The 112,137-nt window shown below is 68.8% G+C and carries 118 protein-coding genes and 2 tRNA genes (2 of these 120 running past the window's edge); 67 read left to right on the forward strand and 53 right to left on the reverse strand.

Features of this window, described 5'->3' with window-relative positions; translation table 11 throughout:
• Together AOM45_RS02230 and AOM45_RS02235 are read right to left on the reverse strand one after the other, a co-directional pair.
• A protein-coding gene (locus tag AOM45_RS02230) for a hypothetical protein (RefSeq protein WP_051782821.1) crosses the window boundary here: on the reverse strand, positions 1-415 show its start. Its footprint begins 731 nt before the window's first position; the window shows 415 of its 1,146 coding nt (coding positions 1-415); it begins with the start codon at positions 413-415; its stop codon lies off the left edge, out of view.
• Positions 416-615: 200 nt separating this feature from the next.
• Positions 616-1,575 (reverse strand): DUF418 domain-containing protein, encoded by a 960-nt coding sequence (locus tag AOM45_RS02235; protein ID WP_162185609.1) that lies wholly within the window; start codon positions 1,573-1,575, stop codon positions 616-618.
• A 222-nt stretch (positions 1,576-1,797) separates the two neighbouring features.
• On the opposite strand from AOM45_RS02235, the gene AOM45_RS02240 reads away from it, so the two are divergent.
• The gene (locus tag AOM45_RS02240) at positions 1,798-2,244 is read left to right on the forward strand and encodes a hypothetical protein (RefSeq protein WP_156093588.1); all 447 of its coding nucleotides are present in this window, start codon (positions 1,798-1,800) and stop codon (positions 2,242-2,244) included.
• Between the two features lie 130 nt (positions 2,245-2,374).
• Here AOM45_RS02240 and AOM45_RS02245 read toward each other — a convergent pair whose 3' ends face one another.
• The 4 genes from AOM45_RS02245 to AOM45_RS02260 form a co-directional block, all read right to left on the reverse strand.
• Positions 2,375-2,731, reverse strand: a complete 357-nt coding sequence (locus tag AOM45_RS02245) for a septal ring lytic transglycosylase RlpA family protein (protein WP_081901851.1) — start codon at positions 2,729-2,731, stop codon at positions 2,375-2,377.
• 45 nt (positions 2,732-2,776) lie between these two features.
• On the reverse strand, positions 2,777-3,169 hold the full coding sequence (locus tag AOM45_RS02250) for a contact-dependent growth inhibition system immunity protein (RefSeq protein ID WP_051782819.1): 393 nt from the start codon (positions 3,167-3,169) through the stop codon (positions 2,777-2,779).
• Between the two features lie 189 nt (positions 3,170-3,358).
• A complete protein-coding gene (locus AOM45_RS02255; RefSeq protein WP_156093587.1) occupies positions 3,359-3,988 on the reverse strand; it encodes a hypothetical protein in 630 nt (209 codons plus the stop codon).
• A 40-nt stretch (positions 3,989-4,028) separates the two neighbouring features.
• The gene (locus AOM45_RS02260) at positions 4,029-6,818 is read right to left on the reverse strand and encodes an AfsR/SARP family transcriptional regulator (protein WP_051782818.1); all 2,790 of its coding nucleotides are present in this window, start codon (positions 6,816-6,818) and stop codon (positions 4,029-4,031) included.
• Between the two features lie 57 nt (positions 6,819-6,875).
• On the opposite strand from AOM45_RS02260, the gene AOM45_RS02265 reads away from it, so the two are divergent.
• Positions 6,876-7,922 (forward strand): cytochrome P450, encoded by a 1,047-nt coding sequence (locus AOM45_RS02265; RefSeq protein WP_081901849.1) that lies wholly within the window; start codon positions 6,876-6,878, stop codon positions 7,920-7,922.
• Here the strand turns inward: AOM45_RS02265 and AOM45_RS02270 are convergent.
• Positions 7,897-8,325 carry an OsmC family peroxiredoxin gene (locus tag AOM45_RS02270; protein ID WP_030465556.1) on the reverse strand — a complete coding sequence of 143 codons (429 nt, stop codon included), beginning with the start codon at positions 8,323-8,325 and terminating at the stop codon, positions 7,897-7,899. The two genes, AOM45_RS02265 and AOM45_RS02270, sit on opposite strands and share 26 nt — an antisense overlap.
• 109 nt (positions 8,326-8,434) lie before the next feature.
• Between AOM45_RS02270 and AOM45_RS02275 the strand changes: the two genes are divergently transcribed.
• Positions 8,435-9,340, forward strand: a complete 906-nt coding sequence (locus AOM45_RS02275) for a S66 peptidase family protein (RefSeq protein ID WP_030465555.1) — start codon at positions 8,435-8,437, stop codon at positions 9,338-9,340.
• Between the two features lie 119 nt (positions 9,341-9,459).
• Here AOM45_RS02275 and AOM45_RS02280 read toward each other — a convergent pair.
• Both AOM45_RS02280 and AOM45_RS02285 read right to left on the reverse strand, forming a co-directional pair.
• Positions 9,460-9,535 (reverse strand) — tRNA-Gly (locus tag AOM45_RS02280).
• A gap of 43 nt (positions 9,536-9,578) precedes the next feature.
• On the reverse strand, positions 9,579-9,977 hold the full coding sequence (locus AOM45_RS02285) for a DUF7674 family protein (protein WP_030465554.1): 399 nt from the start codon (positions 9,975-9,977) through the stop codon (positions 9,579-9,581).
• Positions 9,978-10,136: 159 nt separating this feature from the next.
• Between AOM45_RS02285 and AOM45_RS02290 the strand changes: the two genes are divergently transcribed.
• From AOM45_RS02290 to AOM45_RS02300, 3 genes are all read left to right on the forward strand, one after another.
• Complete coding sequence (locus tag AOM45_RS02290; RefSeq protein ID WP_051782817.1) at positions 10,137-11,450, forward strand: sigma-70 family RNA polymerase sigma factor; 1,314 nt, start codon at positions 10,137-10,139, stop codon at positions 11,448-11,450.
• A 97-nt stretch (positions 11,451-11,547) separates the two neighbouring features.
• The gene (locus AOM45_RS02295) at positions 11,548-11,985 is read left to right on the forward strand and encodes a hypothetical protein (RefSeq protein ID WP_030465552.1); all 438 of its coding nucleotides are present in this window, start codon (positions 11,548-11,550) and stop codon (positions 11,983-11,985) included.
• A gap of 15 nt (positions 11,986-12,000) precedes the next feature.
• Complete coding sequence (locus AOM45_RS02300; RefSeq protein WP_030465551.1) at positions 12,001-12,867, forward strand: Fpg/Nei family DNA glycosylase; 867 nt, start codon at positions 12,001-12,003, stop codon at positions 12,865-12,867.
• Here the strand turns inward: AOM45_RS02300 and AOM45_RS02305 are convergent.
• Genes AOM45_RS02305 through AOM45_RS02315 form a run of 3 tightly spaced genes read right to left on the reverse strand, consistent with a single transcriptional unit; the run spans position 12,860 to position 15,538 of the window.
• Positions 12,860-13,438 (reverse strand): LutC/YkgG family protein, encoded by a 579-nt coding sequence (locus tag AOM45_RS02305; RefSeq protein WP_030465550.1) that lies wholly within the window; start codon positions 13,436-13,438, stop codon positions 12,860-12,862. The two genes, AOM45_RS02300 and AOM45_RS02305, sit on opposite strands and share 8 nt — an antisense overlap.
• Positions 13,431-14,849: a LutB/LldF family L-lactate oxidation iron-sulfur protein gene (locus tag AOM45_RS02310; RefSeq protein ID WP_030465549.1), complete on the reverse strand. Its 1,419-nt coding sequence runs from the start codon at positions 14,847-14,849 to the stop codon at positions 13,431-13,433. The genes AOM45_RS02305 and AOM45_RS02310 overlap by 8 nt, the downstream gene beginning before the upstream one ends.
• Positions 14,831-15,538, reverse strand: a complete 708-nt coding sequence (locus tag AOM45_RS02315) for a (Fe-S)-binding protein (protein WP_030465548.1) — start codon at positions 15,536-15,538, stop codon at positions 14,831-14,833. The genes AOM45_RS02310 and AOM45_RS02315 overlap by 19 nt, the downstream gene beginning before the upstream one ends.
• A 111-nt stretch (positions 15,539-15,649) precedes the next feature.
• Here AOM45_RS02315 and AOM45_RS02320 point away from each other — a divergent pair, with 111 nt between their 5' ends.
• Entirely contained in the window at positions 15,650-16,912 is a 1,263-nt protein-coding gene (locus AOM45_RS02320; RefSeq protein WP_030465547.1) for a sensor histidine kinase, read from the forward strand.
• Between the two features lie 136 nt (positions 16,913-17,048).
• On the forward strand, positions 17,049-17,888 hold the full coding sequence (locus tag AOM45_RS02325; RefSeq protein WP_156093586.1) for an SAM-dependent methyltransferase: 840 nt from the start codon (positions 17,049-17,051) through the stop codon (positions 17,886-17,888).
• A gap of 222 nt (positions 17,889-18,110) precedes the next feature.
• Here AOM45_RS02325 and AOM45_RS51670 read toward each other — a convergent pair whose 3' ends face one another.
• Positions 18,111-18,278 (reverse strand): hypothetical protein, encoded by a 168-nt coding sequence (locus AOM45_RS51670; RefSeq protein WP_166048541.1) that lies wholly within the window; start codon positions 18,276-18,278, stop codon positions 18,111-18,113.
• A 112-nt stretch (positions 18,279-18,390) separates the two neighbouring features.
• Between AOM45_RS51670 and AOM45_RS02330 the strand changes: the two genes are divergently transcribed.
• From AOM45_RS02330 to AOM45_RS02380, 11 genes are all read left to right on the forward strand, one after another.
• On the forward strand, positions 18,391-19,251 hold the full coding sequence (locus AOM45_RS02330; protein ID WP_030465545.1) for a S49 family peptidase: 861 nt from the start codon (positions 18,391-18,393) through the stop codon (positions 19,249-19,251).
• A 63-nt stretch (positions 19,252-19,314) separates the two neighbouring features.
• Positions 19,315-20,181, forward strand: coding sequence for a LytR/AlgR family response regulator transcription factor (locus AOM45_RS02335; RefSeq protein WP_059362169.1), 867 nt, complete (start codon positions 19,315-19,317; stop codon positions 20,179-20,181).
• Entirely contained in the window at positions 20,178-20,606 is a 429-nt protein-coding gene (locus tag AOM45_RS02340; RefSeq protein WP_030465543.1) for a hypothetical protein, read from the forward strand. Before AOM45_RS02335 ends, AOM45_RS02340 begins: the two co-directional genes overlap by 4 nt.
• A 1-nt stretch (position 20,607) precedes the next feature.
• Positions 20,608-22,407 (forward strand): sodium/solute symporter, encoded by a 1,800-nt coding sequence (locus tag AOM45_RS02345; RefSeq protein WP_030465542.1) that lies wholly within the window; start codon positions 20,608-20,610, stop codon positions 22,405-22,407.
• Positions 22,408-22,666: 259 nt separating this feature from the next.
• On the forward strand, positions 22,667-23,014 hold the full coding sequence (locus AOM45_RS02350) for a DUF485 domain-containing protein (RefSeq protein WP_030465541.1): 348 nt from the start codon (positions 22,667-22,669) through the stop codon (positions 23,012-23,014).
• Positions 23,011-24,603 (forward strand): monocarboxylic acid transporter, encoded by a 1,593-nt coding sequence (locus AOM45_RS02355; RefSeq protein ID WP_030465540.1) that lies wholly within the window; start codon positions 23,011-23,013, stop codon positions 24,601-24,603. The genes AOM45_RS02350 and AOM45_RS02355 overlap by 4 nt, the downstream gene beginning before the upstream one ends.
• A 118-nt stretch (positions 24,604-24,721) precedes the next feature.
• The gene (locus tag AOM45_RS02360; RefSeq protein ID WP_030465539.1) at positions 24,722-25,216 is read left to right on the forward strand and encodes a SigE family RNA polymerase sigma factor; all 495 of its coding nucleotides are present in this window, start codon (positions 24,722-24,724) and stop codon (positions 25,214-25,216) included.
• Positions 25,213-25,974: a hypothetical protein gene (locus AOM45_RS02365; protein ID WP_030465538.1), complete on the forward strand. Its 762-nt coding sequence runs from the start codon at positions 25,213-25,215 to the stop codon at positions 25,972-25,974. Before AOM45_RS02360 ends, AOM45_RS02365 begins: the two co-directional genes overlap by 4 nt.
• A gap of 59 nt (positions 25,975-26,033) precedes the next feature.
• Positions 26,034-26,372, forward strand: a complete 339-nt coding sequence (locus tag AOM45_RS02370; RefSeq protein ID WP_030465537.1) for a rhodanese-like domain-containing protein — start codon at positions 26,034-26,036, stop codon at positions 26,370-26,372.
• Positions 26,373-26,374: 2 nt separating this feature from the next.
• A complete protein-coding gene (locus tag AOM45_RS02375) occupies positions 26,375-27,280 on the forward strand; it encodes a DUF4328 domain-containing protein (RefSeq protein WP_236703055.1) in 906 nt (301 codons plus the stop codon).
• Between the two features lie 52 nt (positions 27,281-27,332).
• Positions 27,333-28,301: a glycerophosphodiester phosphodiesterase gene (locus tag AOM45_RS02380; protein ID WP_030465535.1), complete on the forward strand. Its 969-nt coding sequence runs from the start codon at positions 27,333-27,335 to the stop codon at positions 28,299-28,301.
• On the opposite strand, the gene AOM45_RS02385 is transcribed toward AOM45_RS02380, so the two are convergent.
• Both AOM45_RS02385 and AOM45_RS02390 read right to left on the reverse strand, forming a co-directional pair.
• The gene (locus AOM45_RS02385) at positions 28,298-29,986 is read right to left on the reverse strand and encodes an MSCRAMM family protein (RefSeq protein WP_156093584.1); all 1,689 of its coding nucleotides are present in this window, start codon (positions 29,984-29,986) and stop codon (positions 28,298-28,300) included. The genes AOM45_RS02380 and AOM45_RS02385 overlap by 4 nt on opposite strands.
• Before the next feature lie 209 nt (positions 29,987-30,195).
• Complete coding sequence (locus tag AOM45_RS02390) at positions 30,196-31,383, reverse strand: cytochrome P450 (RefSeq protein ID WP_030465533.1); 1,188 nt, start codon at positions 31,381-31,383, stop codon at positions 30,196-30,198.
• Between the two features lie 90 nt (positions 31,384-31,473).
• Here AOM45_RS02390 and AOM45_RS02395 point away from each other — a divergent pair, with 90 nt between their 5' ends.
• The 10 genes from AOM45_RS02395 to AOM45_RS02440 all read left to right on the forward strand — a co-directional run bounded on the left by AOM45_RS02395 (position 31,474) and on the right by AOM45_RS02440 (position 38,769).
• Complete coding sequence (locus AOM45_RS02395; RefSeq protein ID WP_035909112.1) at positions 31,474-32,214, forward strand: glycerophosphodiester phosphodiesterase family protein; 741 nt, start codon at positions 31,474-31,476, stop codon at positions 32,212-32,214.
• Positions 32,215-32,240: 26 nt separating this feature from the next.
• On the forward strand, positions 32,241-33,176 hold the full coding sequence (locus AOM45_RS02400) for a DUF5926 family protein (protein ID WP_030465531.1): 936 nt from the start codon (positions 32,241-32,243) through the stop codon (positions 33,174-33,176).
• 44 nt (positions 33,177-33,220) lie between these two features.
• Positions 33,221-33,556, forward strand: a complete 336-nt coding sequence (locus AOM45_RS02405; protein WP_030465530.1) for a DUF952 domain-containing protein — start codon at positions 33,221-33,223, stop codon at positions 33,554-33,556.
• A 163-nt stretch (positions 33,557-33,719) separates the two neighbouring features.
• Positions 33,720-34,166, forward strand: a complete 447-nt coding sequence (locus tag AOM45_RS02410; protein ID WP_051782865.1) for a SigE family RNA polymerase sigma factor — start codon at positions 33,720-33,722, stop codon at positions 34,164-34,166.
• A gap of 3 nt (positions 34,167-34,169) precedes the next feature.
• Complete coding sequence (locus AOM45_RS02415; RefSeq protein ID WP_030465528.1) at positions 34,170-34,973, forward strand: hypothetical protein; 804 nt, start codon at positions 34,170-34,172, stop codon at positions 34,971-34,973.
• Between the two features lie 331 nt (positions 34,974-35,304).
• Entirely contained in the window at positions 35,305-35,868 is a 564-nt protein-coding gene (locus AOM45_RS02420) for a hypothetical protein (protein ID WP_030465527.1), read from the forward strand.
• A gap of 48 nt (positions 35,869-35,916) precedes the next feature.
• Positions 35,917-36,516, forward strand: coding sequence for a hypothetical protein (locus tag AOM45_RS02425; RefSeq protein WP_030465526.1), 600 nt, complete (start codon positions 35,917-35,919; stop codon positions 36,514-36,516).
• Positions 36,517-36,543: 27 nt separating this feature from the next.
• Positions 36,544-37,125, forward strand: a complete 582-nt coding sequence (locus AOM45_RS02430; protein ID WP_030465525.1) for a hypothetical protein — start codon at positions 36,544-36,546, stop codon at positions 37,123-37,125.
• A gap of 103 nt (positions 37,126-37,228) precedes the next feature.
• The gene (locus tag AOM45_RS02435; RefSeq protein ID WP_030465524.1) at positions 37,229-37,636 is read left to right on the forward strand and encodes a YciI family protein; all 408 of its coding nucleotides are present in this window, start codon (positions 37,229-37,231) and stop codon (positions 37,634-37,636) included.
• Positions 37,637-37,638: 2 nt separating this feature from the next.
• Positions 37,639-38,769, forward strand: a complete 1,131-nt coding sequence (locus AOM45_RS02440) for an RNA polymerase sigma factor (protein ID WP_030465523.1) — start codon at positions 37,639-37,641, stop codon at positions 38,767-38,769.
• 57 nt (positions 38,770-38,826) lie between these two features.
• Here the strand turns inward: AOM45_RS02440 and AOM45_RS02445 are convergent, their stop codons facing one another.
• The 4 genes from AOM45_RS02445 to AOM45_RS02460 all read right to left on the reverse strand — a co-directional run bounded on the left by AOM45_RS02445 (position 38,827) and on the right by AOM45_RS02460 (position 42,358).
• A complete protein-coding gene (locus tag AOM45_RS02445) occupies positions 38,827-39,387 on the reverse strand; it encodes a ferritin (RefSeq protein ID WP_030465522.1) in 561 nt (186 codons plus the stop codon).
• Between the two features lie 99 nt (positions 39,388-39,486).
• Entirely contained in the window at positions 39,487-40,674 is a 1,188-nt protein-coding gene (locus AOM45_RS02450) for an arginine deiminase (RefSeq protein ID WP_030465521.1), read from the reverse strand.
• Positions 40,675-40,821: 147 nt separating this feature from the next.
• Positions 40,822-41,520, reverse strand: coding sequence for a CPBP family intramembrane glutamic endopeptidase (locus tag AOM45_RS02455; protein ID WP_081901877.1), 699 nt, complete (start codon positions 41,518-41,520; stop codon positions 40,822-40,824).
• Positions 41,521-41,593: 73 nt separating this feature from the next.
• The gene (locus AOM45_RS02460) at positions 41,594-42,358 is read right to left on the reverse strand and encodes a DUF2470 domain-containing protein (RefSeq protein ID WP_030465519.1); all 765 of its coding nucleotides are present in this window, start codon (positions 42,356-42,358) and stop codon (positions 41,594-41,596) included.
• A 77-nt stretch (positions 42,359-42,435) separates the two neighbouring features.
• Between AOM45_RS02460 and AOM45_RS02465 the strand changes: the two genes are divergently transcribed.
• Together AOM45_RS02465 and AOM45_RS02470 are read left to right on the forward strand one after the other, a co-directional pair.
• Positions 42,436-42,900 (forward strand): hypothetical protein, encoded by a 465-nt coding sequence (locus AOM45_RS02465; RefSeq protein ID WP_236703057.1) that lies wholly within the window; start codon positions 42,436-42,438, stop codon positions 42,898-42,900.
• Positions 42,897-43,361, forward strand: coding sequence for a hypothetical protein (locus AOM45_RS02470; RefSeq protein ID WP_030465517.1), 465 nt, complete (start codon positions 42,897-42,899; stop codon positions 43,359-43,361). The genes AOM45_RS02465 and AOM45_RS02470 overlap by 4 nt, the downstream gene beginning before the upstream one ends.
• On the opposite strand, the gene AOM45_RS02475 is transcribed toward AOM45_RS02470, so the two are convergent.
• The 4 genes from AOM45_RS02475 to AOM45_RS02490 are packed head-to-tail and all read right to left on the reverse strand — an operon-like array spanning position 43,358 to position 47,152.
• A complete protein-coding gene (locus AOM45_RS02475) occupies positions 43,358-44,500 on the reverse strand; it encodes a VWA domain-containing protein (RefSeq protein WP_030465516.1) in 1,143 nt (380 codons plus the stop codon). The two genes, AOM45_RS02470 and AOM45_RS02475, sit on opposite strands and share 4 nt — an antisense overlap.
• Positions 44,497-45,129: an IclR family transcriptional regulator gene (locus AOM45_RS02480; protein ID WP_030465515.1), complete on the reverse strand. Its 633-nt coding sequence runs from the start codon at positions 45,127-45,129 to the stop codon at positions 44,497-44,499. The genes AOM45_RS02475 and AOM45_RS02480 overlap by 4 nt, the downstream gene beginning before the upstream one ends.
• On the reverse strand, positions 45,129-46,292 hold the full coding sequence (locus tag AOM45_RS02485) for a fumarylacetoacetate hydrolase family protein (protein WP_030465514.1): 1,164 nt from the start codon (positions 46,290-46,292) through the stop codon (positions 45,129-45,131). The genes AOM45_RS02480 and AOM45_RS02485 overlap by 1 nt, the downstream gene beginning before the upstream one ends.
• Complete coding sequence (locus AOM45_RS02490; RefSeq protein ID WP_268247600.1) at positions 46,289-47,152, reverse strand: hypothetical protein; 864 nt, start codon at positions 47,150-47,152, stop codon at positions 46,289-46,291. The genes AOM45_RS02485 and AOM45_RS02490 overlap by 4 nt, the downstream gene beginning before the upstream one ends.
• Before the next feature lie 81 nt (positions 47,153-47,233).
• On the opposite strand from AOM45_RS02490, the gene AOM45_RS02495 reads away from it, so the two are divergent.
• The 6 genes from AOM45_RS02495 (at position 47,234) to AOM45_RS50490 (ending at position 54,922) form a co-directional block, all read left to right on the forward strand.
• Positions 47,234-48,406 carry a homogentisate 1,2-dioxygenase gene (locus AOM45_RS02495; protein WP_030465512.1) on the forward strand — a complete coding sequence of 391 codons (1,173 nt, stop codon included), beginning with the start codon at positions 47,234-47,236 and terminating at the stop codon, positions 48,404-48,406.
• Positions 48,407-48,439: 33 nt separating this feature from the next.
• Positions 48,440-49,603 (forward strand): SWIM zinc finger family protein, encoded by a 1,164-nt coding sequence (locus tag AOM45_RS02500; RefSeq protein WP_030465511.1) that lies wholly within the window; start codon positions 48,440-48,442, stop codon positions 49,601-49,603.
• 511 nt (positions 49,604-50,114) lie between these two features.
• Positions 50,115-51,548 carry a DUF5691 domain-containing protein gene (locus AOM45_RS02505; RefSeq protein ID WP_030465510.1) on the forward strand — a complete coding sequence of 478 codons (1,434 nt, stop codon included), beginning with the start codon at positions 50,115-50,117 and terminating at the stop codon, positions 51,546-51,548.
• Complete coding sequence (locus AOM45_RS02510; RefSeq protein WP_030465509.1) at positions 51,545-52,630, forward strand: ATP-binding protein; 1,086 nt, start codon at positions 51,545-51,547, stop codon at positions 52,628-52,630. The genes AOM45_RS02505 and AOM45_RS02510 overlap by 4 nt, the downstream gene beginning before the upstream one ends.
• The gene (locus AOM45_RS02515) at positions 52,623-54,749 is read left to right on the forward strand and encodes a DUF5682 family protein (protein WP_030465508.1); all 2,127 of its coding nucleotides are present in this window, start codon (positions 52,623-52,625) and stop codon (positions 54,747-54,749) included. Before AOM45_RS02510 ends, AOM45_RS02515 begins: the two co-directional genes overlap by 8 nt.
• A 35-nt stretch (positions 54,750-54,784) precedes the next feature.
• Positions 54,785-54,922, forward strand: coding sequence for a hypothetical protein (locus tag AOM45_RS50490; protein ID WP_156093583.1), 138 nt, complete (start codon positions 54,785-54,787; stop codon positions 54,920-54,922).
• A gap of 4 nt (positions 54,923-54,926) precedes the next feature.
• Here AOM45_RS50490 and AOM45_RS02520 read toward each other — a convergent pair whose 3' ends face one another.
• The gene (locus AOM45_RS02520; protein WP_030465507.1) at positions 54,927-55,277 is read right to left on the reverse strand and encodes a cupin domain-containing protein; all 351 of its coding nucleotides are present in this window, start codon (positions 55,275-55,277) and stop codon (positions 54,927-54,929) included.
• Positions 55,278-55,353: 76 nt separating this feature from the next.
• Here AOM45_RS02520 and AOM45_RS02525 point away from each other — a divergent pair, with 76 nt between their 5' ends.
• Entirely contained in the window at positions 55,354-55,803 is a 450-nt protein-coding gene (locus AOM45_RS02525; RefSeq protein WP_030465506.1) for a MarR family winged helix-turn-helix transcriptional regulator, read from the forward strand.
• A gap of 3 nt (positions 55,804-55,806) precedes the next feature.
• On the opposite strand, the gene AOM45_RS02530 is transcribed toward AOM45_RS02525, so the two are convergent.
• On the reverse strand, positions 55,807-56,385 hold the full coding sequence (locus AOM45_RS02530; RefSeq protein WP_030465505.1) for a TMEM165/GDT1 family protein: 579 nt from the start codon (positions 56,383-56,385) through the stop codon (positions 55,807-55,809).
• 330 nt (positions 56,386-56,715) lie between these two features.
• Here AOM45_RS02530 and AOM45_RS02535 point away from each other — a divergent pair, with 330 nt between their 5' ends.
• Genes AOM45_RS02535 through AOM45_RS02550 form a run of 4 tightly spaced genes read left to right on the forward strand, consistent with a single transcriptional unit; the run spans position 56,716 to position 63,287 of the window.
• Positions 56,716-58,170, forward strand: coding sequence for a cytochrome ubiquinol oxidase subunit I (locus AOM45_RS02535; RefSeq protein ID WP_030465504.1), 1,455 nt, complete (start codon positions 56,716-56,718; stop codon positions 58,168-58,170).
• Positions 58,171-58,180: 10 nt separating this feature from the next.
• On the forward strand, positions 58,181-59,152 hold the full coding sequence (gene cydB / locus AOM45_RS02540; protein WP_030465503.1) for a cytochrome d ubiquinol oxidase subunit II: 972 nt from the start codon (positions 58,181-58,183) through the stop codon (positions 59,150-59,152).
• On the forward strand, positions 59,152-62,175 hold the full coding sequence (cydD, locus tag AOM45_RS02545) for a thiol reductant ABC exporter subunit CydD (RefSeq protein ID WP_035909108.1): 3,024 nt from the start codon (positions 59,152-59,154) through the stop codon (positions 62,173-62,175). The genes cydB and cydD overlap by 1 nt, the downstream gene beginning before the upstream one ends.
• A 5-nt stretch (positions 62,176-62,180) precedes the next feature.
• A complete protein-coding gene (locus AOM45_RS02550; protein ID WP_030465501.1) occupies positions 62,181-63,287 on the forward strand; it encodes a GAF domain-containing sensor histidine kinase in 1,107 nt (368 codons plus the stop codon).
• On the opposite strand, the gene AOM45_RS02555 is transcribed toward AOM45_RS02550, so the two are convergent.
• Complete coding sequence (locus AOM45_RS02555) at positions 63,265-63,882, reverse strand: response regulator (protein ID WP_030465500.1); 618 nt, start codon at positions 63,880-63,882, stop codon at positions 63,265-63,267. The genes AOM45_RS02550 and AOM45_RS02555 overlap by 23 nt on opposite strands.
• Positions 63,883-64,000: 118 nt before the next feature.
• Here AOM45_RS02555 and AOM45_RS02560 point away from each other — a divergent pair, with 118 nt between their 5' ends.
• Positions 64,001-64,438, forward strand: a complete 438-nt coding sequence (locus AOM45_RS02560; RefSeq protein WP_236703060.1) for a GNAT family N-acetyltransferase — start codon at positions 64,001-64,003, stop codon at positions 64,436-64,438.
• Between the two features lie 45 nt (positions 64,439-64,483).
• Here the strand turns inward: AOM45_RS02560 and AOM45_RS02565 are convergent, their stop codons facing one another.
• Positions 64,484-65,002, reverse strand: coding sequence for a macro domain-containing protein (locus tag AOM45_RS02565; protein WP_081901876.1), 519 nt, complete (start codon positions 65,000-65,002; stop codon positions 64,484-64,486).
• Positions 65,003-65,149: 147 nt separating this feature from the next.
• Here AOM45_RS02565 and pheA point away from each other — a divergent pair, with 147 nt between their 5' ends.
• Positions 65,150-66,040 (forward strand): prephenate dehydratase, encoded by an 891-nt coding sequence (pheA, locus tag AOM45_RS02570; protein ID WP_030465497.1) that lies wholly within the window; start codon positions 65,150-65,152, stop codon positions 66,038-66,040.
• Positions 66,037-66,630: a histidine phosphatase family protein gene (locus AOM45_RS02575; protein WP_030465496.1), complete on the forward strand. Its 594-nt coding sequence runs from the start codon at positions 66,037-66,039 to the stop codon at positions 66,628-66,630. Before pheA ends, AOM45_RS02575 begins: the two co-directional genes overlap by 4 nt.
• Here AOM45_RS02575 and AOM45_RS02580 read toward each other — a convergent pair.
• Genes AOM45_RS02580 through AOM45_RS02590 form a run of 3 tightly spaced genes read right to left on the reverse strand, consistent with a single transcriptional unit; the run spans position 66,627 to position 68,457 of the window.
• On the reverse strand, positions 66,627-67,085 hold the full coding sequence (locus tag AOM45_RS02580; RefSeq protein WP_030465495.1) for a hypothetical protein: 459 nt from the start codon (positions 67,083-67,085) through the stop codon (positions 66,627-66,629). The two genes, AOM45_RS02575 and AOM45_RS02580, sit on opposite strands and share 4 nt — an antisense overlap.
• A complete protein-coding gene (locus AOM45_RS02585; RefSeq protein ID WP_030465494.1) occupies positions 67,085-67,435 on the reverse strand; it encodes a metallopeptidase family protein in 351 nt (116 codons plus the stop codon). Before AOM45_RS02585 ends, AOM45_RS02580 begins: the two co-directional genes overlap by 1 nt.
• Positions 67,432-68,457, reverse strand: a complete 1,026-nt coding sequence (locus AOM45_RS02590) for a septum formation family protein (RefSeq protein WP_051782862.1) — start codon at positions 68,455-68,457, stop codon at positions 67,432-67,434. Before AOM45_RS02590 ends, AOM45_RS02585 begins: the two co-directional genes overlap by 4 nt.
• 192 nt (positions 68,458-68,649) lie before the next feature.
• On the opposite strand from AOM45_RS02590, the gene AOM45_RS02595 reads away from it, so the two are divergent.
• The 3 genes from AOM45_RS02595 to AOM45_RS02605 are packed head-to-tail and all read left to right on the forward strand — an operon-like array spanning position 68,650 to position 70,932.
• On the forward strand, positions 68,650-69,288 hold the full coding sequence (locus AOM45_RS02595) for a hypothetical protein (RefSeq protein WP_236703061.1): 639 nt from the start codon (positions 68,650-68,652) through the stop codon (positions 69,286-69,288).
• Between the two features lie 6 nt (positions 69,289-69,294).
• A complete protein-coding gene (locus AOM45_RS02600) occupies positions 69,295-70,458 on the forward strand; it encodes a glutathionylspermidine synthase family protein (RefSeq protein WP_030465491.1) in 1,164 nt (387 codons plus the stop codon).
• A 21-nt stretch (positions 70,459-70,479) separates the two neighbouring features.
• On the forward strand, positions 70,480-70,932 hold the full coding sequence (locus AOM45_RS02605) for a DUF350 domain-containing protein (protein WP_030465490.1): 453 nt from the start codon (positions 70,480-70,482) through the stop codon (positions 70,930-70,932).
• Positions 70,933-70,959: 27 nt separating this feature from the next.
• Here the strand turns inward: AOM45_RS02605 and AOM45_RS02610 are convergent, their stop codons facing one another.
• A complete protein-coding gene (locus AOM45_RS02610; protein ID WP_030465489.1) occupies positions 70,960-71,445 on the reverse strand; it encodes a hypothetical protein in 486 nt (161 codons plus the stop codon).
• Between the two features lie 95 nt (positions 71,446-71,540).
• On the opposite strand from AOM45_RS02610, the gene serS reads away from it, so the two are divergent.
• The 8 genes from serS (at position 71,541) to AOM45_RS02650 (ending at position 79,715) form a co-directional block, all read left to right on the forward strand.
• Positions 71,541-72,788, forward strand: coding sequence for a serine--tRNA ligase (gene serS, locus AOM45_RS02615; RefSeq protein ID WP_030465488.1), 1,248 nt, complete (start codon positions 71,541-71,543; stop codon positions 72,786-72,788).
• A 97-nt stretch (positions 72,789-72,885) separates the two neighbouring features.
• Positions 72,886-74,256, forward strand: coding sequence for a hypothetical protein (locus AOM45_RS50495; RefSeq protein WP_030465487.1), 1,371 nt, complete (start codon positions 72,886-72,888; stop codon positions 74,254-74,256).
• Between the two features lie 112 nt (positions 74,257-74,368).
• Positions 74,369-75,067, forward strand: coding sequence for an acyl-ACP--UDP-N-acetylglucosamine O-acyltransferase family protein (locus tag AOM45_RS02625; protein ID WP_030465486.1), 699 nt, complete (start codon positions 74,369-74,371; stop codon positions 75,065-75,067).
• A 36-nt stretch (positions 75,068-75,103) separates the two neighbouring features.
• A complete protein-coding gene (locus AOM45_RS02630) occupies positions 75,104-75,343 on the forward strand; it encodes an acyl carrier protein (protein WP_030465485.1) in 240 nt (79 codons plus the stop codon).
• On the forward strand, positions 75,336-76,070 hold the full coding sequence (locus tag AOM45_RS02635) for an SDR family NAD(P)-dependent oxidoreductase (RefSeq protein WP_030465484.1): 735 nt from the start codon (positions 75,336-75,338) through the stop codon (positions 76,068-76,070). Before AOM45_RS02630 ends, AOM45_RS02635 begins: the two co-directional genes overlap by 8 nt.
• On the forward strand, positions 76,067-77,440 hold the full coding sequence (locus tag AOM45_RS02640; protein WP_030465483.1) for an AMP-binding protein: 1,374 nt from the start codon (positions 76,067-76,069) through the stop codon (positions 77,438-77,440). The genes AOM45_RS02635 and AOM45_RS02640 overlap by 4 nt, the downstream gene beginning before the upstream one ends.
• Positions 77,437-78,492 (forward strand): LuxE/PaaK family acyltransferase, encoded by a 1,056-nt coding sequence (locus tag AOM45_RS02645; RefSeq protein WP_030465482.1) that lies wholly within the window; start codon positions 77,437-77,439, stop codon positions 78,490-78,492. The genes AOM45_RS02640 and AOM45_RS02645 overlap by 4 nt, the downstream gene beginning before the upstream one ends.
• Positions 78,489-79,715, forward strand: coding sequence for an acyl-CoA reductase (locus AOM45_RS02650; RefSeq protein WP_030465481.1), 1,227 nt, complete (start codon positions 78,489-78,491; stop codon positions 79,713-79,715). Before AOM45_RS02645 ends, AOM45_RS02650 begins: the two co-directional genes overlap by 4 nt.
• A gap of 226 nt (positions 79,716-79,941) precedes the next feature.
• Here AOM45_RS02650 and lhgD read toward each other — a convergent pair whose 3' ends face one another.
• The 4 genes from lhgD to AOM45_RS02670 are packed head-to-tail and all read right to left on the reverse strand — an operon-like array spanning position 79,942 to position 84,406.
• Complete coding sequence (gene lhgD, locus AOM45_RS02655; protein ID WP_030465480.1) at positions 79,942-81,123, reverse strand: L-2-hydroxyglutarate dehydrogenase; 1,182 nt, start codon at positions 81,121-81,123, stop codon at positions 79,942-79,944.
• A 1-nt stretch (position 81,124) separates the two neighbouring features.
• The gene (locus AOM45_RS02660) at positions 81,125-82,327 is read right to left on the reverse strand and encodes a glycosyltransferase family 4 protein (RefSeq protein WP_035909102.1); all 1,203 of its coding nucleotides are present in this window, start codon (positions 82,325-82,327) and stop codon (positions 81,125-81,127) included.
• Positions 82,328-82,331: 4 nt separating this feature from the next.
• Positions 82,332-83,312, reverse strand: coding sequence for a Gfo/Idh/MocA family protein (locus AOM45_RS02665; RefSeq protein WP_030465478.1), 981 nt, complete (start codon positions 83,310-83,312; stop codon positions 82,332-82,334).
• The gene (locus AOM45_RS02670) at positions 83,309-84,406 is read right to left on the reverse strand and encodes a DegT/DnrJ/EryC1/StrS family aminotransferase (protein ID WP_030465477.1); all 1,098 of its coding nucleotides are present in this window, start codon (positions 84,404-84,406) and stop codon (positions 83,309-83,311) included. The genes AOM45_RS02665 and AOM45_RS02670 overlap by 4 nt, the downstream gene beginning before the upstream one ends.
• A 163-nt stretch (positions 84,407-84,569) precedes the next feature.
• On the opposite strand from AOM45_RS02670, the gene AOM45_RS02675 reads away from it, so the two are divergent.
• Positions 84,570-85,643, forward strand: a complete 1,074-nt coding sequence (locus AOM45_RS02675) for a lysylphosphatidylglycerol synthase transmembrane domain-containing protein (RefSeq protein WP_051782811.1) — start codon at positions 84,570-84,572, stop codon at positions 85,641-85,643.
• A gap of 4 nt (positions 85,644-85,647) precedes the next feature.
• Here the strand turns inward: AOM45_RS02675 and AOM45_RS02680 are convergent, their stop codons facing one another.
• Positions 85,648-86,451, reverse strand: coding sequence for a Cof-type HAD-IIB family hydrolase (locus AOM45_RS02680; RefSeq protein WP_030465475.1), 804 nt, complete (start codon positions 86,449-86,451; stop codon positions 85,648-85,650).
• A gap of 67 nt (positions 86,452-86,518) precedes the next feature.
• Here AOM45_RS02680 and AOM45_RS02685 point away from each other — a divergent pair, with 67 nt between their 5' ends.
• Positions 86,519-87,424, forward strand: coding sequence for an LLM class flavin-dependent oxidoreductase (locus AOM45_RS02685; RefSeq protein WP_030465474.1), 906 nt, complete (start codon positions 86,519-86,521; stop codon positions 87,422-87,424).
• Here AOM45_RS02685 and AOM45_RS02690 read toward each other — a convergent pair.
• Positions 87,414-89,372 carry a DUF6541 family protein gene (locus AOM45_RS02690; protein ID WP_030465473.1) on the reverse strand — a complete coding sequence of 653 codons (1,959 nt, stop codon included), beginning with the start codon at positions 89,370-89,372 and terminating at the stop codon, positions 87,414-87,416. The two genes, AOM45_RS02685 and AOM45_RS02690, sit on opposite strands and share 11 nt — an antisense overlap.
• A gap of 186 nt (positions 89,373-89,558) precedes the next feature.
• Between AOM45_RS02690 and glf the strand changes: the two genes are divergently transcribed.
• The 3 genes from glf to AOM45_RS02705 all read left to right on the forward strand — a co-directional run bounded on the left by glf (position 89,559) and on the right by AOM45_RS02705 (position 93,655).
• Entirely contained in the window at positions 89,559-90,743 is a 1,185-nt protein-coding gene (gene glf / locus AOM45_RS02695; RefSeq protein ID WP_035909099.1) for a UDP-galactopyranose mutase, read from the forward strand.
• 177 nt (positions 90,744-90,920) lie between these two features.
• On the forward strand, positions 90,921-92,822 hold the full coding sequence (locus tag AOM45_RS02700; RefSeq protein WP_030465471.1) for a glycosyltransferase: 1,902 nt from the start codon (positions 90,921-90,923) through the stop codon (positions 92,820-92,822).
• Positions 92,823-92,908: 86 nt separating this feature from the next.
• Positions 92,909-93,655, forward strand: coding sequence for a class I SAM-dependent methyltransferase (locus AOM45_RS02705; protein WP_051782809.1), 747 nt, complete (start codon positions 92,909-92,911; stop codon positions 93,653-93,655).
• Here the strand turns inward: AOM45_RS02705 and AOM45_RS02710 are convergent.
• The 8 genes from AOM45_RS02710 to AOM45_RS02745 all read right to left on the reverse strand — a co-directional run bounded on the left by AOM45_RS02710 (position 93,652) and on the right by AOM45_RS02745 (position 100,096).
• Complete coding sequence (locus AOM45_RS02710; RefSeq protein ID WP_030465469.1) at positions 93,652-94,464, reverse strand: carbohydrate ABC transporter permease; 813 nt, start codon at positions 94,462-94,464, stop codon at positions 93,652-93,654. The genes AOM45_RS02705 and AOM45_RS02710 overlap by 4 nt on opposite strands.
• Positions 94,461-95,339, reverse strand: a complete 879-nt coding sequence (locus tag AOM45_RS02715) for a carbohydrate ABC transporter permease (RefSeq protein WP_030465468.1) — start codon at positions 95,337-95,339, stop codon at positions 94,461-94,463. Before AOM45_RS02715 ends, AOM45_RS02710 begins: the two co-directional genes overlap by 4 nt.
• Positions 95,336-96,538: an ABC transporter substrate-binding protein gene (locus tag AOM45_RS02720; protein WP_035909097.1), complete on the reverse strand. Its 1,203-nt coding sequence runs from the start codon at positions 96,536-96,538 to the stop codon at positions 95,336-95,338. Before AOM45_RS02720 ends, AOM45_RS02715 begins: the two co-directional genes overlap by 4 nt.
• A 67-nt stretch (positions 96,539-96,605) precedes the next feature.
• Positions 96,606-96,800 carry a hypothetical protein gene (locus AOM45_RS02725; RefSeq protein WP_156093582.1) on the reverse strand — a complete coding sequence of 65 codons (195 nt, stop codon included), beginning with the start codon at positions 96,798-96,800 and terminating at the stop codon, positions 96,606-96,608.
• 72 nt (positions 96,801-96,872) lie between these two features.
• Complete coding sequence (gene glfT1, locus AOM45_RS02730) at positions 96,873-97,775, reverse strand: galactofuranosyltransferase GlfT1 (protein ID WP_372497452.1); 903 nt, start codon at positions 97,773-97,775, stop codon at positions 96,873-96,875.
• Positions 97,776-97,779: 4 nt separating this feature from the next.
• Positions 97,780-98,598, reverse strand: a complete 819-nt coding sequence (gene wzt, locus AOM45_RS02735) for a galactan export ABC transporter ATP-binding subunit Wzt/RfbE (protein WP_030465464.1) — start codon at positions 98,596-98,598, stop codon at positions 97,780-97,782.
• Between the two features lie 18 nt (positions 98,599-98,616).
• The gene (wzm, locus tag AOM45_RS02740) at positions 98,617-99,531 is read right to left on the reverse strand and encodes a galactan export ABC transporter permease subunit Wzm/RfbD (protein ID WP_030465463.1); all 915 of its coding nucleotides are present in this window, start codon (positions 99,529-99,531) and stop codon (positions 98,617-98,619) included.
• A gap of 88 nt (positions 99,532-99,619) precedes the next feature.
• The gene (locus AOM45_RS02745) at positions 99,620-100,096 is read right to left on the reverse strand and encodes a bacterial proteasome activator family protein (protein ID WP_372497451.1); all 477 of its coding nucleotides are present in this window, start codon (positions 100,094-100,096) and stop codon (positions 99,620-99,622) included.
• 91 nt (positions 100,097-100,187) lie between these two features.
• Here AOM45_RS02745 and AOM45_RS02750 point away from each other — a divergent pair, with 91 nt between their 5' ends.
• Both AOM45_RS02750 and AOM45_RS02755 read left to right on the forward strand, forming a co-directional pair.
• On the forward strand, positions 100,188-101,387 hold the full coding sequence (locus AOM45_RS02750) for a cysteine desulfurase-like protein (protein WP_030465461.1): 1,200 nt from the start codon (positions 100,188-100,190) through the stop codon (positions 101,385-101,387).
• 25 nt (positions 101,388-101,412) lie between these two features.
• Entirely contained in the window at positions 101,413-102,048 is a 636-nt protein-coding gene (locus AOM45_RS02755; protein ID WP_236703105.1) for a class I SAM-dependent methyltransferase, read from the forward strand.
• On the opposite strand, the gene AOM45_RS02760 is transcribed toward AOM45_RS02755, so the two are convergent.
• On the reverse strand, positions 102,032-102,997 hold the full coding sequence (locus AOM45_RS02760; protein ID WP_030465459.1) for an NAD(P)H-quinone oxidoreductase: 966 nt from the start codon (positions 102,995-102,997) through the stop codon (positions 102,032-102,034). The genes AOM45_RS02755 and AOM45_RS02760 overlap by 17 nt on opposite strands.
• Positions 102,998-103,041: 44 nt before the next feature.
• Between AOM45_RS02760 and AOM45_RS02765 the strand changes: the two genes are divergently transcribed.
• Together AOM45_RS02765 and AOM45_RS02770 are read left to right on the forward strand one after the other, a co-directional pair.
• A complete protein-coding gene (locus AOM45_RS02765) occupies positions 103,042-103,674 on the forward strand; it encodes a GNAT family N-acetyltransferase (protein ID WP_030465458.1) in 633 nt (210 codons plus the stop codon).
• Positions 103,675-103,754: 80 nt separating this feature from the next.
• Positions 103,755-105,263, forward strand: coding sequence for a M28 family metallopeptidase (locus AOM45_RS02770; RefSeq protein ID WP_030465457.1), 1,509 nt, complete (start codon positions 103,755-103,757; stop codon positions 105,261-105,263).
• 88 nt (positions 105,264-105,351) lie between these two features.
• On the opposite strand, the gene ypfJ is transcribed toward AOM45_RS02770, so the two are convergent.
• The 4 genes from ypfJ to AOM45_RS02790 form a co-directional block, all read right to left on the reverse strand.
• Positions 105,352-106,248 (reverse strand): KPN_02809 family neutral zinc metallopeptidase, encoded by an 897-nt coding sequence (gene ypfJ, locus AOM45_RS02775; protein ID WP_030465456.1) that lies wholly within the window; start codon positions 106,246-106,248, stop codon positions 105,352-105,354.
• A gap of 570 nt (positions 106,249-106,818) precedes the next feature.
• Positions 106,819-107,592: a hypothetical protein gene (locus AOM45_RS02780; RefSeq protein ID WP_030465455.1), complete on the reverse strand. Its 774-nt coding sequence runs from the start codon at positions 107,590-107,592 to the stop codon at positions 106,819-106,821.
• 64 nt (positions 107,593-107,656) lie between these two features.
• Positions 107,657-108,223 carry a hypothetical protein gene (locus AOM45_RS02785; RefSeq protein WP_030465454.1) on the reverse strand — a complete coding sequence of 189 codons (567 nt, stop codon included), beginning with the start codon at positions 108,221-108,223 and terminating at the stop codon, positions 107,657-107,659.
• 95 nt (positions 108,224-108,318) lie between these two features.
• Positions 108,319-110,031: a bifunctional metallophosphatase/5'-nucleotidase gene (locus AOM45_RS02790; protein ID WP_030465453.1), complete on the reverse strand. Its 1,713-nt coding sequence runs from the start codon at positions 110,029-110,031 to the stop codon at positions 108,319-108,321.
• A 164-nt stretch (positions 110,032-110,195) separates the two neighbouring features.
• Here AOM45_RS02790 and AOM45_RS02795 point away from each other — a divergent pair, with 164 nt between their 5' ends.
• Positions 110,196-110,627, forward strand: coding sequence for a MarR family winged helix-turn-helix transcriptional regulator (locus tag AOM45_RS02795; RefSeq protein WP_051782808.1), 432 nt, complete (start codon positions 110,196-110,198; stop codon positions 110,625-110,627).
• Between the two features lie 37 nt (positions 110,628-110,664).
• Positions 110,665-110,749, forward strand: a tRNA-Ser gene (locus AOM45_RS02800).
• A gap of 146 nt (positions 110,750-110,895) precedes the next feature.
• Here AOM45_RS02800 and AOM45_RS02805 read toward each other — a convergent pair.
• The 3 genes in view from AOM45_RS02805 to AOM45_RS02815 are tightly spaced (at most 3 nt apart) and all read right to left on the reverse strand, a layout consistent with a single transcriptional unit that may run on beyond the window.
• On the reverse strand, positions 110,896-111,078 hold the full coding sequence (locus tag AOM45_RS02805) for a DUF397 domain-containing protein (protein ID WP_030465451.1): 183 nt from the start codon (positions 111,076-111,078) through the stop codon (positions 110,896-110,898).
• A gap of 3 nt (positions 111,079-111,081) precedes the next feature.
• Entirely contained in the window at positions 111,082-112,020 is a 939-nt protein-coding gene (locus AOM45_RS02810; protein ID WP_162185608.1) for a helix-turn-helix domain-containing protein, read from the reverse strand.
• A protein-coding gene (locus tag AOM45_RS02815) for a DUF6879 family protein (protein WP_030465449.1) crosses the window boundary here: on the reverse strand, positions 111,978-112,137 show its end. 365 nt of this gene lie beyond the right edge of the window; 160 of the gene's 525 nt are visible here — the last part of the coding sequence; its start codon lies beyond the right edge, outside the window; the stop codon is at positions 111,978-111,980. The genes AOM45_RS02810 and AOM45_RS02815 overlap by 43 nt, the downstream gene beginning before the upstream one ends.

Consider the following 112,137-nt stretch of genomic DNA (forward strand, 5'->3'; position numbering starts at 1 on the left):
TCAGCCACGGCGGAGGTGCCGCGTTGCTCTGCCCGCCCTGCCAGCCGCCGCCCTGGGGGAACTGGGGTTGTCCGTAGTTCGGCTGGGGGAACCCGCCGCTGTTGGGCACCACCTGGGTGGCGTCCGGGTTCTGGTTCTGGCCACCGCCGTTGACGGACACGACCTGGGTCTTGTCCGAGTTCTGCTGCGGCGCCTGCTGAACCGGCTGAGGACCGCTCACCGGCTGGATGTACTGGGTCTTCTCCGGCGGCTGCACGGCCTGCCACTTCGCGGGAGGAGCGAACGAGCCGCCGTCCTGCTGCTGGCCCGCGCTGCCCGAAAGTATCGCGTCGCGTCGCTGCCGGTACTCGTCGGCGGAAACGCGGCCGCTCGCCAACTCAGCGTCGAGCTTCTGCAGCTCGTCCTGCCAACTCACAGTAGCCCCCTGCTGACGCGTACATCTTCAAACCGCGACATTGTCGCACCTGCTCACGAGTTACTCGGGGCTGAGGGTAGTTGTCCATCAGGAATCGATCTTGATGGGTTGTTGGTCCAGTTATCGACTCGTAGTGATGGAGGGACGTACGGCTGTTTCGAATAGACCGGTTGGACCACTGAGGTTTCTCGTGGCGGGCACTACCTGGACTGTCCGGTCAGCACGGGTACCGGCTGCGGCCGAGCCGCAGGACGTGTCTTCTTGCGCCGCCCGTACGTGAGGAATCGCAGGAGCACCTCCAATGGACCTCGAATGCCCGCGAGATGCATGCCCAGCGCCAGCAGAACGGTGGTGAGCCAGGTGAGGATCCCGATGAGCGACGCCTGTGCGACGCCGATCTCGTAGCCGAGGCCGCCGTACGCGAACAGCACCGTCCACGACACGGACTGCAGGACGTAGCACGTCAGCGACCGCTCACCGGTCGCCGCGACCGCCACCATCAGCAGGTTCGGTTTCTTCACCCGTGCCGAGATCCACCCCATCAGCGCCGCGTACCCGAGACCGCCGGGCAGCAGGCTGATGGTGTGCAGGACGGCAAGTGGCCTCGGCACGGTGTCCACCACCTGCGCGACCTTCAGCGCGAGCGGCAAGCAGCCGAGGATCATGAACCCGATGCCTGCGAGCGCGGTGTTGCGCAGGAACCGCACGTGTCGTTCCGGCTCCGTGAGCATCCTGTGCCGTGCCGCCCACATGCCCAGCACCATCGGGACCAGCACCGCCGCCGGCCAGACCACGGTGTGCAGTGCCCAGGTCGCGATGCCTTCCGGCAGCACTCCGTCGACCCTGATGATCCCGAACGAACTCAGGAGGATGTAGCCCAGGTGCACCACCATCCAGCCGGCGGCCAGCGCCAGCAGTGACTGGTCGCGCCACACCATCGTGCTGACCAGGATCAGCCCGAGCACGCCGTAGGTGCCGAGGATGTCGGCCTCGAACAGGAAGTAGGCGTGCAGACCGCCGAGCACGATCATCCAGAAGCAGCGCTTGACGACCACCCAGCGAGCAACGGGCCACGACGCCTGCCGACCGGCCATCTGCACGAGCCCGTAGCCGAACAGCGCCGCGAAAAGTGGCAGCGGTTGTCCGTCGACGAAGACCATTTGCACCCCGGCGATCGCTTTGTCGAGCGAACTGCCGTCTGTCGGGTAGTAGCGATGGGTCGTCGGGTGACCTCGAATGAACGAATGCGCGTGCGAGAGAGCGATCAACATCAACATCAGACCGCGAGCAAGGTCCGGTGCCAGTGACCGCTTGCTCACCGTCTGCATCTGATCTCCCCAGCGTCCTGCAGCACCACTCCGGCGCCTGAGCTGGGAATATACGTGACTGAAACGTTGCTCTCACTGGTTTTGCGAGTAGTACAGGCGAAGTGTGGTCGACTCATCACGCAGATTGAAGCCGCGGGGAAACGCCACGGAGATCGCGTGGTTCCGCTGCGCCGGGCTCAGCAGAAGATGAGTCCGCACGGCCGCGTGGTCGTCGTCGTGGTGGTGGGCCGCGGCTTCGTGGTCGTCGTGGCCGCGGGCGGCGGCGCCTGGGTCGTTGTCGTCACGGCGGGGGCGGTCGTCGTGGTGGTCGTCGTTGTCGTTGTCTTGGAAGAAGAAGACGGGGCGGACGACGAGGTGGACGACACGGTCAGTGACGGAACGTTCGTTTCGGTCGGGATCAACGAAGGGGTGTTGATGAGCGAAACGCGGGCCGGTTCGTTGGTTCCCGGGCCTGCCGGATCGCCCGAGGCGAGCGATCCGACATGCGGTGCGAGCACGTAAAACGCGGCGACGACAGCACCCAGAAGCGCCCCGGTTGCGAGCCGCCCCGGCCCGCTCATCGCCGCCAACACTCGGATTGACTATCTCGTTCACTCGATTGGGTCAAGCAAAACGATGGTTTTCTACTCAACTAAATCCTCGTGACCGTCACGCCGACCACGCCCTGTGACAACGGCGCGATCGCCTTGAAGGCCTTCGGGGTCAGGTCGATGCATCGGCCGGTGATGAACGGGCCGCGGTCGTTGATCCGCACGGTCACGGTCTTGTTGTTGGAGCGGTTCTTCACCTTGACCTTGGTGCCGAACGGCAGGGTCTTGTGCGCGGCCGTCAGCTTGTTGGGGTCGAAGCGCTCGCCGCTGGCGGTCGTGCCGCCGCCGGTGTAGTAGGAAGCCTTGCAGGTCTCGGCGGAGGCCACGGGGGAGAAGAACACTGCGGTGGCGGCGAGGGAGGCCAGCGTTAGGCCGGCGGCCGCGAGAGTCTTGGGCATGGTTCAAGGAACTCAGCTCGCGGCAAAGGGACGCCTAACGCGCGCCTAACCCGGGAACTGCTCGGCCGCTGAGACCAGCAGCTGCCAGTCGCCGTCGGGCAACGTGCGCAGCCGGTCCAGCAAAGCGGACATTCTGGACAGCAACGCTGGGTGATCGGCCCAGAAGGAGGGATCTACTCTCAGTAGAGCGGCGAGCAGGTCGCCGGGGTACAGCGCGACCGAACGCAGCGGGTCCCGCTCGACGTGTTCCAGCGCCAGCGGCACCGTCACGTCCAGGCCCACCTGATGCGTCACCAGCAGGTGCAGCGACGTCGGAGTCAGCTGCCCCACGGGGAGGTCGCGCAGCGCGCACAGGTCCCGGTAGAGCTGGGTGGACGACGAGTCGGGTCTCAGCCAGTCGTCGTCGCTCAGGTGCGCGAGCGTGCGGTCGCGGTCCACGCCCCCATGGTCCCTGCCCGGGGAAGAGCAGTGGCGCGACCCGAGACGTTGGCGGTGAATTCACGCTCAGCAGGACACCTCGCGGCACCGCCCCCACGCCCCCATACGGTCCAGTATGAGGACGTGGGGGCGGCACCACGATGCGCCCGTCTGACCGCGAATTCCCCGGCAACGTCTCGGGCCACGCCACTAGCGTGCCGACTGAGGCAACGGTTCGGCATTGGGCGACTGCCAGCCCACGCGCACGAGCACCTCGCCCTCGTGCAGCAACGCCTGCGACGCCAGGCCCCACACGGTCGACGCGAGCAGCACCGAGCTCACCGCCTCGCCCAGCCGCAGCGGGTCGTGCCCGACCATCCGGATCAGCACGCCGTTGCGTCGCGCGATCAGTTCCAGGTCGCAGCTCTCGGCGCGGGCGGCGTGCAGCAGCCACGTCAGGGCCGAGTCGGGCACCTCGTCGGCCTGGAAGGGGCGCGGGTCGGCCCGGCGCAGCGAGATCGCCGCCGCGGACGCCACCTCGCACGAGAACGGGTCCAGCTCCCAGCGCGGGTGCACCGACGCGACCTGGCCGTCGGGGCCGGGGGATCGCAGCACGTGGCAGTCCCAGCCCATCGCCGACAGTGCGACTCGCACGTGGTGCAGGACAGCGCCGCACGCGAGCAGCGACGTCTGGTCGGTGCGGGTCGTCAGGAGCTCCAGGCACTCGTTGCCCGATCGCCACCGCCAGGGCGGGACGATGCCGAACGACGGTGCCCGCGCCGCGAGTTTCAGCACTTCCTCGACGGTCTCCGCGTCGGGGGTGCGCACGCTGGTCCTCATTCGTCCCAGCGTGCTCGCGGCTGGTTGCACCGAGCCTGCGTCACGACTGCGCGGCCGCGACCACGGCGGCCACGGTCATCGCGCTGCCCCGTGCGAAGTGCTCGTCGTAGGCCTCTTCACCGAGGGCCTGCCGACACAGCGCCACGCACTGGTCGTGCGACGCGGCGAAGTTCGCCGACCCGAACAGCGGCAGCCCGACCGACTGCCACACCCGGTCGGCCCCGCCCAGCAGCAGTGCGGCGTGCGTCGCGGACCCGGTGACCACCGAGATCAACGCCAGCAGCTCCACCGACACCGCGATGCCGAGCAGGTCGTTGAACTTCTCCTTGATGCGCAACGAAGAAGTAGCCAGCTCACGAGCCTGGGCGACATCACCGCGTCCCATTGCGACGAAAGCGAGGACGTACAACGCGTACGCGCGCGCCCACAGCTCACCGTGCTCCTCACACACGGACCGGGCCTCGGTGCACAGCGCCGCCGCCCGGTCGAAGTCGCCGCTGAACGCCACGGTGATCGCCAGCGCCACCCGAGCCATGATCACGTTGCTGTCGAGGTGCCCCAGTTCGGAGTGCTTGCGGTCGGCCTCGCGCAGCAGCGACGCGCCCAGCGACAGGTCGTCGTCGAACACCGCCGCCGCACCCTGCACGTAGGTCGCGTAGGCGTCGGCGTCCGTGTCGTCCAGCAGCGCGGCCTCGGCGCGGCAGCCCTCCAGCAACGCCGGCACCGCGGAGGTGTTGCCCTGCAACGTCGCCACGTACCCGGCGACCCACAGGGCCTTGCACCGCGCCCGCGACGGCTCCGTCTCGAGCGACAGCGCCCAGTTGAGCCAGTGCCGTCCCTCGGCGAACCGGCCGCAACCCACCCAGTAGAACCACAGCGTCCCCGCGAGTCGCAGGCCCGCGTCGGCCTGGCCGGGTGTCGTCAACGAGTACTCCAGTGCGGCACGCAGGTTGCCGCGTTCGGCCGTCATCGCCTCGACGGTCGCGGACTGCCGTGGCGTGAACCAGGCCCGCTCGCCCTGTTCGGCAATGCGCGCGTACCAGTCACGATGGCGTGCCTTCAGCCGTGGCTCGTCATCGCCCGCACGCAACCGCGTCTGCCCGTACTGCCGCATGGTTTCCAGCAGCCGATAGCGCGCCACGCCTCCGTGTTCCTCGCGCAGCAGCACGGACTTGTCGACCAGCCCGTCGACCGCGTCGAACATGTAGTCGGCGGTCAGCGAGTCGTCCGAGCACACCGCCTCGGCCGCGGGCAGGTCGAAGCTGCCGGCGAAGACCGACGCCCGCGCCCAGAGCAGTTGCTCGCGCGGTGAACAGAGGTCGAAGCTCCAGTCCATCGTGGCGATCAGGGTCTGGTGCTGCGGCAACGCGGTCCGGCCGCCGTCGGTCAGCACCCGGAACCGGTCGTCCAGCCGTTCCAGCAGTTGTGCCGGCGTCAGCGCGCGCACCCGCAACGCGGCCATCTCGATCGCGAGCGGGATGCCGTCCAGCCGTCGGCACAGGTTCGCGACGGCCTGCTCGTTCGCGCCCGTGATGACGAACGAGCCGGGGACCGCCGCGTCTGCGCGTTGGGCGAACAACGTCGCCGCCGGATACGGCACGGACAACGGCGCGACAGACAGCACCTGCTCGCCGTAGACGCGTAGCGCGCGCCGGGACGTGGCGATGACACGGAGCTTTGGCGCCACACGCAGCAGCGTGTCGACCAGCACTGCGCAGTGGTCCACGACGTGTTCGCAGTTGTCCAGCACCAGCAACGCGTCCCGGTCGGCGAGGAACTCGGTGAGCACGGTCAGCTGTCCGCGTCCGGTCTGGTCGACCACGCCCAGCGCCTCGGCCACGGTGTGCGGGACCAGCGCCCGGTCGCGCAACGCCGCCAGCTCGACGAGCCACACACCGTCCGGCGGGTGCTCACCACGTGCCACGTGCAGCGCGAGGCGCGTCTTGCCCACGCCACCGACTCCGATCAACGTGACCAGCCGGTGCTGCGTGATCAGCTCCGCCACGTGTGCGGTCTCCGGGCGGTCGACGAAGCTCGACCGGTCGGCCGGCAGGTTGCCGCGCACCACGACCGGAGCGCGTTCGGGCAGGTCAAGACGTGGATCAGCGGTCAGCACCGCCTGTTCGAGATCACGCAGCCTGGCGCTGGGCTCGATGCCCAGCTCGTCGATCAGCACGCCGCGGGCCCGCTGGAACGCGGCCAGCGACTCGGCCTGACGGCCACAGCGGTAGAGCGCGATCATCAGCTGTTCCCACAGCCGTTCGCGGAACGGGTGCTGGTCGACCAGCGAGTTCACCAGCGGCGCCACCGCGGCGTGCTCACCGAGCTCCAGCGAGGCCTCCATCAGGTCCTCGGTCGCGTCCATCCGCAGCTCGACGAGGCGTGCGGACTCCTGACGCGTCCACTCACCCGGACGACAGTCGGCCAGCGGATCACCCGTCCACAACGCGAGGGCTTCGCGCAGCAGCTTGGCGGACTCCAACGGCCCGTCGCTCTGCCGTGCTGCTGCGACGAGCGCTTCGAACCGTGCGACGTCAACGGTGTCTGCGGACGCGTTCAGCACGTAACCGGGTTCGCGGGTGGTGATCAGCTCACCGAGCCCGGCGTCCCGGATCTGCCCGCGCAGCCGTGCGAGAAGGCTGTGCAGGGTCTTCGTGGCCGTGGGCGGCGCTTCCTCCGACCAGAGCGCGTCCACGAGCGCGCTTCTCGGCACCGTCTCCCCCGGCTTCAGGGCGAGGCGGGCCACGAGCGTCCGCTGTCCCGCGCTGCCGAGCTGGACTGCTCCGTTCGGTCCGGTGAGTTCGAGCGGTCCGAGCAGCCGGATGATCACGATTTTGGTCCTGTCGTCAGCCCCCGACAAAGGCTGGAACCGCGCCAAGATATCGCAATGGAATTCGACCCGAGAATCAACGCCCAGCGCGTGACCGCGTATGCCGAGCTACGTGCGGTGTTGGCTGATCCGGTGACGTTCTCCTCCCGGAACATGGCAGGACCGCAGGTCGCGGCCGTGTCCGCACTGCTCCCGCCCGAGCAGCGGCGATTGCTGGAATTGATGTCATCGCTCAACGCGGCGGACGGCACCCGGCACGCCCGAATTCGTTCCGCAGCGAACCAGAAATTCACTCAAATGGCCGTGCGCCGAATGGCTGATCCAATTAGAGAGCGCGCACGGGCGTTGCTCGACGACTTGCCGGAGGAAGCGGACTTCGTGAGCGAGTTCGCCGCGCCGTTCGCGCTGGGCGTCGTCGCGGACGTGCTCGGTGTGCCGGAACGGGACTTCCCGCTGTTCCGCGAGTTCGTGGCGCCCGTGCTGGAACTGACCAGCGGCGAGGAGATCAGCGAGCGGGTGCTCGGGTCGTACTTCGCCGGGATGAACGAGTTCTGCGCCTACTTCGGGCGCTCGACCGCGTTCAAGGGCGGGCAGCTCTCCGAACAGGAACGGCTGTCGCTGTGCCTGGCGGTCGTCGTCGCCGGTACCGACTCGACGACGAACATGCTGTCCAGCGCGCTGCTGCGGCTCGACCGGCGAGAACGCCGACTCGGTGGCGTGGTGGAGGAGGTGGTGCGGCTCGACGCGCCGTTCATCGGCTTCTTCCGGACGGCGACCTGCCCGGTGACCACGGGCGGGGTCAAGATCGCCGAGGGCGACCACCTGTTCCTCGACCACGCGGCGGGCAACCGCGACCCGCGCGTGTTTACCGAGGACTTCGACCCCGGCAGGCCGTCCGTGCCCGCACATCTGGGCTTCGGCCACGGCCCGCACTACTGCCTCGGCGCCGGCCTGGCGCGACTGGAGGGCCGCATCGTCGCCGAAGAGCTGCTCGACCGCTCGTACGAGGTGATCGAGCAGCCCGGCGACGTGCGCTACCGCAGGCACCTGATCAGTCACGGGCCCGCGGCACTGCGGTTCAGACCAGGGCGGCGTCCAGCGTGATGTTCTCGACGGCCGCGAGCGCCTTGGACACCGGGCAGTTCGCCTTGGCGCCCTCGGCGGCCTCGACGAAGGCCTCCTGGGTGAGACCCGGAACGTTGGCGCGCACGGTCAGGTGAATGGCCGTGATGCCCTGCCCGGCGACGAAGGTCACCTTGGCGTTGGTGTCGATGGAGGTGGGCGGCGTGCCGGCACCGGTCAGGCCGTGGGAGAGCGCCATGGAGAAGCAGGAGGAGTGCGCCGCGGCGATGAGCTCCTCCGGGCTGGTCTTGCCGCCGGCCTCCTCGGCACGCGCCTTCCAGTCGATGTCGAAGCTGCCGCTCTTGGACGTGTCGAGGTTGACGTTGCCCTTGCCCTCGATGAGAGAGCCTTCCCAGTGCGCGCTTGCCGATTGGGTGACTGCCATGGTCTCCAAGTCCTTCTCGCACGAGCTCGAACGCCTTGATTCGAGCGGACACGACCACCCTTTCACGGGTTGGCGCGGAGATCACCCCGGGACTGGCACAGTCGGCGGGGTGGACGTCGTGCTGCCCCAGCGTGTTCGTGCAGGAGACCGGGTCCGTCTCGTTTCGCCGGCGAGTTTCCCGAGCGAGGAGGTGCTCGCCGAGGCCGTGCGGTGGCTCGAGGGCTGGGGGCTGGTCGTCGAGGTCGGAAAGCACGCCGTGGACCGCCACGGCTACATGGCGGGCCGGGACGAGGACCGGCTGGCCGACCTCAACGAGGCCTACCGCGACCCCGGGGTGCGCGCGGTGATCGCCACCACGGGCGGCGCGGGTGCGTACCGCATCGCCGACGGCATCGACTTCGCGGCGGTGCGGGCCGACCCCAAGCCGCTGGCCGGGTTCAGCGACATCACCAACCTGCACCTGGCGTTGTGGCGGCACTGCCGGGTCGCGGGGATCCACGGCTGTCTGTCCGGCACACGCTCGGCGTCCGCGACGCGGTCGTTGTTGATGGGGACCGAGCGCACCGTGCTGCACCGGGACCCGTCGGCGCTCACGGCGTCCGTCCGGGTGGCGGGTGTGGCCACGGGCAACCTCGTCGGCGGTCATCTCGGCACGATCGCCTGGTCGGTCGGCGCCGGGCTGCCCGATCTGGACGGCGCGATCATGTTCCTCGAAGCGCCGCGCGCGGTCGGGCTGGGGCACGTCGACCGGCAACTGACGCAACTCATCCGATCCGGCTCGTTGCGTGGAGTGCGTGGAGTCGCACTCGGGCGGTTCCCGGGGTTCGAGGACCACGTCGATCGCGGCTGGACCGTGGTCGACGTGCTGCGGGACCGCCTGACGACGTTGGACGTGCCGGTGATCGGTGGCATCGACGTCGGTCACGGGGACAACTCGCTGTCCGCGCCCCTGGGACCGGTCGCGGAGCTGGACGTCGACGCGGGCACGCTCACCGTGGGCCCGGCCGTCCGCTGACAACGAAGAAGGCCAGGGCGGCTCAACTTCTGACGCGGGGGGTTTGGGGGGTCGTCCCCCCAACATCATGGCGAAACGAAGAACGGCCCACGCCCTTGGTGGGCGTGAGCCGTTCTTCGTGGAGCGGATGACGAGACTCGAACTCGCGACCCTCACCTTGGCAAGGTGATGCGCTACCAACTGCGCTACATCCGCACTGCTGTCTTGCTGCCTTACGGGAGAGAACTATACAGGAGGCTCAAACGGCGTCTCGACCGGGGGGCTGCAAACCGGCCAGCAGTTGATCTACCTCGGACAACTGCTCCTTGGGCCAGCGCCACTCCCACAGCGCCCGCACCTTGGGCAGCACGTCGCACGGCAGCCAGGCCGCGACCTCCTCGCGGAGGTCCCAGTCGTCGAACACGTGCTCGTAGAAGCTGATCAACGCCGCGTTCTCCAGGAACTGCTCCGGCTGGTGGAAGCACCAGTGCGCGAAGCCGTACGCGCGGCGCAGCACGTCGTCGTCCTGCTCGCGGTGGGCTTCCATCGCGAGTTGCGACAGCTCGGAGAAGAAGACGTGGCAGGACCACTCCTCGGTCTCGGCGACAGCACGAAGTTCCGGCACCAGTGCCGAAGCTCGTTCCCGCCAGTCCACCACGCCCGTGACGATAGTCGCTCGATCTTCTTCGGCCGACCGTCCGACGCCCACATGTGACCGTCTCGTCACCGATCGCTTTGCGCTGTTCGGCCCACTACGAACGGATGGTCTTGTGTATCGACCTGTTCTCATCGAGGAGCAGTTCTGGCCCCTTGTGGCATGTTGAAGCCTGTGATGGTCGACGAGAACGAGGTCGACCGGGACCTGCTCGCCAGAGTGCGCGAGGGAGACGACTCGGCCTACGGCGAACTGTTCTCCCGGCATGCGGAGGCGATTCGCCGCTTCTCGCTCAGGCACGTGCGTGAGGCGGCTGAGGCCGACGACCTCACGGCTGAGGCGTTTTTCCGCATGCTGCAGGCGATCCGCCGGGGCAGCGGCCCGACCGACCACGTCCGCACGTACCTCCTGACCGTCGCTCGCCGCGTCGCGTGGGAGTGGAGCGGACGGCGCCGGGACGTGCCGGTGGAGGACGAGGAGCTGGGTCGCCGCGTCGAGCCGGTGGGGGACAACGCGAACCGCCGGGTCGAGCACAACCTCATCACCAGAGCCTTCTCGAGCCTGCCCGAACGCTGGCGGGTCGTGCTGTGGCGCGTGGAGGTGGAGGGCGAGCGCCCCGCCACCGTGGCACCGCACTTCGGTCTTTCGCCGAACGCCATGTCGGCGTTGGCCCGCCGCGCGCGTGAGGGTCTGCGTGCGGCGTACCTGCAGGCGCACCTCGCCGCCGACGACGGGCGGTCGTCGTGCGCTGCGATCCGTTCCAAGCTCGGCACGTTCACCGCCGGTGGGGTCCAGGGCGTCGAGGAACGCCGGATCCGCGCCCACCTCGACACCTGTCCGTCCTGCTCGCAGCTCCACGCCGAGCTGAACGAGGTCTGCGCGACGCTGCGGGCCAACGCGGCGTTCCTGATCGTGCCGTCGACGCTGGGGCTCTCGTTCGCCGGGAAGCTGCTGATCAGCAAGACCAAGATGGCGCTCGCCGCGGCGAGCGTCGCGACGATCGGCCTGTTCGGGACGGTGGCCGCCGTGTTCAACGGCGGGCCGGGTGTCGCCGTGCTGCAGCCGGACCAGCACCCGGTGATCGCCCTCAGCACGTCCGGTTCGTCCAGTTCCGGCCACAGCCAGGAGATCGTGGTCGCGCCGCCGCCGGTCCAGCAGCAGGTCAAGCCGCAGGAGAACCTGGTGAACCCCGGCGGTGGGCAGCAGCTGGAGACGGTGCGCAAGACGACGTCCCAGGCGCCGCCGCCCGAGGAGCAGCGCAGGGAACCTCCGGGCGAGCGCGCGTTGCCGGTGACCCAGTCGTCCGGCTCGTCGGCGGTCAGCACGGCGTCCACGACGTCGCAGAACGTGAGGTCGCTGAACGCGCAGTCCTCGTCGTCCGGGGCACCGTCGCCGTCGTCCGTCCCCTGTTCGACTCCGCGGACGACCGAGACGACGGTCATGCTCTACCCGACGAAGCCCGGCACCAAGAACTGACCGTGACGATCAAGCTCGGCACAGTTCACCCACAAGGCTCGGCCCGCGTTGGGTACGGTTTGTCCCTGGAACCCGAACGAGCGTGGGAGACGGGGACATGACGCGGCTGGTGCGCGGTGCGGACGGGCGGATGTGGACTGTCCACAGCCGCATCGAGTGGCGCAACCCGGTGGAGTCCGACGACTTCGAGCACGACGTCAGCGGTGGTGCTCTGCCCGGCATCATGATGGCCGGGATGCTGGTTGTCATGGTGGTCGTGCTGATCGCCTGGACGCCCGAGCAGGTCGTGGTGCCCGCGTGGCTGATCCTCGCGCTGATCTTCCTGTTCGCCTTCTTCCCCGTCCGCTGGGCGCTGCGCCGGCCGCACACGCTGGTCGCGGAGAGCAAGGCCACGGCCGACGAACTGCCGCCCGAGCGGTGGATCGGGCAGGTCAGGGGTCCGATGGCGGTCCGCCAGGAGGCCTCGCGGGTGGCTCGCACCATCGAGATGCACTCGCTGCCCGACGTCGAGGGCCCGCTGCAACCCGTCGACTGATGCGACACTGGACCGGTGCCCGAGCTACCCGAGGTAGAAGCACTGGTCCACCACCTGCGTGAGAACGCGGTCGGCCGCACGGTGCACCGCGTCGACGTGGCGTCACTGCAGGTCCTCAAGACGTTCGACCCGCCGTGGACCGCGCTGCACGGCCAGGAGGTCGTGGCCGCGCACCGGCACGGCAAGCACCTGGACCTGGAGGTCGCGGACGGCCTCCACCTGGTCGTCCACCTCGCTCGCGCCGGGTGGCTGCGCTGGGCCGACACCATGTCCGCGCCGCCGCCCAAGCAGGGCCGCGGTCCGCTCGCGCTGCGCGTGCACCTCGGGCCACCCGGTCAGGGGCCGGGCTTCGACCTGACGGAAGCAGGGACGAAGAAGGGGCTCGCGGCGTGGATCGTGCGCGACCCGAAGACCATCGCGAGCATCGCCAGGCTGGGCCCGGACGCGTTGGGCATCACCCGCACGCAGCTGGAGGACCTTTTCGCCAAGCGGACGGAACGGCTCAAGACCGCGCTCACCGACCAGGGCCTGATCGCGGGCATCGGCAACGCCTACTCCGACGAGATCATGCACATGGCCCGCCTCTCGCCGTACGCGACGGCGGGCAAGCTCGACGAGGAGCAGCTGGACCGGCTGCACGAGGCCATGATCAGCACGCTCACCGACGCGGTGGCGCGGTCGGTGGGCCAGGACGCCGCCCGGCTCAAGGGCGAGAAGCGGTCGGGCCTGCGGGTGCACGCGCGCACCGGGCTGCCTTGTCCCGTCTGTGGTGACACGGTGCGCGAGGTGTCGTTCGCGGACAAGGCGTTCCAGTACTGCCCGACGTGCCAGACCGGCGGCAAGCCGCTGGCCGACCGCCGGTTGTCCCGCCTGCTCAAGTGACGATCAGCACCTCCAGCGTGCGAGGGCCGTGGACGCCCTCCACCCGGTTGAGCTCGATGTCGCTCGTCGCCGACGGGCCGCTGATGAACGTCAGCGGCCGCGTGGGTTCCATTCGTGCCAACGCTTCCGGCACCGACCCCGCGATCTGGTCCGCCCGCACCACGCACAGGTGGTAGTCGGGCAGCAGCGTCAGCGCGCGACGGCCCTGTGCCTCACCGCCGTCGAGGACGATCGTGCCGGTGTCCGCGATCGCGACCGCGCACCCGGTCAGCACGCCGTCCGCCCCGTCCAGCTCCTCGATCGACAACGGCTCGCGCAACCACGTGACGCCGTCGACGAGCCACTCCTCCGGCACGCCGGTCGGGGCCACGATCCGCTTGCCCACCAACCGTTCCAGCGCTTCCGGCACGTTCGACACGACGTGCACGACCGCGCGGTAGTCGGCGACCCGTTCGGCGAACAGCTCGACACCACCGGGTCCCTCGGTGAGGTACCCGCGGACGACGGGCGGAGCGGCGGGGACCCGCGCGTCGCGGATGCGCTGGAGGATCTCTTCTCGTGCGCTAGCCACGGTTCTTCCTCCACCACGTGCGGAACGACTCTTGCGGGGGCGCGGGCACGTCCCGTGAGGACGTCCACTTCGAACCGGGCCACGGCAGGGACGTGATCCGCCCGTCCCTCGCCAGGAAACGGGCCAGGGAACCGGCTTTCTGCGCCTTCTCGTACCGCGAGGCCGACGCGAACATCCACGCGGCGGCGGCCATCGCGACCGACTCCGCCGTGCGCCCCTTGGCTTCCACGGCCTCGGCGCGCAGGTGCGTGAGGACCGACGGGATGTCGATGCGCACCGGGCAGACCTCGAAGCACGCGCCGCACAGCGAAGAGGCGTAAGGAAGTGAGGCCGCCTGCGGGTCGTGCATGTCGCCGACCAGCTGCGGCGTCAGGATCGCGCCGATCGGGCCGGGGTAGACCGAGCCGTACGACTGGCCGCCGGTGCGTTCGTAGACCGGGCAGACGTTGAGACACGCGGAACACCGGATGCACCGCAACGCCTGGCGTCCGACCGAGTCCTTCAGCGTCGCCGTCCGGCCGTTGTCGATCAGCACCAGGTGGAACTTCTGCGGCCCGTCGCCGGGCGTCACGCCGGTCCACACCGACGTGTACGGGTTCATCCGTTCCGCGGTGGACGAGCGGGGCAGCAGCTGGAGGAAGACCTCCAGGTCCTGCCACGTCGGCACGAGCTTCTCGATGCCCATCACGGTGATCAGGGTTTCCGGCAGCGTCAGGCACATCCGGCCGTTGCCCTCGGACTCCAGCACGACGATCGACCCGGTGTCGGCGACGGCGAAGTTCGCGCCGGACACCGCGACCTTGGTCGTGAGGAACTTCTCCCGCAGGTACACCCGTGCGGCCTCGGCGAGGTCCGCCGGCTCGTCCGACACCTCGACCCCCATGCGGCGCTGGAAGATCTCGCGGATCTCCGAGCGGTTGCGGTGGATCGCGGGCACCAGGATGTGCGACGGCCGGTCGTCGCCGAGCTGCACGATCAGCTCGGCGAGGTCGGTCTCGATCGCGTGCACGCCACCGGCCTCCAGGGCCTCGTTCAGCGCGATCTCGGCCGTGGCCATGGACTTGACCTTCACGACCTCGGTGGCGTTCTCGGCACGGCAGAGGTCGAGCACGATCCGGTTCGCCTCGGCGGCGTCCCGTGCCCAGTGGACGACGCCGCCGCGAGCCGTCACCGACTCCTCCAGCTGCACGAGCAGGGTGTCGAGGCGCGCCAGGACGTCGTCCTTGATCTGCTCGCCGGCGACCCTGAGCTGTTCCCAGTCGGTCATCTCGGCGACCGCGGCCGCCCGGCGACCGCGGATGGTCCCGGTGGCCTTGCGCAGGTTCTGCCGCAGCTGGGTGTCCGCCAACGCCTTGTGCGCGGCCTTCGGGAACGTCGGGCTGCCCAGCCACGTCACGGGGTTGCGCGCCACGGGTCCTCCTCCGTCGAAGCCAGGATCTCCGCCAGGTGCACCGGCCGCACACCCGCGCGCAGCCGTGAGAGGCCGCCGCCGATGTGCATGAGACAGGAGTTGTCACCGGCCGAAAGGACCTCGGCACCGGTGTCGAGCACGCACCGCATCTTGTCCGCGAGCATCGCCGTGGACGTCTCGGCGTTCTTCACCGCGAACGTGCCGCCGAAGCCGCAGCACTGCGTCGCGTCCGGCAGTTCCACCAGATCGAGGGCCTTGACCGCCCTCAGGAGCGCCAACGGCTTGTCGCCCACCCCGAGCATGCGCAGCGAGTGGCACGTGGGGTGGTAGGTGACCCGGTGGGGGAACCACGCGCCCACGTCCGTCACGCCGAGCACGTCGACGAGGAACTCCGCGAGCTCGAACGTCCGCGGCGGGGCCTCACCCAGAGTGGGGTGGATCTCCCGCACCATGCCCGCGCATGACCCGGATGGCGCAACCACGAAGTCGTAGCCGCCGAAGACGTCGGTGTACTTGCGGGCGAGAGGCTTCGAGAGCTCCCGATAGCCGGTGTTGAAGTGCATCTGCCCGCAGCACGTCTGATCGAGGGGGAAGTCCACCGAACAGCCGAGGCGTTCCAGCAGACGCACCACGGCACGTGCGGTCGACGGGAAGAACGTGTCGGTCAGGCAGGTCGCGAACAGGGCCACTTTCACGGGCACACCCTCTCCCCAAATTCATCGGATGTCTACCCGGAACGGTGGACCGTACGGGGGTACGCCGGGCGCGCCTCTTGCTATCGGGGTCCACCACAGCAGAGCATGTGCCCTGTGGGCGACCTGTTGACCGAGCGCGCCGTGCTCGGTGTCATCGCGACCCTGGCCGTTCTGGGCCTCTTCGTGATGCTGTGCCGCGCTCGACGAGTCAGCACCTCCGTGGAGGATGCTGTGATGGACATGCTCGACCGCATGTCCAGGGCGTCGAGCGACCTCCGCGCGGGCTTGACGGAGGAAGCTGCGAACAAGGCCACGCCCCACCTGCGCGAGATGCTGCGGTGCGTCGCGGTCGCCATCACCGACGAGGAAGGCACCGTCCTGTCGTGGGACGGCGGCGCGAACGACCACTACGAGTACCTCCGCGACACGGTCGCCCGTGCCATCAACAACTGCCACAAGGAACACGTCGACCACCGCAAGCTCGGCTGCGAGCTCCAGGGCCCGTGTTCCCTGCACAGCGTTGTTGTCGTGCCGCTGGTTGTCGAGGGCGATGTCGCCGGAACGCTGATCGTGGTGTCCGGGGTCGCCTCGAAGCGGCAGATCCGGATGGCCGAGGAGACGGCCAGGTTCGTCTCGACCCAGCTGGAGCTCGAGGTCGTCCAGAAGCAGCGGCAGGCGCTGGCGCAGGCCGAGGTGAAGGCGCTGCGGGCGCAGATCTCGCCGCACTTCGTCTACAACGCGCTGAACACGATCTCGTCGTTGATCCGCACCGACCCGGCGCACGCCCGTGAGCTGCTGCAGGAGTTCGCCGAGTTCACCCGCTACTCGTTCCGCACCGACGGCTTGTTCACGACCCTCGCCGATGAGTTGACCAACATCCACAGGTACCTGACCATCGAACAGGCCCGCTACGGCTCGCGGCTCAACGTCCGCCTGCGGATCGCGCCCGAGGTGTTGCAGGTCGTGCTGCCGTTCCTCGTCCTCCAGCCGCTGGTCGAGAACGCGGTCCGCCACGGTCTGGCGAAGAAGCCCGGCGGCGGCATGCTCACGATCACCGCAGAGGACAACGGCAACGAGGCCCTGATCAGCGTCGAGGACGACGGCGTGGGCATGGACCCCGACCGCCTCGACGACATCAAGGACGCCCACCAGACCGGCGCGCACGTCGGCATCGGCAACATCAACGACCGCATGCGCACGGTGTTCGGCGCCGAGTACGCCCTCGTCGTCGAGACCGCGCCCAACGCGGGTACCAAGGTCATCCTGAAGGTGCCGAAGTTCGCGCGGAACGTGCTGCCGAACCTCAACCTGGGCACCCAGCTGACCGACGAGCCGATGACGAACGAACAGCCGGTCATCCGCGCCTGACCAGGCCTGCCAGCGGTGATGACACTGCGTGTGGAAAGCGGTCTCGCGCTCGCCCCGTTCGGCCGCCTGTGTCCCCGGGACCTGTCTGCGATCATCCTTTCGGGCTAACTTGATCAACACGAAGGACGGGGTCGCGATGGGTGCCGTTGAGGCTCAGGTGCGCGAGTACTACGACACGGCAGGACCGGCGTACGCGCAGCTCATGGGGTCGTTCTGGCACCACGGTGACCTGGAGGCCGAGACCGCGGGACTGTCCCCCGTCGAGGCGGCGCAGGCACTGGCGCGCAAGCAGGTCGAGGCCGCGGGCCTCCAGGCCGGCGGGACCGCGATCGACTTCGGCAGCGGGGTCGGCGGCACGACCGTCTACATGGCGCAGATCAGCGGTGCGAACCTGGTCGGGCTGTCGAACAACGAGTGGCTTTCCGCTCAGGCCCGGCAGCACGCCGCCGAGCAGGGCACGTCCGGGCAGGTGTCGTTCCTGACCGTCGGCGACGAGGACTACAAGACGCTCGGGGCGTGGCCGGCGGACTCGCTGGACATGGTCAGCTTCTTCGAGTCGGTGTGCCACCTGCCGGACAAGGCGAGCTTCTTCCGCGCGGCACACCGGATCCTCAAGCCGGGCGCGTGCCTGGTGGGCGTCGACTGGGTGAAGCGGCCGTGGGGCGAGCACCAGACCGACGAGCAGATCGCGCAGTGGATCCGCCCGGTCGAGGAGGTCATCTCGATCCCGTGGCTCGGCAGCGTCGACGACTACCGCGGGATGTGCGAGGCCGCGGGCTTCACCGTCGAGATCGCCGAGGACCTCTACCCCGGTGTCGAGTGCTGGGGCAGCACGCCGCCCGACGACGGTCAGGGCTGGGGCGCCTACGAGGGCGAGCTCAGCACCGTGATCCACGACGGGAAGCGCGTGCTCGACGCGGCCCGTGCCGCCGGAGTGTTCTCGGTCGGCCGGTGGGTCGCCCGCAAACCGGTGTGACGTACGCGTTGCCACGCCTGCGGTGAAGCCCTCAACTCCGGCCCCGAACGTGCCGATTGTGGTGTTGACCAATGAACAGCCGGCGCTCCCTCAGGTCGAGGCCGGCCGCGAGTTAAGGGCATCATCCATTGCACGAACAACAGGCACCCGAGCGCGTCCGCGTCTGCATCAAGTGCACCGCGAAGGGGTTCAACAGCTGCAAGTGCTGAGCAACGCCGCAGTTCAGCGTGCTGCGACGGCCAAGGTCGTGATCAGCACGACGGCGCACACGCTCCAGCTCACCCACATCCAGTAGATGTGCATGGGCGTCGGTCCGGCGGCGTTCTGCCTGCCCCGGTCGTCCCACCACTCGACATAGCGCTCGAGCCAGCGGATCGGGTTGAACGTCACCCACCGACCCTAACCCGGCACCACGTGTTTTCCGTCACGCGGGGGCCCTGCGTCGCCCTGGGGGTTACGCGGGGCTCCCGCGTAACCCTGAAACGCACGTACTGTCGAGTACATGAGCGTCACGGACAAGATCGCGGCCCGTCTGCCGAGGGTCATGGACCGGGGTGAACGGCCGCCCGTCGTCGCGGCGGTGCGGTTGCACGGGGTCATCACCCCGCAGTCCTCGCCGGTCGCGCGCAACACGATCAGCCTCCAGAACGTCGAGTCGGCCATCAACCGCGCCTTCGACAACGAGCGCCTGATCGCCGTGGCACTGCTCATCAACTCGCCGGGTGGTGCGCCGACCCAGTCAGCCCTGATCGCCGAGCGCATCAGGGAGCTCGCGAACAAGAAGCACGTGCCGGTGCTCGCGTTCTGCGAGGACGTGGCGGCGTCCGGTGGCTACTGGCTGGCGTGCGCGGGTGACGAGATCTACGCGCACGGCACCTCTCTCGTGGGCTCCATCGGCGTGGTCAGCGCGGGCTTCGGCCTCGACGGCCTGCTGGAGAAGGCGGGCGTCGAGCGCCGCGTCTACACGGCGGGGGAGAACAAGGTGCGGCTCGACCCGTTCCAGGCCGAGAAGCCGGAGGACGTCGAGTGGCTCAAGGGTCTGCACGCCGATCTGCACGAGCAGTTCAAGGCGTGGGTCACCGAACGGCGCGGCGCCAAGCTCAAGACCGAAGAGGACCTCTTCAGCGGTGAGGTCTGGACCGGCGCGAAGGCCCAGCAGCTCGGTCTGGTCGACGGCATCGGCACCATCCGCACTGTCCTCGCGAAGCGCTTTCCCGACGCCGAGCTGACCATCGCGGAGCCGCGCAAGCCGTTGCTGGCCAAGCTCGGCCTGACCGGCGCGTCCACCCGATCGGGCGATCTCGTGACGCAGGTGCTCGCGAGCATCGAGGAACGTGCTCGCTGGTCCCGATTCGGGCTGTGAGCATCAGTTCGGTTTCACCGGGCGTGTCGAGTCAACCCTTGACGTAGACATGACCGCACATTGATGGGCAAGATGCCCGACACAGTGAGTATCCAAGACAACGCCGGTCTCCTCGTCCTCGCAGTCGATGACGAGGCTCGCGGCCTGAGCGAGATCAAGTACCTGCTCGAGAGCAGTCCTCTCATCCGGCGCGTCCTCACGGCCTTCGACGCCGCCGAGGCTCTGCGCATCCTGAGGGGTGACTACGAGCAGGAGGTCATGGCGAGGACCAAGTCCGGCCTGCCGCCGGTCGACGCGGTGTTCGCCGACATCAACATGCCCGGACTCTCCGGCATGGATCTCGCACGGGTGCTCAGCGCGTTCCGGTACCCGCCCGCTCTCGTCTTCGTGACGGGCGTGGAGGAACGCGACGCGCTCGTCACGGCGTTCGACGTCGGCGCGCTCGACTTCATCAACAAGCCGATCAACGAGGAACGCGTCCTCAAGGCGATCTCCCGGGTCGCCGACCGCGTCGGTCGCACGGCGGCGCCCGCGCCCACCGCGCCCAGCGCCTCGGCGCAGGCGGCCGAACCGAGCGACGACGAGGTCATCCCGGTCGAGCTCGGCGGCACCATCAAGCTCGTGCCGCGCGCGTCCGTGCGGTACGTCGAGGCGCAGGGCGACTACGCCCGTCTGCACACGCAGGACGGCAGCCACCTGGTGCGCATCCCGCTCGCCCAGCTGGAAGAACGCTGGGCCAACGCCGGTTTCGTGCGCATCCACCGGTCGTACCTCGTGGCGCTGCCTCTCGTGAGCGAGCTGCGGATGACGGCGAACGGCTACGCGGTCGTGATCGGCACCGGTGACGGCGCCAAGGAGCTCCCGGTCAGCCGCCGGCACACCAAGGAGCTCAAGGAACGGATCGTCCGACCGCCGAAGAGCGGCTGGTGAGCAGGCACGACGCGGGAAAGCCCGAACAGGCCGCCCGCGAGGCCTGGCTCGGTGAGCAGGCCCGCAAGCCCCGCAGGCGCAGGGTCGTGCTGGCGGACTCGACGAAGGCGCGCGGCAAGGCGCTCCGGACGATCATCGAACTGGAGGAGCAGACCAGCGTCGGCGAGAAGCTGGTCCGCGACCTCATCAGGCAGCAGCTCAAGTCGGCGTTCGGGCTCGCGTTCGCGGTCCTGATCGGGATGTGCCTGCTGCCGATCACCTTCTACCTGGTCCCGCAGATCAGCGACCTGAAGATCCTCGGCATCCCCATCCCGTGGCTCGTGCTCGGCCTGGCGCCCTTCCCGATCCTCTACGGGGTCGGGTGGGTCTTCCGCCGGCAGGCCGAACGGCACGAGCGGGACTTCGTGAACATGGTCGACCGTTGACGTGAACGCCACCATCTGGAGCCTCAGCGCCATCGTCGCCGTTGCGGCCGTCACGTTCCTGCTCGGGTACGTCGGGTCCCGCAAGGCGAACACCACCCCGGACTTCCTGGTGGCGCGCCGCGCGATCCCCGCGACCCGCAACGCCGCCGCGATCTCGGGCGAGTACCTGTCCGCGGCGTCGTTCCTCGGCGTGGCCGGGCTCGTGCTCAAGGACGGCGTCGACGCGCTCTGGTACCCGATCGGCTTCACGGCCGGGTACCTCGCGCTGCTGCTCTTCGTCGCCGCGCCGCTGCGCCGCTCCGGGGCCTACACGTTGCCCGACTTCGCGGAGGCGCGGCTCGGGTCGGCGAACGTGCGGCACTTCAGCACGTTCTTCGTGGTGTGCATCGGCGTGCTGTACCTGGTGCCGCAGCTGCAGTCGGCCGGTCTGACGCTGACCACGATCACCGGCCTGCCGCCGTGGTTCGGCGGCCTGATCGTCACGGCCATCGTGGTGATCAACGTGCTCGGCGGCGGCATGCGCGCGATCACGCTGGTGCAGGCCTTCCAGTACTGGGGCAAGCTCTTCGCGATCGCCGCGCCCACGTTCGTGCTCTTCGTGGTGTTCCTCGCCTCCCCGCACCGCGGCACGCAGCCGATCAGCGACGACGGCGTGATCAGGTTCCCCCAGGCCGAGACGATCACCGTGGCCGAGCAGGTGGTCAAGGTCCGCGTCGACGAGCCGCTGACGTTGAAGGTGCACGGCCAGATCGACGGCAGGGGCGCCGACGGACCGGTGTTCTGGGGCCGCGGCGTCTACGAGCTGAGCCCCGGCACGCGGATGGAGTTCACGGCGGGCAGCCCGGTGCCGGTGGTCGAGGGCTCGCCGACGACCAACCACGACTGGACGCGGCCGCAGACCGGCGGCATCTCCGAGCTGCTCAGGACCTACTCGCTGATCTTCGCGACGTTCCTCGGGACGATGGGCCTGCCGCACGTCCTGGTCCGCTTCTACACCAACCCCGACGGCAAGGCGGCCCGCCGCACGGCACTGCACGTGCTGTACCTGCTCGGCCTCTTCTACATCTTCCCGACGGTGCTGGGCGTGCTGTCCCGCCTCTACCTGCCGCAGCTGCTGGTGAACGGGAAGACGGACGCGGCGGTGCTGATGCTGCCGGAGACGATGGTGCCGAACCTGGGCGGTCAGATCCTCGGCGCGATCGTCGCCGCGGGTGCGTTCGCGGCGTTCCTGTCGACCTCGTCGGGTCTCGTGGTGTCGGTCGCCGGGGTCGTTTCGACGGACATCATGCCGGGCAAGGTTCGTGACTTCCGGTGGGCAACCGTGTTCACCGGACTCGTCGCAATCGGTCTTGCTCTGCTGCTGCCGCGCTCCGATGCGTCACTGACCGTGGCCATGTCGTTCGCGCTCGCGGCGTCGACGTTCTGCCCACTGCTGGTGCTCGGCATCTGGTGGCGCGGGCTCACCTGGGTCGGCGCCGTGTGCGGACTCGTGGTCGGCGGCGGCATGGTCATCACCGCTCAGGTCGTGAGCGTCGTCAGCTCCTACACCGGCCGCTGGGCGCCCGCGTTCATCACCCAACCTGCGCTGATCACCGTTCCGCTCGCGTTCATGACGATGATCGTGGTGAGCAAGGCGACCCGCCGACGGGCGCCGGCGGACGTCAACCAGATCCTGCTGAGGCTGCACGCGCCGGACCCGCTGGGCTTCATCCGCGACCGCGACATCGCCCGGTTCGGCACCGCCGAGGAGAAGGCCAGGATGGCCGATGATCAGCGCAGGGGAGCTGGTCGGACACGGTGAGTACACACCGTTTCAAATGGGTGAAAATTGGTCACTCGAATCGGTGAACGGTGATTGCGGTCACGCAGAGTGCTGTTCGTCTACGCATACTGACCGTTCGTCGCATCACCCGACTGCTGGGCGCAACGCCTCGAACGGAGCCTTACCTGAGTGACTCAAGTCTCCATACGGTTCTCGACCAAGAACAGGACCGCACCTGGAGGCGTCACGTGCACGTCACGTTGCTGACACCTACGACGAAAACCGCGAGGAGGGGACTGTGAGCACTGTTGAGCACACCCCGAGCGAGTCGGCCGATGCCCAGAAGTGGGTCGACGTCCAAGCAAGTGATGACTTCGCGCAGCTGAAGCACCGGCTGCGGAAGTTCGTGTTCCCGGTCTCCGGGCTGTTCCTCGCGTGGTACCTGCTGTACGTGCTGCTCGCGGACTACGCGCACGGCTTCATGGCCACGAAGGTCGTCGGCAACATCAACGTCGGGCTCATCTTCGGCCTGCTGCAGTTCGTGTCCACCTTCGTGATCACGACGCTGTACGTGCGGCACGCCAACAAGAACCTCGACCCGTTGGCGGAGAAGCTCCGCGGTGAGATCGAGGGAGACGGCAAGTGAACGAGTCCAGCCCGATCCTCAACATCAGCATCTTCGGTGTCTTCGTCCTGATCACGCTGTTCGTGGTCATCCGGGCGAGCCGCAACACCAAGACCGCTGCTGACTACCTCGCCGCCGGCCGCGCCTTCACGGGCCCGCAGAACGGCATCGCGATCGCGGGTGACTACCTCTCCGCGGCCTCGTTCCTCGGCATCGCGGGCGCCATCGCCCTCAACGGCTACGACGGCTTCCTGTACTCGATCGGCTTCCTGGTGGCGTGGCTCGTCGCGCTGCTGCTGGTCGCCGAGCTGCTGCGCAACACCGGCAAGTACACGATGGGCGACGTCCTGAGCTTCCGGATGCGCCAGCGCCCGGTCCGCGCGGCCGCCGCGACGTCCACGATGGCCGTCTCGTTCTTCTACCTGCTCGCCCAGATGGCCGGTGCCGGTGGTCTCGTCGCCCTGCTGCTCGGCATCACGGGCACCGGTGGCCAGGCCCTGGTCATCGCCGTGGTCGGCGCCCTGATGATCGCCTACGTCCTCATCGGCGGCATGAAGGGCACCACCTGGGTGCAGATCATCAAGGCGGTCCTGCTGATCGCGGGTGCCGCGATCATGACCGTCTGGGTGCTCGGCAAGTACGGCTTCAACCTCTCGGGCCTGCTCGGTGCCGCGGTCGACAACGCGCCGAAGGCGGGCGAGAAGCTCCTCGGCCCCGGCCTGCAGTACGGCAAGACCGGCACGAGCAAGCTCGACTTCCTGTCGCTCGCCCTCGCGCTGGTGCTCGGCACCGCGGGTCTGCCGCACATCCTGATGCGCTTCTACACCGTGCCGACGGCGAAGGAAGCCCGTCGCTCGGTCGTGTGGGCGATCTGGCTGATCGGCATCTTCTACCTGTTCACGCTGGTCCTGGGCTACGGCGCCGGTGCGCTGGTCGGCCCGGACGCGATCAACAAGGCGCCCGGCAAGGCCAACTCGGCCGCTCCGCTGCTCGCGCTGGAGCTCGGTGGCCCGATCCTGCTCGGCCTGATCGCGGCGGTCGCCTTCGCGACGATCCTCGCGGTCGTCGCCGGTCTGACGATCACGGCGTCGGCGTCGTTCGCGCACGACATCTACGCCAACATCATCAAGAAGGGCGCGGAGGAGGACAAGGACTCCGAGGTCAAGGTCGCCCGCATCACCGCGATCGTGATCGGTCTCGTGTCCATCGGCGGCGGCATCATCGCCAACGGCCAGAACATCGCGTTCCTCGTGGCACTGGCCTTCGCGGTCGCGGCCTCGGCGAACCTGCCGACGATCCTCTACTCGCTGTTCTGGAAGAGGTTCAACACCTCGGGCGCGCTGTGGAGCATCTACGGCGGTCTGGCCGTGACGATCACCCTGATCGTCCTGTCGCCCGCCGTCTCCGGCACGCCGACGTCGATGTTCAAGACCGTCGACTTCCACCTGTTCCCGCTGTCGAACCCCGGCATCGTCTCGATTCCGGTCGCGTTCCTGCTCGGCTACCTCGGCACGATCCTGTCCAAGGAGAAGGCCGACCCGCTCAAGCAGGCCGAGATGGAGGTCCGCTCCCTCACCGGTGCGGGCGCCGAGAAGGCCATCGCGCACTGACGTTCCACCTCTTCGAACGGGCCGTCCCATTCCGGGGCGGCCCGTTCGTCGTTCGTGCAACCCTGGCCGGGCTGACCGCGTATTGAACGCGAACGCAGCACGAGCATGGGGGACCGGAGTGCGACGAGACGAGGAGTTCTCGGAGTTCTTCACGAACAGGTTCGACTGGGCACGGCGCACGGCCTACGCGTTGTGCGGTGACTGGTCGGAGGCGGAAGAGCTCGCGCAGAACGCGTTCGTGAAGGCGTACGCGAAGTGGTCGAGCGTGAGGTGGGAAAGCGCTGACGCGTACGTCCGCACGATCGTGACGCGACTCTTCCTCGACAGCAGGAGGCGGGTGCGCGGCCGTGAGCACCCGGTCGCCGACGTGCCGGAACGCGGTGTCGGCGGCGGGTTCGGCGAGCACGACTCCCAGCTGCACGATGCGTTGCAACGGGTGCCGCCCAAGCAGCGAGCCGTGCTCGTGCTGCGTTATGTCCACGACCTGTCCATCGAGCAGACGGCCGCTGAGCTGGGCTGTTCGGAGGGCAACGTCAAGAGCCAGACAGCCAGGGGGTTGGCGACGCTCCGCGAGGCGTACGGCAGCCCGGTCGACTCGGAGAGTGTTCGATGAACGTTGAAGACGAGCTGCGCGGGGCTCTCGACGTGTCCGCGCCACCAGCCACGACGACGCTGGACGACGTGCTCAGGCGGGGGAGACGGCGGCTGTTCGCCCGGCGTGCGGGAACCGTGCTGAGCACGTTGGCCGTCGTCGCGGTCGTCGGGATCGGCAGTGTCCTCTGGGTCCAGGACACGCCGACAGCGCCCGTCGGCAACCCCGCGGACTGGCCGCGGGTGTCCGAGACGGTGAGGAAGCCGCTGTACCACTCCAACACGGCCAACCCGAACGCGGACTGCGGCATCCAGATGCCCGCCGTGCCGATGGACCGCGGTTTCGGTGCGGAACGGCTCTCCGCCGACCAGCTCCGCACGTGGCGGACCAGGGCGGAGGCCGCGCTGGGCGAGCTGGAGGTGGGCGAGCAGGTGGCAGAGGACGTCCTCCACACCTACGACCTGAACGTCAGCGGCCTGACCGGCAAGGGCAGCGTGCGGCTTTCCACGGGCAGCTTCACCACCACCCCGTCCGCGGCGGCCGACGAGGCGCTCTGGGCGACCGGGACCTGCCGCGCACCTCGCCGTGCGGTCGCCCGTGACGGCACGGTGTACCAGCTGTACGACGTGCTGCAAGGAGCTCAGACCCTGCACGTCTACCGGCCGGACGGTCGCGCCTTCCGGATCGAGCAGATCAACTCTGACCTGACGCGGAATTCGCTGCCGCTGACCGACGACCAGCTCGTGAAGCTCGGGCCCGCCGTCGCGGCGGTGGCCTAGGGGGAGGCCGTGCCGGAGGTTCACGTCCGTGCAACCTCCGGCATGGCACCATCTACGGCGTGACTGTTCCAAGCGTGGAGATCGCCGACGTTCCCGCCGTGCTGCCGGAAGGCGCCGTCCTGCTGGACGTGCGCGAGCAGGACGAGTGGGACGCGGGCCATGCGCCCGGCGCGCTGCACATCCCGATGAGCGAGATCGGTGGCCGTCTCGAAGAGGTGCCGAACGACGTGCAGCTCTACGTCGTGTGCCGTGCCGGTGGCCGCTCCGCCCGCGTGACGCAGTACCTCAACCAGAACGGCTGGGAGGCCGTCAACGTCGAGGGCGGCATGCAGCACTGGGACGCGTCCGGCCGCCCGCTCGAAGGTGGCGTCGACGGCATGGAACCCGAGGTCATCTGATCGTGCAGCCGCTGCAGCCGATGCGCGTGGACTGGGTGGCGACCCCGCCACCCGGTGCGTACCCGCAGCCTTCGCAGCGGTCGCAGAAGCTGTCGTACGGCGGCCCGCCGAACTACCCGGTCACGCCGCGCTGGGGCTTCCCGCTGCTGGCGTGGCGCTGGCCGACGGCCGTGGCCGGTGCGGTCGAGCAGGCCGACTCGGTCGACGGTGTGCGCAGGCTGGGCAGGACCGCGCAGAACTCGCTCTGGCTCCTCGCCGCCGTCGCGGTCTGGGGCGCGTTGTCCGAGATCTGGCGGTACGTGCTGGTCGCGCTGAGCCGGTTCGGCGCGCTCTCGGCCGGTGTGGTCAGCGCGTCGGACGCGATGGTGGTGTCGTCCGCGGCGATCACGATCACCGGCTGCCTGCTGTCGCTCGTGCTCACCCTGCTGTGGGTGCGGCGCGCGCGGAACGTGGCCGCGACGCTCGTGGGCTACGGACCGTCCCGCTCGGACGCCGCGGCGCTCGTCGGGCTGCTCGTGCCCGGCATGAACCTCGTCGTGCCCGGTTCGGTGCTCGCCGAGCTCGAACACGCGGTGGCCCGCAGGCCCGCCGGTGAACGTCCCCGCCCGTCGAAGCTCGTGCGCCGGTGGTGGGGCCTGTGGATGGCGTCGGGGCTGACGTTCGTGATCACCGTCCTGTGGTCGTTCCGCGACAGCACCCAGGCCCTGGCCGACGGGGTGCTGCTGCACGCGTTCGGTGACCTGCTGCTGGCCGGGGTCGCGGTGGCGACCGCGCTGGTCGTCCGCCGGATCACCACGCTCCTGCTGCCGGTGGACGCCGCGTCCGTCCGGCTGATGCGCGTGGTCGAGGTCAAGGACGCTCCCGAACCGCCGTTGCGTCCCGTTCGCGCTTCCGGTTCGCCACGCTGAGTTCGCCTGCTAGGACCTTCCGGTGCTCCTCGGGGAGTGCCAGGTTGGGTGGATGCGGACACTCGTCGGGGCGCTGGTGATCGCAATGGCCGCACCAGGCGCCGCTCAGGCGCACGACAGGGACTTCGACCTCCAGGCACACCGCGGTGGCATCGGCCTCACGGTGGAGAGCACGCTCAAGGCGTTCGGCAAGGCGCTCGAGCTCGGTGTGACGACGCTGGAGCTCGACCTCCAGATCACCGAGGACGGCCGTGAGGTCATCACCCACGACCGCAAGACGAACCCTTCGAAGTGCCTCGACACCGCGCCTGCGTTCCCCGGTGACCCCGAGTTCCCCTACGCGGGCAAGTACGTGAAGGACCTGACGTTCGCCCAGGTGCGGACGTTGGACTGCGGCAGCACCAGGTGGTCGCAGTACCCGGACCAGGAACTGTCGCCGGGCGCCCGCATGCCCACGCTGGCCGAGCTCTTCGACCTCGCGCGCAGGCACCGGGCGTGGGGCGTCCGGTTCAACATCGAGACCAAGGTCGAGGCCGCGGCGCCGCACGAGACCGCGCCACGTGAGCAGTTCGTGCGGCGCGCGGTCCACGAGATCCGCCGCTCGGGCTTCCTGGCGAACGTGACGATCCAGTCGTTCGACTGGGGCACGCTGATGCGGTTGCGCGAGGTCGAGCCGCGCATCCCGCTGGTGGCGCTGACCCAGCCGGAGTTCCTGCGTCCCGGTTCGCCGTGGACGGGTGGCCTGAACCTGGACGACTTCGGCGGCAGTGTTGCCCGCGCGGTGAAGAGCTTCGGCGCGAAGGCCCTGTCCCCGGTGCACACGATGACCACGAAGGAACTGGTCACCGAAGCCCGCGGACAGGGCCTCGCTGTCATCCCGTGGACTGTGAACGAGGAGTCACGGATGCACGAGATGATCGACACCGGGATCGATGGCCTGATCACCGATTACCCGGATCGGTTGCGGAAGGTGCTGAAGGAGCGAGGTTTCAAGCTCCCGAAGCGATATCCGCGTCGTTAGCTGATGCCGATCGGGTTGGCGGAGTGGTTGCCGGTCTGCAGCCCTCCGCGTTGCCCGGTCGAGATACCGCACAGCGCCGCTTCACTCAGTCCTGCGGACGACGCCTGTGCCGAAGACAGCGTGTTGCCCGAAGCCTGGCCGTCGATCGTGACCGCGCTCGGGTACAGCTTGCTGTCTGCTTCGCGGCACACGAGCACGATCACCTTGAAGGTTCTCGGGTTCGTGTACGAGAGGTTCTTCGTCTCGCCGCGGGCGACGGTGAAGGTCTCCGGCAGGTCCGAGTCCTTCACGTAGCCGGTCGGGGTGGTCGTCTCGTCGATCGTGTACGTGCCCGCCGGCAGGTTGGTGAACGGCGGCTGGCAGACACCCGAGGCGTCCGTGGTGCAGGTGCCGACGACGGTGCCGCCGGTGCCCGTTCCGTTGTAGAGCGTGAAGACCGCGCCAGGCACGTTGTTGTTGGCGTCGTCCTTCTTCAGCACGTTCACGGTCGCCGGACGCGCCGGGTCGGTGAACGTCAGCTGCTTGTTCTCACCGGCCGCGACGGTGAACGTGTACGGCAAGGTCGGGTCCTTGTCGTAACCGGCGGGAACCGTTGTCTCGTCCACGGTGTAGGTGCCGACGGGCAGGTCGGTGAACTGCGGGGTGCACGAGCCGTTCGCCTGCACGGTGCAGGTGCCCCTGACGGTGCCGGTGGTGTCGGAGCCGTTGTACAGCGTGAAGACGGCGCCGGCCTGGCTGCCGCCATCGCTGCCGAGCTTCGTCACGGCGGCGGTGCCGCAGTTGCGGATGTTGACGTTGCCCGGCCCCACCAGGTCCTTCATCTGCGCGGTCGACGACTGACCGGAGCTGCGGCTGACGGCGTAGGCCTTGCCGAAGCCCTCGCACACGCCGGGCGCGAAGACGCCGGCGGCGGTCAGGTTGATGCCGGCCTCACCGAACTCGTGCAGGCCGAGCGTCTCGGTCGTCGGAGCGACGGTGTCCTGCGCGGTCGCGCCGGTGTTGACGGCCGCCTCGGCGACGCCGCTGGACAGCGTCGTCGCGGTGCCCCAGCACGGCGGGGAGTTGCTGCCGACCTCGCACGAGCCGGAGGTGATCCAGCGGGAGAGCTTCAGGACCGGCGTGCCGCCGCCCTCGAAGTCGTAAACGATCAACATGTCACCGGCGGACCGTTGCACCAGTCCGGAGGTACCCGCACAAGCAGTGGTGCCCTTGTTGAACTCGAAGGCCACGTGCGCGGACGGCGACGTGGTGTTCTGGGGGATGCGGACCCACGCGAGCGTCAGGTACACGTTGCTGCCAACGGTCTTGCTCGCGACGTAGACGCGCTTGAGGTCGTCCTTGTTGGACGCCTTCGCCGTGCCGACGGTCGCACAGCTGTCGTCCTGCTTGGTGCCGCCCGCGAAGCCCGAGTCGGACGTGGTCGCCTGCCGGTCCTCCAGGCCCGTGAAGGCCCAGCCGGAGGTGATCTTGTTCGCGGTTCTGACGCCTGGTGTGCCCGTCCAGGTGGCGGGCGAGAAGCTGTTCCAGTCGAAGTTGATCGAACCCTGCGGGTTGAGGTTCGCGTCGTCGTCCTCGAAACCGGCGGCGAGGCCCACCGGACCCGCTACGGCGACGCCTGCGGGACCGAGCAGGCCGAGCACGAACGCGGACACGGCAGCGCCCGCGATCATCAAACGTCTGCGCATTGGTTGCTCCGGGTGCGCGAGGACGCGGGCCCGGTCCCCGCACCGCGCCTACGTCCAGTGGACGGGTTGGCGGCCGGGCGGGAGAGTTGGTGCGACGATCAACGGTCGAGCGGGGCCGAACCATGAGAGTAAACATGTATTTCGTTCGAGGCCCCGCTGCTGACTTGTTCAAGGCCGTTGTTCTGGCCCGAAGTGCCTGGGTCGGCTGATCACTCTCCGTTGCCGAGCGCCAGCGAGTGCAGCCCGCGGATCACGAACTCCGCCCGCCGGTTCGGCTCCTCCGCCAGCACCGCACCGGGCAGCTTGCGGTGCAGCGACGACAGCGCCGCCTCCACCTCGATCCGGGCCAGCGGCGCACCTAGGCAGTAGTGGATGCCCATGCCGAAGCCGAGGTGCTGGTTCTTCTCGCGGCCGACGTCGAGCGTGTCCGGGTTCTCGAAGACCAGCGGGTCGCGTGCGGCCGCACCGAGCAGCGCGGCGATCTTCTGGCCGGGCTCGACGACGTGTCCGGCGATCTCCACGCGTTCGGTGGCGGTGCGTTCGAAGAGCTGCAACGGCGAGTCGTAGCGGATGAGCTCCTCTACGGCGGTGGGCATGATCTCCGGCGAGAGACGCTCCCACTGCGAACGGTGCCGCATCAGGGCGTAGACGCCGTTGCCGATCACGTTGACCGTGGCCTCGTGGCCCGCCATCAGCAGAAGCACCGCGGTGGCGACGAGCTCGTCCTCGGTGAGCCTGGCGCCGTCGGTGTCGGTGACCGCGACCAGGTCCGAGACGAGGTCGGCGCCGGGGGTCTTGCGCCGCAACGCGATCAGTTCGCGCAGGTAGGCGACGAACTCCGCGGCGGCGCGTTCGGCCGCCTGCTGCTGCTCGGCGGGCAGGCCGTACTCGTACATCTTCACGATGGCGTTCGACCACGGCTGGAGCAGGTGGCGGTCCTGTCCGGGGACGCCCAGCAGCTCGGCGATCACCTCGACCGGCAGCGGCGCGGCGACGTGGGCCAGCAGGTCGGCCTGACCCTGGTCCTTGATCTCGCCGACCAGTTCGTCGACGAGCCTGTCGGCGAGCTCTGCGACCCACGGCCGCAGGCGCTCGACGTGCCCGCGGCCGAACGCGGCGGCCACCAGCCGGCGCAGGCGCGTGTGCGTGGGCGGCTCGTTCTCCAACAGCGAGTTGCGGTGCAGCAGGTTGAAGGCCATGAACTGCTCGACCGGCTTCACGTCCGACCAGATCCTGCCGAGCGAACGGTGCCGCAGCACCGCCGAGCAGGCGGCGTGCGAGACAGCGACGGCGACGCCCATCTGCTCGTGGTGATGCACCTCACCGGCTTCGCGCAGGGCGGAGAAGGCCGGGTACGGGTCGGCGATGAAGGCGGGATCGCGCTGGTCGAACGTCACAAAGCGGGACGGTAAGTCGCGATCCGCGTTTCGTCCACGCCGATTTGATTGATGACTCAAATTGTTGCGGAGACACTATCGTCTGGGCTTGTGCAGCTGCCTTCTGTCGTCGCGCACCGTGGCGCGTCCACCGACCGTCCTGAGCACACCATCGGCGCCTACGAGCTGGCCTTGCAGGAGGGCGCGGACGGACTCGAGTGCGACATCCGGCTGTCGAAGGACGGCGAGATCGTGTGTGTGCACGATCGCACGCTCACCCGCACGTCGAACGGCCGTGGCACGGTCAGCGCGCTCACGCTGGAAGAGCTGCAGAGGCACGACTACGGCAGCTGGCACCGCCACGGGCAGAAGGCCGAGCTTCTGGTGCTCGACGAGCTGCTGGACCTGGTCAGGGACACGAACGTGCAGCTCTTCGTCGAGACCAAGCACCCGGTCCGGTACCGCAACGAGGTCGAGCGCAAGCTCGTCGAGGCGTTGAAGAGGCACAAGCTCGACGCCCAGATCGTCATGATGTCCTTCTCGCCCACGGCCGTGAAGGTGTTCCGGGAGATGGCGCCGGACGTGCGGACGGTGCTGCTGCTCGACCGTCTCGGGCGGTACCGCAGCGGCGCGTTGCCCTCGTTCGCCGACTACACCGGGCCTGGTGTGCACGTGCTGCGCAACGACCCCGATTACGTCGATCGGGCGAGGCGCGCCGGGCACGAGACGTACGTGTGGACCGTGGACAGCGCCGAGGACGTCGCGCTGTGCCGTGACCTGGGGGTCCGCTACCTCGCGACGAACGCCCCGGCGAACACCCGCCGCCTGCTGACGGCTAACTTGGCGACCTGAGAAGCCTGAACACGAGGAGGGCCGAGGTGGCCAAGCGGACTGCGGTCAAGGACGCACCGAAGGACGGGATCAACCCGAAGCAGCCCTGCCCGTGCGGGTCCGGCAAGCGCTACAAGGCCTGCCACGGCGCACCCGGTGGCGCGACGGACGTGATCGTGTCCCGGCCGTTCGAGGGCCTCGCCGCCGAGTGCGAGCTCATCGCGCTGCGCGAGTTCGTGCCGTCGGCGGTCGCGAAGCTGCCGGTCAAGGACGGTCGCGAGGTCACGCTCGCCACGGTGCTGCCGATGGCCGCCGCCGGCCTGATCCGCGGCGACGACGTGCCGTTCGTCGGCCTTCAGGTGCAGACGCGGTCCGGCGACATCAGCCGCGACCTGGCGCGGGCGCTGCAGTGGGCGCAGCAGGCGAAGACCGGTGACGTGCTGCCGGTCGTCGGTCCGGACAACGGTGAGAACCCCGGCCGCCTGCAGGACCTGCTCGACCCCGAGGCCGAGATCGTTCCCGTGCTGCACACCGACTTCGTGTGGTGGATGCCGGAGGGCACCGAGCCCTCGGGTGACGTCGCGCTGTCGCTGGAGCGCGCGAACGCCGCGATCCTGCCGACCGAGCGTCTCGACGCCCCCGGCGTGAAGGCCGCGTACTGGGTGGACGCGGGCGACAAGGCGCACCTGCGCTGGGTTCGCCCGGAGCCAGAGGAGAAGCTGCTGCCCGCGATGGCGCGCCTGGCCGCCCGCGGTGAGCTGGACCTCGGCGAGGGCTCGCGCTACGCCGGTTCGTTCCGCGCGCACGGCCTGCTGGTGCCGGTGTGGGACCTCGACCGCGAGATGCACGCCCGCGAGTGGGCCGACCCGGCCGAGGCGCTGGGCAAGCGTTTGCTGGAGGCCCTGGCCTCCGACGAGCCGCTGACCGACGCCGAGCGCCGTGCCCGTGACGGCCTTCGCGGCCGCCAGATCACGCTGCGTTGATGCACAGGTTGTCCACAGTGTTGTCCACAGGGAGCTGTGGATAAGTGCTGCTGCACATCATCTCGAAGGCCGGCTGGGCAGCCGCCCGGTCGGCCGGGTCGATCTCGCCCGCCGGTGAGGACTTCGTGCACTGCTCCGACCGCGGTGTGGTGCACGTGACGGCGGGCAAGTTCTTCCACGGGCAGAGCGAGCTGCTGCTGCTCGTGATCGACCCGAAGCTGGTCGACGCGCCGGTCAGGTGGGAGGCGGTGGCGGACTCGCCGCTGTGGTTCCCGCACGTCTACGGGCAGATCCCGGTCGCGGCGGTGCTGGAGGTGCACGACTTCCCGTGCGAGCCTGACGGTTCGTTCGTTCTACCGGAAGCCGTTGCCGTTCTGTGATTGAGTTGGGCAACCGATCCGTCTAGTCGGGCGTGATCTCCCTGAAGCCAGTTGCTTCGGGGAGGGGGACGTGGCCGTGACGGCGGTGCTGCGACTGGAGTTGACCGCCGACAGCGGTGGGGGAAGAGCGGAAACCGTGGGGGACTTCGCGGAGTTCGTGCGCATGTCCATGCCCGGACTTCTCCGCTACGGGCACGCCCTGACCGGAAACCCGCACGACGCCGCCGACCTGGTGCAGTCCGTGCTGGAGAAGGTCGGCTCGCGCTGGGTGTCCGTGCAGCGCAAGGGTGACGACCCGCTCGCGTACGTCCGCCGGGCGATGGCCAACACGCACATCAGCATCTGGCGCAGGAGGCGCCGCGAGAACCTCGTGGCGGACCTCCCCGACAGCGGCGTTGTCGCTCCCGAGCTCAGCAGGCTCGAAAACGAACCGCTCTGGCAAGCACTGCGGTCGTTGCCGCCACGGCAGCGCGCGGTGATCGTGCTGCGTTACTACGAGAACCTCTCCGAGGCCGAGATCGCGAACGCGCTCGGAATCTCCTGCGGCACGGTCAAGAGCCAGAGCAGCAAGGCGATGGCGAGTCTTCGCACCCGCCTGGGAAAGGACTGACCGGTGGACCTCGACGACGAGCTGCGCAGGCTCTTCAGCGACGATCGGCTGGACGTCCACAGCACGCCGGACGCGACCGAGGCGGTCGTGCGCGGTGCCGAGCGGCGCCGACGACGGCGCTCGGCCACGACGACGGCGTTCGCCCTGGTGGTGCTGGTCGGTGCCGGCGCCGCGCTGACCCAGCTGCCCCGGTCCGACGACACGGCGGGCGACCTGCTGCCCACGTCCACCTCGAGCGCCTCCGCGACCACGACCACCACGGCGGTCAGCACGTTCACCTCGACCGCGATCGTCACCGTCGACCCACCGCCGAACTCGAACAGCTCCAGCTCCGTCAAGACCGAGACCGGCCAGCCGACGAACAAGACGACCATCCCCGCCATCCCGGCGCCGCCTCAACCGCAGGCACAGCCGGGCCAGTTCGGGTCGCTCAAGCTCGGCATGTCCGAGGCCGACGCGCTGGCCACCGGATCGCTGATCGAACCGAGCAGCGCCGCCGACCCGGAGAACCGGTGCAAGGCGTACGCGACGAAGTCGGTGCCCGACGCCAACGCCGTGATCATTTCTCCGGTCCGGGGAATCGTGCGGATAACTGTGCCGGGCTACGCCAAGACGCCCAAGGGAATCACCGTCGGTTCGACGGTGGACCAGGTGAAGGCCGCCTATCCGAACGCCACGCAGAGCGGTTCCACCCTGTTCGCGAAAATGGCCGCGACTCCGGCCTGGTCGTACGTCTTCGAAACCGACGGCTCGTCGGTGACCGCAGTCCTCATGCGCCTCGACGCGAACGACTGCTCGGCGGTCTGACCATTTGATCTTGCTGAGGTTCCGCCGCTCTTGGGGGTGCGGCGGAACCTCAGCATCCACGCTGGTCCGAACGGGTGGCGTTACCCCTTCGTGACACACCTCTGACAACCGCCATGCGGTCCCGGCGTCTTATGGATGTCCGAACGGCGCCTGGGGATGTACAGCCATCGGAATCCTGACACCTCGCCACGGGGAAATCGTGGCGGGCTGTTCGGTGTGCATTCTTTTGGTATTTGGTTCGTTGTGACTTTTCTGTGACAACGAACTTCGCAACCGCTTCACAATGTCGACGTCTCATGGGGTGTCGAAACAAAAGCCTGGGGGGCTTGAAATGAAGAACAACGTCAAGATTGCTTTTGTCTCCGCTGCAGTCGCCGCTCTCGGTCTGACCGCGTGCACGTCCACGCCGGACCAGCACGCCGCCGCGCAGACCCCGGCATCCACGCCGTCGCCGTCCGTCGTCACCGAGGTCGAGACCGCCACGGTCACCAACCCGCCCAAGCCGCAGGCGGACGGCCGTCCCGGCTACGGCGCGCTCAAGCTGGGCATGACGCTGGAGGAGGCGCGGGCGACCGGCCAGACGAGCGTGTCGTTCGACGCCCTCGGATGTGCGTCCGACGACAGGGTCGCCATCTCGAAGAAGCAGGGCGTGATCCGCATCTCGCTGCCGGCGGAGGCGAAGACGTCCAGGGGGATCGGCATCGGTTCGACGGTCGCCGAGGTCAAGAAGGCCTACCCGAACGCGGAGGAGTACCGCGCAGGCTTTGCCGCGGACGTCGACGGCTACGAGTACTGGTTCGTGGTGAACGGCGGCTTCAGCGACACGGGCAAGGTCGCCGGCATCAAGCTCATGGGGGAATGGGGCGGTTCCGAGTGCGCCATGGCCGCGCTCTGACCGTCTCCGTCATCAACTGAAGAAAACACTTTCTGGGGGGAAAGAAAAATGAAGCGCTCCATCGTTCTCGTCGCCATCGCCGCCGCCTTCGGCCTGACCGCGTGCACGTCCACGCCCACGCCGGAGCAGAACGCCGCACCGGTGACGCAGCCGCCGTCCACCACCGCGCCGTCGACCTCCGTGGTCACCGAGGTCGTGACCACCACCGTCACCAACCCGCCCGCACCGCAGGCCGTGGTGAACGTCGACAGCCGCCTCGGCTACGGCGCTCTGAAGCTGGGCATGACGCTCGAAGAGGCGCGAGGCACGGGCGAGACCAACCTGACTTGGCAGGGCGCCGACGACGGCCCCTGCCTGTCAGACAGCAAGATCACGATCTCGAAGCAGCGCGGTGTGGTGGCGATCACCCTTCCCGTCGAGGCCAAGACCTCGAAGGGGATCGGCGTCGGCTCGACGTTCGCCGACGTGAAGAACCTCTATCCGGGCGCTCACGAGTATCGCGGAGGCTGGACCGCGGCGGTGGACGCCAACAGCTACTACGTGTTCTTCAGCATCACCAGGTCCGAGGACTACCACGAGCTCACGGAAACGATCTCCGGCATCAAGCTCGTCGCGAACGGTGCCGACTGCGGCCCGTTGTGGATCTGAGAACGACACTTTCTGGGGGAAAGAAAAATGAACCGCTCGCTCGTCATCATCACCATCGCTGCTGCTCTCGGCCTGACCGCGTGCACGTCCACGCCCGCGCCCAAGCCGGACGACAACGCCACGTCCACGTCCACACCGCAGGCCACGGTGGTCACCGAGGTCGTCACGCACACGGTGACCAACCCGCCTCCGCCGCCACCCGCCAAGCCCGTGATCGACTCGTTCGGCTACGGCAAGCTCAAGCTCGGTATGTCGAGGCAGGCCGCCTTGGACGCCAAGCTGATCGGTCCCGTGCTCGAAGGCGGCAAGCCGACCGACGCCTGCACACTCCACGAGATCATCGGCACGGGCGAGAAGACCTGGGTGTCGGCGAAGGGCGGTGTCGCCTCCATCCCGTTCAACCCGGACATGACGTCCGACGGCGTCGGAGTGGGCGCGACGGAGCAGAAGCTCAAGGCCGAGTACACCAACCTGAGGCCGACGGGGCCGAACTACTCCTACGTCGCCGACGCCGACGGCAACCCCGCTGCCCGCTTCGTCTTCGGGGTGGCCAACGGCAAGCTCGTGGCGGCGTTCATCTCGCGCAACGACCAGGACTGCCACAACTAGCGGAAAAATCTTGAGCGGTCGTGTCGAGAAGCAGGGAACGGCTCCGTCCCCGTGGTGAAAGCGGCCAAGATGGGTCGCGACAGCACCAGAGGAGACCTCCGAGATGGCCAAGTACCTGCTGCTCAAGCACTACCGCGGCGCCCCTGCCCCGGTGAACAACGTGCCGATGGACCAGTGGTCCCAGGACGAGATCACCGCGCACATCCAGTACATGAACGACTTCGCGGACAAGCTCAGGTCCACCGGTGAGTTCGTCGACGGCCAGGCGCTCGCCCAGGAAGGTGCGTGGGTGCGCTACGACGGTGAGGGCCGGCCGCCGGTCACCGACGGGCCGTTCGCGGAGACGAAGGACCTCATCGCCGGCTGGATGATCATCGACACCGACAGCTACGAGCGCGCGCTCGAACTGGCGGGGGAGCTGTCGGCGGCGCCGGGCAAGGACGGCAAGCCGATCCACGAGTGGCTGGAGATCCGTCCCTTCTACGGCAACGCGCCGACGATCACGGAGTAGACGTGGACGAGGCACTGCTCAGGAGCCTCACGCCGGCCGTGCTCGGCATCCTCGTCCGCCGCGGAGCAGATTTCGCGGCGGCCGAGGACGCCGTGCAGGACGCGCTGGTCGAGGCCGTCCGCATGTGGCCGGACGACCCGCCGCGAGACCCGAAGGGGTGGCTGGTCACGGCGGCCTGGCGCAAGTTCCTCGACGCGACGAGGGCGGACACGGCCCGGCGCAGGCGGGAGGATCTCGTCGACGCCGAACCGGAGCAAGGTCCGGCGAGCGACACCGACGACACGTTGCAGCTCTACTTCCTGTGCGCGCACCCGTCGCTGACCCCGTCGTCGGCGGTGGCGCTCACTCTCCGCGCCGTCGGCGGGCTGACCACCCGCCAGATCGCCCAGGCCTACCTGGTGCCGGAGGCCACGATGGCCCAGCGCATCAGCAGGGCCAAGAAGACCGTCGGTGACGTGCGGTTCGACCAGCCCGGCGACGTCGCGACCGTGCTCCGGGTGCTCTACCTGGTCTTCAACGAGGGCTACTCAGGTGACGTCGACCTGGCCGCCGAGGCCATCCGGCTCACCCGTCAGCTCTTCGCGGCGATCGACCACCCGGAGGTCGCGGGCCTGCTCGCCCTGATGTTGCTGCACCACGCCCGCCGCGCGTCCCGGACGGAGGGCGGCAGGCTGGTTCCGCTCGCCGAGCAGGACCGCGGGAAGTGGGACACGAGGCTCATCGCCGAGGGCGTCGAGATCCTCCAGGCGGCACTGGCGCGGGACCGGCTGGGCGAGTTCCAGGCGCAGGCGGCCATTGCGGCGCTGCACGCGGACGCACCGGAAGCGGCGGAGACCGACTGGGTGCAGATCGTCGAGTGGTACGACGAACTGGCGAAGCTGACCGACAGTCCCGTCGTCCGGCTCAACCGCGCCGTGGCCGTGGGGGAGGCCGACGGGCCGCGCGCCGGGCTGAAGGCGTTGGCGGAACTGGACGATTCTTTGCCCCGTTACTCTGCGGTGGCCGCTTACCTGCACGAGCGCGACGGCGACCTGGGAACGGCAGCGAGACTCTACGTCGATGCGGCGGAGAAAGCGTCGAACCTGGCCGAGCGGGAATATCTGACCCGGCAGGCCGCCCGCCTCAACAACTGAAAAAGGCCCGCCGAGGCGGGCCTTTTGTGATCAGGCACTCAAGCGTGCGAAGAAAACTCAGAGCGCGCCACCGGCGGCGGTCGGCGCGCCCGCGTCGGGGCCCTCGTCACCCACCGACTCGCGGGTGAGGAACGTCTCCACGTAGAACATGTTGCCGTCGGCGCGGTCCATGATCGTGAGCAGCGTCTTCATCGAGGAGACCTCCTCGACCTGCTCCTTCAGGAACCACTGCATGAACTGCTCGCCGATGTAGTCGCCCTCCTCGCGGGCGGCCTTGGCGAGCGCCACGATCTGGTCCGTGACCTGCTGCTCCTGGCGCAGGGCGAGGTCGACGAGGTCGCGCGGCGACTTGAAGTCGTTGATCGGCGCCTCGGTGCCGGGAATGGCGACCGCGATGTCGTTGTCCATCAGGAACTGCACGATCATCATGGCGTGGTTGCGCTCTTCGAGAGCCTGCTTGTAGAAGTGCGACGCGAGGCGCGGGAGGTCCTCGTTGTCGAACCACACGGCGAGCGCGATGTACTGCTGCGAAGCGGAGAACTCGTTGCCGACCTGTGCCTGCAGGAGTTCGTGGAACTTCGACTTCTTGGACAGGATCTTCTTCACGTTCGAGGCCATGAGGAGTACGTTAGCCGAAAACGATCAGGCCTGCATTCCAGGAAAAGCTAACCTTTGTTTGGAAAGGTGATCCAAACAAAGGTTAGGCATACCTGACGATCACACCAATGGTGCGCGGTCGATCGGGCACGACATGCACCGGGGGCCGCCGCGGCCTGATCCCAGTTCGGAACCGGCGATGCGCAGCACCTCGACGCCGGCGTCCTCCAGGCGCGCGTTCGTCTCCACGTTGCGCTCGTACGCCACGACGAGACCGGGCCCGACCGCCAGCGTGTTGTTGCCGTCGTCCCACTGCTCGCGCTCGGCGGTGACGACGTCGAGGCCGGTGTCGATCACCCGCAGGCGCTCGATGCCCATCGCCTCTGCGGCCGCGTCGAGGAACGGCACGGGACCGTCCACACGCACGCCACCGCTGCCGTCGGACCGCATCGGGTACGCCGTCAGCGTGTGCCTGATCGCCGGGTACATCACCACGGCGTCGCGGTCGACCATCGTGCAGACGGTGTCGAGGTGCATCGTGGCGCGTTCCTGCTCGATCGGCACCGCCAGCACCGTGTGCGCGAGACCGTCCGCGAGCGCGGAGCGGGCGAACGACTCCGCGCCCGCCGGGGTCGTGCGCTCACCGACGCCGATGGCGATGACGCCCGGCGCCAGCAGCAGCACGTCGCCACCCTCCAGCGGCGCGGAGTGCGCGCCGTACGCGCGGCCCGTGCGGCGGAACCGCGGGTGGTAGGCGTAGATCAGGTCGGTCAGCGTCGTCTCGCGGTCGCGGGCGGGCAGTGCGAGCGACGTGATGGCCACGCGGTCGCCGACCCAGACCGACGAGTCGCGGGTGAAGAGCAGGTTCGGCAACGGGTCCACGGCGAAGTCGATCGGCAGGTGCATCTTGCGCACCAGCGACGCGCCCTCGGCGGCGGGCAGCTCCTCGAACGTCATACCGGTCATCAGCACCTGCGCCAGTTGCGGCGCCGGCAGCGAGGTGAGGTGGCTGCGCAGCGCGTCGGCCAGGTCGATGCCGAGGCGGCGCTCGTTGACGGCGCTGTGGATGCCCGCGATGCGCGCGCGGTTGTCCTCCAACGCCTGGACCAGCACGTCGGCCAGCAGCAGGACCTCGACGCCCTTCGAGGTGAGCGTCGCGGCGAACGCGTCGTGCTCCTCCTGGGCCCTGCCGACCCACGGCACGCCGTCGAAGAGCAGCTGGTCGTTGTTGCGCGGGGTGAGCCTCTTGAGCTCGTTGCCCGGCCGGTGCAGCAGCACCGTGCGCAACGGGCCGACCTCGCTGTCCACGCGGGGCGCGGCGTCCGGGAGTGCTTCGGTCTCAGCGATCGTGTGCGCAGTCACCGAACGAGCGTAACGCTGAACAGCACAAATCGCCGCTGCTGGACCTGAAATCGCAACGATTGACGGCTGTTTCCGGTTTCTACCGTCGAATCATTAGGGCAACCAGCTGACTTTGCCACGCAACATTGTGTAACCGACGAACGCGACGACGTCGAGGATCGTGTGAGCGATCACCAACGGCCACAGGCGCCTGGTCCGCTGCCAGTAGAAGCCGAAGACGAGCCCCATGACCAGGTTGCCGACGAACCCGCCGAAGCCCTGGTAGAGGTGGTACGAACCGCGCAGCACCGCCGCCGCGAACAGCGCCGTGTACCGCCGCCACCCGAGCTGCTCCAGCCGCGTGATCAGGTACCCGACGACGAGCACCTCCTCCGCCCACGCGTTGCCGGCGGCGGCCAGGATCAGCGCCACGCTCATCCACCACTGGTTGTCCAAAGTGGACGGCTGCACGGCGAGGTTCAGCCCGAGCGCCCACGCCGCGAAGTAGAACGCGAGACCGGGGATGCCGATGATCGCGGCGAGCCCGAGCGCACCCAGGGAGTCGGCGAGCTTGCGGGTGCCGTCGAGCCCGATCACGCGCAGCTTGATCCCGGTGCGCCACAACAGGTACAGGCCGATGCCGCCCCACGCGGCGAGCTGCAGCACGCCGAGCAGCTGCGCCACGAGGTCCAGCAGGTCGGCGCGCGCCTGCGGGACGTTGATCGCGACCGACTGCTGGTTCAGCGGCGTCGGCTGGAGCAGGCTGTCGATCAGGCGCACGAGACTGCGCAGACCGGACAACCCGAGCGTCATGCTGAAGACGATCAGCAGTTCCAGCTGGTAGCCGCGCTTCTCTTCCGCCGGAATCAAGGTCACCCGCGCGAGGCTACCTTTGGGAGAGGAACGGGCAGCCCATCAGCCGCCGCAGCTCGGCGGCGAGTTCCTGGGCCGTGCTGACCGGCTTGGAGAACGCGATCCGCACGTCGTGGTCGTCGCACTCGGCCTCGACCCGCAGCCGCAGCCCGAACCGGTCGAGCCCGAGCGGCCGCACGTGGCCGTGCCGCAGCTCCTCCGGCAGGTGGCGGGCGAGCTGGCCCACGACGTCGCGGTGTGCGGCCTCCAGGTGCCGCAGCCAGTGGTCCTCGTTGCGGCAGAACGGATCCGGCGTCGCGCTCGCGAACTGCTCCGGCCGGATCGACGACGTGCCCTCGGCGTCGGCGATCACCAGCGACGCGGGTGTGAGCCTCAGCACCGAAGCGCCGTGACCCGCGTCGAGCAGCCGGTGGTCCGGCCGCACGTCGGCGATCTTGAGGATCTCGTCGCGTGCCTCCTGCCCGTCCAGCGCGGAGACCCAGCCGGTGAGCCACAGCAGCCCGCGAACCGGTTCGCGCAACGGCACCGGCGCCTGGTCGGCGATCTCCAGCATCGCGGTCACCTCGGTCCGCGGTGCCTGCCACAGCTGTCCGACCAGCGGGTGTTCGTCGGCGAGCAGCAAGATCGTCGTGCCGCACGGGTGCACGTGGTGGAACAACGGGCTGGTGCGGTTGCCCGCCTGAGGGAGCAGTGCGGCGTGACCACCGCGAGCCGCGATCGTGCGAGCGCGTTCCGCGGCGTGCGGCGCCGGTGGGCGCTTGGTCTGGGTGTCGGTCACCGCTGCACCTCCTCAAGGTTAGGCAAGCCTAACTTAGCTTCACTGATCAAGGGAAGTGTCACCTGTACGGTTGACAGGTGGTCGTGCCAAACAAGCCGTCCACCGAGGTGACGGCGCTCGACGATCGGTGGACCCGGCACTGTGTCGACCGGGCGAGCCGTCGTGCCCTGATGTGGACCGTTCTCGCCGGTGCGGCCTTCGCGCTCCAGTTCGTGCTGGTACTGGTGTGGTCGTGGTCCTCACCGGTGGCGCTGGTCCTGCTCTTCTTCGCCGCGGTCGTGCTGTGGGTGGTGACGCGTCGCCGTCCGGTGCGTTTACCGGAAGGTGAACCGTGGCATTTCGCCCATGTGAAGTGGGAAGGAGGGCGTCTGGTCGTGTTGTCGTCACCGCCTCTTTTGTTGACCTTGAGCGTCGGTCCCTTCCTGCGCGGGCGGATCGCGCGCCACAAGCGCGTGTGGTTCGTGCCGCCCGACTCGGCGGGGAACACCGTCGTCACGTTCCGCGGCGTGCCGCAGCTGATTCCGGCGCGTGTGCAGAGATGATCCCGAAGATCGGTGTGGAGAACTGGGTCGGGACCTGCCTCGCGCGGGCGGATCGCCGTGCCGTCGGGCACGTCCTGTTCGCCGTCGCGGTGTTCGGCGTCGTGCTGATGATCGGCTGGCTGTGGCTCACCGTGCTGGCCGTCCCGGTGGTGCTGGAACTGGCCGCGCCGGGGTTGCGGCACTTCTTCACCCGCCGCGGCACCCTGCAGTTGATCGAGCGGTTCCCGTTCCGGCCGGTCTCCGTCAGCTTCGTGCCGGGCCGGCGCATCGGGCGCCAGGCGTACCTCAAGGTCGACGGCTCGGAGAACAACCTGCGGCTGCCGGAGCTGCCCGAGCGGGCGCGGATCCTGGTCCGCCACACCCGGCGGGTGTGGATCGCCGGTCCGGACGAACGCGGACGTCTCGTGGCGATGACGCGAGGACTGGCGTTCCTGGTCCGTGGACGGGTCGTGGAGCGCTAACGGCCCGTCGCGATGCCCTCGGACTCCGCCCACTGCGTGAGGTCGTCCTTGCGCAGCGCGGCCGCCAGCAGCTCGGGGAACTTGTCCGGTGTGCAGGCGAACGCGGGCGCGCCCAGTGCGGAGAGCTTCGCGGCGAGCTCGTGGTCGTAGGCAGGTGTGCCGGAGTCGCTGAGCGCCAACAGGTTCACGACCGTCACGCCGCTCGCGACCAGCTCGCGGACCCTGCGTTGCAGCTCGGCCTCCGAACCGCCCTCGTACAGGTCGCTGATGATCACGACGACCGTGTCGGTGGGCCTGCGGACCTGCGTCTGCGCGTAGGCGACCGCGCGGTTGATGTCCGTGCCGCCGCCGAGCTGGGCGCTGAACAGCAGGTCGACCGGGTCGCTGAGCTGGTCGGTCAGGTCCGCGACCTCGGTGTCGAACACGACGAGCCTGGTCGAGATCGACCGGATGCTCGCGAGCGCCGAACCGAGAACTGCCGCGTGCACCAACGAGTCCGCCATCGAGCCCGACTGGTCGACGAGCAGGATCACGTCCCGCATGGCCGCCGTGCGGGAGCGCCTGCGGTGGCCGATCAGGTCCTCGACGATCACGGTGTTGTGCTGCGGCTGGTAGTTCTTGAGGTTCGCCTTGATCGTGGACGCCCAGTCGACGTCGGGCAGCTGCGGCCGGTGGGTGCGCCGGGAGCGGTCCACGGCACCGCGGACGGCTTCGACGAGCCGGTCCTTCAGCCGCCTCTCGATGTCCTCGACCACCTTGCCCACCACGGCTTTCGCGGTGTCGCGGGTGCGGGCGGGGATCGCGCGGGAGAGCTGCAGCAGCGTGCTGACGAGGTTCACGTCCGGCTCGACCGCGCCCAGCAGTTCGGGTTCGAGCAGGAGCTGCTTGAGGCCGAGCTTCTCGACGGCGTCGCGTTGCATGACCTGCACGACGGACGTGGGGAAGTACTTGCGGACGTCGCCGAGCCACCGGTGCAGCTGCGGGGAGCTGGCGCCGAGTCCGGCACCGCGATCGCCGCCACCGCCGTACAGGCCCGTCAGCGCGCCATCACGTCGTTGGTCGTCGTCTCCGAGCTGTGCGACGTCTTCCGCGCTGGGGCCCAGCAGGAGGCGCCAGCGCCTGAGCCGCTCGTCCGTCATTTGAGCGCCGCCGCCACTTCTTCGGCCGCACGCACGACGTGTGGACCGACAACGTCCGCATCGAGCTTTTCCAGCGCCACAACGCCAACGGACGCCCTGAGTCCGGGAACACCGCGCACGGGTGCCGCGACGCCGAACGCGTTGGGCTGCAGCTCACCGGACGACACGACCCAGGTGTCGGTGGGCTGCGAGATGGCCTTGCCGGCGGCCCCGCGGTGCACCGGGTGACGGGAACCCACCCGGTACGCCACGTGGAAAGCGGTCCACGACGGTTCGACGACCGCGACGGCCTGCGCCTCGCTGCCGTCCGCGACGGTCAGGTGCGCGGTGGCGCCGACCTTCTCGGCCAGCTCTCGCAGGGCCGGGTTCGCCGCCATCCGCAGCTGCGGGAGCACGTTGGAGGCGAGCCTCAGCACGCCCAGGCCGAGCCGGACCTTCGACCCCTCCCTGCGCACGAGACCGCGCGCCTGGAGCGGGACGAGGAGCCGGTACACGGCGGCCCTGGACGCGCCGATGGCCGTGGCGAGCTCCGAGATCGACGGCGCCTCGGACTCCGCCTCAGCGACCGCCTGGAGCAGCGCCAGACCCCGTTCCAGGGTCAGCGAGCTCTCCTTCGTCGCTCCGACCATCACGCACTCCGAACTGTGCCCACCACCTCGGCCAGGCCGACCACGGAGCCGCCTTCACCGGGAGCCGTCGCGGTCAGCCTGACCGTGTCGCCGTCCTCCAGGAAGGACCTCGTGGAGCCGTCGTCGAGCTTGAACGGTTCCTTGCCGCCCCAGCTGAGTTCGAGGAACGAGCCGCGCTCGTCCTTCTCCGGTCCCGAGACCGTGCCGGAGGCGAACAGATCACCTGGGCGCACGGTAGCCCCGTTCACCGTCATGTGGGCCAGCTGTTGCACAAAAGACCACGACATCTCCCTGAACGGGGGCCGCGCGACGATCGTGTCGTTCAGCTCCACCGTGATGGTGATGTCCAGACCCCAAGGCTGATCGCACGTCAGGTAGTCGTGCAGCTTGTTCGGCAGCGGCGGCGTCGGGACGCGTGCAACCGAGAACGCCTCGAGCGGGGTGATCCACGCGCCGATCGACGTGGCGAACGACTTGGCGAGGAACGGGCCCAGCGGCTGGTACTCCCACGCCTGGATGTCACGTGCCGACCAGTCGTTGACCAGCGCGACGCCGAAGACGTGCTCGGCGGCCCTGCTGGTGGAGACGTTGGCCGCCCGCGGTCCACCGCAGACGAACCCGATCTCGGCCTCGATGTCGAGGCGCTCGGACGGGCCGAACTTCGGGCCGTCGCTGCCGCGCTTCTGGCCGTTCGGGCGGACGATCTCGGTGCCGGAGACGTACACCGTGCCGGCGCGGCCGTGGTAGCCGATCGGGAGGTGTGTCCAGTTCGGAGTGAGCGGGTCGCCGTCGGGGCGGAACATCCTGCCGACGTTCTCCGCGTGGTGCCTGCTCGAGTAGAAGTCCACGTAGTCGCCGACGGTGAACGGCAGCTTCGCGGTCTCGATCCCGACGAGCTCCGCGCCCTTGGGGGCGGAGGTCGCCGTGACGATCTCCTTGAGCTTGGCGCGCAGCACACTCCAGACCGGACGGCCCGCCTTCAGCAGCGGGTCGAGCGAGTCGCCCTGGACGTACTCGCTGCACTTGCCCAGCGCGAGGCTCTTGAGGAGCAACGCCTGGTCGCCGACGCGGACGGCCACACCCCCGTCGACGACGCCGTAGGGGAGGGTCTGCGGTCCGAACGGCTGGTCCTCGGTGAAGTTCGGGTCGCTGATCCAGCTCACAGAAGTCCAAGCTCCTCGAGGTCGGCGATCGGTTCGGCGAGCGAGCACGAGCCGTAGCTCGCGAAGACGCCGCGGACGGCGTGGGCCGCCTGGTCGCTGAGCGCCTTGGCCTCGGCGGTGAGCGCCTCGGCGTCGGTGCTCGCCAGCGCCTCGCGGACGTCGCGGCCGCTGAGGGAGCGGGCCGTGGCGACGAGGAGGTTCAGGAAGCCGTGGTGGGTGAAGCCCTGCTCGTCGGTGTGGCGGACGGCCTTGTGCAGGCCCGCCGTCGCCTTGAACGCGACGCCGCCGCCGCTGACGACGGACAGGAAGTCCGCGACCTCGTCGACGCTGGGGAAGTTCTCCTGGGATAGGCCACCGCAGCGCAGCTTGGGCCAGCTGCCGTGCTCGATCACCCTGCGGACGCCGTCGAGCCACTCGGAGCCGCCGCGACGGGGCTCCACGACTCGGATGACGTCCTCGGGCACGAACTCCGACACGCGCTCGAGCCACACCTCGTCCACATCGGACGGTGCGGGCATCTCGACCATGCGCAGGGCGAGGAGCTCACTGCGGCTCTCGACGATGGACACGGCCTTCGGCACGCCGCCGAGGCCGGTGTCGATCACGAGGCTGAGTGCGATCGGCTTCGGTGGCTTGACCTTGATGAGTTCGGTGATCAGTTCGGCGAGCCGGGAGGCCGGACACAGGAAGAGACCCATGACGCCGGACCACTCGCCGACTCGCCCGTCGAGGTGGCCGCGCACCGCGTCGGGCATCGACGCGTTCCCCGGAGGGAACAGCGCGGCATCGTCCACAAGCCTCGCGAGCAGGGGCGGAGTACCGCGCGGACCGGGCGCACGGAGTTCGACAGCGCTTGACACGGCTGACACGCTAGCTGGGTATCGGTAAGTGAACAAAGATGTCCGATAGTCGAACGCCTCGAGAATGGTTCCGGAGACGTCATGGCCTACTACCGCCAGGTCGGGGAGATCCCCCGAAAGCGCCACACCCAGTTCCGCAAACCGGACGGTGGGCTCTACGCGGAAGAGCTGATGGGAGTCGAGGGGTTCTCGGCGGATTCGGCCCTGCTCTACCACCGGTACCTGCCCACGGCGATCGTCAACGCGGAGACGCTGAAGGACGAGCGCGGGTCGGTGTCCCCGAACCTGCCGCTGAAGCCGCGAGCGTTCAAGACGCAGGACCTGACCTGGGCTTCTGATGAGGTCGACGCGGTCACCGGGCGGCGGAAGCTGTTCGGGAACGCCGACGTGACCATCGGGTTTGTGGTCGCTTCCGTGCCTTCACCGTTGTACCGCAACGCTTTCGGTGACGAGCTGCTGTACGTGCAGTCCGGCTCCGGCGTGCTCGAGACGATCTACGGGGCGCTGGAGGTCGGGGACGGCGACTACGTCGTGCTGCCGACCTCGTGCACCTACCGGGTGGTGCCGTCGACGCCGATGTCGTTGCTGGTGCTGGAGGCGACGGGGCACATCGGGCCGCCTCGTCGCTACCTGTCGGCGAAGGGGCAGTTCCTGGAGCACTCGCCGTACTGCGAGCGGGACATCCGCGGTCCTGTCGAGCCGTTGCTGGTCGAGGGCACGGACGTCGACGTGATCGTGCGGCACCGGGCGGGGCTGACCAAGTTCACCTACGCCAACCACCCGTTCGACGTGGTCGGCTGGGACGGGCACCTGTACCCGTGGGTGTTCAACATCCGCGACTTCGAGCCGATCACGGGCCGCGTGCACCAGCCACCGCCCGTGCACCAGACGTTCGAGGGCCCGAACTTCGTCGTGTGCTCGTTCTGCCCGCGCAAGGTCGACTACCACCCGCTGGCCGTGCCGGTGCCGTACAACCACGCGAACGTCGACTCCGACGAGCTGATGTTCTACGTGGGCGGCAACTACGAGGCGCGCAAGGGTTCCGGCATCGGCATCGGCTCGATGTCGCTGCACCCGTCGGGCTGCACGCACGGACCGCAGCCGGGTGCCGTCGAGGCGTCGCTGGGCGTGGACTACTTCGACGAGACCGCGGTCATGGTGGACACGTTCCGTCCGCTGGAGCTCGGCGAGGCCGCGGAGGCCTGCGAGGACCCGGCGTACGCGTGGACGTGGGCCCGTCGCGGTCCGGCCTGATTTTCTGTCGGGGGTCCTCGCTAGTTTGGTTCCGTGAGGACACGAGCCGTTCCGACGCGCTGGCAGGGCCTGGGCAAGGCCCTGCCGGTGCTGTGGGGCCTGTACACGGGTTCGGGCGCCGTGCCGTACCGCGTGTGCGTCGACCTGGCCGCGGGCTCGGCGAAGTGCACGTGCCCCTCGCGCAGGTTCCCGTGCAAGCACGCCGTCTCGTTGCAGGAGCTGGACATCCCGGACGCCGTGGCGCCGGACTGGGTGGAGGAGTGGACCCAGCGGCGAGCGGCCCGTGAGCTCGACTCCTCACCGGAGGCCGTGGCCCGGCGTCAGCGAGCGCGCGAGAAGACGGCCGCGAACCGCGCCTCTGCGATGTCGTCCGGCATCGACGGCCTGCGCGACTGGCTCCGGGACGTCGCCTCGGCCGGCGTGGCCTCACTACCGGGCCGCCCGGCCTCGTGGTGGCAGGCGTTCATCGCCCGCATGATCGACGCCCAGATCCCTGGCGTGGCCGCGGCGGTGGCCGAGATCCAGGAGATCGTGGCGCGCTCCGGCCCGCGCTGGACCTCCGACGTGGCCGACCGCCTGGGCGGCCTGCACCTGCTGTGCGCCGTGCAGCCCCGCTCCCGCCTGGGCGTCACGGTCCCGGAGGAGACGGTCCGCGCCACACCCGGCGTGTTCGATCACTGGGTGGCCATGCTGCGCCTGGAAACCGACGACGGCCGAGTCCGCACCGTCCGTCAGTGGTGCTGGGGCCGCCAGACGGCCCGCTGGGTGGTCGCCATCCGCCACTCGGCAGTGGGCGCCCCCGTACCGCTGCTGCCACACGGCCAGGAGTCCTCGGCCCTGGTGCACCCCTACCCGGGCTCCGACAGAGTGGCCCTGGGCGAACTGGAGGCCTCCCGCGCCCCAGACCCGGTCCCGGCCCCCACCACGTGGCGAGAGGCCCTGGCCACCCTGGAACCGATGCTGACAGCCGACCCCTGGCAACGCCTCTTCCCCCTCGGCTGCGCCTCAGTCCGCCTGTGCGGCGGCTCTCTGGTGGACGCCTCCGGGCACGGCCTGCCAGTCCGCGACGACAGCGGCCTGGACATGGCCCTGGCCCTGACGGGCGGCGCCCCCTTCGACGCCTGGGCCCTGTGGGACGGCCACGCCCTCCGCGTCGGCGCCATCGCCGTGGACGGCACCCTGGAGGTGGTGGCGTGACGCCCGAGCCGCAGCCATCCCGCCCCGCGCTACCCGAGTCGGCGCGACCTCGGACCGCGCCGCGCCACGCCGCGCTTGTCCTGTCGGCGGCTTCGTCGGCGCCAGCTCAGTCCGCGCTGGCTCGGTCGACGCGGGTCCAGTCCGCAACGGTCTTGTCGGAGGCGGCCGAGACCGCTCCACTCCGGTCTGCCTCACTCCAGCCCACACCGCCCCGCTCCGCCCGGCACCAGGCCGCCTCGCTCCGGCCCATGCCGTCCTGCTCCGCTCGATGCCAGGCCGCCTCGCTCCGGCCGACTCCGCCCTGCCCCGCCCGACACCAGCCCGCCCACCGCCGCCCCGCCCAGGCCCTCGCGGTCTCCCGGCGTGCCCACCTCCACCGCGCTCCGGCTCGCCCTCGGCCTGCCCGTCTCCCTCTCGTCCCGGCGCACCTCTGGCGTGCCCATTTCGTCCCGGCTCACCTCCAGCGCGCCCCCCACACCCTCGACCACCCCCACACCCCGGAGGTGGCGGCATGAAGGCCGACTGGTCCAACACCGTCCAAGCCCTCCTCATCGGCACGACCCGAGGCGGCGGCGACCCCACCACGCTGCTCAACGACTGCGCCGCCCTCGGCGTGGCCGCGTTCGGCGCCACCCTCCCCCAAGAGGTCCAGGCAGACCCGCTCCCGCAAGCCCCACCAGAACCCGCGAACCTGCCCCGCCCGGCTGCCAGGGCCGTCCTCGAGGCGATCATGAGCGTCGACGACGAGGTTCTTCTCACCGAGTGGTGCGCGCTCGCCAAGGCCGGCAACGTCGTGGCCGACCACCGCATGCTTCCCGCCCTGCTCGCCCTCGGCACGGCGCGTCCCGGGCTGCGGGCGGCCGTCGTCGAGGTCCTCGGCACTCGTGGTCGCTGGCTCGCCGCCACCCGGCCCGGCTGGTCCTGGGCCAGCGGTGCCGCGCCGCTCACCGACGAGGTTCCGCTCGAAGAGGTCCTCGACCTGCCCAGCGCCCAACGCGTGCGCGCCCTCCGCCGCAAGCGCAGGGCGGACCCGGCGAGGACGAGCGCCTTCATCGCCCGAGAGTTCGCTGACTCCCCGAGAGCGGCCGATCGCCAGGTCCTCATCAGCGCCCTGGAGACCGGGCTCGACCAAGCCGACGAGGAGCTCCTCGAGACCGCCCTCGACGACCGCGCCGCCGCCGTTCACGACGAGGCGCTCCGCCTGCTCCGCAAACTGCCGACGTCAGGCCTCGCCACTAGAGCCGCCGACCGGCTCGGGCGGGGGCTGTGGCTCACCGACGACGGCTTCGACGTCCAGACCGACGAGCTCTGGACCGTGCAGCCCGACCTGGCCGAGCAGCGTGATCTCATGCGCGACGGGTCCGAGAAGGGGGTGGCCGGGCGCATCAGGGCGGCCGCGGCGAGTGTGCCGCCGAGGTACTGGACCAGTCGCCTCGAGACGAACGACGCCAAGGCCGCGAACGTCCTGCGCAGGGGACCGTGGGCCAACGCCCTGCTGCGAGGGGTCGCGGACCAGCTGGCCGCTGCGCAAGATCCGCGGCCGTGGGCCGTGGCCGCCGCCGAGACGCTCACCGGGATGGAACAGCTCGAGATGCTGGCCGCGCTGCCCGCCAAGGTCGCCGAGCTGGCGGTGGTCGCCGTCTCCGTGAACTGGCACTACGACCTGCTCGACCACGCGTGCGCCCAGCTCCCGGCACCGTGGTCGCCCGAGACGACGCGGGCGCTCCTGCACCGCTACGCCGCGCTGCCCGATCCCCGCTGGCGTGCCGGGCGGCCGCCTGCCGTGTTGCTGGCCAGGGGTGATGCCGACCTGCTCGGCGCGAACTGGGAGGCTCTGACTCGCCGCTGGCCGGAGAACTCGCTGGAACTGGAGGTCCTGCGCCTCCGCATCCGCCTGCGCGAGTCGTTCGCACCACCAGCCGAAGAACCACAGGAGGCCCAGTGACCGCCGTGCTCAGGCCGACGGCCGAACAGCAGTACGCCGCCGAGCTGGACGCCGTCGCGGCCCAGGACGACCGTCAGCGGCCGCCCAACTGGCGCCTGTCCCCGCAGGCCGTGGTCACCTACGTGCTGGGCGGGACCCTCAGCGACGGCACCGTGATCACGCCGAAGTACGTCGGTGCGCGACGCCTGGTCGAGGTCGCTGTCGGCACGCTCGTCACGGACCGCGCGCTGCTGCTCGTGGGTGTCCCCGGCACGGCGAAGTCGTGGCTGTCCGAACACCTCGCGGCGGCGATCAGCGGCGACTCGACGCTGGTCGTCCAGGGCACGGCCGGCACGAGCGAGGACCAGGTCCGCTACGGCTGGAACTACGCCCGGCTCATCGCCGAGGGTCCCAGCGAGAACGCGTTGGTGCCGAGCCCGGTGCTCAAGGGCATGCAGAGCGGTGCCGTGGTCAGGGTCGAAGAGCTGACCCGCATGCCGTCCGAGGTCCAGGACTCGTTCATCACGATCCTGAGCGAGAAGTCGCTGCCGGTCCCCGAGCTCAACACGCAGGTCCAGGCCGTGCCCGGCTTCACCGTCATCGCCACGGCCAACGACCGCGACCGCGGCGTGAACCAGATGTCGTCGGCGCTCGCGCGGCGCTTCAACACCGTCGTGCTGCCGCCGCCCGCGACCGAGGACGCCGAGGTCGAGATCGTGGTGACCAGGGCGCAGCAGCTCGGCAAGGCGCTCCAGCTGCCCGCCGAACCGCCCGCGCTGGACGAGGTGCGCCGGGTCGTGCGGATCTTCCGGGAGCTGCGCAACGGTTCCACTGTGGATGGTCGTACCCAGCTCAAGAAGCCGAGCGGCAGCCTGTCCACGGCCGAGGCGATCTCGGTCATCGCGAACGGCATGGCGCTCGCCGGTCACTTCGGCGACGGCACGCTCGGCGCGGACGAGCTGGCCAGCGGGCTCATCGGGTCCGTCATCAAGGACAGGGTGTCGGACGCGACGGTGTGGCAGGAGTACGTCGAGACGGTGCTGAAGGAGCGTGCCGAGTGGCGCGACCTCTACCGGGCCTGCCTGGAAGTCAGCGGTGACTGAGCCGGTCCTGCTCGGCATCCGGCACCACGGCCCCGGCTCGGCCCGGATGGTGAAGCGGGCGCTCGAGCAGACGCGGCCGGCGCTCATCCTGATCGAGGGGCCGCCGGAGGCCGACGCGCTCCTCGAGCACGTCCACGCCCTCACACCGCCGGTCGCGATCCTTCTGCACGACGAGACGGAACCCGAGAACGCCGCCTTCTGGCCGTTCGCCGAGTTCTCCCCGGAGTGGCAGGCGCTGCGCTACGCCGACGAGAACGAGGTCCCGGCTCGCTTCTTCGACCTGCCGGCCGCGGCGTCGATCGGTGACGACGGCCCGAGCGGCAACGTCGACCCCATCGGCCTGCTCGCCGAGGCCGCGGGTTTCGACGATCCCGAACGCTGGTGGGAAGACGTCGTCGAGCACAGCGCGAGCGACCCGATCGAGCTCGCGGACGCCGTCGCCGAAGCCATGGTCGCGGTGCGCGCGGAGTTCGAGGCAGAAGTCGGCGAGCGCACGCTCCGCCGAGAAGCGTTCATGCGCCAGACGATCCGCAAGGCGCGCAAGGAGACCGACGGCCCGATCGCTGTCGTCTGCGGTGCCTGGCACGTCCCGGCACTGCTCGCCAAGCCGACGGTCGCCGCAGACACCGCACTGCTGAAAGGCCTGCGCCGCCGCAAGATCTCCGGCACGTGGGTCCCGTGGAGCCACGGCCAGCTCGCCGCCGAGTCGGGCTACGGCGCCGGCGTCGACTCACCCGGCTGGTACGCGCACCTCTGGCAGCACCAGGCCGACGTGGTCCCGCGCTGGTTCGCCAAAGCCGCTGCCGTCCTGCGGGAAGAAGACCTCCCGGCCTCCACCGCCAGTGCCGTCGAGGCCGTCAGGCTCGCGGAAACCCTTGCCGCGCTGAGAGAACGTCCGTCAGCGGGCCTGAGCGAGGTGAACGAGGCGGCGCTGGCCGTGCTCTGCGGCGGCGACGAGATCCCGCTGCAACTGGTGCACCGCAAGCTGGTCGTGGGCGAACGTCTCGGCGAGGTGGGTGAGGCCGTTCCGCGTTCACCGCTGGCCGCGGATCTCCAACGCCTGCAACGCAGACTGCGCCTCCCCGCGGACGTCCAGCCCAAGCAGCTCAAGCTGGACCTCCGCAAGGACACCGACCGCGAACGCTCGAAACTCCTGCGACGGTTGGAAGTTCTCGGCGTGCCGTGGGGCAAGCCGGACCGTTCCAACTCCCTCGGCACCTTCGCCGAGGTCTGGCAGCTGCGCTGGGACCCGATCTTCGCGGTGTCCGTGGCGGTCGCGGCCCGCCACGGCACCACCGTCCACACCGCAGCCGAGAACGTCCTCACCCAGGCGGCGAAGGACGCCACCAGGGTGGCCGACGCCGCCTCGATCCTGACGAGGTCCGTGGGCTGCGAACTCCCCGCGGCCGTCGTCGAGGCGCGCAACGCCCTCGACCGGTGCGCGGCCATGGCCACGGACGCCCTCGAACTGCTCGCCGCACTGCCGGACCTGGCCAGAACGGTCCGCTACGGCTCGGTCCGCGGCACCGACCCGGAACTCCTGCGCGTGGCCCTGCACGGCCTGCTCACGCGCGGCGCGGTGGGCCTGCCGCTCGCCTGCCGCAACGTCGACGACGAGACCGCGGAGAACGCGCTCGCCGTCATCGACGGCGCCCACGAGGCCACCCGCCTCGCGGCCGACGATGAGCACCAGAAGACCTGGTGGCGAGCCCTGCACGCGCTGGTGAAGGCGGAGGCTCACGGTCTCCCGACCGGCAGGGCGACCCGCCTGCTCTGGGAAGCGGGCGAGCTGACGAGTGACGACGTGGCCGCCCGCCTGCACCGCAGCGTCGCCACGGCCTTCGTGGCGGGCTTCCTGCGAGGCTCGGCGACCCTGCTGGCCGCCGATCCACGCCTCTTCGGACTGATCGACGAGTGGCTGAGCGGCTTGCGCGGCGACGCGTTCGACGACGCCCTGCCGCTGCTGCGCCGCGCCATCACCGACTTCACGCCGGCCGAGCGGCGCCTGCTCGGCGAACGCGTCGTCGCAGGCGAGACCGCGCAACCGGCCTCCGGCGACGACTGGGACCTGGAGATCGCGGAACGTCTCGCGACTCACGTCCGGAGCCTCCTGGCCTGAGTTTGGCGAACGGCGAAACCGTCGATCCCAGAGCCGTGACCGCACCGGACGAAGAGCGCCTCGACCGTTCCCAGGAACTCATCGACGAGGCCAAGAAGATCGCCCACGACCTCCGCGAGGAGGCCCCGGACACCGGGAGCGAGCCTCCGGAAGAAGGCTCACCCGCGAACTAGCCGGCTAGAGCGACCAGGGCGGCGTGACCGTCGTCCCGTCCTCCAGCGTGCCGATGATCCCGACCGAGGTCGCGACGAGCACCCGCGCGGGGCCGCCGGTCAGCGACAGCGGGGTGTTCGGCGGCACCACGATCGCGTCGCCCGCCTTCGCCGTCTGGCCCTGGATCGTCACCGACCCGGACAGCACGTAGAAGACCTCCTCCTTCGAGGCGGTGTGCGTCTTCCCGTCGCCGCCTTCCGGCACGTCGACGGTCCACAGCGCGATCTCGGTGCTGCCGCGCGACGGCACGGCGAACGGCCTGAACTCGAACCCGCCGAACTCGAACGGCTCGACGGAATCCCCAGTAACCAGCAAGGCAACCTCCAAAGTAGTCAACTCGGTTGTCTAACCTTAGAATAAGGTCAACCTGGTTGTCTAGTAGGAGGTGCGAATGGAACCGGTGCCGATGCTCCTGGCGATGACGTACCGCGCCATGGGCGACCAGTTCCACGACCGCCTCAGGCAGATCGGCCTGGAACCGCTCAGGCCCGCTCACGGCTACGTCTTCCGGTTTCTCAAGGCGAAACGCGCGACGACCGTCGACATCGGACAGCACCTCGGCGTCACCAAGCAGGCGGCGGCGAAGATCGTCAACGAGCTCGACGAGTGGGGTTACGTCCTGCGCGAACCGCACCCGACGGACAAGCGTGCCCAGTACGTCACGCTGACGACGAAGGGCCGCGACTACCTGAAGTTCGCGGACAACCTGTGGTCCGACCTCGAAGCCGAGATGGCCGAGGCGATCGGGCAGGACACGCTCGACACCATCAGGACCGGCCTCGCCGCGTACCTGCAGCACGTGCACGGCGAGGACCAGCCTGGTCTGCGTCCGGTCTGGTGACCGTCAGAACGCCTGCCACAACGCGACCAGCGAGAACCCCGCGAAGACCACGCCGGCCACGCGCTGGATCCAGTGCGTCGGCAACCGTCCGGCGAGCTTCCGCCCGACCAGCACCGCCAGCCCGGCGACGGCGACCAGCGCCAGCCAGGCGCCGAGCCCGACCATCAACGGCGTCCCGTACCGGGCGGTGATCCCGGCGGTCGCGAGCTGCGAGGCGTCACCCCACTCGGCCGCGAACAGCACGCCGAACGACGTCAGCGCGGCCCGCCAGAACGGCACGTCAGCATGCGTGCCGGCCTCGTCAGTGGAGTCCTCGTCACGCGAGAAACCCTCCTTGAGCAGGAAGAACGCGCCCACGGCGAACAGCAGTGCGACCACGATGGACACCACGCGGTCCGGCAGCAACGTGAGCGCCGACCCGAACGCGGTGGCCACCACGCTCTGCGCGGCGAAGGCCGCGACGACGCCGGTGAACACCGGCCAGGCGCGGTAGCGCGTGGTCAGCACCAGGGTCGCGACCATGGTCTTGTCGGGCAGCTCGACGAGGAACACCACCGCGAACGCGGTGATGAACGCGAGCAATGAGGTGGCCAAGAGGTCCTCCACGTCCGAATCCGAGCCCGGACGGAGGCGCAACAGACCCCGACCGGGCATGCTGCAAAGCCCGGCCGGAGGTCTCGTTCGCCCGTACAAGACGGGTGTGGCACCGGATCCGCTCGAAGGCGGATCAGTATGTCGATCACCACGCCACCGGCCAAGAACTCCGGTGGGAACTACTCCCCTCTGGCGCGTCCATGCTAGCCGACGCTTGTCACCTGTCCGGGGTGACTTCGCGCACGGGACCTTGGTCCCGAGCTGGGACGGGACCGTCGTACCTGATAGTGGCCATGATCGGGACTTAGTCTCAGTGACGTGGACGTACTCGAACTCGCGCGGTGGCAGTTCGGCATCACCACCGTCTATCACTTCCTGATGGTGCCGCTGACGATCGGCCTGTCGCTGCTCGTCGCAGCGATGCAGACCGCGTGGGTGCGCACGGGCAACGAGCGCTACTACAAGATGACGAAGTTCTGGGGGAAGCTCCTCCTGATCAACTTCGCCATGGGTGTCGTGACGGGCATCGTGCAGGAGTTCCAGTTCGGCATGGCCTGGAGCGCCTACTCGCGGTTCGTCGGTGACGTGTTCGGTGCCCCGCTCGCGATGGAGGGCCTCGTCGCCTTCTTCGTCGAGTCGACCTTCCTGGGCCTGTGGATCTTCGGCTGGGACAAGCTGCCGAAGAAGGTCCACCTCGCGTGCGCCTGGGCCTTCTCGCTCGCGACGATGGCCAGCGCGTACTTCATCCTCGCCGCCAACTCGTGGATGCAGCACCCGGTCGGCATCGTCCTGGAGGACGGCCGCCCGCGCCTCACCTCGATCTGGGCGGTGCTGACCAACAACACGACGCTCGCGGCCTTCCCGCACACGATCGCCGGTGCGTTCGCCGTCGCCGCCACGTTCCTCGTGGGCATCGGCGCCTGGCACCTGTGGAAGAAGTCGGACGAGACCGGGGTCTGGCGCAGCTCGCTCAAGCTCGGCACCTGGGTCGGCGTCGTGGCGTTCGCGGTGCTCGCGATCAGCGGTGACGTGCAGGGCAAGCTGATGTTCCAGCAGCAGCCGATGAAGATGGCCGCCGCGGAGGCCCTGTGCCACACCGAGGAGCCCGCCGCGTTCTCGATCTTCGCGATCGGTGACGTCACCAGGCCGGACTGCGAGAACGTCAAGAGCATCACGGTGCCCGCGCTGCTGAGCTTCCTCGCGAACAACGACTTCACCAGCGAGGTCAAGGGCATCCAGGACCTCGTCCCGATGTACCAGGAGAAGTACGGCACGAACTACCCGGTCGACGAACGGCTCGGCGAGCTGAGCGGCAAGCCGATCGACTACGTGCCCGCGCTTCCCGTGACGTACTGGGGCTTCCGCCTGATGATCGGGTTCGGCGCGATCTCGGTGGGGCTGGGTCTCGTGATGCTCTGGCTCACCCGCGGCGGCCGCGTTCCGCAGGGCAGGTGGTTCCCGATCACCGCGCTCGCCGGTATCGCGACTCCGTTCCTCGCCAACAGCTTCGGCTGGATCTTCACCGAGATGGGGCGGCAGCCGTTCGTGGTCGTGCCGAACCCGTCCGGAGTGGACGGTGTCTGGATGTTCACCGCGCAGGCGGTCTCGAACAGCACACCGGGCGAGATCCTCACCTCGCTGATCGCGCTGACGCTGACCTACGGAGCGCTGGCCTGCGTCGAGGTCTACCTGATCCGCAAGTACGTCCGCGGTGGTGTCGCCGGGGTCATCCCCGCGAAAACCGACGACGGCGCGCTGGCGTTCGCGTACTAGGGGAGAAGCTGTGGAAACGCTCTGGTTCTGCGTGATCGCCCTGCTGTGGCTGGGCTACCTGTTCCTCGAAGGCTTCGACTTCGGTGTCGGCATGTTGCTGCCCTTCCTCGGGCGCGACAACACCGAACGCCGGGTCATGATCAACACCATTGGCCCCGTGTGGGACGGCAACGAGGTGTGGCTCCTCGTCGCGGGCGGTGCCACGTTCGCGGCGTTCCCCGGCTGGTATGCGGCGCTCTTCAGCGCCGCGTACCTGCCGCTGACCCTGTTCCTGCTGGCGCTGATCGGCCGCGGTGTCGCGTTCGAGTACCGCGGCAAGGTCGACTCGGACCGCTGGCGCAAGGTCTGGGACACCGTGATCTTCGTCGGTTCGTGGGTCGCGGCGCTCGGGGTCGGCCTGGTCATCGCGACCACCGTGCTCGGCCTGCCGATCGACGCCAACGGTGACCGGGTCGGCTCACCGTTCGCGGCGATCACCTGGCAGGCAGTGCTCGGCGGGCTCGCGATCGCCGGGTACGCGCTGGTGCACGGCGCGATCTTCGTGGCGCTCAAGACCGAGGGCGAGATCCGCGAGCGGGCCCGCCGGATGGCGTTGACGATGGCACCGGTCGCGTTGTTGCCGCTCGTGGCGCTGCTGCTCTACGTCGCCGGGGTGTGGGCGCTGCCGGTGCTCCTGTTCGCCGGACTCGCGTTGTGGCGGCTGTGGGCCGGCCGCGAAGGACAGTCGTTCGCGTTGATGGGACTCGCGGTGACGGCAACCGTCGTGGTGCTGTTCGCCTCGCTTTACCCGAACGTCCTGCCGTCCACGTTGGACCCGGCGTACTCGCTCACCGTCGCCGGCGCGGCGTCGAGCCCGTACACGCTGACCGTCATGACGTGGGTGGCGGCGTTCGGCACGCCGGCCGTGCTGGTCTACCAGGGCTGGACCTACTGGGTGTTCCGCAAGCGCATCGGCGTCCAGCACATCCCGGCAGCCCACTGATGAGTCGAGGCCCGCTGGGCGCACTGCCCCAGCTCTCGAAGAACGCCAGGCGCGCCCTCGCAGGGGTGGGCGCCCTGGCGTTCCTCAACGCCCTGGCACTCGTCGCCCAGGCCGTCGCGCTGGCGTCGGTGATCACGACCCGCGAAGGCCTTCCACTTCTCGCCGTGGCGGTCCTGGCGCGCGCAGCGCTGTCGTGGGCAACGGAATCTGCTGCTGCGCGCGCCGCCGCGGGGGCGAAGGAGGAGCTCCGCACCCAGCTGCTCGCGAAGTCGTTCGAACGCGGCCCCGGCTGGATCGCGGAACGCGGTACCGCCGAGCTGTCGGTGCTCGCGACCAAGGGCCTCGACGCGCTCGACGCGTACTTCACCCGCTACCTGCCCGCGCTGGTCACCGCGGTGGTCGTGCCGCCGCTGGTGGGTGCGTGGATCCTCTTCACGGACTGGCCGTCGGCGGTCCTGATCGCGATCACCGTGCCGCTGATCCCCGTCTTCGCCGCGCTGATCGGCTGGTACACCGAGAAGCGCGTCAAGAACGCCGCCGACGTCACCGAGCTCCTCTCGGCGCAGCTCCTCGAACTCCTCCGCGCTCTCCCGGTGCTCACGGTGTTCGGCCGCGCCAAGCAGCAGGCCGCGGCTGTTCGCCAGATCGGTGAGCAGCACCGCAAGGCCACGATGGGCACGCTGAAGATCGCGTTCCTTTCAGCGCTGGTCCTCGAGATCGCCGCCTCTCTCTCGGTCGCCCTGATCGCCGTCGGCATCGGCATCCGCCTGGTCCACGGCGACATGACCCTGATGACCGCGCTGGTGGTCCTCATCCTCGCCCCGGAGTGCTACCTGCCCCTCCGCGCCGCGGGCGCCGCCCACCACGCCAGCGAGGACGGCCTGGAGTCCGTCCGCAGGGTCGCCGACGTCGTTGCTGGAGCTCACGCGGGGCCCCCGCGTGAGCCAAAAGAGTACGTAGGGTCCCCGCGTAACCTCAGCGGACGGGTATTTGTCGACAATTTGAGGGTGCTCAGGCGGGGTGGGTTTGCGCCTGACGGGGTCAGCTTTGATGTGAGGCCAGGAGAGATTTATCGACTTGAGGGCGCGAGCGGGACCGGGAAGTCGACGACGTTCGAGGTGCTCCTGGGGTTCGTGGAGCCGACGGACGGGGGTGTCGAGGTTGTCGGCGACATCGCTTACGTGCCGCAGAAGCCCGCGTTCGCCGCCGCCACGCCACGCGCTGAGCTTGAGCTCACGGTTCCCGACGCGGACGACATCGAGGAAGTTGCGGATGAGGTCGTGGCCGCGCATCTGCTCGACAGGCGCATCACGGACCTCTCGACCGGTGAACGCCAACGCGTCGCAGTCGCGCGCGCCCTGCTGAGGGTGCGTCACGGCGCGACGGTGCTGTTGCTCGACGAACCGACCGCGCACCTCGACCCGGTGACAAGTCGCAAAGTCGACAAAGCGATCAAGAGAGCAAGCGGCACGGCGGCTGTCGTCCTCGCCTCGCACCGCGACAAGGAGTCGACCGAGGACGAGACGTTCGCCAGAGTCGTCACCGAGGAGACCCAGCACGAACGCCCGAAGCGCCTGCCGATCCCGTGGAAGGGCGCGGCCCTGGGCGTGCTCGCGACCCTCGCGGGCATCGCGTTGACCGCGCTGGCGGCCCACCTGATCGCCCGCGCCGCCGAGATGCCGCCGATCCTGACGCTGTCGGTGCTGGTCGTGGGCGTGCGGACGTTCGCGCTGAGCAAGGGCGTGCTCCGGTACGTCGAGCGCCTCGTCACCCACCACGAGGCGTTCAAGCTCGCGACCGACCTTCGCGCCGAGTTGTGGCTTCGGCTCGTGCGGACCCAACGGCGTGATGGACTCCAACGCCTCGTCGAGGACACCGACACCGTGCGGGACCTCGTACCGCGAGTGCTGGTGCCACCGGTCGTGGCCGTTGGCGCGGGCATTGCGACCACGATCCTGTTCGCGTTCATCGACCCGGTGGCTGCTCTGACGCTGGGAGGCCTCCTGCTCGCCGCGGGCCTGGCCGCCCCGGCGGTCGCCGTCTGGACCGAACGCCGGGCCAGCACGAAGCTCGCCAGGGGCCGTCGCAAGGTCGCCGCCGACACGATCAACGCGCTCGCGGCCGCGCCGGACCTCATCGCGCACGATGCCCACCACCGCGTGCTGGACCGGCTCCACGCCGAAGACGTCGAACTGGCGGGGGAGACTCGCAAGCAGGCGTTCGGCACGGGCGCGGCCACGGCGATCGTCCTCCTCGCGACCGGTGTGGCGGCTCTGGTCTGCGCCACCACCGGCAACCCGGTGCTCGGCCTGGTCCCGCTCGCCCTCGCCGAACCGCTGGCCGCACTGCCGCTCGCCGCCCAGCAGCGCAGGGCGTTGGCAGAGGCGAGCGCGCGGCTCCAGTTCGACGCTCCGGAACGGCAGGAGGTCCCCGGGGGCAAGCGGATCCGGCTTGAGAACGTCGACGTGCGCTGGCCGGGTGCGACCGAGCCGACGCTGAAGGACCTGCGTCTCAACATCGAGCCGGGCACGCACGTCGCGATCGTCGGCCCGTCCGGCAGCGGCAAGTCGACGTTGTTCGCGCTGCTGCTGGGCTTCCTGCAGCCCGAACGCGGGATCGTCGAGCTGCCGCGCGCCACCTGGTGCCCGCAGGAACCGATGCTGGTCAGCACGACCGTCCGGGAGAACCTGCGGATGTCGGGACCGCACGACGACGAAGCGTTGCGGGCCGCTCTGCGCACGGCTTGCCTGCCGGAGTGGGCCGACCGGCTCGACACCGTGATCCGGCCCGACCAGGTGTCGGGCGGTGAGGCGCAAAGGCTTGCGCTCGCGAGGGCGTTGCTGCACGACGCCGACGTGGTGCTGCTCGACGAGCCCACCGCCCACCTCGACGAACCGACCGCGCGAAAGATCCTGGAGCAGCTCAGGCAGGACGGCAGAACGATCTTGCACATCACGCACCGCCCGGACGAGGCGGCGAGGGCGGACCTGGTGCTGGACCTCGGCACGCCCGCATACCGTTGAGGACCATGGACCCCTCCCTGGCGCGGCGCGTGCTCGTCGCGTCCACCGAGATCACCTCGGCGGCGCTGGAAGACCCGGAGAACGTGCTGCGGCTCGTGGTGGAGGCGGCCGCGGAGATCGCGGACGCCGACCTCGGGCTGGCCATGCTCGCCACGGCCGACGACGACGGCACGCTCACCGTCGAGGCGTCCAGCGGCGAGCCGGTCGTCGCGACCCTGAGCCCGCGCAGCGCCGCCGCGAAGGCCGCGCGCACCGGAGTGCCGGTGATGGCCGACGACGTCACGAACGACCCGCGCACCGCCCCGTACGTGCCGCAGGCGCTGCGGAGCTACGGACCGTTCGCGGTGGCGCCGTTCGGCACGTCGGACCGCAAGATCGGCGCGCTGGCGGTTTACCGACGTAGGGACAAAGCGCCGTTCACCCAGGAGACCGTGGACGTGCTGACGGCGTTCGCGGCCCAGGCCGGCCTCGCGGTCGTGCTGTCGGAGGGCTTCACCGCACGGCAGCGCGTCGCCGTCTACGAGGAGCGCGAGCGCATCGCCCGCGACCTGCACGACGTGATCATCCAGCGGCTCTACGGCGCCGGCGTGCAGCTCAGCCTGCTGGAACGGCGGCTGGGCAAGAAGCTCGACGCCTCCCAGCGCGCCAGGATCGAAGAAGCCGTCGAGCTGGTCGACGAGACGATCGCCGAGGTCCGCGCGACCGTGCGCAAGCTGCGCAACACCGACCCCGCCGACTCCGCGGACCTGCTCGACTCGATCAAGGCCGAGGTCCGCACGGCCGGCGAGCTCCTCGGATTTTCGCCGCGCCTGCACGTGTCGGGCGACCTGGCGAACGTGCCGCGCAGGCAATCCGACGACGCACGGGCCGCGCTTCGAGAGGCGTTGTCCAACGTCGTGCGCCACTCAGGCGCGACGCACGTTCAGATCGACGTACGGCGCGATGAGATGCATCTGCTGCTGCGCGTCGCGGACAACGGATGTGGCATCCCGTCCGGCGTGACTCAGCGAGGATTGCGGCATCTCGCGGAACGGGCGAAGGCCGCGAGTGGAGATTTCCGCGTGGTGAGTTCACCGAACGGGACGACGCTCACCTGGTCCGTCCCCGTTTAGCCACCCATGCGGCGGCTTGCGTTCGGCGTTCCATGCCGAGTTTGGCGAGCACGGACGTCACGTAGTTCTTCACGGTCTTCTCCGCGAGGAAGAGACGTTCACCGATTTGGCGGTTCGTCAGCCCCTCGCCGATCAGCTCCAGCACGCGCTGTTCCTGATCGGTGAGGCCGACCGGGGCCGGGTTGCGCATCCGTTCGAGCACGCGGGCCGTCGTGGCGGGGTCCAGAAGGGACCGTCCAGCCGCGACTTCGCGCACGGCCGTGACGACGTCCTGGCCCCTCACCTGCTTGAGCAGATAGCCCGACGCACCGGCCATGATGGCCCCCACCAGTGCCTCCTCGTCGTCGAACGCGGTCAGCACGAGACAGCGGATGCCGAGGTCGCGGAGCGTCCGGCACAGGTCCACACCACTGCCGTCGGGCAGCTGAACGTCCACGACGGCCACATCGGGCGGTGTCTGCCCGGCCCGCGTCACCGCCTCGTCCACCGATCCCGCCTCGGCGATGACCGAAATGTCCTCCTCGTCGTCCAGCATCTCGCGCAGCCCCCTGCGCACAACTTCGTGATCGTCAACCAACAAAACGCGCACTGGCACGAATCCACCGTACGTCGAATGGCTGTTCCTGAGTACGCCTCGGATTGGCACAGTTCTTGGCATGGCAGAAGGCTCGGTAAGGCCGGTCGAGGAAGCAGATCGCATAGTTGTCGCCCGATTGGTCCTAGAGCTATGGGGAGCGCACACAGCCGTCGCGCACGGCGAGGTGTTCTTCCCCGCGAGTCTGCCGGGCTTTTTGGTGGAGAAGCAGGGTCACGTGCTGGGTCTGCTCACCTACGCGGTGGCCAACCACCAGCTGGAGATCGTGACGGTCGATGCGCTGCGGCGGGGCCGCGGCGTCGGCACCGCGCTCGTCGACGCCGCGGTTCGCCAGGCGCGCACGCTCGGGTGCAGTCGCGTGCGCCTGACGACCACGAACGACAACCTCGACGCGATCCGCTTCTACCAGCGCCGGGGTTTCAAGCTGGCGGCGTTGAGACCGGACGCGGTGCGGGAGGCGCGGAAGCTCAAGCCCGAGATCCCCGCCGTCGGTGAATACGGCATCCCCATCACAGATGAGCTGGACCTGGAACGATGGGTCGCTCCACGCCAGTAGTCCACAGGTGTCCACAACTCTGTCCACAGGGTTGTGCACAAGGTCCTAGACGTGCAGCGGGTTGAACGCCTCGTCCCAGGCGGCCGCGACCTGGTGCGCGCACGTGGACGGCGCGACGCCTCCCACCCCGGTGCCGAGCCCCGGCATCGCGATGGTGCGGACGGCGTCGCGCACCGGCGTGCCGTCCTCCAGGCGTCCTTCGAGCCAGAGCCGCAGCACGGCCCGTGCCGCGAGGTACGGGTGGACGGTGTCGCCCGGCAGCCGCTCGCCGGGCCGCCGCATGGTCGGCGCGCTGATCAGCCACGCCGGCTCGGTCTCGCCGGTCGCGACGAGCTGTGCCTCGCCCACGGGGAGCTCACCGCCGTGCAGCGCGAGGACCGCGCTGCGGACGTTGTTCTCGACCTGGGGGAACGCCGTGGCGTAGACGGCGTCGATGCCGCCGCGCATCCAGCCCTGTGAGTTGGCGGGACTGACGATCGCCTGCGCGCGGATGTCCAGCACGGACCCGCGATGCACCCGCACCCCGGTGCGTCCGTCGGCGACGGCGAGCCAGGCGTTCGCCATCGGTTCGTCGACCGCGCACAACACGAGTTCAGGCGCTAGAGCGGGCACGCCTCAAGCATTCCAGTTCGAACGGTCCTGACGGAACCCAGGTTTGGCGGCTGACACAGGCGTGATTCTCGCCTCTGATCGCCGCACTACGCTGACCCGATGCCGCGCATTGCGTACTTCGGACCACAGGGCACGTTCACGGAGCAGGCAGCTCTCCGCTTCGACGGCGAACTGGTCCCGTTCGAGACCATCCCGCTCGCCGTCGCGGCCGTGCGCGAGGGTTCGGTCGAGTTCGCGTGCGTGCCGATCGAGAACTCCGTCGAGGGCGCCGTGCCCGCGACCCTCGACGTGCTGATCCGGGACGAGCCCGTCGTCGCCGTCGCCGAGACGGTGCTGGACGTGAAGTTCAGCATCCTGGTCAGGCCGGGCACCACGGAGATCAAGACCATCGCCTCGCACCCGCACGCGCTGGCCCAGGTCCGCGAGTGGATCGCGGAGGAGTTGCCCGGCGTCACCTCGATCGCCACGTCGTCCACGGCGGCCGCCGCGGCTGCCGTGGAGCGCGGCGAGTTCGACGCCGCCGTGACCGCCCCGGTCGCCGTGAACCACTACAAGCTCGACGAGTACGCCACCGGCGTCCTGGACGTGGCCGACGCGCGCACGAGGTTCCTGCTGCTGCGCCGTCCGGGCCAGTTGCCGCAGCCGACCGGAGCAGACCGCACGAGCGTCGTGGTCACGACCCCGGACCGCGTGGGCGTGCTGTCCGAGCTGCTCACCGAGCTCGCGTTGCGTGGCATCAATCTCACCGGCCTCGAATCACGCCCCACGAAGGGCAAACTGGGCACGTACCGCTTCTACATCGACGTCGAGGGGCACATCGCAGAACCGAGGATCGGTGACGCGCTGGCCGCGCTGCACCGACACTCGCACGAGATCCGGTTCCTGGGCTCCTTCCCGAAGGCCGACCACGAACCAGTCGAGGCTCACAACGAGGAGTTCGCCGCAGCAGCCGCTTGGGTCGATGCTGTCAGAAAGGGCGAGCGCGGGTGAGGTTGCTGCTGGTCAGGCACGGTGAGACGGCGTCGAACATCGAACGCAAGCTGGACACGGCGATGCCGGGTCCCCCGCTCACCGAGCTGGGCCACAAGCAGGCCCGCGAGCTGGCCGACATCCTCGCGTCCGAAGACATCACCGCCGTCTACGCGAGCATCGGCCTGCGCGCCCAGCAGACCGCACTCCCCACCGCCGAACGCTTCGGCCTGCCCGTGCAGATCCTCGACGGCGTCCACGAGATCCAGGTCGGCTCGCTGGAGGGCCGCAACGACACCGAGGCCTACCGGACCTACCTGGAAACCGTGATCAAGTGGGCCGAGGGCGCCCTGGACGTGCCGTTCCCGGACGGCGGCGAGACCGGGCAGCAGGTGCTGGACCGGTTCCTGGGCGCCATCGAGTCGGTGCGGCAGGACGGCACGGTCATGGTCGTGACGCACGGCGGCGCGGGCCGGATGGGAGCGCTGGCGCTGGCGTCGAACGTCCCGGTGGAGCTGGCGGAGAACCTGCTGCCGAACACCGGGGTCGTGGTGCTGGAGTCCGACGGGGACGGCTGGCTGTGCCGGTCGTGGGCGGGCGTGGAGATCTAGGCACGCCTGAGAGGCAGTCCCGCTTCTGCACGCCACCACTCGGCGTCGGGTGAGGCGGTTTCGCGCCACCGAACCAGCTGGTCGGTGACCGACTCGATCGCCGCTGTCAGCTGCTCGACCGTGGTCGCGTTCGCCTCGACTTCACGGACGTAGTGCGTGCCGTGGTCCTGTGGGCACCAGCACCACACGCCGACCGTTGCGGACACCGCGGTTTCTCCCGCGGGTGAGCTGAGGCCGACGCACAGCTCCAGTTCGACCTGGTCGTCCGCGGCCCCGCTCAGACAGGTGACGCCCGTCAACGAGAACTGCCCGCCGTTGCACGCTTCGCCGGGGAACCAGTCCCAAATCGCGGGCTGCAGGCGTGAGACGGCACCTCGAATCCGGTCGAGCTGCTCCGGTGGCGTGCTGGGGAACAGCACCGCCAGATCCACCTCGGCCAGGTCCGGTGCTCGCATCAGCCCCAGCCCAGCTCGTGCAGCTTCGCGTCGTCCACCCCGAAGTGGTGCGCGACCTCGTGCAACACGGTGACCATCACTTCCTCCACCACGTCGTCCTCGGTGTCGCAGATGTCGAGGATCGCCTCGCGGTAGATGAAGATGTGGTCGGGCAGCGTGCCGCCGTAGTCGGTGTTGCGCTCGGTCAGCGCGATCCCCTGGTACAGGCCGAGCAGTGACGGCTCGTCCGGGTTGCGGTCCTCGACGAGCACCACGACGTTGTTCATCGCGTGCATGAACTCGGGCGGGATCAGGTCCAGGGCCTCTTCGACCAGCTCGTCGAAGCGACCGCGGGTCATCTCGACGGTCATCGTTTCTCTGTGGTCGTGGTGGTGGGGGCGCTGGAGGACGGTTTGTCCTTGTCGGGCTTGTTGGACTGCGAGGGCTCGCCCGACTGGGAAGGATTGCCCGACTCCGAGTGCAGCGGGGCGCCGGTCGGTTCGTCCTGGGGCTTGACCGAGGTGGTCTGCGGCGGGTTCGAGGTGGTCAGCGGGGCGCCGTTCGGGTTGCGGACGCTGCCGCTCCAGGCCACCAGGTTCTCGCCCTGGGGAACGGCGCCGACCTTGCAGTTCGCCTTGCGGGAGCCGACGGCCCAGCTCTTCTCGGAACGGGTGTCCCAGGTGACGAGCAGGCCCTTCGCCTTCAGGTCCGCGCCGCCGGTGTACTCGGCCGCGATGGCCGCGCACTTCTCCGACATGATCGGGTCCTGCTTCTCGGGGGCCAGGAACTCGCCCTCGGGGTGCTGGAAGACGCCGACGATCTCGAACGCGTGCGGCTGGGCGCAGTCGACCGGGTCTCCCACCGTGTTCTTGTCGCCGAGCGCGAGGCACACGCCCGGGTCGTAGACGTTCGACTGGTCCTGGGTCTTGGCGCTGCCGAACGACGGCAGGGCGGCTCCGGACGGTGCGGTGACCTGCAGGCCGCAGCGGAGCTGGCGGTAGCCGTCCGACCAGCGGCGCTCGTCCGGGTTCAGGGTGCTGACGCCGTACTTGCCGTCCGGGTCGAGCTTGCCACCCATGTACGTGGTGGCGGCCTGCGCGCACTGCTCCTGGGCGATCTTCTCCCAGGCCTCGGCGTTCGGGAACGGCGCTTCCTTCGGGTACGCGCCGGTGATGTCCGCGAGACCCGTCACCTCGAACTTGTGGGCCGCCGAGCAGTCGACCTTCTTCGCGTCGGAGAGGTCCGCCTTCGACCAGTCGAGGCATTCGCCCGCCACGGCCTGGTAGGCGGCGTTCACGAGCTCGCGCTTGGTGCCGAGCGGGCCTCCTGCCAGCACGGACGTGAACGCGGAGAGCATCAGGAGGACGAACGCGCCGAGGAAAGCGCCGACCATCACAAGCCGCGTGTCGCGGATGTGACCTGATCGACTCAACCAACCGGCGCTCGGAGACATCTCATCCATGATGCCCGTGCCGTGTGAGACGGCTGTGCGCCGGGTTCGGTCGAGTGTTGCTATTAGGACACTCGTCACTGAATCGGCCGTCTTTCAGCCGCATCGCTAGGTACCTTGCCCGCGGGAGTGGTGATGACTGACAACAACCTGCCAGGTCCTGGCCAGCCGACGCCCGAGTCGGGGCAACCGTCGGGTGCGCCCGGCCAGCCACAACAGCCGCCGCCGTACCAGCCGGCGCCGCAGCAGCAGCCCGCCAAGGGCAAGGTGCGGCAGCAGCAGGCCGGCGTGACGAAGCCGCGCCAGCCGTCGGTCGCCGAGCAGCGCGCTCGTGCCGCCGCGCTGAAGGCGCAGCAGGAGCGGTTCGCCGCCGAGTCCGCCGCGTTCGAGAAGCGCCGCAAGACGCGCAAGCGCCTGCTCATCGGCGGTGGTGTCACCCTGGGCGTGGTCGCGCTGGTCGCGATCTGGTACGCGGCCGCCAGCCCGAAGAACGTCACGGCGCAGTGCACCGACCAGAACAACGTGATCGTCGACGACGACTACTGCTCCGACAGCTACTACCGCAGCCACGGCGGGTACTCGAGCGGCGGGTTCATCTACATCGGCAGCAGCTCGTACCGCTACAACTACGGCGGCACCGGCGCGATCGGCCAGAAGGTCACCGGCGGGAGCTACACGATCCCGAAGGGCGCGAACGTCGCCACCAAGTCGGGTACGTCCATCCAGCGCGGTGGCTTCGGCGTCAGCAGCGGCTCCTCCAGCAGCGGAGGGTGACCGGAGTTGCGTCGTGAAACCTCGCAACCGCGGCCGAACTGGCAGCGCACGGTCTCGGACCAGGGGTTGGTCTTCGGCCTGCCCGCGAAGTACGCCAACGGCGCCGACCGCCCCTACTGGGACGAGTCGGTGCACTACGTCTTCGAGATGAACGAGATCCTCTCGCTCGAAGCCGACGTCGAGCTGCTCCACTCCATGTGCCTCGACGCGGTCGACAACGTCGTGCTGACCGAGCGGTACCGCGACTTCGGCATCCCCGAGTGGGTGTGGCCGCACATCGCCGAGTCGTGGCGGCGCCGCGACCCGCACGTCTACGGCCGCTTCGACCTGCGCTACGACGGGTCGGGCCCCGCGAAGCTGCTCGAGTACAACGCGGACACCCCGACGTCGCTGCTCGAGGCCGCCTACATCCAGTGGTACTGGAAGACCGACGCGTTCCCGGACGACGACCAGTGGAACTCGCTGCACGAGCAGCTGGTCGCCCGGTGGACCGAGATCGGCTCCAAGCTGCCCTCCGGCGAGCTGCACTTCACCTGGTCCGGCGCCGACCCGTCCGGCGAGGACCACCTCACCATCGCCTGCCTGCAGGAGACGGCCGCCGAAGCCGGCCTGAACACCGTGGGCCTCGCGATCGAGGAGGTCGGCTGGGACAGCCTGCTCAACCGGTTCGTCGACCTCGAAGAGGCCCCGATCAACACGGTGTTCAAGCTCTACCCGTGGGAGTGGGTGGTCGAGGAACAGTTCGGCCGCCACGCCGTCGAGTCGCTGCCCGGCACCCTGTGGGTCGAGCCGCTGTGGAAGATGCTGCTCTCCAACAAGGCGCTGCTCGCGGTCCTGTGGGAGATGTACCCCGGCCACCCCAACCTGCTCCCGGCCTACCTCAACGAACCCGGAATGCTCACCGAGTACGTGCGCAAGCCGCTGCTCGGCCGCGAGGGGTCGAACATCCAGATCGTCGCCCCCGGTTACGAGACGCAGACCGGTGGCGTGTACGGCAAAGAAGGTTTCGTGTACCAGCTGTTCGATCCGCTTCCGGACTTCGACGGCTACCGCCCCGCGTTGGGTGCCTGGGTCGTCGGCGACACGTCGGCAGGGCTCGGCATCCGGGAAACGGTCGGTCTCGTGACCGACGATGGCGCGGCGTTCGTGCCGCATCGAATTGTTGAGTAGGACTCCGAAAGGGAACAGCAAATGATCCACACGCTCGCGTTGGACCCTGGCTTCGGCTCGGCCATCGGCCGGGGCATCGGCGCGATCGCGCTGTACGCCGTCGTCGGTCTGGTCCTCATGGTGTTCGGCTTCTACGCGATCGACTGGACGACGCCGGGCAAGCTGTCGATCCTCGTCCGCAACGGCGCCCCGAACGCCGTGATCGTGACCGCCTCCGGCCTGCTCTCGATGGCCTTCATCGTGGTCGTCGCGATCCTGAGCGCCGTCGGCAAGCTCGACGAGGGCCTGCTCACCTCGCTGATCTACGGCATCGTCGGCATCGTCGTGCAGGTCGCGGCCGTGCGGTTGCTGGAGTGGGTGACCCGCCTGGACATCGGTTCGATCATCGAGTCGGACAGGTTCGCGCCCGCGTCCGTCGTCGTGGCCGCCGCGCACGTCGCCCTGGGCCTCGTGGTGGCCTTCGCGATCTACTAGGCACGCGTTTCGTCGAAGGCCCGGTGCTCAGGCGCCGGGCCTTTTCGCTTTCCGGAACCGCCGGAAGATCAACGATCCGTGCACGATGAAGACGAGCCCCGCCGAGCCGATGAAGATCAGCCGCCCGGGCACGTCGTCCCTGTCCTCCTCCGTGTGCACCCACGAGGACTCACCGACGGAGAACGCCCGGAACGTCTCGCCTTCCTCCACCCGCCTCTCGGACGGGTGCAGCACCTGCACGCCGGTCAGGACCATTTTTCCGTCATCGCTGCGGAACGTGCCGTCGTGCAGGCTGCAGACGTCGTTGCCGTTGTAGTGCAGCGACGGGTCCCCGACCGTGTAGGACCCGTACACGCCGCCGCCCGACATGATCGCGATCGTCCGCGGCAGCCACGACCCGGCCAGGACCAGCATCACGATGCCGAGGACGACGAAGTAGCCCGCAGCCACCCGCAGCCTGGCTTCGTCGTGTTGCTTCTGGCGGTTCTGCTCCGGCAGGAACTCGTCGTCCACGCCGCCTCCTGTTGTGCGCACGTACGTAGGTACGGCGGGGAGCGTCCTCGCGGTTGCCCGAATTCCGGGATGAACCGCAGGTCTACCCTTCAGGGGTGATTGACCTCAAGGTGTTGCGCGAGAACCCCGAGATCGTGCGCGCGTCGCAGCACGCCCGCGGAGAGGACCAGGGCGTCGTCGACTCCCTGCTGTCCGCTGACGAACGCAGGCGGAGTGCCATTTCCCGCGCGGACACCCTGCGCGCCGAGCAGAAGGTGCTCGGCAGGGAGGTCGGCAAGGCCAAGGGCGACGAACGGGCCGCTTTGCTCGCCAAGGCCAAGGACCTGGCGGCCGAGGTCAAGGCCGCGGAGGCCGAGCAGAACGCCACCGCCGCCGAGGTCGACGAGCTCCTGGCCAGGATCCCGAACCTGGTGCACCCGGACGCACCGGTCGGCGGCGAGGACGACTTCGTGGTCCTCAAGACGGTCGGCGAGCCTCGCCAGTTCGACTTCGAGCCCCTCGACCACCTCGACCTCGGCACCAGGCTCGGCGCGATCGACATGGAACGCGGTGCCAAGGTCAGCGGCAGCCGGTTCTACTTCCTCAAGGGCGTCGGCGCGCAACTCGAGCTCGCACTGCTCATGATGGCCGCGCAGCAGGCGACGGCCAACGGCTTCCAGCTCATGATCACGCCCACGCTGGTGCGCCCGGAGATCATGGCGGGCACCGGGTTCCTCGGCGCGCACTCCAGCGAGATCTACCACCTGCCGGACGACGACCTGTACCTCGTCGGCACGTCGGAGGTGCCGCTCGCCGGCTACCACGCCGACGAGATCCTCGACGGCGAGAAGCGGTACGCGGGCTGGTCGTCCTGCTACCGGCGCGAGGCCGGGTCGTACGGCAAGGACACCCGCGGCATCATCCGCGTGCACCAGTTCAACAAGGTCGAGATGTTCTCCTACGTCAAGCCCGAGGACGCCGAGGCGGAGCACGCCCGGCTGCTCGGCTGGGAGGAGGAGATGCTCGCCAGGATCGAGGTGCCCTACCGCGTCATCGACACGGCGACCGGCGACCTCGGCACGTCGGCGCACCGCAAGTTCGACTGCGAGGCCTGGGTGCCGTCGCAGGGCCGCTACCGCGAGCTGACCTCGACGTCGAACTGCACCACGTTCCAGGCGCGCCGGCTCAACGTGCGGTACCGCGACGAGAACGGCAAGACGCAGATCGCGGCCACGCTCAACGGCACGCTGGCGACCACGCGGTGGATCGTGGCGATCCTCGAGAACCACCAGCAGGAGGACGGGTCGGTCGTCGTTCCCGCTGCTCTGCGCCCGTTCATGGGTGGCGTGGACGTTCTCAGGTAAAAAATCGCCAAAAGGTTGTACTTCGGCGGTCACAGCGGCGTCCTAGTAGGCGACACCACTCATGGGGGATGTGGTGTGCGACCAACGGGGGTTCGTCATGGCGTTCGAAGCAGCGGTCAGCGAAGTGGACATCACGCCGGTGTTCCCGCCGTACCCGAGCCTGTGGATGGGCGGGTACGGCTGGGGGCCGCGCGGCAACCACGGTGAGATTGCGCGCCGGCTGCGCGCGCAGTGCCTGGTGATCTGGGACAACGGCGTGCCGAAGGTCCTCGTGCGCGCTGATCTCATCAGCGTGCCGCGGGACGTCCACCAGTTCATCAGGGGCACCCTCGTGGACGAGGGCCTGGTCGCCGTCGACGACTTCATGCTGGTCGCGAGCCACACGCATTCGGGCCCGCTGTACGGCGACACCCGGCCGAGCCCTGGCGTCATGATGGGCCTCGGCCAGGCCGACGTCGACGCGGTCAACGGCACGACCTGGCTGATCACCGACGCGCTGGTCCAGCTGGTCCGCGACACGCTCGACCTGGAACGGACCGCCGTCACGCTGGCCTACGCCGAGGGCCGGGCCAAGATCGGCTTCAACCGGGTGGGGAACGGCGGCGTGCTGGACGCCGTGCCGGTGCTGCGCGTCGCCACGACCGGTGGTGACCTGTTCGCCGTGGTCTTCGGGGCCGCGTGCCACCCGGTCTCGCGCGGCAAGGACGAGGTCTTCGACGGCGAGTTCCCGGCCGTCGCCGCCGAGTTCGTCGAGAACGAGCTCGGCGTGCCCGCGCTGTTCCTGCAGGGAGCGTGCGGTGACCAGGAGGCGGAGGACCCGCACAGCCCCGCCACGACCGAGCACCTGGGCGAGGTCCTCGGGCAGGAGGTCGTCAACGTCGTCGGCGACGACGGCGGGTTCGCCCCGGTCACGGGCCCCGTGTCGACCTCGATGATCGAGATCCAGCTGCCGTTCCACGCCGACACGACGAACCCGGACGTCCGGGCCTCCCTGCGGTCGAAGTACCGGATGCGGAGCAAGGTGCTGGACCTGCTGGACGCGAACCGGCGGCACGCCGACCTGATGGTGCGGTTGATCGACAACGGTGAGCTGCCGACGTCGGTGCCGATGCCGATCCAGCGCTGGCGGTTCGGCGGGCTGAGCATCATCGCGCTCGCGCACGAGCCGTTGTCCGCGTACGACGTGAAGCTGCACGAGGAGTTCGCCGGCAACCTCTGGGTCGTGGGATACGCCAACGAGTGCGAGGGCTACGTCGCGGACAACGACACCCTGCGCTCCGGCGGCAACCTGCACGGCGGCTACGAGGCCGGGTGGAACGAGGGCGACGACAAGATCGCGGGCTTCGGCTGCTTCACCATCTCGTACGCGTGGCCCAGCCCGTTGAAGTTCTCGAACACCGCGGTCGCCGCGGCGGGCACGACGGAACGAATCGTCATGGACGCGTGCGTGGGTCTGCTCAACAGCTGAGCCCGTCAGGGCCGGTCGGCCGCGTGAAGTAGAGTGGCCTAACGGCCCCGTCCGGGTGGAAGCGCCCTGGTGACGTGGGTTACACCATCAACTCACGGGCAGGGCAGATCAGGTGGCGAACCGCATTCACGAGACCGCGATCATCGGCGCGGACGTCGAGCTCGGTGACGACAACGTGATCGGACCGTACACGGTGATCGCCGGGCCGTGCCGGATCGGTGACGGCAACTTCATCGGCCCGCACGTCAGCATCGGCGGCCCCGCCGAGTACCTCAGCGCCCCGCACCTCGCGGGCTGGGACGGCGAGAACGACGGCCCCGGCGTGGTGATCGGCGACCGCAACCGCATCCGCGAGTTCGTCACGATCAACCAGGGCGCCAAGGACGCGACCCGCATCGGCAGCGACAACTACCTGATGGGCCGCGCCCACGTCGCGCACGACTGCATCATCGACAACAGCGTCGTGATCACGAGCGCCGTGCAGATCGCCGGCCACTGCCACGTGTGGAGCGGCTCCAACATCGGCCTCGGCACCGTCGTGCACCAGGGCACGCAGATCGGGCCGGGCGCGATGATCGGGCTCGGATCGGCCATCCGCAAGGAGGTCGGTGCGTTCACCATCACCCTGGGCAACCCCGCCCGCACGACCGGCGTCAACGTCATCGGCCTGTCGCGCCGCGGCTGCGACGAGGACGCGATCGCCGCTCTCACCGGCTTCCTGACCGGCAAGGAGGCGGAGGTCCCCTCCGGGCTGCCGGAGGAGCTCGCCGCGCTGCTCAAGGCGTGGACCGAGCGTTCGAACGAGCACTGATCCCAGCCCAGCACCGTCCGAGAGAACGAGAGAAGCATGTCCCTGAACGACCGTCTTCGTGGTGTCTTCGTGGACGCCCTCCAGCTCGACGACTCCGTTGACGTCGAGAACCTGAAGTACCGCGACATCGAGGAGTGGGACTCGGTCGGCCACATGGCGCTCGTCGCCGCCATCGAGGACGAGTTCGACGTGCAGTTCGAGACCGAGCAGGTCATCGACATGAGCAGCTTCAAGGTCGCCGTCGACATGCTGAAGGGCTTCGGCGCTGGTGAGTGACTTCGCCGGCAAGGTAGCGGTCGTCACCGGCGGCACGCGCGGCATCGGCTTCGCCACCGCCGCGGCGCTGGCCGAGGCCGGTGCGACGGTCGTCATCACCGGCCGCGACCGCGAGACCGCCGAGAAGCGTGCCGCCGAGCTGGGCGAACGGGGCCACGGCGTGGCGCTCGACGTCACCGACTCGGCCGCCGTCAAGGACGTCTTCAAGACGATCGCCAAGGAGCACGGGCGCATCGACGTGCTCGTGGCCAGCGCGGGGATCCTCGAGGGCGGCCTCATCGGCATGCTCACCGACGACCACGTCACGAAGACGCTGACCACGAACGTCGCGGGCACGATCAGCACCGTTCAGGCGGCGGCGCGGGCCATGATGCGCAAGCGCACCGGCTCGATCGTGCTGCTCGGCTCGATCGTCGGCGAGCGCGGCAACGCCGGTCAGATGGTCTACGCGGCGTCCAAGGCGGCGCTGGTCGCGGCCGCGAAGTCCGCGGCGAAGGAGCTCGGACGCCACGGGATCAGGGTCAACGCGGTCGCGCCCGGCGTGATCGCGACCGACCTGATCTCGGAGCAGTCCGACGAGGTGCTGGAGCGGGTGAAGGGCGACACCGCCCTCGGCCGGCTCGGCACCGCGGAAGAAGTCGCCAAGGTGATCCGGTTCCTCGTCAGTGACGACGCCTCGTTCGTCACCGGTCAGGTGCTCGGGATCGACGGAGGTTTGGTGCTGTGACGCTGCTGCACGCTCAGGCTCGCCTGCGTGACGCCGCGACCGGTGACCTGCTCGGTGGTGCCGAGCTCGCCGGTCGCGTGTCCGAGGTGGCGAAGGAACTCGCCGATCTGCCGTCCGGGGTGCTCTTCCTCCGGGTCGGCCTGGACCTGACGAGCGTGCTGCGGTACCTGGGTGCGTTCGAGGCGGGCCGCGCGGTCGCGCTGCTCGACCCCGCGCAGGACCGCGAGGTGCTGGACGGGCTCGTGTCCCGGTTCCGGCCCGCGGCCGTGCTGGGCATCGACGACGAACCCGCTCCCGGTTACTCGCAGGACTGGGTGCGTGAGGACGCGGACGGCGTCGAACAGCACCCCGACCTGGCCGTGATGCTGCCGACCAGCGGTTCCACCGGCAACCCGAAGTTCGTGCGGCTGTCCCGATCGGCGATCCTCGCGAACGCCGACGCGATCGCCGAGGTGCTCGGCATCGACTCGGACGAGGTCGCGCCGACGAGCCTGCCGCTGCACTACAGCTACGGCATGTCCGTGCTGAACAGCCACCTGCGCAAGGGCGCGACCGTGCTGCTGGAGGGCTCCGGCGTCGTCGCGCGGCCGTTCTGGGACGCGGTCACGAAGTACGAGGTGACCTCACTCGCGGGTGTCCCGTACCACTACGAGATGCTGCGCAGGCTGCGGTTCGACCCGGCCAAGTACCCGTCGCTGCGCACGCTGACGCAGGCGGGCGGCAAGCTCCGCACCGAGCTGGTCAGCGAGTTCAACGACAAGATGCGCGCCGTCGGCGGGCAGATGTTCGTCATGTACGGCCAGACCGAGGCCGCACCGCGGATGGCCACCGTGCCGTCCGACCGGCTCACCGAGAAGCTCGGCTCCGCCGGTCCCGCGCTGCCCGGCGGCACGTTCTCGATCCGCGACGAGGACGGGAACGAAATCACCGAGCCCGGTGTTGCCGGTGAGGTGGTGTACCGCGGTCCGAACGTGATGATGGGCTACGCCGAGTCCGAAGCCGAGCTCGCCCTCGGTGACGAGACCGGCGGCGTGCTCGTCACCGGTGACCTCGGATACCTCGACTCCGACGGGTTCCTCTACATCACCGGCCGGTTGAAGCGGATCGGCAAGGTGTTCGGCAACCGGGTCAACCTGGACGACCTGGAGCAGATCGTGAAGGGCTACGGCGCAGCCGCCGCCGTGCCCGCGGGCGACAAGGTGGTCGTCTTCCTCGACAGGGCTGACAAGGACACCTGCAAGCAGGCCGCGAAGACGTTGTCCGAGACGCTGCACATGCACGTCACGGGCTTCGACGTGCGTCCCGCCGAGGGTTTCCCGCAGCTGCCCAGCGGCAAGATCGACTACCGGTCCTTGGAGGCACAGGTATGAGCGTCTTCGGACGCAGTCAGGCCGAGCGCGAGACCGCGCTGCTGGCGGAGCTGACCGAGCTGACCGAGCACCACCGCGCTCACTCCGAGCAGTACGACCGGATCCTGTCGTCGCTCGGCATCAAGTCCGGCGAGTCGTTCGCGTCGCTGAACGACCTGCCGTGGCTGCCTGTGCGCATGTTCAAGACGCACGAGCTGAAGTCCATTCCGGACTCCGAGGTCTTCAAGGTCCTCACCTCGTCGGGCACGACCGGCGGTGGCGCGTCGCGGATCTACCTCGACAAGGAAGCCGCCGCGGTGCAGACCCGCCAGCTCGGCGCGACGCTGCAGGAAGTCCTCGGCGGCAAGCGGCTGCCGATGCTCATGGTCGACACCATCGGCATCATCAAGAACCGCCGCTCGTTCTCCGCTCGTGGCGCGGGCGTGCTGGGCATGGCCACGTTCGGCCGCAGCCACGTGTACGCGCTGGACGAGAACGACAGGCCGGACGTCGAGGCCGTCAAGGAGTTCCTCGCGAAGCACGGCTCCGAGCCGTTCCTGATCTTCGGCTTCACCTTCATGGTGTGGCAGTACCTGTACGAGGTCGCGCGCGAGCACAAGCTCGACCTGTCGAACGGCATCCTGATCCACTCCGGTGGCTGGAAGAAGCTCATCGACATCGCGGTCGACAACTCGGAGTTCCGCCGGCGCTTCGCCGAGGACACCGGCCTGACCCAGATCTACAACTACTACGGGATGATCGAGCAGATCGGCACGGTCTTCCTGGAGGGCAAGTCGGGCAACTCGTTGTACTGCCCCGACTTCGCGGACGTGATCATCCGCAACCCGGACACCTGGGAGGAGCAGCCCGTCGGCGAGCCCGGTGTCATCGAGGTCGTCTCGACGTTGCCGCGCAGCTACCCCGGCCACGTGCTGCTGACCGAGGATCTCGGTGTGGTGCACGGCATCGACGACGGCGACTGGCCCGGCAAGCGGTTCTCCGTGCTCGGCAGGCTCCCGCGCGCCGAGGCCCGCGGCTGTTCGGACACCTTCTCTGGAGCTGTTGCATCATGAAGCGCCGTTTCCCCGCCGGATCCGACGTCTCGTCCGTCGACGAGCTCCTCGCGAGCATCTCCGGTGAGCCCACCGGTGGCCGGCTGAAGGTCGGCGACGAGCGGATCGTCGACTTCCTGGTGAAGTTCGCGCGCAAGCTGCTCGCCCCGCAGATGGCCCGCCGCTACCCGGAGCTCGCCTCGCTGGGCTTCTTCCTGCGCCGCGGCGAGATCAACAAGGTGCTGAAGCAGCTGGAGACCCCGGCGGGCGTGCTGCGCTTCGGCCGCGGCCTCGTCTTCCACATCCCGCCGGCCAACGTGGACACGATCTTCGTGTACTCGTGGGCGTTGTCGGCCCTGGCAGGCAACAGCAACGTCGTGCGTATCTCGCCACGCTCGGCCGGTGCCGCGGAAGCTGTCGTCGAGGCGCTCAACGACGCCCTGAAGGACGCCCACCCGGCCGTCGCCGAGACCCAGGTCATGGTCACCTACGACCGCGACGACAAGGTGACCGCCGCCCTGTCCGCCGCGTGCGACCTGCGCGTCATCTGGGGCGGCGACCGCGCTGTCAACGAGGTGCGCAAGTTGCCGCTGGCACCGCACGCCCGCGACGTCACGTTCCCCGACCGCGCCTCGTTCGCGCTGATCTCCGTCGACGGCTGGGTTTCCGCGACGCCGGAGCAGAAGCGTGAAGTGGCCGTCGGTTTCTACAACGACTCGTACTGGTTCGACCAGGCCGCCTGCTCCTCACCGCGCGCACTGTTCTGGGTGGGCGACGAGGCCGCGGCCCAGCAGGCGCGAGGCGAGTTCCGCGCCGAGCTGAGCGCGGTGCTGGCAGCCAAGCACCACGTCGTCGAGCCCGCGATGGCCGTGCAGAAGCGGGTGTCCGCGTACGGCGTCGCGGCGGACGGCCACGCGAAGTCCATCTCGTTCGACGGCAACGCGGTGGCCACGCTGGAGCTCACGGACGCGGCGGACGTGCCGCGCGAGTGGCTCGGCGCGGGCACGTTCCCGTTCGCCACGCTGCCGACGCTGTCCGCGCTCGTGCCCATGGTGCAGCGCAAGGACCAGACGCTGTCCGTCTTCGGCTTCTCGCAGGAGGAGCTGGAGGCCCTGGCGCACGAGCTGGCCGGCCGCGGCATCGACCGCATCGTGCCGTTCGGCAACGCGCTGACGTTCTCCGACCACTGGGACGGCTTCGACCTCCCGGCGGAGTTCACCCGCCTGGTGACTGTCCAAGCCTGACAGTCCACAAGAGACGAAACCCGCACTGGAGCCCGGCGCGGGTTTCGTTTTGTCCTGGTGTCGCAACCGGCAGCCTTTGCCCCGTATTTCGACGTCCAGACGGGTGCATCGTGGTGCTGGCCCCGCGTCCTCATCCTGGTTGGCTGTGGGCGTGGGGCCGGTGCCACGAGGCATCCTGCTGGGCGCCGGAAGACGCGGTGGAGGTTGCCGGTTGCGACACCAGGGGTCAGACCAGAGTCGCGACGGTCTCGTCGGCGATGTGCCTGCCGATCTCCAACGCGCTGGTCGCCGCCGGGGACGGTGCGTTCAGCACGTGCACCTGACGCGGCGCCGACTCGATCAGGAAGTCGTCGACGAGCGACCCGTCCGGCAGCATCGCCTGCGCGCGCACCCCGGCCTCGGCACGCACGATGTCGTCCTCCCCGACGGCCGGCACCAGCCGGGCGAGGCTCGCCGCGAAACGCTTGCGGGAGAACGACCTCAGCACCTCGTCCAGGCCCGTGCGGCCGAACCGGCGGGCCAGTTTCCAGGTGCCGGGGAAGCGCAGCACGTCGAACACGTCGCGCGGGGTGATCTGGGCCCAGCGGTAGCCCTCGCGGCGCAACGCCAGGACGGCGTTCGGGCCCGCGTGCACGGAGCCGTCGAGCATCCGGGTCAGGTGCACGCCGAGGAACGGCAGTGCCGGGTCTGGCACCGGGTAGATCAGGCCGCGCACGAGCGAACGACGTTCGGGGCGCAGTTCGTAGTACTCGCCGCGGAACGGGACGATCGTGGCTTTGGGGCGCAGGCCGGCGAGCCGGGCCACGCGGTCGCTCTGCAGGCCGGCGCAGTTCACCAACGCGTCCGCGCGGACGATTCCTTGCGGCGTCGCGACTTCCACGCCCGCGGACGTCGAGCGGATGGCCAGCGCGGGTGCGCGGAGGCGGAGGTCGGCGCCGGAGAGCAGGCCCACCAGGACCCGGCACACGGCCGGGAAGTCGATGATCGCCGTGGACTCGACGCGCAGTGCGGAGACGGCGGACACCTCGGGCTCGTACTCGCGAGCCTCGGCGGGGGAGATCAGCCTGGCCGGGACGCCGTTCGCCGCGGCCCGTTCGGCCAGGGTGTTCAGGCGGGGGAGCTCGTCGGGCGAGGTGGCCACGACCAGCTTGCCGCAGACGTCGACGGGAACGCCGTGTTCCTGGGCGAACGCCACCATGGAAGCGTTGCCCGCCACCGACATCCGGGCCTTGAGCGAGCCGGGCTTGTAGTACAGCCCGGCGTGCACGACGTTGCTGTTGTGCCCGGTCTGGTGGGCGGCCCAGCTCGCCTCCTTCTCGAGCACGGTCACGTCGTGGCCGCGCTGGAGAAGCTCGTGAGCGGCGGAGAGTCCGAGGATCCCTCCGCCGATCACGACGACGTGACTCACGTCAGTCCTTGCCCGAGATCTTCTTCAGGATGTCGAGGTTCGCTTCGCAGATCTTCGGCATGTCGAAGTTGTCGAAGACCCACTGACGACCGGCCTCGCCGATCTTCTTGGCGACGCCCTCGTCCTCGATCAGGCGGTTGATCGACTCGGCCAGCCCGTGGTGGTCGCCCGGCTTGGTGAGCAGCGACTCCGTGCCGTTGGTGATCACGGCGTTCGGGAAGTAGTCGGCCCGCTCGGCCATGACCGTCGGGACGCCCGCCGCCATCGCCTCGAGCGACGCGATGCCGATGCCGAAGCCCTGGAGGTCGTGGACCTCCATGTCGGAACCCGCGAGCAGGCCGGGGATCTCCGCCTTCGGCAGCGTGCCGGTGCAGATCAGCGCGTGGTCGACGCCGAGCTGCTTGGCGATCTCCATGAACTGCGTGTTGTACAGGCCGCCGATGACGAGGACCTTGGTGTCCGGGTGCTTCTTGAGCACCTCGGGCAGCGCCTTGACCAGGTTGATCCGGTCGCGAACCGGGATCACGTGGCCGAGCGACGCGATGACCGGGCCGTCACCGATCTCCGGGAACCGCTCGCGCATCTTGGCGCGCTCGGTGGCGTGGTCGAGGTCGTGGAAGCGGTCGAGCTCGACACCGACGGCGAGCTTCTCGATGCGCTCGTCCGGCGTCTTGTAGCGCTTCTTGATGTACTCGTAGAAGATCGTGTCGATCGCGACGAGCTTCGTCGGCTTGTTGTACGACGTGATCGGCTTGACGACGAACGCGTCGAGCATCCGGAAGACCGCGTGGATCGGCTTCATCGGGCTCTGCAGACGCGTGTGCAGCGTCAGCACCGACGGCACCTTGCGCTTGCGCGCCCACAGACCGCTCTGCCAGGTCAGGTCGAAGAACTGGCCGTGCTGGTGGACGACGTCCGGCTTGAAGTCGTCCAGCAGCTTGAAGACCCTCTTGCGGTTGCCCCACTTCAACGCGAACGTGATGTCGAAGTTGAAGGAGATGCGGGTCTCCGGCAGCGTCCACGACGGCAGGCGCACGATCTTGATGCCGTCGCGCTCCTCCACCGGCAGCGCACCGCCGTACGCGGCGGTGATCACGAGGACCTCGTGACCCTGCGACGCGTAGTAGCGCGCCAGCGTGTCCGACACGTAGGCGCTGCCGCCCATGCGGGGCGGGAAGAAGTTGTTGATGATCGCGATCCGCATCGCGTCAGGCCTTCCCGTTGGTCGCCGACAGGGTCGCCTCGTGCACGACCTTGTGCGCAGGCAGGATCGCGTTGCGCTCGGCGATCACCTCGTCCGAACCGGCGCCCAGCTCGAGCAGGTTCAGGAAGTGGTTCAGCTGCGCGGCCAGCGGCTCGGCGCTCTGCAGGATCGTCGGCAGCTCGATGACGGTCTGCGACTGGTAGCCGACGCCGTCCGCCGCCGGCGAGTCCGCGACGTGCTTGTAGATCGTGATGTCGCGGCGCAGCAGGTCGATCTCGATCAGCCGGTCGATCTCCAGCACCGAGATCTGCCGCACCTTGCGCTGGCTGATCCGGGACGCGGAGATCGTGGCGAGCGCGCCGCTGTCGAACGACATGGTCGCGTCGGCCGAGTCCTCGGCGCGGTTCTCCTTCGACTGCTCGTGGAAGAAGCCGAACGAGCCCTTCACGGCGGCCGGAGCGGTGCCGACGAAGCGGATCGCGAGGTCGACGTCGTGGATGAGCAGGTCGCCCGCGACACCGGTCTTGATCCGCGGCACGAACGGCGAGTGCCGCATCGCGTTGATCTGCACGACCTCGCCCACGAACTGCTTCGCGGTGAGGATCGCCGGGTTGAAGCGCTCGAGGAAGCCGCAGACGAGCGGCAGGCCGCGCTTCTCCGACTCGGCGACGAGCTCCTCGGACTGCGCGTACGTGGCGGCGAGCGGCTTCTCGATGAGCAGCGGCTTGCCGAGCTCCAGCGCCTGCTTCGCGATGGCGTAGTGCGCCTCGGTGGCGGCCGCGATGACGACGGCGTCGACGTCCTTCAGCGGCTCCAGCGAGTCCGTGTACTCGGCGCCGAAGCGGTCCGAGATGGCCTTGCCGGTCTCGGCGTTGTGCTCGACGACGTACTTGAAGTCGACGCGGTCGGACTGCGACAGCACGCGGGCGTGCAGCGAGCCCATCGTGCCCGCACCGACGAGGGCGACCTTGGGACGAGCGCTCACGCGCCGAACACCTCCCGGACGGACGAGACGATGGTCTCGAGGTCGGCGTCGGTCAGCTTCGGGTGCACCGGCAGCGACAGGGCCTGCTCGGCGACCTTCTTGGCGACCGGCACGTCCGACGCGATGACCTGCGGGTTGTCCCGGTAGCAGTCGTAGTCGAAGACCAGCTTCGGGTAGTAGATGCCGTTGCCGATGCCCTTCTCGGTGAGCTTCGCCGCGAGCTCGTCGCGGGTCACCGGGGCGTCGTCGCCGACCAGGATCGTGTACTGGTGCCACACGTGCTCACGGCCGGGCAGGACGGCCGGAACGGTGAGGCCGGTGACGCCGTCGAGGCCCTTCGAGAGCGCCTCGGCGTTGCGCCGGCGCACGTCGGTGAGCTGCTGCAGCTTCTCCAGCTGCGGGATGCCCAGCGCCGCGTGCAGGTCCGTGAGGCGGTAGTTGTGGCCCGCCATCTCGTACTGGTAGCGGGCGCGCATGCCCTGGTTGCGCATGACGCGCAGCTTGTCCGCCAGCGCGTCGTCCGACGTCGTGATGACGCCGCCCTCGGCGGTGGTGATGTTCTTCGTCGCGTAGAGCGAGAAGCAGCCGATGCCGAACGAGCCGGCCGGCTTGCCCTCGTACGTCGCGCCGACCGCCTGCGCCGAGTCCTCGACGATCGTCAGACCGTGCTGCTGCGCCAGCGGGACGAGACGGCCCATGTCGGCCATCTGGCCGTACAGGTGGACCGGCATGAGGACCTTGGTGCGGTCGGTGACCTGCGCGCTGACCTTCTCCGGGTCGATGTTGAAGTCGACCGAGTCGATGTCCGCGAACCGAGCGGTGGCGCCCGCTTCCAGGATCGCGTTCAGCGTGGCCACGAAGGTGAACGGCGTGGTGATGACCTCATCACCCGGCTGCAGGTCGAGCGCCTGGATGGACGCGACCAGCGCGGTCGTGCCGTTGTTGACGGCGACCGCGTGCGGCACACCAGCAACGGAGGCGAAAGCGTCCTCGAACCGCTTGACCATCGGGCCCTGTGCGATGACACCGGAGCGGAGCACTTCCAGCACGAGCGGCTCGGCGTCCTGGACGTCGACGACGGTAATCGGAATCATGCAGCAGACTTTCCACTTCCGGAGACGGTTGGATGCGTCCGGTACAGTTGCCCCGCGGTGTTACTGCCAGGTGCAGACCAGGCGCGAGCCACAGGCTACCTGCCTGATGGAGTGATCTTTTTCAGGGTCCGTTGTGGATCCGCAGCGCAGGAGAACGACTTTCATGGACTCCCAGCCCGCCGTGCCCGGCCCGCTGCTGGGTGGCGAAGCAGGAAGCGGAGAACCGATGACCGTCAAGCCCGACGTGGCTGCGCCTGCCGAGGACGAGCAGGCAGCGCCTCCGGCGAAGACGCGCAAGGCAGTGATCATCGCGTGGGCCAAGCGTCTGCTGATCGTCGCGGTGCTCGCCGCCGCCACGTGGTCGCTGTACTCCCAGTGGGACGAGGTCTACCCCACGCTGCTCGCGCTGCCGTGGCAGTCGGTCGTGCTGTCCATGATCGCGGTCCTGGTCGGCATCTTCCTGGGCCCGCTGGTCTGGAAGATCGTGCTGTCGGACCTGGGCGCCCCGGTCCGCTTCGCCGACGCGTCGAAGTTCTACCTGGTCGGCCAGCTCGGCAAGTACGTCCCCGGCGCCGTCTGGGCCGTCCTGCTCTCGATGGAGCTCGCCCGTGAGGCCGGCGTCAACCGCGCTCGAAGCTTCACCGCGGGCCTGGTCGCGACCGGCATGGGCGTGCTCGCGTCGCTGATCGCCGGTCTCGCCGCGCTGCCGGTGATGCTGTCCGGCCGCCCCGAGTCGAACCAGCTGCTGTGGCTGTTCCTGCTGCTGGCCGTCGGCCTGCCGTTCCTGCACCCGCGCCTGCTGACCTGGTCGGTCAACCTGGTCCTGAAGGCCCTGCGCAAGCAGCCGATCGAACGCCGCTTCACGGGCGTCGAGATCCTCAAGGCGCTGGGCACCGCCGTCGCCATCTACCTCTGCTACGGCGTGCACCTCTGGCTGCTGGTCAACTCGCTCGGCTCGCCGCGCTGGGACACGCTGATCCTGTCCACCGGTGCCATGGCGCTGTCGATGACCGCGGGCCTGCTGGCGTTCTTCCTGCCCTCCGGCATCGGCGCCCGCGAGCTGGTCATCACGGCCACGATCGCGACGGTGCTGCCCTCGGGCCAGGCCATCGCGCTGGCGCTGGTCTCGCGCCTGATGTTCACCATCGCGGACCTGGCGGCGGCCGGTTCGGCGGCGCTCCTCGTCTACGTGCAGAAGCGCCGCGGCGCCCCGGCCCCCGTTCCGGCCGAGGACTGAGGGCTCAGAACCAGCGCTCCAGGACCTGCGCCACGCCGTCCTGGTCGTTCGTACCGGTGACCTCGTCGGCCACCTCCAGCAGTTCCGGGTGCGCGTTGGCCATGGCGACGCCGTGGCCAGCCCACCGCAGCATCGGGATGTCGTTCGGCATGTCCCCGAACGCGATCACGGTGTCCGCCGACACCCCGAACCGCTCGGCCACGTCGGCCAGTCCAGTGGCCTTCGTCACGTCCCGTTCGGAGATCTCGATCAGGCCCGCGTTGGTCGAGTAGGTGATGGCGAACTCGTCGCCCAGCACCGCGATCGCGGCCGCCGCCATCTCGGCACTTCTCATGCCCTCGTGCCTGACCAGCAGTTTCACCGCCGTGTGCCCCAGCACCTCTGCCCTCGAGGCGACGTCGTGCCCGTCCGGCCACGCGTGCACGTACGCCTCCTCCGCGATGAACGACTCGACGTCGGCCGCGCGCTCGCCGACCCGTTCCGCCGCGACCGCGCCACCTGGAATCGCCGTGGTCAGCGCCTCGCCGAGGTCGTGCAGCCGCACCGGGCTGATGCCGCGCTGCCAGAGCACGCGGTCCTCGCGGACGTCGTAGAGCACCGCGCCGTTCGCGCAGACCGCGTACCCGGTGGCGCCGACGGCGTTCGCGATGCGCGGCATCCAGCGCGGCGGGCGGCCGCTGACCAGCACGAACGGCGTCCCGTCCGCGATCACCCTGCCCGCGACCCGTGCCGTGTGGTCGCTCACCTGCTCGTTCGTACCGAGGATCGTGCCGTCCACGTCCGATGCCACCAGCGCTGGTTTCTCCACGAATCCATCCTCGCTGATGCCGGAAGCGGATTCGTCGAGTTGCGGATCACGTCGCTAGGGTCAGGTGGTGCGAGTAGGCGTGGTGATCCTGCCCGAGTACCGGTGGTGGGTCGCGGAACCGAAGTGGAGAGCAGCCGAGGAGCTCGGCTTCTCCCACGCGTGGACGTACGACCACCTGGGTTGGCGCACGCTGGTCGACGGCCCGTGGTTCTCCGCCGTTCCGACGCTCACCGCGGCCGCCGCGGTCACCTCCAGGATCCGGCTCGGCACGCTCGTCGCGTCACCCGTCTTCCGGCACCCCGTGCCGTTCGCCCGCGAGGTCCTCACGCTCGACGACCTGTCCGACGGCCGGCTCAACCTGGGCCTCGGCTCGGGTGGCACCGGCTCGTACGACACCACCGCGATCGGCGGGCAGGACCTGACGCCCCAGCAGCGCACCCAGCGGTTCGGTGAGTTCGTCGAGCTGCTCGACCTGCTGCTGACCAGGGACAAGACGACCTGGAAGGGCGAGCACTTCGCCGCGGAGGAGGCCCGCGGGTACCCCGGTTGCGTGCAGCGGCCGCGGGTGCCGTTCGTGGTGGCCGCTGACGGTCCGAAGGCCATGAACATCGCCGCCCGCTACGGCACCGGCTGGATCACCACCGGCTCGCGGCGGCTGGAGAACCCGAGCTACGAGGACTGGTGGCGTGGGGTCGCCCAGGTGACCAAGCGCTTCAACGAGGAGCTCGCCTCGATCAACCGGGCGAAGGGCACCATCGACCGGTACCTCAACCTCGACTCCGCGCCCGTCTACTCGCTGTCCAGCGTCGAGGCCTTCCAGGACGCCGCCGGCCGGGCCCGTGAGCTCGGGTTCACCGACCTGATCGTGCACTGGCCGCGCAGCGAGGGCGTCTACTTCGGCCACGAGAGCGTGCTGGAGCAGGTGGCCGGGGACGTCTTCCCCGGCCTGGCCGACTCCGAGATCAGGGGCTGACGGGCGCGCCCTGCGGCACCAGCTTGTAGATCGTCGAGTCCTGGTTCGAGTAGACCTTCTGCACGAACGGCTTGCCTTCGAGGTCGCGCAGGCCGGCGACGCGTTCCTTGCCGCCGTGGACGTACCCGGTGTCGACGATCACGTAGCTGACCTTCAGGTACTTCACCGCGTCGCGCACGGCCGAGTCGCTCGCGTAGTCGTTGAACTCCGCCTGCAGCAGGTGCACCGAAGGCGACTCCGCCGAGCCGTCGTAGTGGCCGACGACCGGCTGCACGCCCGCGAGCGCGTACATCCAGACCGTGCCGTCCCTGCGGTCGTTGAGCACCCGCTCACCGGGCTTCACCAGCTTGGCGAGCTCCTGGAACGCCCGCACCTCGTCCGGGCTGACCACCATGTTGTGGCGGTCGGCGCCGGGCTGGTTCGCGTAGCCCTGCTTGACCTGGTTCATGTTCAGCGTGAAGTACAGGCCCTGGCTGACGAACGCGAACACCGCCACGACGACCCCGCCCGCGACGTAGCGCGCCGGACCGCCGGACAGGCGCGGCACGCCCGCCTTCACGAAGTCGTACACCTGCGCCAGGCCGTGGCCCGCGACGACGACCAGCGGCACGCACGCCAGCGCGATGAGCCGCCACTGGTCGTTCCACCACGGGCTCGTCACCCGCGCGACCCACGGCTGCGAGTACGACGCCGTCAGCACCCACACGCCGCCGAAGAACGCGGCGGAGCCGAGCAGCCAGCGCAGGTCGCCCAGGCGTGAGGCGAAGATCAGGCCGATCCACAGCGCGAGCGCCAGCCAGTACTGCGGCAGGGCGATGACGTGCTGGAACGTGAGCAGCGAGCCGACGGACTGGCTCACCGGGAACGTCGACGGCCAGTCGACGATCGCGATCTTGCCGCCGACCGCGAGCGCGCCCAGCAGGTGCGGCAGCGTCACGACGACCGCCACGACGGCAGGGACGATCAGCTTGAGCGCGTCCCGCCAGATCAGCTTGAGGTTGCCCCACCAGCGCTGGATGAACATCGGCAGCACGAACAGGATGCCGCCGAACAACGTGCTGGAGTGGATGGCGAGCAGGCCGACCGCGACACCGCCGAAGAACACACCGGTGTCGAGGGCCGCGCGCTTGAGGTAAGCGTCCATCGCGATGGCGAGCACCGGCATGACGGCGATGCCCAGCGTGAACGTGAGCAGCGGGCCGCGCCACAGGTTGTCGTAGGTTGCGCTGGTGCAGGCGACGGTGACGAGCGCGGTGAACGCGGCGGTGACGGCGCGGCCGTTGAAGTGCCGGATCATCGCGACCAGGGTCAGCGCGAGCAGGCCGGGGAACAGCACCGTGTTCGCGTTCAGCACGGCGGGCACGGCGGCACCGGTCAGCTTGAACACCAGTGCGCCGACCAGGTGGTAGGCGTTCGGGTAGAAGACGCCGTCGGGGAGCTCGTACCAGTTGACCTTGCCGGTCGCGTACAGGCTGCCCTCGCCGGTCTCGGCGATGTAGCGGATGCCGTTCGCGTGGTACGCGGCGTCCCAGTCCTGCGGGATCGAGTTGAGGTCCCAGCGCATCGCGGCCATCAGCACCGCGACCCCGACGACCGCGGCGGCCAGCAACGTCACCGCCACCGCGAGGTGAGCGGTCCGCGTCCACGGCGACGGCTCGCGCTCGACCGGGCCGCGCCTGCGCACCACGAACCACCGCGCGGCGCCGAAGACGACGATCACGAACACGGTGCTGAGCAGGAACGTCCAGACGTTGAACGGGATCCCGATCTTCCACAGCCACGGGCCCGCGAGCCCGGCGATCAGGTACGTGAACACCGGGGCGCTGGCCGCCAGCGTCCACCCGCGAAGGCCCGCGGCCGCGGCGGCGAGCCCGCCCGGCAGCCACAGGACGGCGAGATACGTGCCGATCGTCGCCAAGGTCAGCAGAGTGCTCGCTTCGGTCGGCACAGGACCACCCAGGGTTGCTCAGCAAGTGGAGGTGCGGGGCGGGCCCGCGTGACCCAGCAAGGCTATCCCCACCTGGGTAATGGGCCTGAAACGACCCGTCACACGCGTTTTACCTGATCAAGGCCTGTGTGGTTCGCGGAGGGGGTGTTGGGGCCGTGTCGCGTGGCACAGGTACCCTCCCCAATCGTGAGCTTCGCTGGCTATGACCTGATCGTCGTCGGATCTGGATTCTTCGGTCTCACGGTCGCCGAACGCGCCGCGTCCCAGCTGAACAAGCGGGTGCTGGTGCTCGAGCGTCGTGCCCACATCGGCGGCAACGCCTACTCGGAGGCTGAGCCCGAGACAGGAATCGAGGTGCACCGCTACGGTGCGCACCTCTTCCACACCTCGAACAAGCGGGTCTGGGAGTACTGCAACCAGTTCACCGAGTTCACCGGCTACCAGCACCGCGTCTTCGCGATGCACAACGGTGTCGCGTACCAGTTCCCGATGGGTCTGGGCCTGATCACCCAGTTCGTCGGCAAGTACCTGTCGCCGGACGAGGCCCGCGCGTGGGTCGCCGAGCAGGCGTCGGAGATCGACACCAAGGACGCGAAGAACCTCGAGGAGAAGGCGATCTCGCTGGTCGGCCGTCCCCTCTACGAGGCCTTCATCCGCGACTACACCGCGAAGCAGTGGCAGACCGACCCGAAGGAGCTGCCGGCCGCGGTCATCAGCCGCCTCCCGGTCCGCTACACCTTCGACAACCGCTACTTCAACGACACCTACGAGGGTCTGCCGGTCGACGGCTACACCGCGTGGCTCGAGAAGATGGCGGCGCACGAGAACATCGAGGTCCGCCTCGACACGGACTTCTTCGACGTGAAGGACGAGATCCCGGCGGGCACGCCGATCGTCTACACCGGTCCGGTCGACCGCTACTTCGACTACTCCGAGGGCTGGCTGGGCTGGCGCACGCTCGACTTCGAGCAGGAAGTGCTCCCGACCGGTGACTTCCAGGGCACCCCGGTCATGAACTACAACGACGCGGACGTCCCGTACACCCGCATCCACGAGTTCCGCCACTTCCACCCGGAGCGCGAGTACCCGTCGGACAAGACGGTCATCGTCCGCGAGTTCTCCCGCGCCGCGGAGAAGGACGACGAGCCGTACTACCCGATCAACACCGCCGAGGACCGCGCCAAGCTGGAGCGGTACCGCGAGCTCGCCAAGAAGGAGGCGGCCGAGCGCAACGTGCTGTTCGGCGGCCGCCTGGGCACGTACAAGTACCTCGACATGCACATGGCGATCGGCGCGGCGCTCAGCGCGTTCGACAACAAGATCGCCCCGCACCTGACCGACGGCACGCCGATCAACGGTGACCTCGACTGATCAGGTCGAAATGTGAACATCGCCCGGCCGTGCAACCAGTGCGGCCGGGCGATCGTCATTTGACAATGGGTACTATGGCGCGAGATGCGCCGAGCCACGACGTCCACCTGTGGCATCTGGTAGCCAATCCATGAAGCTGACCCGAACCGAAGCCGTTCGGTTCGCCGGAGGAAGCACGTGACCGAGCAGGCCAACGCCGCAAGCGCCACCAAGATCGACCCGACCAAGGTCCTCCAGCGGGTGATCATGCCGCGGGACGAGGACCCGCTGGACGTGCGTCCGCTCTACCTGGACGAGCCGGAGAACGTGCACAGCCACGTGTCGGGCCGCCGCGCGGTCACGGTGCCGACCTCGGCGAAGGTGTCGTTCGCGTCGTACTTCAACGCGTTCCCCGCGAGCTACTGGAAGCGCTGGACGGTCATCGAGGACGTCGTGCTGCGCATGCGCGTCCGTGGCGCCGGTCGCATCGACGTGTACCGGTCGAAGCCGAACGGCGACATCATCCACCTCGACGGCCAGGTCATCCGCAGCGCGAAGTCGTGGACCGACGTCGCGCTGAAGGTGTCGCTGAAGCCGTTCGAGGACGGCGGCTGGATCTGGTTCGACGTCTTCACCGACGACACCACGATGGAGATCACCGAGGCCGCGTGGACCACGGAGCAGGAGCTCCCCACGCAGACCGTCGCCATCGGCATGACGACCATGCGCCCGGTCGACGCGGTCATCGCACTGCGCGCCCTGGGTGAGGACCCGGCCGTTCTCGCCGTGCTGAAGAAGGTCTTCGTCGCCGACCAGGGTGCCGTGAAGGTCCGCGACACCGAGGGCTACGCCGAGGCCGTCAAGGCGCTGGGCGACAAGCTCGAGGTCATCGAGCAGGACAACCTGGGCGGTTCCGGCGGCTTCACCCGCGGTCTGTACGAGGCGATCGAGCACACCGACGCCGACCAGATCATGCTGATGGACGACGACATCCGCCTCGAGCCGGACGCCGTCCTCCGCTCCAACGCGTTCGCCCGCGCCGCCGCCCAGCCGGTCATCGTCGGTTCGCACATGCTGAACCTCCAGGCCCGCGCCCGCCTGCACAGCATGGGCGAGGTCGTCGACCTGGGCACCTGCTACTGGCGCGCCGCGCCGGGCGCGCTGACCGACCACGACTTCGGCAGCGAGTCCCTGCGCGAGACCGAAGAGCTGCACGCCCGCATCGACTCCACCTACAACGGCTGGTGGATGTGCCTCTTCCCGCGCGAGGTCGTCCAGCGCACGGGCTACCCGCTGCCGCTGTTCATCAAGTGGGACGACGCGGAGTACTCGCTGCGCGCCCTGGAGCGCGGCTACCCGACGGTGTCGCTGCCCGGCTCGGCCGTGTGGCACATGCCGTGGACGGACAAGAACGACGCCACCGACTGGCAGGCGTACTTCCACACCCGCAACCGGCTCGTCCTGGCCGCGCTGCACAGCCCGTACGACGTGCGGTCGACGCTGCTCAAGCAGGGTCTGAAGCTGTCGCTGCGGCACCTGCTGTCGATGGAGTACTCGACGGTCGTCATCCAGCAGAAGGCGATCGAGGACTTCCTGGCCGGTCCGTCGCGGCTCTTCGACTCCCTTCGCACCGCGCTGCCGGAGATCCGGGAGCTGCGCAAGAAGTACGCGGACGCGCAGGTGCTCCCGTCGGCGCGCGAGTTCCCGCCGCCCACGTTCGACATGGTGCGTGCGGAGCAGATGCTGACGCCGCCCACCAACCCGGTGACCATCGCGTCCGAGGCCGCCAAGGCGTTGATGCACAACCTGCGCGAGCCGCAGGCCGCGACGGCCGAGCGCCCGCAGATCAACGTGCCGGCGACCAACGCCCGTTGGTTCCTGCTGGGCAACCTGGACTCCGCCACGGTGTCCAACGCCGACGGGTCCGGTGTGGCGTTCCGCAAGCGCGACCCGAAGGAGTTCCGCCAGCTGATGAAGCGGGCGGTGCGCAACTACCGTCGTCTGTCGTCGGAGTGGCCGCGGATGCAGAAGGTGTACCGCGACGCGCTGCCCGAGCTGACCTCGGTCGAGTCGTGGCGCAAGGTGTTCGAGAACAACTGATCTTGAAGTGAGCGGAAGGGCCCTCGGTTTTTTCGAGGGCCCTTCTTGCTGGGCAACCTCGTCCCGAGATCACGCGTCCATGGCGCATGGGGGACATCAAGAGAGCAGATTTCTACGACGGACCGGCCCACGACTACCTGGGTTACTGGAAGGGCCGCGACTACGAGCACGATGCCGAGCGCATCGCGATCGATCGTCTTTTGGCTGGTCAGCACTTCGAGCACGCGGTTGATGTCGGGGGCGGCTACGGCCGGATCACCGCGTTGCTGCCGCAGTACGCGGACCACGTGACGCTGGCCGAGCCCAGTCAGCGGCAGCTCGACGTTGCGGCTCGGTTCCTCGAGGAGGGGATCGAGCGGGTTCAGGCTCAGGCCGCGCAGCTGCCGTTCGCCACTGGGTCGATCGACCTGGTCACGATGGTTCGCGTCATGCACCACCTGCCTGATCCGACCGCCGAGCTGGCCGAGATCGCGCGCGTGCTCGACCCGGTCGGGACGGCCGTCATCGAGGTCGCCAACCTCGGGCACGCCCGCAACCGCTTGCGCAGGCTCGGGCGAGGGGTTCCTGTTGGGCCCGTGGACATCCGGTCGCCGGAGAACCGGCACGACGACGAGATTCCGTTCGTCAACCACAACATCGACACCGTGATCGGGCAGCTTTCCGGTGCGGGGCTTCGGGTTGTGCGGTCGCTGTCGGTTTCCAACCTTCGGTCGGGGGCGTTGAAACGGGTCGTGCCGCATCGCGTGTTGCTGCGGGTGGAGAGGGCTGCTCAGCCCGCGCTGGCGCGGTGCCGGTTCGGGCCGAGCATCTTCCTTCTGGTGGCCAAGGGTTAGTCCTTGATGCCTGTCTCCGTCACGCCGCGTACGAGGAACCGTTGCAGCGCAACGAAAACCACCACGAGCGGCGTGATGGAGACCGCGGCGGCGAGGAAGAGCTGCACGACGTCGATGGACTGCGAGGTCAGGAACGTCGACAGGGCTACCTGGACGGTCCACGAGTCCTGGTCCTGCGCGATCACCAACGGCCAGAGGAACTGGTTCCAGCTGGTCACGAACGCGATGACGCCCAACGCGGCGAAGAAGCCCTTCGAGTTCGGCACCACCACTCGCCAGTAGGTGCCCCAGTGGCCGAGGCCGTCGATCCGGGCGGCCTCCTCCAGTTCCCGCGGGAAGTTCAGGAAGTACTGGCGGAACAAGAACGTGGTGAAGCCGCTGAACAGGCCCGGGATCACCAGGCCGCGCAGGTCGGAGACCCAGCCCAGGGTCGAGACGACCACGAACGTCGGCACGAACGTGACCGCAGCCGGGATCATCAGCGTCGCGATCACCAGGTACAGCACCACGTTCGAGTACCGGTAGGGGATCCGCGCCAGGCCGTAGCCCGCCAGGCCGCACAGCAGCAGCTGGCCGAACGTCTGGAGCACCGCGACGACCAGCGAGTTGACCATGCTGCGGACCATCGGGACGGCTGGGTTGGTGAAGAGGTCGGTGAAGTTCTCCCAGCGGATCTGAGAAGGCCAGAAGGTCCACGTCGGGGCGGTGATCTCCTGCTCGGTGGCCAGGCCGTTGCGCAGCACCAGGTAGAACGGGATCAGGAACAGCACGGCCGCGATGGACAGCGCCAGGTATCGCAGGGCCTTCATCGGGTGATCACCTTGCCCTGCAACAGGGTCACGCCGGCGATCAGCAAGGTGAGGATCACGGCGCCTGCGCTGCCGTGGCCGAAGTCCTGGCCGCCTGAGCCGAGAGCGGTGTAGTAGAGGTAGATCAACGGTGGGCGGGCGAAGGGTGGGTAGCCGCGGTCGCTGCCCAGGACGTTGTAGAACTCGTCGAACGCCTGGTACGCCGCGATGAGCAGCAGCAACAGCACAGCCACCGACGTGGTGCGCAGCTGAGGCAGCGTGATGAACCGCAACGTCTGCCACCCACGCGAAGCGCCGTCGATCCACGCTGCTTCGTAGAGGTGCTGCGGGATTCGCTGGAGCCCGGCGATGAACAGGATCAGGTAGAAGCCGAGTTGCAGCCACAGCCGCAAGGTCACGAGCACGAGCCAGTACCAGGGCGGTGACGTCGACACCGTCCAGGCGATCGGGTCGGCGCCGAACCAGCCCAGGACCGTGTTGGCCAGACCGAAGCGCACGCCGTTGAAGATCGAGAGCTTCCAGACCAACGACGCCACGACGTACGAGCAGGCGGTGGGCAGGAAGAACACCGAGCGGAAGAACGCCTTCATGAACCTGATCTGGTTCACCAGCAACGCGAGCGCCAGTGCCAGCACGAACGTCAGCGGCACGATGAAGGCCGCGAACACGCTGAACGTGCCCAGGCTGCGCAGGAACGGTTCGTCCGTCAGCATGTCGGCGTAGTTGCGCAGGCCGACGAACTCCGCCGGTGTCACAGTGTTGCGGGCCTCGAAGAACGAGAGCAGCAGGCTCCAGCCGATCGGGACGTACACGAACACGAGCAGCCCGATCGCGAACGGGCCGACGAACAGCCAGAACGCGCGTCCGTGTTTCATCCGTAGAGGCGCTTCAGCTCGTCACGTGCCTTCGCGGCCGCCGCCTTGATCTCCGTGTCGGCTGGGGCGCCGTCGCGGACCACTCGGGACACGGCGTCGTTGAACGCGGTGCGCATGACCGAGGTCCAGTCCGGTGGGTTGGAGGCTTTGGCGTTGTCCTGCACGAACTTCACCGCGTCGGCCGCTGCGCCCGAGGTCAGTTTGGAGGCCTTCGCCGCGATGGTCTTGCGCGGCGGGATGTGGAAGCCGTAGCTGAGGTTGAAGTCCTCCTGGTAGTCGGTTCGTTCGATCCACAGCCAGCGCACGAACTCCTTGGCTTCGTCGACCCGCTTCGACCTGGCGTTGACCATCGCTCCGAACGCGCCGACCGGGACGCTCGGGGCGCCGGTCGCGTTCAGCTTCGGGAACGGGAGGATGCCGAAGTCGTCGCCCAGTGCCTTCTGGATCGCCGGCACGGTCCACAGGCCCGTCCACTGCATGGCGACCAGGCCTTGGGTGAACGCGTCCGGTTCCGCCCAGTCCTTCACCGCGCCCAGCAGCAGGCTGCCGCTCGTGTAGAGCTCGCGCAGCTTGCCGATCGCCTGCGCCGCAACGGGATCGTCGAAGCCGACCTGGTGGTCGCGCACGTAGTCGAGGCCTGTCGACCACAGTGCGGGGCCGCCCAGCACGCCTCCGCCGCCGTCGTTGCCGGCGAACAGGCCCTTGACGCCGTCTCGGGTGAGGCGGCGAGACGCGTCGATCAGTTCGTCCACAGTGGATGGTGGCTGGACGCCGGCCTTGGCGAAGAAGCTCTTGCGGTAGAACAACATCTGCATGTCCACCGCCTGCGGGACGCCGTAGATCTTCCCGTCAACGGTGTGCGTCGCGAGAATCGACTCGGAGAAGTCGGTCCTGGCGTCGCCGAAGACGTCGTCGAGCGGCACGAGCTGACCCGCTCTCACCGAGCTGATCTGCGGGGTGGACTCGAAGACGTCCGGTCCGCCGTCGGACAGCAGGCTCGTCGCGAGCTTGGAGTCGTAGTCGCCGGGGTTCCACTGCACGTCGACCGGGGTCTTCTGGTACGCCTTGGCGTAACGCTCCACCGCCTGCTGGACGCCGGGCTCGCCGTACGCGTGGTACCACTGCTTGAGGGCCTGGCCGTTGCCGCTCCTGCCGGTGTTCGATCCGCAGGCCGCGAGAAGCGCGCTCGCGCCCGCCAAGGAGAGAAGTCTGCGTCGGGAGATCACTCATCACGTCTTACTCCGATCACCTCGCGTGCGCGAGCGGTTACTCGAAGTGCGCGACCACGACGTTGGAGAAGTTGATGACGTACTCCCGGCCGTCGGGGGCCGTGATGGGTTGCGTGTGACCGTTGCGGACGATCTGGGTCAGCCGCGGCGCGAGGTCGTCCCGCGTCTCGTCGGTGACCGTGAGGGTGATCGGGTTCGGGTTTGCGGCGAGGAACAGCACAAGTCGGCTCATGCGTTCCAGCAAACCGCGTTCCGGTGCTGGGCTGAGGGCGGTTCCGCTGGCAGCGATTCCGCCCTCAGCAGATCACTTGCGGAAGAAGCGTTCCCGCTGGCCGAGGCGCACGAGCTTCAGCCACTCGACGAACGCCTTCGGGTCGCGCTTCACGGCGAGGAAGTACAGGCCGAACCGGAACACCTCGAGGGCGCCCAGCTTGCGCATGCCCGGCTGCGAGAGCAGGTAACCGCGGTTGCGGTAGGTGTAGTAGCGCTTGATCGGGTTCTCCGGATCCTGCGCGTGGAACTTGCCGCCCAGCATCGGCTTGAACTCGTCCGAGCCGTCCGGGTGCACGTACGCGACCCGCAGCGACGTGCCGAACGGCAGGCCGGAGCGGACCATCCTGCGGTGGATCTCCACCTCGTCGCCGCGGAAGAACAACCGGTAGTCCGGCACGCCGACGACGTCGAGCGTCGAGGCGCGGAACAGTGCGCCGTTGAACAGCGAGGCGATGCCCGGCAGGAAGTCCGTGCCCAGCTCGGCGGCCGAGCGCTTCCACGTCAGGCCGCGGCGCAACGGGAACGCGAGCTTCTCCGGCTTGTCGATGTTCGTGACGACGGGGGAGATCTCGGCGAGCTTGCGGCGCTCGGCCTCCTCCATCAGCACGGCCAGGACGTTCTCGTCGGCCGGGCGGCCGTCGTCGTCCGCGAGCCACACCCAGTCCGCGCCCAGTGAGAGCGCGTGCAGGATGCCCAGCGCAAAGCCGCCGGCACCGCCGAGGTTGCGGTGCGACGGCAGGTAGGTCGTGGGGAGCGGGCACTGCTCGACCAGGTCGTCCACCGGCTGGTCCGGGCCGTTGTCGACGACGACCAGGTGGTCGGGGACGCGGGTCTGGGTCGCGAGCGCCTTCAGCGACTCGGCCAGCAGCTCCCTGCGGTGGCGGGTGACCACCACCGCGACGACGGAGCCCTTGGGCAGTGCCTCGAGGTTCACTTTTCTACTCGCCGCCATTTCCGCTGAGGACGGGTGAGGTGTGGCCGAGCCTTGCCAGCAGCTCGGGGCTGATCCGCTCGAACGGGTCGTGGCCCTTGTACGCGGTGAGCACCTCGCGGAGGCCGCCGTGCATCTTCACGTGGCCCTCGTCCATCCAGATCGCGGTGTCGCAGAACTCGATGAGGAACTCGTCCGAGTGGTTCGCGAACACCAGCAGACCGGACCGCTTCACGAGGTCCTTGAGGCGGTCGCGGGCCTTGGCCATGAACGCCGCGTCGACCGCGCCGATGCCCTCGTCGAGCAGCAGGATCTCGGGGTTGATGGACGTGACCACGCCGAGCGCGAGCCGCACGCGCATGCCCGTCGAGTACGTGCGCAGCGGCATCTGCAGGTAGTCGCCGAGCTCGGTGAACTCCGCGATGTCGTCGACCCGCTTCTCCATCTCCTTGCGGGTCATCCCGAGGAAGAGGCCGCGGATCATGATGTTCTCGTAGCCGGAGATCTCCGGGTCCATGCCGACGCCGAGGTCGAAGACCGGCGCCACCTTGCCGATGATGCGCGAGTGGCCGCGCGTCGGCTCGTAGATGCCCGCCAGCAGGCGCAGCAGCGTGGACTTGCCTGCGCCGTTGTGGCCGACCAGGCCGACGCGGGCGCCGTCCTTCAGCGACAGCGTGATGTCGTGCAGCGCCTCGATGATCGGCACCCGGCCCTCTGAGCCGATCTTGCCGCCGACCTTGCCGAGCGCGAGCTTCTTCAGCGACCTCGACTTCGCGTCGAAGATCGGGAAGTCGACCGATGCGTTCCAAACGTCGATGCTGACCATGGTGAGTCGACCTCCTTCTCAGACCCAGTACGAGACGCGGGCGCGGTAGTTGCGCAGGATCACCAGCGCGGCGAACCAACCGGCGACGGTGAAGCCGCCCACGATCGCCCAGTGGTGCCAGTCGACGGCGTGGCCGAGCAGCGGGGCCCGGACGACCTCGACGAAGTGGTACACGGGGTTGAGCTCGGCGATGAGCATGCGCCAGTCGTTGTTGCCGCCGCCGGTGACCCGCTGCAGCACGCCCGCGTCCCAGACGATCGGCGTCATGAAGAACACCAGGTTGATGAAGCTGTTCACGACCGGCGGGATGTCGCGGAAGCGGGTGCTGATGACGCCGAACAGCAGCGAGACCCACACCGCGTTCACCGCGAGCAGCACGAAGCCGGGGATCGCGAGCACGATGGTCCAGCTCAGGCCGGGGTGCACCGGGCCGTTCTCGCTGATCTTGTAGTCGTGGTTGAGCGAGGTGAAGAAGATGGCCAGAACCACCAGGTAGACCACGAGGTTGTGCGCGAAGAACAGCACCTGGCGCCACACCATGCGCATCACGTGCACCGTGATCGGCGCGGGGAGGTGCTTGATGAGCCCCTCGTTCGCGATGAACACGTCGGTGCCCTCGGTGACGCAGCCGACGATGAAGTTCCAGACGATGAAGCCGACCGTCACGTACGGCAGGAACGTGGCGACGTCCGTTTTGAACAGCACCGAGTACAGCAGGCCCAACGCGAGGGCTGTCGTGCCCATCGAGATCGTGATCCACAACGGACCGATGACCGAGCGTCGGTAGCGCTGCTTGATGTCCTGCCAGCCGAGGTGACCCCAGAGTTCACGGTGGTCCCACGCCTCGCGCACGTCGGCGAACGCACGTTTGAAGCTGCGCGACCTCACGGCGGGGGGCGCCTCGGGGTGGTCGAGCGTACTGGTGGCTTGCACGAGGACTGAGGGTACCGGCGCCGGTTGAACGACCTGGACGCCGGTACGTCACGGTGTGGTCAACGCGCCAGGATCTTGATCACCTTTGTCAGAGGTACTGGCCAGTGCCCTTGCCGGTGGCGCCACCCTCGTGCCCGTCGGCACCGCTGCCGGCGGGGAGAGCACGCCCGCGCATCTGTTCCAGTTGCGCACGGGCCGCCATCTGCTGGGCGAACAGAGCGGTCTGAATGCCGTGGAAGAGGCCCTCCAACCAGCCCACCAGCTGTGCCTGCGCGATCCGCAGCTCGGCGTCGGACGGCGTGCCGTCCTCGGTGAACGGCAGCGAGAGGCGCTCGAGCTCGTCGCGCAGCTCGGGCGCCAAGCCGTCCTCGAGCTCCTCGATGGACCGCTTGTGGATCTCCTTGAGGCGGTTGCGGCTGGCCTCGTCCAGAGGTGCGGCGCGCACCTCCTCCAGCAGCTGCTTGATCATCGTGCCGATCCGCATGACCTTCGCCGGCTGCTCGACCATGTCGGTGATGTCGCCGTCCTGGCCGCCGACGATAACGACGGGCTGCTCCTGGTTCATGGTCTCCATCCTGGCCTTATCCGGTGTCGGGAGGTTATCCGGGTGGGGGCTGGCCGACACCGTGTTTGCGTTCATACGTACGGTGTGTGGCATGGCGTTCGACGTCGCACGGGTACGAGGGCTCTTCCCCGCGCTCGGCGACGGCTGGGTCCACCTCGACGCACCCGCCGGCATGCAGGTGCCCGAGCAGGTCGCCACCGCCGTCTCCACCGCGCTGCGCGCCCCGGTCTCCGGACCCGGTGGCATCTTCCCGGCCTCCCAACGGGCCCAGGGCATCGTGGACGCCGCCCGCAGGTCCGTCGCGGACCTCGTCGGCGGTGACCCCGCGGGTGTCGTGCTCGGCCCGTCCTCCGCGGTGCTGCTGCAACGGCTCGCCGACGCGATGACCGACGACTGGTTCATGGGCGACGAGGTGCTCGTGTCGCGGCTGGACCACCCGGCGAACATCGCGCCGTGGTTGCGGGCCACCCAGCGGACCGGCAGCGCGGTCAAATGGGCGGAGATAGACATCGAGACCTGCGAGCTGCCGAGCTGGCAGTACGACGAGCTGGTCACCGACCGCACGAAGCTCATCGCCATCACTGCGGCGTCCGGCGTGGTCGGCACCCGCCCGGACCTCGGCAAGATCTCGGCGGTGGCGCGCGCCCACGGTTCGATGATGGTGGTCGACGCGTCGTCGGCCGCGCCGTTCGTGCCGCTGGACATCGTTGGCACGGGTGCTGACGTCGTGGCTCTTTCCGCCGGCCAGTGGGGTGGCCCGCCGGTCGGTGCGCTGGTCTTCCGCGACCCGTCGGTGCTGGAGCGGCTGCCGTCGGTCTCGGTCGACCCGACGGCCCGCGGTCCGGAACGGCTGGAGCTCGGCCCGCACGCCTACCCGATGCTCGCCGGCCTCGTCGCGTCCGTGGAGTACCTCGCGGACCTGGACGACGCCGCGTCGGGCACGCGCCGTGAGCGGCTGCTCACGTCGTTGGGGTCCGTGAAGGCGTACCAGGCCGGGTTGCTCGCTAATCTCATCAACGAACTGCGTTCGCTGCGACACGTGATGGTGATCGGCGACGCCATGCGACGGGTGCCCGCGCTGGCGTTCACGATCGCCGGGGTCAAGGCGGAGGACGTCGTCGAACACCTCGCGTCGCGGGGCGTCTGCGCCTTCGCCGATCCCGGTCAGCACGGGGTGTTCTCGGTGCTCGGCGTCGGCGAGGTCGGCGGCGCCATCCGCGTCGGGCTCGCGCACTACACGAACGCCGTCGAAGTGGACGACCTGGTGAGGGCGGTGGCCGAGCTGGGCTGAGTGCTGGGGAGATCTTTTGGACGACGTGCTCGCCCGCGAGCTCGCCGATCTCTCGGCCCTGCAGCGCCTCGGCTCACTCAACACCGAGTACCTGCCGCAGCTCTCCGGCGACCTGCGCCCCGCGGCTCTCGTCGCGGTGATGGACGAGGTCGTGCTCGGCGCCCGGACCGTGCTCGTGGAGCTGGGCTGCGGCTCGTCCTCGGTGCTGCTGGCACGGCTGCTGCAACAGCGCGGATTCGGTCATCTGCTGTGCATCGAGCACGACGAACGCACGGCCGCATTCGTCGCCTCGCAGCTGCGTCGCGAAGGCCTGGGATCGGTTGCGCGCGTGGTGCACGCACCGTTGTCGCGGCATCCGGCGGCGTTGTCACGTCACGGCCAGTGGTACGCGCCGCAGCAGGTGCACGACGAAGTACTCGGTTACGTCGAACGGTTCGGTCTGGTGGACCTGCTGCTCGTCGACGGGCCGGGCTTCGGTGACTCGCGCTATCCGGCGTTGCCCGTGCTGCGCGCCGTGCTGGCCCCCGGTGCGACGGTGCTGGCGGACGACGTCGACCGGCCCGACGAGCAGGCCGTGCTGGCGCGGTGGTCCGAGGAGTTCGGGCTGGAGTTCCGCACTGCTCCCCGGACCTCGCTGGCCGCCGCTACGGCTCTCGCCTGAGCAGGACCTTGCCGAAGACGTCGCTCGCCTCCAGCAGCCGGTGCGCTTCCGCGGCGTTCGACATCGGCACGACCTGACCGACGATCGGCTTGACCGCACCGCTCTCGACCAGCGGCCACAGGTGTTCGCGGACCTGCGCCACGATCGCGCCCTTGCTGTCGACGCTGCGGCCGCGCAGACCGGTCGCCATCACCATCGCGCGCTTGCCGAGCAGCTTGCCGATCGGCAGCTCGCCCTTCACCCCGCCCTGCATACCGATGATCATCAACCGGCCGTCCTGCGCGAGGACGTCGATGTTGCGGGGCAGGTAGGAGGCGCCCATGTTGTCGAGCACGACGTCGGCCTGCTTCACCTCGGCCACGAAGTCCTGGGTCTTGTAGTTGACCGTGATGTCCGCGCCCAGCTCGACGCACTTGCGCAGCCGTTCGTCGGACCCGGCGGTGACCGCGACGGTCGCACCGAGCGCCTTGGCGACCTGGATGGCGTGCGTGCCGATGCCACCAGCACCGCCGTGCACGAGGAACGTCTCGCCGGTCTTCAACCGGCCGTCCATCACGACGTTCGACCACACCGTGCACGCGACCTCGGGCAGCGCGGCCGCCGTCACGACGTCCACACCCTTCGGCAGCGGCAGGACCTGCGGCGCGGGCACGACGACCTTCTCCGCGTAGCCACCGCCGGCGAGCAGCGCGCACACCTCGTCGCCGACGTGCCAGCCGGTCACACCCTCGCCGAGCGCGGCAATGGTGCCGGAGCACTCCAGCCCGATGACGTCCGACGCACCGGGCGGCGGCGGGTAGAAGCCCTGTCGTTGCAGGAGATCCGCGCGGTTGACCGCACTCGCGGCGACGTCGATCAGCACCTCGCCCTTGCCGGGCACGGGGTCGGGGACCTCGGTCCACTCGAGCACGTCCGGGCCGCCGGGTTCGCGAACAGTGATGGCACGCATACAGTCGACCGTAATCCGTTGGACCGGGGAGGCACCATCTGAGGATGAGCGCCTGGCCCCTGCGGAACCTGGTTCTGCGCACCCCACGCCTGGAACTGCGCCCTGACGACGACGAAGGGCTGTACGAGCTCGTCGACGTCGCACTGGCCGGTGTGCACGACCCGTCGGAGATGCCGTTCTACGTGCCGTGGACCGACAACCTGCCGAACGACAACGGCATGAGCATGCTGCAGCACTACTGGGGCACCCGCGCGAAGTTCGCGGCGAAGGACTGGGTGATCAACTTCCTGGTGCGCCGTGACGGGGAGGTCATCGGCACGCAGCAGATCGGCGCCCGTGACTTCGGGGTGCTGCGCGAGGTGAACACCGGCTCGTGGCTCGGCCAGAGCTTCCAGGGCAACGGTTTCGGGACAGAGATGCGGATCGCCGTGTTGCAGTTCGCCTTCGACCACCTGGCTGCCCGCATCGCGCGTTCAGCGGCGTGGCTCGGCAACCACGCGTCGACCCGCGTCAGCGAGAAGCTCGGCTACGTGCACGACGGAACTGTCGGCGTCGCACCGCGCGGAGAACGTCTTGAGCACGTGCGACTGCGTCTGGACGCCGCCGACTTCGTGCGCCCCGAGTGGGACGTTTCGGTCGAGAACCTTGCTGAGTGTGTTCAGCTGATCACTAGCTGAACACCCGACGACCGGTGGATTGTGTCCCAGGTCTCCCCTTTGTGAGGGTTCAGCGGACTCTCGAACGAAGGGGAACGTTCATGTCAGGCAGATCCAAGCTGGCGACTGTTCTCGCCATTTCGGCACTGGTCGCAGCCCCCACCGCCACCGCGTCCGCCGCAACTGAACCCGAAGGTCCCGCACTCGCCAAGAAGCTCGCGAAGAAGGTGACCGTCGAGGGCATCAACCGGCACCTGATCGCGTTCCAGCGCATCGGTGACCGCAACGGCGGCACCCGCGCCGCCCTGACCCCCGGCTACGACGCGAGTGTCGACTACGTCGCGGGCAAGCTCCGCGACGAGGGCTTCATCGTCTCCACGCCGACGTTCAACTTCGACATCCAGGTCAGCGACGCCAAGCTCGCCCGCGTCGACGGCGTGAACTACGAGGCGATCGTCATGACCGCCTCACCGCAGACCCCGGTCGGCGGCGTGACGGGCCCGCTGCGCGTCGTCCCGGAAGACGCCACCACGGGCTGTGAAGCCACAGACTTCGCCGGCCAGGACTTCACCGGCTCGGTCGCCCTGATCCGCCGCGGCGGCTGCACGTTCGAGCAGAAGCACCTCAACGCGTTCGCCGCCGGCGCCATCGCCGTGCTGGTCTCGAACAACGTCGACGGCCCGCTGTCGAACGTGACGCTGACCAACCCCGGCAAGATCCCGACCGGCGGTGTCTCCAAGGCCGACGGCACGACGCTGGCGGGCAAGGCCGGCCTGCCGATCACCGTCGACATGCGCTACCACCTCGAGACCCGCACCCAGCGCAACGTCATCGCCCAGACCAAGACCGGCCGTACCAACAACGTCGTGATGGCGGGCTCGCACCTCGACAGCGTCGAAGTGGGCCCCGGCATCAACGACAACGGCTCGGGCTCGGCCTCCCTGCTGGAGACCGCGCTGCAGCTGGGCTCGCGCCCGAAGGTCGACAACGCCATCAGGTTCGCCTGGTGGGGCGCCGAGGAGCGCGGCCTGATCGGCTCGACCAAGTACGTCCAGTCCCTGACGTTCGAACAGCAGCTGGACATCGCGCTGTACCTGAACTTCGACATGGTCGCCTCGCCGAACGCCGCGTACTTCATCTACGACGGCGACAACTCGGACAACGTCGGCGCGGGCCCCGGCCCGTACGGCTCGGCGCAGATCGAGAAGGCCTTCGCCGACTACTTCGTGGCCAAGGGCGTCCCGACCGAGGGCACGGACTTCTCGGGCCGTTCGGACTACGGCGAGTTCATCGCGCAGGGCATCCCGGCCGGCGGCCTCTTCACCGGCGCCGAGGGCGTCAAGACCGCGGCCCAGGCAGCCAAGTGGGGCGGCACGGCAGGCGTCGCCTACGACCCGTGCTACCACTCGAAGTGCGACAACCTCGGCAACATCGACCGCACGGCCCTGGGCCGCAACGCAGGCGCCATCGCGTTCGTGACCGCGGCCTACGGTGTGTCCACTGAGGACGTCAACGGGGTGCCGCCGCGTGCCAAGCGTGCCGACGCCCGATCGGCGGGCAAGATGTCGCTGGCCGCGCACGACGACCACGACCACCTGGCCGTCGCGTAGTCCCGCTTGCTGACGCAGGGGTCCCCCGCCAGGGGACCCCTGCTTTTATTCTTCCAGAAGGGTCTGACAATTCCGGCGGGTCGACCTGTCAGCCCAGGTTGTTCGTGTCGAACGTGTTGCAGCGCGCCGGATCCCCGGTCTGCAGCCCGGTCGTGAACCACTTCTGCCGCTGCGCCGAGCTGCCGTGGCTGAACTTCGTCGTGTCGACCCGCCCGCCACCGAGCTCGCGCTGGATGAAGTCGTCACCGATGCGCGCCGCCGCGTCGAGGGCGGCGTTCACGTCCTCCTGCGTGATGTTCGAGATCAGCGGCTTGCCGTTGGACGACGGCACGGTCGTCGCGGCCTTGCCCCACGCACCCGCGTAGCAGTCGGCCTGCAGTTCCAGGCGCACGGAGTCCGACGTGGGGCCGGTGCGCGAGCTGACGCGGTCGGAGGTGCCCAGCAGGTTCTGCACGTGGTGGCCGTACTCGTGGGCCAGCACGTAGGCCTCGACGAACGGGCCGCCGGTCGCGCCGAACTTGGTGCGCAGCTCGTTGAAGAAGTCGAGGTCGATGTACACCTGGGCGTCGGCGGGGCAGTAGAACGGGCCCACCGCCGACGTGGCGTTGCCGCAGCGCGTGTTCACGCTGCTGCGGAAGAAGTTGGTCTTGGTGACCTGGTAGGTGTTGCCGGAGCGGGAGAACTGGTCCGTCCAGAAGGCCTGGATCGAGTTGATCGTGGCCACCACCCGGCAGTCGCTGTCGCGGTTCGCGTCCGCGCCGGTCTTGCACTTCTCGGCGAGCTGGCTCGACTCCACCTGGGTGTTGGTGCCCATGCCCTCCAGGCCGCCCGCGGGCAGCTGGATGCCGGTGAACTGCTGCACCAGGAAGTAGATGATGAGTCCGACCACGCCGAGACCACCGCCGACGCCGGCGACGCGGCCGCCCACGCCCCGCTGGTCCGAAACCTGAGAAAGATCGAGTTCCGCGCCTTCGTTGAACTGCACCGCAATCCTCCTGTTAAGGACCCCATGGGTGCCGCAAACGATAAAGCACCAAACACGCCTCGATGCGGAGCCCGACGTCGGGGCACCGCACCGAGGCTTTCCCATTTGGTTGTGACGACTACGGCCCACGAAGGTTGGCGTGGCGCTCAGCCGGTGACGCCATGAGACGACACCGATTGCCGAGCTCAACAGCGTCGAAGTGCACCGAGCGACGCCGATGGCGCCTGGGCACCCGAAACCTCGTGTCCGTCGCTACACAGTCGCGACCGGACCGGTCACGTCCGATCCACTCGCGGGGATGCAACAGACCGCGTTTCGCCACAGCGAGGAGTTACCTGCACGGCACCACCTACCCCTTCTGGGCGTGGCCTCCGGTGGTCTAGTTCAGTCACCTTCCGGTGGCCAGCTCGTTATCGAGCATGCGCTTGATCACCGCAGATCTCAACACCTCACGCAGAACCTGAATTGGTGAAGTCGGACGGGTGACCTGCGGAGATCGACTGTGCAGACAGCAATCGCCCGGCGAGAGGAGCTCTCGCCGGGCGATTGTGGACAACGATCAGGAAACGATCAGGCCTTCGTGACGCGACGCGCGCCGCGGCGGGCCATCACGCCCGCGGACATCAGGCCGAGACCCACGAGCAGGAACTCCAGCGGGTCGGCACCGGTCCGGGACAGGTTCGGGATCGGGGTGGCCAGCTGCGAGGCCTTGTTGCCCGTTTGCGGGGTGCCGGCACCCGAGTCGTCCCCGGCGTTGCCGCCACCGGAGTTGTCACCGTTGTTGCCGTTGTTGCCGCCACCGGGGTTGCCGTTGCCGGGGTTCGGGCCCGGCTGCTCGGGCTTGGGGTCCTCCGGCTTCGGGTCCTCCGGCTTCGGGTCCTCGGGCTTCGGGTCTTCCGGCTGCGGCTGCTCGGGCACGTCGGTCTTGCCGCAGTCACCGCTCGCGGTGCCGAGCACGGCCGCCGCGTTGCCGCAGACGGTCACCGGGGCCTCGACGGCACCCTTGGGCGGCTCCGGCTTGGTGGCGCCGCAGCTGCCGTTGCCGCCGCCCGCGACGCCGACGGAGTTGCCGCACACCGTGACCGGCGCGGAGACGAGGGCGGCGTCGGCCATCGTGCGCTGCGAGGCGGTCTGCGGGGCGGTGTCGCAGGTCGCGTCGCTCTCGCCGAGGACGTTGATCGCGTTGCCGCAGACCTTGACCGGGACGCTCACCAGGTTGCCGACGCGGACCTCGTCGTCGACGTTGATCGGGACCGGAATCGCCTGGGCGAACCCGGCGGTCGCGACCATGATCCCGCCGGTCAGCAGGGCGGCGGACATGGTCCGGTTGAGGTTCTTGCGCATGACTGTTCTCCCTGGAGTGGAATGACGGATCCCTGTGCGTGGCCGTGAAGGCGACAGCACTGGATCAATCGGGGGAAAACGTTGGTTCTTCTGCGCGGAGGCTATGCGGTACGTCCAGCTGTTCGGAACTGACGAGAGACGTCGTTGCGGTGGGCGGCCGCATCGCGTGCGGCAGCGTGCCCGCCGGGATCTGGTTTCCGCCCGCCTGTCCCGCGCCGCTCTGCGGGAGCGTGCCGGTGATCGGTTGCTCGGCCTGCGGTTGCGGCTGCTGGGGGACGGGAACGGGGTTCGTGGGCCGCGTCGTCGACGGCGGCGTCGTGTGCGTGTGCTGCTGCTGTGGCGGCGCTTCGGCCTGAACGGGCGCTTCCACGACCGGCTGAGGCACTGGAGGCGTCGCGGGTGCCGGTGCGGGAGTCTCGACGCGCGGGTCCGGCTGGGACGGGACAGGAGCTTCCGGCCGTTGCGGGACGGTCGCCACCTTCACCGCCACGTCCACGACGGGCAGCCGCACCTCGACGTTCAGGTGGTCGATCTCGACCTTGACGTCGGCGCTCGCCTCACCTGCGCTGCCCAGCAGCCAGGCGCCGGTCACCAGACCGGCGAGCAGCAGGAGCCGACGCAACCACGACATCGGCCCTCACTCTAGATCAAATGGAGCAGTCCGACACGCGAAAAAGGCCATCTCGGCGACTTTCGCCGCCGAGATGGCCCTCGTTCACGCTGTTGCTACTGCCTGGTGATCCGGTCGAGCGCGGGCGCGGTCGTGCCGGGGTGCGCCTTCAGGTACGCGGAGAACGCGTCCAGGTCGATCCCGCCACCCGTGATGTTCGTGGCCTTGGTGAACTCGCTGAAGCCGTCACCGCCGCCCTGCAGGAAGCTGTTGATCGTGACGCGGTAGCTCGCGGCCGGGTCGAGCGGGGCGCCGTTGAGCGTGACGCCGGAGACCTTCGACCCGAAGGGCGCTGCCGCCGACCAGGTGTACTTCAGGCCCGCCGACGGCTGCAGCACGAACTGCCTGGCCGCGGTGAACTGCTGCTCCAGCACGTTCTTGATCTGCTCACCGGTCATCGTGACCGTCTGCAGGATGTTGCCGAACGGCTGGACGGTGAACATCTCGCCGTAGGTCACCACACCGTTGCCCTCGCCCACCGGCGAGCTGGCGAACGTGAGGTCCGCGCGCACGCCGCCGGGGTTCATCAGCGCGAGCACGGCGCCGTTGCCCTTGGTGGCCTCGAGCTGCGAGTCGGCGATCAGGTCGCCCAGCGGCGACTCACCGGCGGGGTTCTGCGCCCTCACGATGTCCGAGCCGATCGTGCCGACCTCCTTGTTGGCGATCGGGGCGGACTTCGTCTTGGCCAGGTCGACGATCGCCTGGATGGTGGGGTCCGGCGTGACCGTGCGCGTGACGATCTTGTTGTCGGCCTTGGTCTCGCCGCGGATGACGTCGCGCGTCCGTCGGTCGATCTTCAGGTCGACGACGCTGAGCTCACGCCCGAACGCCAGGCCCTCGATGAACGGCCGCGGGTTGCCGGCCGGGTCCTTCACCACGCAGTTGTAGTGCTGGTGGCTGTGGCCGGAGAAGACCGCGTCGATCTTCGGGCTGACCTGCGTGGCGATGACGCTGCCGGGGTTGTTGGCCGCGACGTTGCAGGCGTTGGGGCCGCCCTGGGGCGACGTGACCTGGTCGCCCTGGTGCACCAGCAGGACGATCGACTTCACGCCGATCGCGTCGAGGAAGTTGGCGTACTTGTTGGCCGCCTTGACCTCGTCACCGAACTGCAGCTCCTTGATGCCGTTCGGGTCGACCAGGATCGGCACGTCCTTGAGCGGCATGCCGATGAAGCCGATGGGCATCCCGTCGCGGATCTCCACCCAGAACGGCGGCAGCGCAGGCAGGCCGGTCTTGGCCTTCGTGACGTTCGCGCCGAGGATCGGGAACTTCGCGCCGGGGTACGAGTCGCGGAACTGGCACCCGTCCGTGGGGTGGCAGCCACCGCGCTGCATGCGCAGAAGCTCCTTGTAGCCCTCGTCGAACTCGTGGTTGCCGGCCGCGGTCGCGTCCATGCCGACCTTGTTGAGCACCTCGATCGTCGGCTCGTCGTGGAAGAGCGCGGACACGATCGGTGACGCGCCGATCAGATCGCCCTGCCCGACGATGACGGAGTTCTTGACCTCGTTCTGGAGGTTCTTGATGTGCGTCGCGTTGTAGGCGGCGCCACCAGCGTCGACGGTCGTGCCGTCCGGGAGGATGACGCGCCCGGACGACCCGGACGGCGGCTCGATGTTGCCGTGCAGGTCGTTGATCCCGATCAGGCGCACGTCAACCGTGCCCCGACCGCGCAGTGACTGGACATCGGCCTGGGCAGGCCCGGTAGCGCTGATGACAGTGGCCGCGGCGGCGGTGATCGCCAGAACGGAAAGCCGTCTGAACGAACTCATGGGTTAGAGGCCTTTCAAGGCGTGGTTAACGCGCGTGTACGGCGGAGGAGTCTGCCTCCCGCACGCGACGTTTTCCAGAGGAATGTCTCGATCGTCATCGTCGGGGCTAGCCTGTTCCCGTGACACCTAGTGAGCAGGAGCCGCGCTGGCTCGACGAGGGCGAGATGCGTGCGTGGCGCACCTACGTGAACGGTTCCTCCATGCTCATGGACCGCCTGCACCGAGAGCTGCAGGACACGCACGGAGTGTCACTCGCGGACTACGAGATCCTGGTGAGGCTCTCAGAGCAGCCCAACCAGAGCATGCGCATGACCCAGCTGGCCGAGGACGTCGCCTCCTCCAAGTCCCGCGTCTCCCACCAGGTGGCGCGCATGGAGAAGGCGGGCTTGGTGCTGCGCCGCGAGTGCACAGAGGACGGCAGAGGCGTGCTGGCCGAACTGACCCAGAAGGGCATGGCCCAACTGGTGGAGGCGGCCCCAACCCACCTGCGCGGCGTGCGCGAGCACATCGTCGACCTCATCACCCCGGAGGAGGGCGAGGTGCTGGCCAAGGTGTTCGACCGGGTCATGACACACCTCCGGGAGTCGAACGGCTAGGCTTCCGCACTGACGCCGACGACACCGGTGGCGTCGGGGAAGCGTGGCAGAGCGGCCGAATGCACCCGCCTTGAAAGCGGGAGACGGGCAACCGTCCGGGGGTTCAAATCCCTCCGCTTCCGCTCATAACCTCTGAACTGCCAAAACGCAGCGCAGGGGCACTCCGTGCAGTACACGGTTGAGCGCGTATAGCGTGTCCAGTACACACGCTTTCGTCACTTCTGACGAAGAGCGACCTACGCTGGCGCACGGGCACAGACCAGGCGCCCTATGCGGATGACCGCGACGACCTCAGGAACGCTGCCCACGCATCTGGCCCGACCTCAAGAAGGTTGAGTGCCGAGCCCTTGGAATCGCGCACGCGCACACCGTCGCGGGCGAATGCGACCTCGACGCACTGCTCTGGGTTGCCGACGCTGTAACTCGACTTGCGGAACTGCATCTGTTCCATGGGTTACTTCCCCTCCTGCGACGGAATGTCGTCCACCTGTGCAGCGGCGGCTGCTGATGCTGCCTCCGCACAGCGAACGAGGATCTTGCGCGCCTTGTCCCCCTCCACCGCGACGGTCCACAGCTGGTCCATCAGGCGGTTGTAGGTCTCAAGGTCGGCAGGTGTCTCCGTGTTGATCTCGGTGTCGACGGTCTCGATCAGGACCCGATCGCCGACGATCCAGAAGCCGTTCGGTGGCACCGTTGGAAGTCTCGTCCCCAAGGGGATGATGCCGAATCGCACGCGAAGACCGAGGAGTGCTTGCAGTCGGTCGATCTGCGCGACCATCACCTCGGGTGGGCAAACGTAGTACAGCAGGGCCGACTCACAGATGAGCAGTTCAATGCTCTTCGCGCTGTCGTAGAGCGCTCGCTGCCGCTCGATGCGGATGCTTACGGCGTCGTCGGTGTCCATTGGCGTCTGCTGAAACTGGGCAGCGCTGATGAAGATGTGCCGAGCGTACTCGGCGATCTGCACGAGTCCCGGCACGACGATCAACTCGAACACGCGGATGATCGAGACGCTGCTCTCGATCTGCCTGCTGTAGTTCTGTCTGTCAGCGTGGCCCTTGTGGAGCTGGTGCTTCCAAGAGGCACGGTCGATGTCGATCGAACGGAGCCACTCGCGCATCCGCTCAACCTCGGACTCCGGCGCCTCGACCGCGGTCATCCAGTCGAGGACGTCGGAGTCCGTGGGGTCTTGCCGCTTGTTCTCGATCTTGGAGACCTTCGACGCCTGCCAACCGCACCGTTCCGCAAGCTGCTTGCCGTTCAGTCCGGCCTGCTTGCGGACGCGGATCAGCTCGTTGGCGAACGCGATCCGGCGATCGTCTGGCGTGCTCACGGTCTCCTCGTCGGTGGCTAGGTCTTCACGAAATCGTCGAACGGAACTGCGGCGGTCCAAGCAAGATTGCGCCAGGACTTGTACTGCGCAACCGTAGCGGGTTCCGTAACGATCTCGGCTCCTGTCAGGCCCTCGCGGCCGAACTGGAGTACAGCGACCTTGCCGTCATCGAAGATC

Origin of the sequence: Lentzea aerocolonigenes, assembly GCF_000974445.1 — a bacterium.
Lineage (GTDB): Bacteria > Actinomycetota > Actinomycetes > Mycobacteriales > Pseudonocardiaceae > Lentzea > Lentzea aerocolonigenes.

Coding starts and splice junctions, on each gene's coding strand:
- AOM45_RS02235 (WP_162185609.1), bottom strand. CDS start 1,575: ATGGTCTTCGTCGACGGACAACCGCTGCCACTTTTCGCGGCGCTGTTC.
- AOM45_RS02245 (WP_081901851.1), bottom strand. CDS start 2,731: ATGCCCAAGACTCTCGCGGCCGCCGGCCTAACGCTGGCCTCCCTCGCC.
- AOM45_RS02255 (WP_156093587.1), bottom strand. CDS start 3,988: ATGAGGACCAGCGTGCGCACCCCCGACGCGGAGACCGTCGAGGAAGTG.
- AOM45_RS02265 (WP_081901849.1), top strand. CDS start 6,876: ATGGAATTCGACCCGAGAATCAACGCCCAGCGCGTGACCGCGTATGCC.
- AOM45_RS02270 (WP_030465556.1), bottom strand. CDS start 8,325: ATGGCAGTCACCCAATCGGCAAGCGCGCACTGGGAAGGCTCTCTCATC.
- AOM45_RS02290 (WP_051782817.1), top strand. CDS start 10,137: ATGTTGAAGCCTGTGATGGTCGACGAGAACGAGGTCGACCGGGACCTG.
- AOM45_RS02295 (WP_030465552.1), top strand. CDS start 11,548: ATGACGCGGCTGGTGCGCGGTGCGGACGGGCGGATGTGGACTGTCCAC.
- AOM45_RS02320 (WP_030465547.1), top strand. CDS start 15,650: ATGTGCCCTGTGGGCGACCTGTTGACCGAGCGCGCCGTGCTCGGTGTC.
- AOM45_RS02325 (WP_156093586.1), top strand. CDS start 17,049: ATGGGTGCCGTTGAGGCTCAGGTGCGCGAGTACTACGACACGGCAGGA.
- AOM45_RS02330 (WP_030465545.1), top strand. CDS start 18,391: ATGAGCGTCACGGACAAGATCGCGGCCCGTCTGCCGAGGGTCATGGAC.
- AOM45_RS02335 (WP_059362169.1), top strand. CDS start 19,315: ATGGGCAAGATGCCCGACACAGTGAGTATCCAAGACAACGCCGGTCTC.
- AOM45_RS02365 (WP_030465538.1), top strand. CDS start 25,213: ATGAACGTTGAAGACGAGCTGCGCGGGGCTCTCGACGTGTCCGCGCCA.
- AOM45_RS02380 (WP_030465535.1), top strand. CDS start 27,333: ATGCGGACACTCGTCGGGGCGCTGGTGATCGCAATGGCCGCACCAGGC.
- AOM45_RS02385 (WP_156093584.1), bottom strand. CDS start 29,986: ATGCGCAGACGTTTGATGATCGCGGGCGCTGCCGTGTCCGCGTTCGTG.
- AOM45_RS02410 (WP_051782865.1), top strand. CDS start 33,720: ATGTCCATGCCCGGACTTCTCCGCTACGGGCACGCCCTGACCGGAAAC.
- AOM45_RS02420 (WP_030465527.1), top strand. CDS start 35,305: ATGAAGAACAACGTCAAGATTGCTTTTGTCTCCGCTGCAGTCGCCGCT.
- AOM45_RS02425 (WP_030465526.1), top strand. CDS start 35,917: ATGAAGCGCTCCATCGTTCTCGTCGCCATCGCCGCCGCCTTCGGCCTG.
- AOM45_RS02430 (WP_030465525.1), top strand. CDS start 36,544: ATGAACCGCTCGCTCGTCATCATCACCATCGCTGCTGCTCTCGGCCTG.
- AOM45_RS02435 (WP_030465524.1), top strand. CDS start 37,229: ATGGCCAAGTACCTGCTGCTCAAGCACTACCGCGGCGCCCCTGCCCCG.
- AOM45_RS02445 (WP_030465522.1), bottom strand. CDS start 39,387: ATGGCCTCGAACGTGAAGAAGATCCTGTCCAAGAAGTCGAAGTTCCAC.
- AOM45_RS02455 (WP_081901877.1), bottom strand. CDS start 41,520: ATGACGCTCGGGTTGTCCGGTCTGCGCAGTCTCGTGCGCCTGATCGAC.
- AOM45_RS02470 (WP_030465517.1), top strand. CDS start 42,897: ATGATCCCGAAGATCGGTGTGGAGAACTGGGTCGGGACCTGCCTCGCG.
- AOM45_RS02475 (WP_030465516.1), bottom strand. CDS start 44,500: ATGACGGACGAGCGGCTCAGGCGCTGGCGCCTCCTGCTGGGCCCCAGC.
- AOM45_RS02480 (WP_030465515.1), bottom strand. CDS start 45,129: ATGGTCGGAGCGACGAAGGAGAGCTCGCTGACCCTGGAACGGGGTCTG.
- AOM45_RS02495 (WP_030465512.1), top strand. CDS start 47,234: ATGGCCTACTACCGCCAGGTCGGGGAGATCCCCCGAAAGCGCCACACC.
- AOM45_RS02505 (WP_030465510.1), top strand. CDS start 50,115: ATGAAGGCCGACTGGTCCAACACCGTCCAAGCCCTCCTCATCGGCACG.
- AOM45_RS02525 (WP_030465506.1), top strand. CDS start 55,354: ATGGAACCGGTGCCGATGCTCCTGGCGATGACGTACCGCGCCATGGGC.
- cydD (WP_035909108.1), top strand. CDS start 59,152: ATGAGTCGAGGCCCGCTGGGCGCACTGCCCCAGCTCTCGAAGAACGCC.
- AOM45_RS02550 (WP_030465501.1), top strand. CDS start 62,181: ATGGACCCCTCCCTGGCGCGGCGCGTGCTCGTCGCGTCCACCGAGATC.
- AOM45_RS02565 (WP_081901876.1), bottom strand. CDS start 65,002: ATGGCGAACGCCTGGCTCGCCGTCGCCGACGGACGCACCGGGGTGCGG.
- pheA (WP_030465497.1), top strand. CDS start 65,150: ATGCCGCGCATTGCGTACTTCGGACCACAGGGCACGTTCACGGAGCAG.
- AOM45_RS02580 (WP_030465495.1), bottom strand. CDS start 67,085: ATGCGAGCACCGGACCTGGCCGAGGTGGATCTGGCGGTGCTGTTCCCC.
- AOM45_RS02585 (WP_030465494.1), bottom strand. CDS start 67,435: ATGACCGTCGAGATGACCCGCGGTCGCTTCGACGAGCTGGTCGAAGAG.
- AOM45_RS02590 (WP_051782862.1), bottom strand. CDS start 68,457: ATGGTCGGCGCTTTCCTCGGCGCGTTCGTCCTCCTGATGCTCTCCGCG.
- AOM45_RS02595 (WP_236703061.1), top strand. CDS start 68,650: ATGACTGACAACAACCTGCCAGGTCCTGGCCAGCCGACGCCCGAGTCG.
- AOM45_RS02605 (WP_030465490.1), top strand. CDS start 70,480: ATGATCCACACGCTCGCGTTGGACCCTGGCTTCGGCTCGGCCATCGGC.
- AOM45_RS50495 (WP_030465487.1), top strand. CDS start 72,886: ATGGCGTTCGAAGCAGCGGTCAGCGAAGTGGACATCACGCCGGTGTTC.
- AOM45_RS02630 (WP_030465485.1), top strand. CDS start 75,104: ATGTCCCTGAACGACCGTCTTCGTGGTGTCTTCGTGGACGCCCTCCAG.
- AOM45_RS02645 (WP_030465482.1), top strand. CDS start 77,437: ATGAGCGTCTTCGGACGCAGTCAGGCCGAGCGCGAGACCGCGCTGCTG.
- AOM45_RS02650 (WP_030465481.1), top strand. CDS start 78,489: ATGAAGCGCCGTTTCCCCGCCGGATCCGACGTCTCGTCCGTCGACGAG.
- AOM45_RS02660 (WP_035909102.1), bottom strand. CDS start 82,327: ATGCGGATCGCGATCATCAACAACTTCTTCCCGCCCCGCATGGGCGGC.
- AOM45_RS02670 (WP_030465477.1), bottom strand. CDS start 84,406: ATGATTCCGATTACCGTCGTCGACGTCCAGGACGCCGAGCCGCTCGTG.
- AOM45_RS02675 (WP_051782811.1), top strand. CDS start 84,570: ATGGACTCCCAGCCCGCCGTGCCCGGCCCGCTGCTGGGTGGCGAAGCA.
- AOM45_RS02705 (WP_051782809.1), top strand. CDS start 92,909: ATGGGGGACATCAAGAGAGCAGATTTCTACGACGGACCGGCCCACGAC.
- AOM45_RS02710 (WP_030465469.1), bottom strand. CDS start 94,464: ATGAAGGCCCTGCGATACCTGGCGCTGTCCATCGCGGCCGTGCTGTTC.
- AOM45_RS02715 (WP_030465468.1), bottom strand. CDS start 95,339: ATGAAACACGGACGCGCGTTCTGGCTGTTCGTCGGCCCGTTCGCGATC.
- AOM45_RS02725 (WP_156093582.1), bottom strand. CDS start 96,800: ATGAGCCGACTTGTGCTGTTCCTCGCCGCAAACCCGAACCCGATCACC.
- wzt (WP_030465464.1), bottom strand. CDS start 98,598: ATGGTCAGCATCGACGTTTGGAACGCATCGGTCGACTTCCCGATCTTC.
- AOM45_RS02745 (WP_372497451.1), bottom strand. CDS start 100,096: ATGAACCAGGAGCAGCCCGTCGTTATCGTCGGCGGCCAGGACGGCGAC.
- AOM45_RS02750 (WP_030465461.1), top strand. CDS start 100,188: ATGGCGTTCGACGTCGCACGGGTACGAGGGCTCTTCCCCGCGCTCGGC.
- AOM45_RS02760 (WP_030465459.1), bottom strand. CDS start 102,997: ATGCGTGCCATCACTGTTCGCGAACCCGGCGGCCCGGACGTGCTCGAG.
- AOM45_RS02765 (WP_030465458.1), top strand. CDS start 103,042: ATGAGCGCCTGGCCCCTGCGGAACCTGGTTCTGCGCACCCCACGCCTG.
- AOM45_RS02770 (WP_030465457.1), top strand. CDS start 103,755: ATGTCAGGCAGATCCAAGCTGGCGACTGTTCTCGCCATTTCGGCACTG.
- AOM45_RS02780 (WP_030465455.1), bottom strand. CDS start 107,592: ATGCGCAAGAACCTCAACCGGACCATGTCCGCCGCCCTGCTGACCGGC.
- AOM45_RS02785 (WP_030465454.1), bottom strand. CDS start 108,223: ATGTCGTGGTTGCGTCGGCTCCTGCTGCTCGCCGGTCTGGTGACCGGC.
- AOM45_RS02790 (WP_030465453.1), bottom strand. CDS start 110,031: ATGAGTTCGTTCAGACGGCTTTCCGTTCTGGCGATCACCGCCGCCGCG.
- AOM45_RS02795 (WP_051782808.1), top strand. CDS start 110,196: ATGCGTGCGTGGCGCACCTACGTGAACGGTTCCTCCATGCTCATGGAC.
- AOM45_RS02805 (WP_030465451.1), bottom strand. CDS start 111,078: ATGGAACAGATGCAGTTCCGCAAGTCGAGTTACAGCGTCGGCAACCCA.